Annotated in this window: 97 protein-coding genes, 1 pseudogene and 1 riboswitch; of the genes and pseudogenes, 75 read left to right on the top strand and 23 right to left on the bottom strand. The window is 41.3% G+C overall.

Annotated elements, in window-relative coordinates; all coding sequences use genetic code 11:
* Positions 1–228: 228 nt before the first annotated feature.
* Positions 229–762, bottom strand: coding sequence for a GbsR/MarR family transcriptional regulator (locus BKO01S_RS17550; RefSeq protein WP_157077409.1), 534 nt, complete (start codon positions 760–762; stop codon positions 229–231).
* Positions 763–1,103: 341 nt separating this feature from the next.
* Between BKO01S_RS17550 and BKO01S_RS17545 the strand changes: the two genes are divergently transcribed.
* The 8 genes from BKO01S_RS17545 to BKO01S_RS17510 all read left to right on the top strand — a co-directional run bounded on the left by BKO01S_RS17545 (position 1,104) and on the right by BKO01S_RS17510 (position 9,506).
* Complete coding sequence (locus BKO01S_RS17545) at positions 1,104–2,303, top strand: quaternary amine ABC transporter ATP-binding protein (protein WP_066057114.1); 1,200 nt, start codon at positions 1,104–1,106, stop codon at positions 2,301–2,303.
* A complete protein-coding gene (locus tag BKO01S_RS17540) occupies positions 2,300–3,136 on the top strand; it encodes an ABC transporter permease (RefSeq protein ID WP_066057111.1) in 837 nt (278 codons plus the stop codon). Before BKO01S_RS17545 ends, BKO01S_RS17540 begins: the two co-directional genes overlap by 4 nt.
* Positions 3,137–3,165: 29 nt before the next feature.
* Positions 3,166–4,047: a glycine betaine ABC transporter substrate-binding protein gene (locus BKO01S_RS17535; RefSeq protein WP_066057108.1), complete on the top strand. Its 882-nt coding sequence runs from the start codon at positions 3,166–3,168 to the stop codon at positions 4,045–4,047.
* Between the two features lie 199 nt (positions 4,048–4,246).
* Positions 4,247–5,371, top strand: a complete 1,125-nt coding sequence (locus BKO01S_RS17530) for a hypothetical protein (protein WP_066057105.1) — start codon at positions 4,247–4,249, stop codon at positions 5,369–5,371.
* Positions 5,372–5,382: 11 nt separating this feature from the next.
* Positions 5,383–6,501 carry a glycosyltransferase family 4 protein gene (locus BKO01S_RS17525; protein WP_066057103.1) on the top strand — a complete coding sequence of 373 codons (1,119 nt, stop codon included), beginning with the start codon at positions 5,383–5,385 and terminating at the stop codon, positions 6,499–6,501.
* The gene (locus BKO01S_RS17520) at positions 6,494–7,288 is read left to right on the top strand and encodes a HipA family kinase (RefSeq protein ID WP_066057100.1); all 795 of its coding nucleotides are present in this window, start codon (positions 6,494–6,496) and stop codon (positions 7,286–7,288) included. The genes BKO01S_RS17525 and BKO01S_RS17520 overlap by 8 nt, the downstream gene beginning before the upstream one ends.
* Positions 7,285–8,190: a UTP--glucose-1-phosphate uridylyltransferase GalU gene (gene galU / locus BKO01S_RS17515; RefSeq protein ID WP_066057099.1), complete on the top strand. Its 906-nt coding sequence runs from the start codon at positions 7,285–7,287 to the stop codon at positions 8,188–8,190. The genes BKO01S_RS17520 and galU overlap by 4 nt, the downstream gene beginning before the upstream one ends.
* Positions 8,187–9,506, top strand: coding sequence for a UDP-glucose dehydrogenase family protein (locus BKO01S_RS17510; protein ID WP_066057096.1), 1,320 nt, complete (start codon positions 8,187–8,189; stop codon positions 9,504–9,506). Before galU ends, BKO01S_RS17510 begins: the two co-directional genes overlap by 4 nt.
* A 22-nt stretch (positions 9,507–9,528) precedes the next feature.
* Here the strand turns inward: BKO01S_RS17510 and rluF are convergent, their stop codons facing one another.
* Positions 9,529–10,233 (bottom strand): 23S rRNA pseudouridine(2604) synthase RluF, encoded by a 705-nt coding sequence (gene rluF, locus BKO01S_RS17505; protein WP_066057093.1) that lies wholly within the window; start codon positions 10,231–10,233, stop codon positions 9,529–9,531.
* Between the two features lie 338 nt (positions 10,234–10,571).
* Between rluF and BKO01S_RS17500 the strand changes: the two genes are divergently transcribed.
* The 4 genes from BKO01S_RS17500 (at position 10,572) to BKO01S_RS17485 (ending at position 15,745) form a co-directional block, all read left to right on the top strand.
* Entirely contained in the window at positions 10,572–11,903 is a 1,332-nt protein-coding gene (locus tag BKO01S_RS17500) for a hypothetical protein (protein ID WP_066057090.1), read from the top strand.
* A 92-nt stretch (positions 11,904–11,995) separates the two neighbouring features.
* On the top strand, positions 11,996–12,763 hold the full coding sequence (locus BKO01S_RS17495; protein WP_066057087.1) for a VOC family protein: 768 nt from the start codon (positions 11,996–11,998) through the stop codon (positions 12,761–12,763).
* A gap of 20 nt (positions 12,764–12,783) precedes the next feature.
* Positions 12,784–13,944 (top strand): acyl-CoA dehydrogenase family protein, encoded by a 1,161-nt coding sequence (locus BKO01S_RS17490; protein WP_066057083.1) that lies wholly within the window; start codon positions 12,784–12,786, stop codon positions 13,942–13,944.
* A 124-nt stretch (positions 13,945–14,068) separates the two neighbouring features.
* On the top strand, positions 14,069–15,745 hold the full coding sequence (locus BKO01S_RS17485) for a glycoside hydrolase family 13 protein (RefSeq protein ID WP_066057080.1): 1,677 nt from the start codon (positions 14,069–14,071) through the stop codon (positions 15,743–15,745).
* Between the two features lie 25 nt (positions 15,746–15,770).
* Here BKO01S_RS17485 and BKO01S_RS17480 read toward each other — a convergent pair whose 3' ends face one another.
* On the bottom strand, positions 15,771–17,423 hold the full coding sequence (locus BKO01S_RS17480; RefSeq protein WP_066057077.1) for a M20/M25/M40 family metallo-hydrolase: 1,653 nt from the start codon (positions 17,421–17,423) through the stop codon (positions 15,771–15,773).
* Between the two features lie 172 nt (positions 17,424–17,595).
* On the opposite strand from BKO01S_RS17480, the gene BKO01S_RS17475 reads away from it, so the two are divergent.
* Complete coding sequence (locus BKO01S_RS17475; RefSeq protein ID WP_066057074.1) at positions 17,596–18,711, top strand: TIGR04053 family radical SAM/SPASM domain-containing protein; 1,116 nt, start codon at positions 17,596–17,598, stop codon at positions 18,709–18,711.
* A gap of 47 nt (positions 18,712–18,758) precedes the next feature.
* On the opposite strand, the gene ykzB is transcribed toward BKO01S_RS17475, so the two are convergent.
* Both ykzB and BKO01S_RS17470 read right to left on the bottom strand, forming a co-directional pair.
* On the bottom strand, positions 18,759–18,899 hold the full coding sequence (gene ykzB / locus BKO01S_RS24680) for a protein YkzB (protein ID WP_501193740.1): 141 nt from the start codon (positions 18,897–18,899) through the stop codon (positions 18,759–18,761).
* On the bottom strand, positions 18,899–19,078 hold the full coding sequence (locus BKO01S_RS17470) for a hypothetical protein (RefSeq protein ID WP_066057071.1): 180 nt from the start codon (positions 19,076–19,078) through the stop codon (positions 18,899–18,901). Before BKO01S_RS17470 ends, ykzB begins: the two co-directional genes overlap by 1 nt.
* A gap of 188 nt (positions 19,079–19,266) precedes the next feature.
* Between BKO01S_RS17470 and BKO01S_RS17465 the strand changes: the two genes are divergently transcribed.
* The 4 genes from BKO01S_RS17465 to BKO01S_RS17450 all read left to right on the top strand — a co-directional run bounded on the left by BKO01S_RS17465 (position 19,267) and on the right by BKO01S_RS17450 (position 24,229).
* Positions 19,267–19,596, top strand: a complete 330-nt coding sequence (locus BKO01S_RS17465; protein WP_066057067.1) for a MerR family transcriptional regulator — start codon at positions 19,267–19,269, stop codon at positions 19,594–19,596.
* A 149-nt stretch (positions 19,597–19,745) separates the two neighbouring features.
* Positions 19,746–21,473 carry an ABC transporter ATP-binding protein gene (locus BKO01S_RS17460; RefSeq protein ID WP_066057064.1) on the top strand — a complete coding sequence of 576 codons (1,728 nt, stop codon included), beginning with the start codon at positions 19,746–19,748 and terminating at the stop codon, positions 21,471–21,473.
* Positions 21,474–21,501: 28 nt separating this feature from the next.
* Positions 21,502–23,235 (top strand): ABC transporter ATP-binding protein, encoded by a 1,734-nt coding sequence (locus tag BKO01S_RS17455; protein ID WP_084362133.1) that lies wholly within the window; start codon positions 21,502–21,504, stop codon positions 23,233–23,235.
* A gap of 94 nt (positions 23,236–23,329) precedes the next feature.
* Positions 23,330–24,229: an NAD(P)/FAD-dependent oxidoreductase gene (locus BKO01S_RS17450; RefSeq protein WP_066057058.1), complete on the top strand. Its 900-nt coding sequence runs from the start codon at positions 23,330–23,332 to the stop codon at positions 24,227–24,229.
* A 193-nt stretch (positions 24,230–24,422) separates the two neighbouring features.
* On the opposite strand, the gene BKO01S_RS17445 is transcribed toward BKO01S_RS17450, so the two are convergent.
* Positions 24,423–25,148 (bottom strand): class I SAM-dependent methyltransferase, encoded by a 726-nt coding sequence (locus BKO01S_RS17445; protein WP_198158836.1) that lies wholly within the window; start codon positions 25,146–25,148, stop codon positions 24,423–24,425.
* A 230-nt stretch (positions 25,149–25,378) separates the two neighbouring features.
* Between BKO01S_RS17445 and BKO01S_RS17440 the strand changes: the two genes are divergently transcribed.
* From BKO01S_RS17440 to ybaK, 3 genes are all read left to right on the top strand, one after another.
* Positions 25,379–27,043 (top strand): glycoside hydrolase family 13 protein, encoded by a 1,665-nt coding sequence (locus BKO01S_RS17440; protein ID WP_066057054.1) that lies wholly within the window; start codon positions 25,379–25,381, stop codon positions 27,041–27,043.
* A 128-nt stretch (positions 27,044–27,171) separates the two neighbouring features.
* A complete protein-coding gene (locus tag BKO01S_RS17435; RefSeq protein ID WP_066057052.1) occupies positions 27,172–28,491 on the top strand; it encodes a UDP-glucose dehydrogenase family protein in 1,320 nt (439 codons plus the stop codon).
* Between the two features lie 75 nt (positions 28,492–28,566).
* Complete coding sequence (gene ybaK / locus BKO01S_RS17430; RefSeq protein ID WP_066057132.1) at positions 28,567–29,046, top strand: Cys-tRNA(Pro) deacylase; 480 nt, start codon at positions 28,567–28,569, stop codon at positions 29,044–29,046.
* 85 nt (positions 29,047–29,131) lie between these two features.
* On the opposite strand, the gene BKO01S_RS17425 is transcribed toward ybaK, so the two are convergent.
* Both BKO01S_RS17425 and BKO01S_RS17420 read right to left on the bottom strand, forming a co-directional pair.
* Positions 29,132–29,599 carry a CD3072 family TudS-related putative desulfidase gene (locus BKO01S_RS17425; protein WP_066057050.1) on the bottom strand — a complete coding sequence of 156 codons (468 nt, stop codon included), beginning with the start codon at positions 29,597–29,599 and terminating at the stop codon, positions 29,132–29,134.
* Entirely contained in the window at positions 29,589–30,173 is a 585-nt protein-coding gene (locus BKO01S_RS17420; protein WP_066057048.1) for a CD3073 family putative ECF transporter S component, read from the bottom strand. The genes BKO01S_RS17425 and BKO01S_RS17420 overlap by 11 nt, the downstream gene beginning before the upstream one ends.
* Positions 30,174–30,369: 196 nt before the next feature.
* Between BKO01S_RS17420 and BKO01S_RS17415 the strand changes: the two genes are divergently transcribed.
* The 5 genes from BKO01S_RS17415 to BKO01S_RS17395 all read left to right on the top strand — a co-directional run bounded on the left by BKO01S_RS17415 (position 30,370) and on the right by BKO01S_RS17395 (position 34,718).
* Positions 30,370–31,464 carry a PRK06851 family protein gene (locus BKO01S_RS17415; protein ID WP_066057046.1) on the top strand — a complete coding sequence of 365 codons (1,095 nt, stop codon included), beginning with the start codon at positions 30,370–30,372 and terminating at the stop codon, positions 31,462–31,464.
* A 63-nt stretch (positions 31,465–31,527) separates the two neighbouring features.
* On the top strand, positions 31,528–32,061 hold the full coding sequence (locus BKO01S_RS17410; protein ID WP_439951053.1) for a hypothetical protein: 534 nt from the start codon (positions 31,528–31,530) through the stop codon (positions 32,059–32,061).
* A gap of 105 nt (positions 32,062–32,166) precedes the next feature.
* Entirely contained in the window at positions 32,167–33,066 is a 900-nt protein-coding gene (locus tag BKO01S_RS17405; RefSeq protein WP_066057040.1) for an SDR family oxidoreductase, read from the top strand.
* A gap of 117 nt (positions 33,067–33,183) precedes the next feature.
* Positions 33,184–33,846, top strand: a complete 663-nt coding sequence (locus BKO01S_RS17400; protein WP_066057037.1) for a DNA alkylation repair protein — start codon at positions 33,184–33,186, stop codon at positions 33,844–33,846.
* Positions 33,847–33,860: 14 nt separating this feature from the next.
* On the top strand, positions 33,861–34,718 hold the full coding sequence (locus BKO01S_RS17395; RefSeq protein WP_066057034.1) for a Cof-type HAD-IIB family hydrolase: 858 nt from the start codon (positions 33,861–33,863) through the stop codon (positions 34,716–34,718).
* 26 nt (positions 34,719–34,744) lie between these two features.
* Here the strand turns inward: BKO01S_RS17395 and BKO01S_RS17390 are convergent, their stop codons facing one another.
* From BKO01S_RS17390 to BKO01S_RS17380, 3 genes are read right to left on the bottom strand one after another with little or no spacing between them, the layout of a single operon-like run.
* Positions 34,745–35,398 carry a TetR/AcrR family transcriptional regulator gene (locus BKO01S_RS17390; protein ID WP_066057031.1) on the bottom strand — a complete coding sequence of 218 codons (654 nt, stop codon included), beginning with the start codon at positions 35,396–35,398 and terminating at the stop codon, positions 34,745–34,747.
* Between the two features lie 12 nt (positions 35,399–35,410).
* Complete coding sequence (locus BKO01S_RS17385) at positions 35,411–36,439, bottom strand: ABC transporter permease (RefSeq protein ID WP_066057028.1); 1,029 nt, start codon at positions 36,437–36,439, stop codon at positions 35,411–35,413.
* A complete protein-coding gene (locus tag BKO01S_RS17380; protein ID WP_066057026.1) occupies positions 36,439–37,158 on the bottom strand; it encodes an ABC transporter ATP-binding protein in 720 nt (239 codons plus the stop codon). Before BKO01S_RS17380 ends, BKO01S_RS17385 begins: the two co-directional genes overlap by 1 nt.
* Positions 37,159–37,320: 162 nt before the next feature.
* Between BKO01S_RS17380 and BKO01S_RS17375 the strand changes: the two genes are divergently transcribed.
* The gene (locus BKO01S_RS17375; protein ID WP_066057023.1) at positions 37,321–37,770 is read left to right on the top strand and encodes an SRPBCC family protein; all 450 of its coding nucleotides are present in this window, start codon (positions 37,321–37,323) and stop codon (positions 37,768–37,770) included.
* 42 nt (positions 37,771–37,812) lie between these two features.
* Here the strand turns inward: BKO01S_RS17375 and bshB2 are convergent, their stop codons facing one another.
* Entirely contained in the window at positions 37,813–38,478 is a 666-nt protein-coding gene (gene bshB2, locus BKO01S_RS17370) for a bacillithiol biosynthesis deacetylase BshB2 (RefSeq protein ID WP_066057020.1), read from the bottom strand.
* 13 nt (positions 38,479–38,491) lie between these two features.
* Positions 38,492–38,839 (bottom strand): YojF family protein, encoded by a 348-nt coding sequence (locus BKO01S_RS17365; RefSeq protein ID WP_066057017.1) that lies wholly within the window; start codon positions 38,837–38,839, stop codon positions 38,492–38,494.
* A 168-nt stretch (positions 38,840–39,007) separates the two neighbouring features.
* Positions 39,008–39,155: riboswitch (FMN riboswitch) on the top strand.
* 231 nt (positions 39,156–39,386) lie between these two features.
* On the opposite strand from BKO01S_RS17365, the gene ribE reads away from it, so the two are divergent.
* The 3 genes from ribE to ribH are packed head-to-tail and all read left to right on the top strand — an operon-like array spanning position 39,387 to position 41,730.
* Positions 39,387–40,043 (top strand): riboflavin synthase, encoded by a 657-nt coding sequence (gene ribE / locus BKO01S_RS17360; RefSeq protein WP_066057014.1) that lies wholly within the window; start codon positions 39,387–39,389, stop codon positions 40,041–40,043.
* 13 nt (positions 40,044–40,056) lie between these two features.
* A complete protein-coding gene (locus BKO01S_RS17355; protein WP_066057011.1) occupies positions 40,057–41,250 on the top strand; it encodes a bifunctional 3,4-dihydroxy-2-butanone-4-phosphate synthase/GTP cyclohydrolase II in 1,194 nt (397 codons plus the stop codon).
* Positions 41,251–41,262: 12 nt separating this feature from the next.
* A complete protein-coding gene (gene ribH / locus BKO01S_RS17350) occupies positions 41,263–41,730 on the top strand; it encodes a 6,7-dimethyl-8-ribityllumazine synthase (protein ID WP_066057008.1) in 468 nt (155 codons plus the stop codon).
* 62 nt (positions 41,731–41,792) lie between these two features.
* Here the strand turns inward: ribH and pdxK are convergent, their stop codons facing one another.
* Positions 41,793–42,608 (bottom strand): pyridoxine/pyridoxal/pyridoxamine kinase, encoded by an 816-nt coding sequence (gene pdxK, locus BKO01S_RS17345; protein WP_066057005.1) that lies wholly within the window; start codon positions 42,606–42,608, stop codon positions 41,793–41,795.
* A 340-nt stretch (positions 42,609–42,948) separates the two neighbouring features.
* Between pdxK and fdhD the strand changes: the two genes are divergently transcribed.
* From fdhD to BKO01S_RS17260, 16 genes are all read left to right on the top strand, one after another.
* Positions 42,949–43,698: a formate dehydrogenase accessory sulfurtransferase FdhD gene (gene fdhD, locus BKO01S_RS17340; RefSeq protein ID WP_066057002.1), complete on the top strand. Its 750-nt coding sequence runs from the start codon at positions 42,949–42,951 to the stop codon at positions 43,696–43,698.
* A gap of 64 nt (positions 43,699–43,762) precedes the next feature.
* Positions 43,763–46,744 (top strand): formate dehydrogenase-N subunit alpha, encoded by a 2,982-nt coding sequence (gene fdnG, locus BKO01S_RS17330; protein WP_501193739.1) that lies wholly within the window; start codon positions 43,763–43,765, stop codon positions 46,742–46,744.
* A 2-nt stretch (positions 46,745–46,746) separates the two neighbouring features.
* The gene (locus BKO01S_RS17325) at positions 46,747–47,568 is read left to right on the top strand and encodes a 4Fe-4S dicluster domain-containing protein (protein WP_066056996.1); all 822 of its coding nucleotides are present in this window, start codon (positions 46,747–46,749) and stop codon (positions 47,566–47,568) included.
* A complete protein-coding gene (locus tag BKO01S_RS17320) occupies positions 47,561–48,241 on the top strand; it encodes a formate dehydrogenase subunit gamma (protein WP_066056993.1) in 681 nt (226 codons plus the stop codon). The genes BKO01S_RS17325 and BKO01S_RS17320 overlap by 8 nt, the downstream gene beginning before the upstream one ends.
* Before the next feature lie 82 nt (positions 48,242–48,323).
* Complete coding sequence (locus BKO01S_RS17315; RefSeq protein ID WP_066056990.1) at positions 48,324–49,115, top strand: formate dehydrogenase accessory protein FdhE; 792 nt, start codon at positions 48,324–48,326, stop codon at positions 49,113–49,115.
* Between the two features lie 20 nt (positions 49,116–49,135).
* The gene (gene mobA / locus BKO01S_RS17310) at positions 49,136–49,744 is read left to right on the top strand and encodes a molybdenum cofactor guanylyltransferase (protein ID WP_066056987.1); all 609 of its coding nucleotides are present in this window, start codon (positions 49,136–49,138) and stop codon (positions 49,742–49,744) included.
* Entirely contained in the window at positions 49,741–50,970 is a 1,230-nt protein-coding gene (locus BKO01S_RS17305; RefSeq protein ID WP_066056985.1) for a molybdopterin molybdotransferase MoeA, read from the top strand. Before mobA ends, BKO01S_RS17305 begins: the two co-directional genes overlap by 4 nt.
* A 12-nt stretch (positions 50,971–50,982) precedes the next feature.
* A complete protein-coding gene (locus BKO01S_RS17300; protein WP_066056982.1) occupies positions 50,983–52,899 on the top strand; it encodes a molybdopterin biosynthesis protein in 1,917 nt (638 codons plus the stop codon).
* 17 nt (positions 52,900–52,916) lie between these two features.
* A complete protein-coding gene (locus BKO01S_RS17295) occupies positions 52,917–53,381 on the top strand; it encodes a molybdenum cofactor biosynthesis protein MoaE (protein WP_066056979.1) in 465 nt (154 codons plus the stop codon).
* Positions 53,374–53,604 (top strand): molybdopterin converting factor subunit 1, encoded by a 231-nt coding sequence (gene moaD / locus BKO01S_RS17290; protein WP_066056976.1) that lies wholly within the window; start codon positions 53,374–53,376, stop codon positions 53,602–53,604. Before BKO01S_RS17295 ends, moaD begins: the two co-directional genes overlap by 8 nt.
* Positions 53,605–53,617: 13 nt before the next feature.
* Positions 53,618–54,637, top strand: a complete 1,020-nt coding sequence (locus BKO01S_RS17285; protein WP_066056973.1) for a MoeB/ThiF family adenylyltransferase — start codon at positions 53,618–53,620, stop codon at positions 54,635–54,637.
* Positions 54,638–54,813: 176 nt separating this feature from the next.
* On the top strand, positions 54,814–55,548 hold the full coding sequence (locus BKO01S_RS17280) for a DUF4230 domain-containing protein (RefSeq protein WP_066056970.1): 735 nt from the start codon (positions 54,814–54,816) through the stop codon (positions 55,546–55,548).
* Positions 55,538–56,203: a uracil-DNA glycosylase gene (locus BKO01S_RS17275; protein WP_066056967.1), complete on the top strand. Its 666-nt coding sequence runs from the start codon at positions 55,538–55,540 to the stop codon at positions 56,201–56,203. Before BKO01S_RS17280 ends, BKO01S_RS17275 begins: the two co-directional genes overlap by 11 nt.
* 14 nt (positions 56,204–56,217) lie before the next feature.
* Entirely contained in the window at positions 56,218–56,385 is a 168-nt protein-coding gene (locus BKO01S_RS17270; RefSeq protein WP_066056964.1) for a uracil-DNA glycosylase, read from the top strand.
* Between the two features lie 69 nt (positions 56,386–56,454).
* Entirely contained in the window at positions 56,455–56,733 is a 279-nt protein-coding gene (locus BKO01S_RS17265; protein WP_066056961.1) for a YwdI family protein, read from the top strand.
* Between the two features lie 18 nt (positions 56,734–56,751).
* A complete protein-coding gene (locus BKO01S_RS17260; RefSeq protein WP_066056958.1) occupies positions 56,752–57,123 on the top strand; it encodes a DUF423 domain-containing protein in 372 nt (123 codons plus the stop codon).
* 52 nt (positions 57,124–57,175) lie between these two features.
* On the opposite strand, the gene gerQ is transcribed toward BKO01S_RS17260, so the two are convergent.
* From gerQ to hemQ, 3 genes are all read right to left on the bottom strand, one after another.
* Entirely contained in the window at positions 57,176–57,715 is a 540-nt protein-coding gene (gene gerQ, locus BKO01S_RS17255; protein ID WP_232311269.1) for a spore coat protein GerQ, read from the bottom strand.
* Positions 57,716–57,743: 28 nt separating this feature from the next.
* Complete coding sequence (locus BKO01S_RS17250; protein ID WP_066056955.1) at positions 57,744–58,166, bottom strand: cell wall hydrolase; 423 nt, start codon at positions 58,164–58,166, stop codon at positions 57,744–57,746.
* Positions 58,167–58,326: 160 nt separating this feature from the next.
* Positions 58,327–59,073 carry a hydrogen peroxide-dependent heme synthase gene (gene hemQ, locus BKO01S_RS17245; RefSeq protein ID WP_066056949.1) on the bottom strand — a complete coding sequence of 249 codons (747 nt, stop codon included), beginning with the start codon at positions 59,071–59,073 and terminating at the stop codon, positions 58,327–58,329.
* A 274-nt stretch (positions 59,074–59,347) separates the two neighbouring features.
* Between hemQ and pta the strand changes: the two genes are divergently transcribed.
* Entirely contained in the window at positions 59,348–60,325 is a 978-nt protein-coding gene (gene pta / locus BKO01S_RS17240; protein WP_066056946.1) for a phosphate acetyltransferase, read from the top strand.
* A gap of 77 nt (positions 60,326–60,402) precedes the next feature.
* Positions 60,403–61,251, top strand: coding sequence for an octanoyl-[GcvH]:protein N-octanoyltransferase (lipL, locus tag BKO01S_RS17235; RefSeq protein WP_066056942.1), 849 nt, complete (start codon positions 60,403–60,405; stop codon positions 61,249–61,251).
* Positions 61,252–61,341: 90 nt separating this feature from the next.
* Here lipL and BKO01S_RS17230 read toward each other — a convergent pair whose 3' ends face one another.
* A complete protein-coding gene (locus tag BKO01S_RS17230; protein ID WP_066056939.1) occupies positions 61,342–62,097 on the bottom strand; it encodes an RsfA family transcriptional regulator in 756 nt (251 codons plus the stop codon).
* A 457-nt stretch (positions 62,098–62,554) separates the two neighbouring features.
* Between BKO01S_RS17230 and BKO01S_RS17225 the strand changes: the two genes are divergently transcribed.
* The 3 genes from BKO01S_RS17225 to BKO01S_RS17215 all read left to right on the top strand — a co-directional run bounded on the left by BKO01S_RS17225 (position 62,555) and on the right by BKO01S_RS17215 (position 64,899).
* Positions 62,555–62,779 carry a YuzB family protein gene (locus BKO01S_RS17225; RefSeq protein WP_066056936.1) on the top strand — a complete coding sequence of 75 codons (225 nt, stop codon included), beginning with the start codon at positions 62,555–62,557 and terminating at the stop codon, positions 62,777–62,779.
* 265 nt (positions 62,780–63,044) lie between these two features.
* Positions 63,045–64,343 carry an HD domain-containing protein gene (locus tag BKO01S_RS17220; protein ID WP_066056933.1) on the top strand — a complete coding sequence of 433 codons (1,299 nt, stop codon included), beginning with the start codon at positions 63,045–63,047 and terminating at the stop codon, positions 64,341–64,343.
* A gap of 46 nt (positions 64,344–64,389) precedes the next feature.
* Positions 64,390–64,899, top strand: coding sequence for a YwgA family protein (locus BKO01S_RS17215; RefSeq protein WP_066056929.1), 510 nt, complete (start codon positions 64,390–64,392; stop codon positions 64,897–64,899).
* 111 nt (positions 64,900–65,010) lie between these two features.
* Here BKO01S_RS17215 and thmT read toward each other — a convergent pair whose 3' ends face one another.
* Positions 65,011–65,196, bottom strand: a complete 186-nt coding sequence (gene thmT, locus BKO01S_RS17210) for a 2-hydroxymuconate tautomerase (RefSeq protein ID WP_066056926.1) — start codon at positions 65,194–65,196, stop codon at positions 65,011–65,013.
* A gap of 145 nt (positions 65,197–65,341) precedes the next feature.
* Between thmT and BKO01S_RS17205 the strand changes: the two genes are divergently transcribed.
* Positions 65,342–66,007, top strand: coding sequence for a site-2 protease family protein (locus BKO01S_RS17205; RefSeq protein ID WP_066056922.1), 666 nt, complete (start codon positions 65,342–65,344; stop codon positions 66,005–66,007).
* 15 nt (positions 66,008–66,022) lie between these two features.
* Entirely contained in the window at positions 66,023–66,532 is a 510-nt protein-coding gene (locus tag BKO01S_RS17200; RefSeq protein WP_066056919.1) for a YwhD family protein, read from the top strand.
* 169 nt (positions 66,533–66,701) lie between these two features.
* Here BKO01S_RS17200 and BKO01S_RS17195 read toward each other — a convergent pair whose 3' ends face one another.
* Positions 66,702–68,774, bottom strand: a complete 2,073-nt coding sequence (locus tag BKO01S_RS17195) for a transglycosylase domain-containing protein (protein WP_066056916.1) — start codon at positions 68,772–68,774, stop codon at positions 66,702–66,704.
* Positions 68,775–69,008: 234 nt separating this feature from the next.
* Here BKO01S_RS17195 and speE point away from each other — a divergent pair, with 234 nt between their 5' ends.
* The 6 genes from speE (at position 69,009) to BKO01S_RS17165 (ending at position 74,481) form a co-directional block, all read left to right on the top strand.
* A complete protein-coding gene (gene speE, locus BKO01S_RS17190) occupies positions 69,009–69,839 on the top strand; it encodes a polyamine aminopropyltransferase (RefSeq protein WP_066056913.1) in 831 nt (276 codons plus the stop codon).
* A gap of 136 nt (positions 69,840–69,975) precedes the next feature.
* Positions 69,976–70,848 (top strand): agmatinase, encoded by an 873-nt coding sequence (gene speB, locus BKO01S_RS17185; RefSeq protein WP_066056910.1) that lies wholly within the window; start codon positions 69,976–69,978, stop codon positions 70,846–70,848.
* A 160-nt stretch (positions 70,849–71,008) separates the two neighbouring features.
* The gene (locus BKO01S_RS17180) at positions 71,009–71,452 is read left to right on the top strand and encodes a YwiB family protein (RefSeq protein ID WP_066056907.1); all 444 of its coding nucleotides are present in this window, start codon (positions 71,009–71,011) and stop codon (positions 71,450–71,452) included.
* Entirely contained in the window at positions 71,449–73,119 is a 1,671-nt protein-coding gene (gene argS, locus BKO01S_RS17175; protein WP_066056904.1) for an arginine--tRNA ligase, read from the top strand. Before BKO01S_RS17180 ends, argS begins: the two co-directional genes overlap by 4 nt.
* Before the next feature lie 57 nt (positions 73,120–73,176).
* A complete protein-coding gene (mnmH, locus tag BKO01S_RS17170; protein WP_157077408.1) occupies positions 73,177–74,247 on the top strand; it encodes a tRNA 2-selenouridine(34) synthase MnmH in 1,071 nt (356 codons plus the stop codon).
* Positions 74,248–74,301: 54 nt separating this feature from the next.
* A complete protein-coding gene (locus tag BKO01S_RS17165) occupies positions 74,302–74,481 on the top strand; it encodes a XapX domain-containing protein (RefSeq protein WP_066056901.1) in 180 nt (59 codons plus the stop codon).
* A gap of 36 nt (positions 74,482–74,517) precedes the next feature.
* Here the strand turns inward: BKO01S_RS17165 and uvsE are convergent, their stop codons facing one another.
* On the bottom strand, positions 74,518–75,474 hold the full coding sequence (gene uvsE, locus BKO01S_RS17160) for a UV DNA damage repair endonuclease UvsE (RefSeq protein ID WP_066057119.1): 957 nt from the start codon (positions 75,472–75,474) through the stop codon (positions 74,518–74,520).
* 18 nt (positions 75,475–75,492) lie between these two features.
* On the bottom strand, positions 75,493–76,695 hold the full coding sequence (gene cls / locus BKO01S_RS17155; protein WP_066056898.1) for a cardiolipin synthase: 1,203 nt from the start codon (positions 76,693–76,695) through the stop codon (positions 75,493–75,495).
* Between the two features lie 230 nt (positions 76,696–76,925).
* On the opposite strand from cls, the gene BKO01S_RS17150 reads away from it, so the two are divergent.
* The 10 genes from BKO01S_RS17150 (at position 76,926) to pyrG (ending at position 90,516) form a co-directional block, all read left to right on the top strand.
* A complete protein-coding gene (locus BKO01S_RS17150; protein ID WP_066056895.1) occupies positions 76,926–79,034 on the top strand; it encodes a (Fe-S)-binding protein in 2,109 nt (702 codons plus the stop codon).
* 238 nt (positions 79,035–79,272) lie between these two features.
* Positions 79,273–80,460: an acetyl-CoA C-acetyltransferase gene (locus BKO01S_RS17145; protein ID WP_066056892.1), complete on the top strand. Its 1,188-nt coding sequence runs from the start codon at positions 79,273–79,275 to the stop codon at positions 80,458–80,460.
* 77 nt (positions 80,461–80,537) lie between these two features.
* The gene (locus BKO01S_RS17140; RefSeq protein ID WP_066056889.1) at positions 80,538–81,389 is read left to right on the top strand and encodes a 3-hydroxybutyryl-CoA dehydrogenase; all 852 of its coding nucleotides are present in this window, start codon (positions 80,538–80,540) and stop codon (positions 81,387–81,389) included.
* A gap of 26 nt (positions 81,390–81,415) precedes the next feature.
* Positions 81,416–82,534 (top strand): acyl-CoA dehydrogenase, encoded by a 1,119-nt coding sequence (locus BKO01S_RS17135; RefSeq protein ID WP_066056885.1) that lies wholly within the window; start codon positions 81,416–81,418, stop codon positions 82,532–82,534.
* Positions 82,535–82,560: 26 nt separating this feature from the next.
* Positions 82,561–83,700 (top strand): acyl-CoA dehydrogenase, encoded by a 1,140-nt coding sequence (locus BKO01S_RS17130; protein WP_066056882.1) that lies wholly within the window; start codon positions 82,561–82,563, stop codon positions 83,698–83,700.
* Positions 83,701–83,731: 31 nt separating this feature from the next.
* Positions 83,732–84,367, top strand: a complete 636-nt coding sequence (locus BKO01S_RS17125; RefSeq protein WP_066056880.1) for a TetR/AcrR family transcriptional regulator — start codon at positions 83,732–83,734, stop codon at positions 84,365–84,367.
* Positions 84,364–87,630 carry a fused isobutyryl-CoA mutase/GTPase IcmF gene (gene icmF / locus BKO01S_RS17120; RefSeq protein ID WP_066056877.1) on the top strand — a complete coding sequence of 1,089 codons (3,267 nt, stop codon included), beginning with the start codon at positions 84,364–84,366 and terminating at the stop codon, positions 87,628–87,630. The genes BKO01S_RS17125 and icmF overlap by 4 nt, the downstream gene beginning before the upstream one ends.
* 154 nt (positions 87,631–87,784) lie before the next feature.
* Complete coding sequence (locus tag BKO01S_RS17115; RefSeq protein WP_232311268.1) at positions 87,785–87,961, top strand: hypothetical protein; 177 nt, start codon at positions 87,785–87,787, stop codon at positions 87,959–87,961.
* Positions 87,962–88,086: 125 nt separating this feature from the next.
* Positions 88,087–88,659, top strand: a complete 573-nt coding sequence (gene rpoE / locus BKO01S_RS17110; protein WP_066056871.1) for a DNA-directed RNA polymerase subunit delta — start codon at positions 88,087–88,089, stop codon at positions 88,657–88,659.
* A gap of 255 nt (positions 88,660–88,914) precedes the next feature.
* On the top strand, positions 88,915–90,516 hold the full coding sequence (gene pyrG / locus BKO01S_RS17105) for a CTP synthase (RefSeq protein ID WP_066056868.1): 1,602 nt from the start codon (positions 88,915–88,917) through the stop codon (positions 90,514–90,516).
* A 191-nt stretch (positions 90,517–90,707) separates the two neighbouring features.
* Here the strand turns inward: pyrG and BKO01S_RS17100 are convergent, their stop codons facing one another.
* Complete coding sequence (locus tag BKO01S_RS17100; protein WP_066056865.1) at positions 90,708–91,235, bottom strand: DUF2529 domain-containing protein; 528 nt, start codon at positions 91,233–91,235, stop codon at positions 90,708–90,710.
* A 196-nt stretch (positions 91,236–91,431) separates the two neighbouring features.
* Between BKO01S_RS17100 and BKO01S_RS17095 the strand changes: the two are divergent.
* The 7 genes and pseudogenes from BKO01S_RS17095 to BKO01S_RS17065 all read left to right on the top strand — a co-directional run.
* Positions 91,432–91,800 (top strand): annotated as a pseudogene (locus tag BKO01S_RS17095) (response regulator); the annotation flags it as partial.
* A gap of 244 nt (positions 91,801–92,044) precedes the next feature.
* On the top strand, positions 92,045–92,902 hold the full coding sequence (locus tag BKO01S_RS17090) for a class II fructose-bisphosphate aldolase (RefSeq protein WP_066056862.1): 858 nt from the start codon (positions 92,045–92,047) through the stop codon (positions 92,900–92,902).
* A 113-nt stretch (positions 92,903–93,015) separates the two neighbouring features.
* Entirely contained in the window at positions 93,016–93,666 is a 651-nt protein-coding gene (gene fsa / locus BKO01S_RS17085) for a fructose-6-phosphate aldolase (RefSeq protein WP_066056859.1), read from the top strand.
* A 237-nt stretch (positions 93,667–93,903) separates the two neighbouring features.
* Positions 93,904–95,190 carry a UDP-N-acetylglucosamine 1-carboxyvinyltransferase gene (gene murA / locus BKO01S_RS17080; protein WP_066056855.1) on the top strand — a complete coding sequence of 429 codons (1,287 nt, stop codon included), beginning with the start codon at positions 93,904–93,906 and terminating at the stop codon, positions 95,188–95,190.
* A gap of 322 nt (positions 95,191–95,512) precedes the next feature.
* Positions 95,513–96,781: a transcription termination factor Rho gene (rho, locus tag BKO01S_RS17075; RefSeq protein ID WP_066056852.1), complete on the top strand. Its 1,269-nt coding sequence runs from the start codon at positions 95,513–95,515 to the stop codon at positions 96,779–96,781.
* A 128-nt stretch (positions 96,782–96,909) separates the two neighbouring features.
* Positions 96,910–97,119 (top strand): 50S ribosomal protein L31, encoded by a 210-nt coding sequence (gene rpmE, locus BKO01S_RS17070; protein WP_066056850.1) that lies wholly within the window; start codon positions 96,910–96,912, stop codon positions 97,117–97,119.
* 138 nt (positions 97,120–97,257) lie between these two features.
* Positions 97,258–97,878, top strand: a complete 621-nt coding sequence (locus BKO01S_RS17065; RefSeq protein ID WP_066056847.1) for a thymidine kinase — start codon at positions 97,258–97,260, stop codon at positions 97,876–97,878.
* Positions 97,879–98,025: the final 147 nt, after the last annotated feature.

Genomic DNA, 98,025 nt, shown 5'->3' with positions numbered 1-98,025 from the left:
ATTGGAGAGGAAAGAGAAGTTGGCCGGTAAGAGAGGAGATTTCTATTTGCCTGTAAGAAAGGAAAAAGCAGGTAATCAGTCAGATAGGGGCTCTAAGTGATCACAACAACCCAAAACTCATCCACTGGTCAGTTAGACTAGCCCAAATATAAAAAAAAGTCAGGTTTACATATCCCCCAACCTGGGTATTTCATTAACACAAAAAAGAAGCAGCGGATTCTAAATCCACTACTCCTTTTTTGGAATATAATTAAATATTTCCTTTGATTCAAGGCTGTCAACAAAACGGTTAAGCCAGTCATAGTAATCAAGTGCATATTGGTATTTTTCAATATCTAACTTTACAGAAGCTCTTACTTCGTCAGGTGTTTCTGGATTATCACGAAGGTTATGCAGCTCTTTAAGTGATCTATTTATTGTAGACATATTAAGGGAGATGCCTGTTCGCCAACTTGTGGTAAACAATGCTGTAAAGGAATCGTACCAGTCGTCGGCCGCTTGGTATAGATCCTTTCTCTCGCCTTTCTTCCACACTTTTTCTACCATATTTAATTCCTGAAGCTGCCTGACAGCTGTGCTCATACTTGTTTTGCTCATTCCAAGCTCATCTTTCATTTCATCAAGAGTCATTGGCTTTTCGTTAAAGTATAACAGTCCATAAAGTCTTCCTACTGAATGGGTAATTCCGTAAAGACTCATATTTTTAGCCATCGAATCAATAAAACGATCTCTAGCGTTTAATAGTTTTTCTTGTTCATTCAAGATATTTTTCACATCCCTGAGCTTTGTATCTATAGATTATCATATTGATTTTAAAAGTAGAAACTTATTATATTGGAGGAATCTGGAGTATTCGGGAGGAATATTAACCATCTAATCGTTAAATTCGTACAGTTAAAACTTTACGAACTATATACACGGAATATACAGAAATTTCGGCTTTGTTAAAAAGGGGTCTATCAAGCTACAATTAAAGGGCAGGAAAACTTCAAACTACTCATATACTTCGTTTTTCCTCTTATATGCAATACAAATCTTTTCAAACTATCAATCTATCAAATAATAGAGATAAAAAGTCTACAAAAGACAAAAGGGGTTAGAAAATGAATAAAATTCTTGTGAAAAATCTCACAAAAGTGTTTGGTTCCAATCCAAAGGAAGGTGTTAAGCGCTTACAACAAGGGCAGAGTAAAGAGCAAATATTAAAAGACACGGGCATGACTGTTGGTGTAAACAATGCTTCGTTCGAAGTGAAGCCAGGAGAATTCTTCGTTCTAATGGGTCTATCGGGGAGTGGGAAGTCGACATTGATTCGATTAATCAATCGACTAATTGAACCGACGGACGGCGAAGTTCTCATCGATGGTCAAGACATTACAAAAATGAATAAAAACGACCTTATGCAAACGAGAAGGAAAAAGCTTTCAATGGTGTTTCAAAAGTTTGCGTTATTTCCGCATCGTAATGTTCTTGAAAATGTAGCATATGGCCTTGAGGTACAAGGGGTAGAAAAAAGTGAAAGAGAAGCGAAAGCTCAAAAGTCGATTGAGGATGTTGGGCTTAAAGGCTATGAAAATAGCTATCCTGACCAGCTCAGTGGTGGAATGCAGCAAAGGGTTGGGCTTGCGAGAGCACTTGCGAATGATTCGGATATCCTTCTCATGGACGAAGCGTTCAGTGCGTTAGATCCAATTATTCGTAAGGAGATGCAGGATGAGCTCCTTCAGCTACAGAGCAAGCTTGGAAAAACGATTCTCTTTATTACTCATGATCTAGATGAGGCACTGAAGTTAGGTGATAGAATTGCAATTATGAAAAATGGAGAAATCGTTCAAATTGGAACGGCTGAGGAGATTCTAGAGAATCCAGCTAATGAGTATGTATATAACTTTGTTGAGGACGTGGATCGTTCTAAAGTATTAATGGCTTCTAATATTATGAAAAAGCCTGATGTCATCACCACATGGAAGGATGGCCCAAGGGTCGCGATGAAGAAGATGGAGGATGCGGGTCTCTCGAGTATTTTCGTCGTGGATAAAGATAAAAACCTAAAAGGTATTTTAACGATTGACGCAGCTATCAAAGCCTATAAGGAAAATAAATGGGTCGAGGATGTGCTTGAGTTAGATTTTCATACTACTGATCCAATGACTCCGTTAAGTGATTTAATTGGAATTGCAGCAGAATCAAAATATCCTATCGCTGTTGTAGAGGAAAACAAGCTAGTGGGAATTATTGTAAGAGTTTCGATCCTTTCGGGACTCGTGTTAGGGAAAGAGCAAAGCGAGGGGATGAAAGAATGAACTATTTTACATTACCATTAGAGGATTGGACGAATGACTTTGTATATGACTGGCTAATCCCTGTTATGGGTGGATTCTTTGATTCCGTCAGTTCCATCATTTCGTTTTTTATTAATGGCGTAGCTGATTTATTCCTCATGATTCCAGCCGAAATCATAGCTATAGTATTCATTTTATTGGCGTGGAGACTTGCTGGAAAAGGAATTGCTATTTTTACTTTAATCGGTACTTTATATCTTGGTTCCGTGAATCTCTGGGAAGATGCCATGCTTACGTTAGCCGTTGTGGTTGTAGCAACCTTCTTCTCCATTATTATAGGACTTCCATTAGGGATCTTAACGGCAAAATATTCAATTTTAGATAAAATTGTCCGCCCAATCTTGGATTTCATGCAAACCTTGCCGAGTTTTGTGTATTTGATTCCGGCCATCCTCTTATTTGGATTAGGTGAAGTTCCAGCCGTTATCTCAACATTTGTGTTTGCTACACCGCCAGCGGTTCGAATGACCACCTTGGCCATTAAACAAGTTCCCGAAGATATGGTGGAAGCGGCAAGAGCTTTTGGATCTACATCATGGCAAATGCTTGTGAAGGTACAACTACCCGTTGCCATTCCAACTATTATGGCGGGAGTAAACCAAACGATTATGTTAGCCCTTTCGATGGCGGTTATTGCATCAATGATCGGTGCACCAGGTCTAGGTTCAACCGTTTTAGCTGGTATATCAAGTGTGAACGTTGGATTAGGATTAGTTGGTGGATTAGGAATTGTGGTTTTAGCTATTATCCTAGACCGTATTACTCAAGGTTTAGGTAATAAAAATAAAAAATAAAAAATAAAACAGTCAAGGAGTGGGGAAGATTGAAAAAACTAAAGGTAAGCTTATTATTACTACTATCCTTCATTTTATTAGTAGGTTGTAGCAGTGGAGCAAGTACTTCTGGGGAAAATGGTGGAGAAGACAGCAAAGATGTCACTATTAGCTTCGGGGTAACACCGTGGACAAGTACAATCCCACCTACAAAGGTTGCCAAGCTTCTTCTTGAAGACATGGGCTACACCGTTAAAGAAACGAGTGCAGATGCTGGTGGAGTGTACACTGGACTTTCAAAAGGAGATCTAGATGTGTTTATGGATGCATGGCTTCCAGATATGCATGCAAACTATATGGAGCAATTCGGAGATAAACTTGAAGATACAGCAGTTAGTTATACAGATGGAGAGCTTGGTTGGGTTATTCCAACGTATGTAGAAGGCATTGAATCTGTTGAAGATTTAAAGGGCAAGGAAGATTTATTTGGTGGTAAGGTTTATGGAATTGAAGAAGGGGCAGGAATGAGTGTCACCTCTCAAAAAATGATTGAAGAGCTTGGATTAGACTTTGAATATGTGTCATCAAGTGAAGGTGGAATGATTGCACAAGCACAGCGTCTCATGGCGAAGGAAGAACCTGTTCTATTCCTTGGTTGGAGACCACATCCGATGTTTGCCAACTATGACTTAAAGGTACTTCCAAGTCCAGAAGGCTTCTTTGAAACATCAGAGGTTCACGTTATTACGAATAAGGACTTTAAGGAAAAAGCACCAGAAGCATATGAACTTTTAAGCAACTGGAGCATGAATGTATCAGATATTGAAAAGATGATCGTTGAAATCGAAGATAATAATCGTGATGCAGAAGAAGTGGCACAGGAATGGATTGATAACCATCCGGATGAAGTAAAAGCAATTAAAGGCGAGTAACGTTCAGATTATAATAGTAGTAAGTTAAAGGGAATGACATCAGTCATTCCCTCTTTTTTTTTCATAAGCCAAAATTTCCGCTCTTTCCCTAGTTATGAGCCTGTACGTTTTTGTGATTTTTGAATCTAATGTAAAGAGAATGTAAAGTACAACACTTGTTTGTAGATATTGAACAGTCTGGTGAAAGGTGGTTACTTTTTTGGATACGAGTGAAATAAGACAGTTGGTTGAGAATATTACGGTAAATAACCTAGAGAATCAAGACGTGGAAGTAATAAATAATACCTCTCTTCTAATGCTCGGGAAGGGGAGACAAGGGGCGGTATTTCATTATACCGATGATGTTTGTGTCAAGGTATTTGGAAATGAAGAAGATTGCACGAGGGAGTATGAAGCATTATCGATGGGGCAACATACAGGCTTGTTCCCAAAGGTTTATGATCATGGACCTCTTTTTATTGTGATGGAAACCATTAAGGGAATTGATTTAAGGGAGTATCTGCAATCCCAACCGTTAACAGAAGAGCTATCCGCGAAGCTTATTGAAATGCTGGTTACTTTTAAAGAAATTGGTTATGAAAGAATTGACCATCATAAGAGGCAAATTTACCTCCAAGCAGATGGCAGTCTCCGGGTAATTGACGTAGCAAGAACGATATGGCGTGACCGGGTATATCCATATCCCCGTAAACTATTAACCTCTTTAGGTGAAACTCATAAAGAGACGTTTCTATCACATGTGAAGGCTTTCTCTCCAGAACTTCTTGAGGAGTGGAGCTATTATATGCGCATGGAAGAGCTTGCTAAGGAAATTTATTCGTTGTTATTAGAGGGCGGGAATAAGAAGGATATTGTTAAGGACATAAGTGGTCGACTGTTAACAACGGATGAAAAAGATAATGCTAGCAATCTCGTTAACTTAATGCACAAGGTTTTTAAAGAAGAATGGGTAAAGACGATGTTGGCCAGAGGTGAAAATCCTGATGAAGTGATGCAGAAAATTGACGAGCACTGGGCTGCATTAGAGCAGAAGCAACAACAGAAGCAACAACCGGTAGTAGAAGAGTCAGATACAAGGCGAGAAAAAATTGACTTTACGGATATCCAACGGATCATCAATGGATTCAATAACCCAGACAAAAAAGACAAAAAAGACAAAAAAGACAAAAAAGACAAAAAAGATAAAAATAGCAAGAAAAGTAAGATTGATAAAAAGAAATTTGAAAAGGCTACTCCGGCAGAGAAAAATAAAATGTTAAGACAGGAGCTAACATCAATGTTGATGCAAAAAATCATTGATAATGGCAAAAAGGGCAAAAAGTAAGGAGAATTATGATGAAAATTTTAGTAATCTGGCGGCTACTCACAGTCGGAGGGGTAAATGCTGGATGGCGTAACAGGGCGATTTATTTTAAGAAATATGGCATAGAGACGGAGTTTCTGTACACGACAGATCACGGTGGAATGCATATTATGGAAGACGTTGCGAAAGTGTATTTGACAAAGGATAAAGACAAAATCGTCAACATCATTAAGGAAAACCAGTACGGTGCTGTTATTGTTGTTGATACAAAGGATGCCTTTAAGTGGTTAAAAAAAGCCCAGTATAACGGACCAGTAATTGTCGAAGCACGTACCCCAGAACTGATCAAGCTCACCCCCCATATAAAAAATTTTCGCGGCATTCAACCGGTAGCCGTTATTGTCCCTTCCCATTACCAAAAAAGGCTTGTATCAATCCTTATTGAAGGGATTCCTATAGAGGTCATTTATAACGGAATTGACCCATCCTATTATTACGCATTAAGTGAACAAGAAATAAATCATGAAGCAGAACCCTTCCTGCCACAGGGTAAAAAGGTAATTGGCTGGATTGGACGCTTAGATAAGAGGAAGAACTGGCCGATGCTTGTAGAAATTGCTAAAAGAGTCAAGCAGGAGCGTAATGATATTGAGTTTTGGATTATTGGTGGAGCACAAAGTGTGCAGAGAGAAGAATTTGCTGCAATATGGAAAGAAGAAGGGTTAACCGACATAATCAAATGGTTTCCGGTCATTCCTTACCAGCAAATGCCACATGTCTATGCAAAGATTCGCCAATCCGGCGGCTGTACAATAGCAACCACAAAGACAGAGTCATTTGGGAACACCTTTGTGGAATCCATGCTTTGTGGAGTCCCAGTCGTTGCTTCACGAATGATGCCAATCACAGAGGTTGTCAAAGACGGCAAAACAGGGAAGTTATTCCATGGAATGAATATAGATGATGCGATTAAACAGTTATATTTCATCGTTGATCAGCCTGAAGTACAGAAAGCAATGTCTGAGGCGGCAATCCTTCATACACTTGAGCACTTCCATATACACCAAGTGGCCGAAAAATATGTCCAATTTCTACTGACCATCGTACAAAAAGGGATGGATAAAGATGGTGTGGTGAAGGTGGATGATTAAGCCAGTATCGTATGTAAAAAAGTTAGAGGGAAAATCAAACACTCACCTAATCAAATTTGACGATGGCTATGACTATGCAGTGAAGTACTTTATAGCTGGTTTTGAAAAGTCATTACCAAATGAATGGGTAGCTTACTGTCTGGCCAGATATCTGCAGCTACCAATTCCATATGCACGAATCGTTGAAATCCCGCCTGATTTCTCCTCTCAGATTCCTGGGTTTATAGAAAGTAGCAGTAACTTCCAGTTTGCGTCACGATATATTCCTGGTTGCTCCAACGGACATGAAGTCTCTCACATGAAGGAAATTGTAAACGAACAACAACTAGCTTCCATTATCTTATTTGATTATTGGCTATCAAACGGAGACCGAACAAAGAAAAATATTTTACTCAGAGAAGAAGAGGATGAGAAATATCATCTGTGGATTATTGACCATGCCGAATGCTTTGGTTCCTATAACTGGATAGGAGAAGAGGTGGAAGACCTTCCTGTAAAAATATTAAAGAGTGCGACCCACCAATTAATGGCCCAATTTGTAAAGGATGAATCAGCATTTTATGAAGCACTAAAAGTGATACAAACTCTACCAAATTTTCTTATTGAGGAAGTCATAAGTTTAATTCCCGAGGACTGGCAAGTAAGTGAGGCAGAGAAAAAAATACTTTCTCAGTATTTGATCAGACGTCGAAAGAAAATCCTTCCACATATTTTGAAGAAATACATGGCAAGGGAATACCTCCCACTTCATTCAGCAGAGAAAAGCAAAGAGGAGGAAGAAGAATGAAGGTAAGAAAGGCAATTATCCCTGCAGCAGGATTAGGAACAAGATTCTTACCAGCAACAAAGGCACAGCCAAAGGAAATGCTTCCGATTGTCGATAAACCGACTATTCAATATATAGTCGAGGAGGCAGTAGCAGCTGGGATTAAGGAAATTGTAATTATTATCGGACGAGGCAAACGTTCGATTGAAGATCATTTTGATAAATCCTATGAGCTTGAAGACACATTAACACGTAAGAACCAGTTAGAGGTTCTAGAAGAAATTCAAAAGTTATCAAGTTTAGTAACCATCTATTATGTACGACAAAAAGAGCCACTTGGCTTGGGGCACGCAATTCTTTGTGCAAAAAGCTTTATCGGTAATGAGCCTTTTGCCGTCATGCTGGGTGACGACATTGTGGAATCAGAAGTACCCTGCTTAAAGCAGCTTATGAATGTGTTCGAATACTGTAATAGCTCCGTTGTGGCGGTTCAAAAGGTGAGCGACGAAGAGGTGAATAAATACGGAATTGTGAAACCTAAAGGAGCGATCGGGATTCCTAATTTATTTTCACTTGATTCGTTAGTAGAAAAGCCAAGGAGGGAGGATGCTCCCTCTAACTATGCGATTATCGGAAGATACGTCTTTAGACCAGAGATTTTTGAAAAGCTTGAGTCATTACCAATCGTTCCTCCTGCTGAATTGCAGTTAACCGATGCGATTAATGAACTTAATAAAGAGCAAGCGGTATTTGCTTATTCATTTGAGGGTATACGTTACGATATTGGAGACAAACTCGGGTTTGTGAAGGCAACACTCGATTTTGCGCTAAGAAGGGATGACATGAGGGAAGTGGTTCTAGAGTATATTAAAGATATCTACGAGACTATGGACTTTCAAAATCGTGAGAATGATGGAGTATGAGAATTGCCGTAATTGGAACAGGTTATGTTGGATTATCTACAGGTGTTTGCTTAGCAGAAATCGGGCATCATGTGACATGTATTGATACAAGTGAAGAAAAAATAAAGCTCCTCCTTGGTGGGGAGTCCCCCATCTATGAACCAGGCCTTGAGAAATTAATAATAAAAAATATGGACGAAAAACGATTGCGGTTCACAACATCCCATCAAACGGGATTGGAGAAAGCAGAAGTCATTATCGTTGCAGTTGGTACTCCCCAGCAAAGCAATGGAGAAGCTGACTTATCTTATCTAGTCCAGGCGATACTAGATGCTGCTCCATATATGGAAGAAGGCTCAATCGTAGTGATTAAGAGTACAGTGCCAGTTGGCACAAATGAAAAGGTAAAGGGAATATTAGATCATTTTGGACCAAAGGGAGGATCACCATCAGTCGTATCCAACCCGGAATTTTTGCGACAGGGATCTGCTGTGTTAGATACATTACAACCCGACCGTATTGTGATTGGGAGTGAGAATCAGAATGCAGCTTCAATCATAAAGAAGATGTATACTCCTTTGAATGCTCCTGTTGTTGTGACAGATGCAAGAAGTGCAGAAATGATTAAGTATGCTTCCAATGCCTTTTTAGCAACGAAAATTAGCTTTATTAATAGTATTGGAAATCTGTGTGAGGCAGTAGGTGCAAATATAGAAGATGTGTCAAAGGGAATGGGGTTCGATCAGCGCATTGGAGCAGCCTTTTTACAAAGTGGAATTGGTTATGGTGGCTCCTGCTTCCCTAAGGATGTTAGTGCACTTGTTGCTATCGCAAAAGAGTATTCTGTGCCTTTTTCAATGATTGAAGAAACCATGATGATTAACAATCGACAGAAGCAGCTTCTTGTTCAGAAGGCTCAGAATCGTCTCGGTAGCCTGAAGGATAAGAAAATAGCTGTATTAGGATTTGCTTTTAAGCCGGAGACGGATGATATGAGAGAAGCTCCGTCCATTACCATTATCCATTCCTTGCTTACAGAAGGTGCAATGGTAGTAGGATATGATCCAGTGGCAACTCTGAATGCAATGAAAATATTCGGAGAACAAATCATCTATGCTGCTTCGGTGGAAGAGGCGTTACAAGAGGCAGATGCTGTCTTTCTCGTAACGGAGTGGAAGGAGATCAAACAGTTAGTTTTATCAGAAGCAGTTTCTCATATGAAAGAGCCAATCGTATTTGATGGAAGGAACTGCTTCTCGGAAGAGGCTGTTCGATCCTGTGAGGAAATCGAGTATTATCCGATTGGAAAGCCAGCGATTATCATTAGAAAAAGCTGAAGAAAAGAGTCCTTCAGCTTTTTTACTGTTTCGGTTCGTATTGTAATTCTTTAAAAAGTTCTTCTTTTTCCGCTTTCGTTAAGTCTCTCCACTGTCCAACAGGGAGATTGCCAAGATGGATGTTCATAATTCTTGTCCGTTCAAGGCGAACGACACCATAACCTAAGCTTGAGCACATGCGGCGAATTTGTCGATTTAAGCCTTGGGTTAAGATGATTTTAAATACGTACTTTGATAGCTGCTCTACTTTACAAGGAAGGGTTACCGTATCAAGAATTTCTACACCAGCTGACATTTTTGCAACAAACTCCTTCGTAATCGGTCTGTCAACGGTCACGATGTACTCTTTCTCATGTTTGTTTTCTGCTCGAAGAATTTCATTTACGATGTCTCCATCATTCGTCAAAAGGATTAGACCCTCAGACTCTTTATCGAGCCTTCCAATATGGAAGATACGCAGCGGATGGTTCACAAGGTCAATAATGTTCCCTTTAATATGACGCTCCGTTGTACTAGTAATGCCAACGGGCTTATTAAGTGCAATATATACATAGTTTCTGGCAACAACGATGGATTGACCATTCACCCTTACATCGTCTCCAGCTTCCACCTGAGTGCCCAGCTCTGCAACTTGCCCATTAATCGTAACCTTTCCTTCGCTAATGAGCTTATCTGCACCACGTCTAGAAGTAAAGCCTGATTCGCTAATAAATTTATTTAATCTCATTATTTTTACATCCTTTAGGTGTTTTGTCCTTTAAAGAATACAGCAATTGTTTGCTTGTTTTCAAGCGGGTGGTTGGTTAGGTTATGGAAATCGCAAATAAATCTGAGGAATCGCAAATAAATTCCAGAAATAGCAAATATATTTTTAAAATATTCAAGGATTTTCAAGTAAGTTTATAAGAAAGTGAATGTAAACAATGGTTAATCACATATTTCCAAGAGAAATAGAGTTGAAATATAAAAATTGACGGATTTCCCCCAGAGGAACCAATTGAATCTATTTCGTAATAGGAGTACGATAAAAACAAAAGATTACTAGTTAGTAGGAGAAGTTGCCCTATGCGAAGCTACCTCATTTTAGCGATGTGTAGCCTTTATTTGATTCAATATTTTGCAGAGCTCTCGTGGCTGCGGTACCTTGTTGTTGCTATAGCCCTGATTGCGTTTGTCGGTAGTGCACCAAAGGCAGACCGTCTACCAAGGCTCCTAGGCTTTTTTATGATGGGGCTTGGCATGATTCTTGAAATCGGAAAGGGTACAGGAGTCGATGGAATAAGTGACGGTCTATTTCTTATTCTCCCTCTACTTTGTTTAATCACGTTAGCTCCCCTGTTATCCATTCCTTTGCGATTCGGAGGATACTTTGAGGCGGTAGCTACTCTGCTTAAAAAGCTGATGCAGCAACCAAAGAAACTTTATGCGGGGATTACGGGTACATTGTTTTTACTTAGTCCTGTCTTAAATCTTGGCTCAGTCCGTATTATTAATGAGTTTTTAGATGAGTTAAAGCTTCCCTCAATGATGTCAGCGAAGAGCTATCTCGTTGGATTTACGACAGCCATCTTCTGGTCTCCATATTTTGCATCCGTCTCTTTAGTACTTCATTATTTGCATGTTCCGTTCACAAAGTATATTGGATATGGGATTGTACTTTCATGCCTATCTTTATTTATTGGAAATCTCTTATTTGCTCTTTGGCAGAAGAGAAACCCTTTAATCATGGAATCTACAGAATCATTTTTACTAGATAAGCAGATTCGTAATCAGCTTATTCGACTCGTTTTCTTCGTTGTTCTGTTAATGGGGTCCTGTCTTTTGACAGAATGGGCCACCCATTGGTCAATGATCGTCATTGTTTGTTTGATATCGGTTTTTGTTCCGGCAGTGTTTGCCATTATCCCTCGTAACTGGGAAAAGATGCGACCACTGTTAATTGATTATCGAGATCGTACCGTTCCATTGATGAATAATGAAATGATGCTATTTATGAGTGCAGGAATGCTTGCTTTTGCGATAAAAGGAACAGCACTTGCCGAGGGAATCAATCTTTTTCTAGTAAAATTGGCGATGGAGTCGTTTGTTGTCTTTGCGGTTGCTGTCATTGCGATCGTACTAATACTAACGTATATGGGGATACACCAAATTGCTGTTGTTGGAGCACTAGCTATGCAGCTTCAGCCTGATGAGTTAGGGATCACGAACATATCGCTAGCCTTATTATTGCTGCTCACCTGGGCGATGTCGACCGCGCTTAGTCCGTTTTCTGGCTTAAACTTAATGGTTAGCCGATTTGCTGGAATCTCCGGAGTCCAGGTTGGGTTGCAAGCGAATGGAATCCATGTGTCGATTGTTGCGATCGTAGGAGTGACAATTATATCATTTGTTAGTTAAGCCTCTTAGAGAATCTAAGGGGTCTTTTTTTACAAGCAGAGAGTAGTGCCGTTATACTTATATAAAAAGCAGGACGATAAGGAGAGGTAAATGTGGCCAATTTAAGCTGGGATCATACCGTTCATTACGTCAGAAATCTAGATTCTGCAGTAGAGATCTTTAACAAAAAAGGTTTTCACGCCTTCAGAGGCGGATCTCACACAACCTGGGGAACGTATAATGCTTTAAGCTATTTCGGACTTTGCTATCTTGAATTTTTAGCAATAGAAAATTCGGAGCTTGTTGAAAAGAATAAGAATGTAAATGCGGTTGTTTATGATGCAGCAAGACTTTTACCTGAAAAAGAAGCAATTGCACGGTTGGCCATACGTACAGATGATATAGAAGAAACGGTTCGTTCGTTAATAGAAAAAGGGTTGGAGCTGTCACCCATTGTAGCGGGAAGCCGAATCAATACGTTAGGAAACAAAATTGAATGGAAGATGGCATCTGTAAAGGGTGATTATGAAGGAGTTGTGTACCCTTTTTTCATACAATGGAAGGAATCTGACGAGAATAGACTTTTATCATTAACAAATGCAGGTGCCATTCAACCGCATCGTGGAGGGGACGTGTCCTTAAAAGAAGTGATTATCCATAGCTTAGACCCTCAAAAAGTAGCATACCACTGGTGTGATGTATTTGGATTGGAAATGGAAGAAGGAAGTGGAGATTTTTTGAGAATTCGTATGCAGGATCAATTTTTTACATTTCAAAAGGGTTCTAATGATCAATCAATGACGCTAATCTTTCATACAGATATGGATGAATTAAAAGGGACGACCTTCTTCATTGGTGAAGGAGAATACACGTTTCAATAAGTAGGGAAAGGAGTTTTTTTATGGGTTACCATGAGGAGTATTATGTAAGAACAAACCGTCACAAAGAGCTCTATACCATGGTGAGTAAGCTAGCTGATTCGTTTAAGAGTCGGTCGGAACAATATGACCGGGAGGGGAGTTTTCCTTATCAGAATATCGAGGAGCTAAAGAAAAGTGGTTACACGAGGCTTTCTGTACCAAAGGAATTGGGAGGGGAAGGAATTTCTCTTTATGAGCTTGTCCTTCTACAGGAAAGGCTTGCCCAAGGAGATGCTTCGACCGCCCTTTCTATCGGCTGGCATTTAGGAATTGTCATGGATACCGCTGAAAAAAGGTTATGGGACAATAAGGTTTTTGAGAGAATAGCTCACGATATCGTTCAGAATGGAGCGTTATTAAACAGTGCCGTTTCTGAGGCAGCAACCGGGAGTCCCACACGAGGAGGAAGACCACAAACTCTTGCGGTAAAGGAAGGGAACGAGTGGGTGTTAAACGGTCGAAAAACGTTTACCACGATGGCTCCTGTATTGGATTATTTTATTGTCGTTGCAGCGGTGGAGAAAAATGGCGAAATTGCTCAGTTTATTGTTCCACGTGAAACAAAAGGGTTGGAAATCGTCGAAACATGGGATACTATGGCGATGCGTGGAACAGGAAGTCATGACATTCTTTTACAAGATGTGAGAGTTCCTCATGATGCCCTAGTTCAAGTGCTTGATCAGGAATCAAAGAAGAAGGCGAGTGGGTGGCTACTCCATATTCCAGCCTGTTATATGGGTATTGCCTTAGCAGCAAGAAACCATGCGGTTGAATATGCCAATCATTACAAACCAAACAGTATAAAAGGTCCAATCAGTGATCTCCCCAATATCCGCCAGCCTATTGGGGAAATGGAGCTTAAATTAATGAATGCAAGAACATTTCTTTATTCTGTTGCAGAAAGATGGGATCAGGATGTTGAAAATCGCTATGAGCTACATGCGGAGCTGGCAGCGGCAAAACATGTTGTAACAAATACAGCGATGGAAATCGTTGATAAGGCGATGCGTATAGTAGGAGCACAAAGTCTTTATCATAAAAGTCCACTTCAAAGGTATTACAGGGACGTAAGGGCAGGCCTTCATAATCCACCAATGGATGATGCGGTTATCTCTCTACTTGCTCAAAGAGCCACAAAATAGATATTTGTAAAAAAATTGCCTTTCTTTCATGAGAAAGGTTATTTTTTTTCCATTCAATTAATGCTATTCTATTAGAAAGCAAACGTTTGCACAAAACCTTTACATAAAAGAAGGAGATATACAAATGGATAAATCATGGTGGAAAGAAAGTGTCGTCTATCAAATCTACCCTCGTAGCTTTAAGGATAGCAATGGAGATGGAATCGGTGATCTTCAGGGAATTATTGAAAAACTGGATTATTTAAAGGAGCTTGGTGTTGATATCATTTGGCTTTCTCCAGTATATAAGTCACCAAATGATGATAATGGGTATGATGTAAGCGATTACCAGGATATTATGGATGAGTTTGGAACGATGGATGATTGGGAACATTTGATTCAAGAAATGCATGAACGTGAAATGAAGCTAATGATGGACCTGGTAGTAAACCACTCATCAGATGAGCACCATTGGTTCCTTGAGGCGAAAAAATCTAAGGACAATCCCTACCGGAACTATTATATATGGCGTAAAGGGAAGGAAGGCAAAGAGCCAACCAATTGGGAATCATTTTTTAGCGGGTCTGCCTGGGAATATGATGAAACGACCGATGAGTACTTTCTCCATCTATTTAGCAAAAAGCAGCCTGACTTAAATTGGGAAAATCCAAAGCTACGTAGAGAAGTCTACGATATGATGAATTGGTGGATCGACAAGGGTGTCGATGGCTTCCGAATGGATGTGATCAATCTTATTTCTAAGGCGGGGTACCAGGATGCCCCAAATGTAGAAGGAAAAAAATATGCATCAGGTGCGGAGTACTTTTTTAATGGACCCAAAATACACGAGTACTTACAGGAAATGAATAAAGAGGTGCTTTCAAGAGGTGTCGTTACAGTTGGTGAGACACCAGGTGTAGATGTCGAGCAGGCTAAGCTTTATACAGGTTCAGACCGGAACGAACTTAATATGGTGTTCCAATTTGAGCATATGGATCTTGATTCAGGGCCAGGTGGGAAATGGGATTTGCGTCCGTTGAAGCTAAAAGACTTGAGAGACAATTTTACGAAATGGCAAAAGGGACTTGAAGATGCAGGCTGGAATAGCTTGTATTTAAATAATCATGACCAGCCTCGTATGGTTTCGCGATTTGGAAACGATGGGAAGTACCGAGTGGAATCGGCTAAAATGCTTGCTACCTTCCTTCATACACTTCAAGGAACCCCTTATATATATCAAGGCGAGGAAATTGGCATGACAAATGTTAAATTTGATTCGATTGAGGCATATAAAGATATTGAAACACTAAATATGTACAATGAAAAGGTCACAGAAAATAACGAAGACAAAGCAAAAGTGATGGAATCAATTTATGTGAAAGGGCGAGATAATGCACGCACACCGGTGCAATGGAATGATAGTGAACATGGCGGTTTTACAACAGGAACACCATGGATCGCAGTAAACCCCAACTACGAAGAAGTGAATGTAGAAAAAGCGATTTCTGACCCAGATTCCATTTATCACTACTACAAAAAGCTGATACAGTTAAGAAAAGAGAATGAGGTCATCGTTTATGGGAAGTATGACTTGCTTCTGGATGATCATGAGCAAATCTATGCCTATACGAGAACACTTAAGAAAGAAAAGCTGCTAGTAATCTTGAATTTCTCTGATCACCGACCAGTATTTAAGCTCCCAGAGGATATGATTTGCCGTGATGTAGAAGTATTAATCAGCAATTACGAGCAACCAGGGGAGCCAGATGTTTCTTCGATCAAGCTTCGCCCGTACGAGGCAGTGGTATATAAATATAGATAAGAGAGTAGGCGAGGGGGGCCCTCGCCTATTTTAATAATAGCTCAATTACTCGTTTTGTCAGTGTAGGAACCACTTCCAAAGAGTAAGTCATTTCGAGTCTTTCTAATCGTTTATGCGCATCAATTCCATAGGGTCCAATATTGATGACAGGAACATTAATATCTCGTATATCCTGGAAATTGATATAATGCTTTCGACCCCAGCTTGGATTATTGTTTGTTACTGCTTGAAGCCCAGCATCATCATCACTTAATGCTACAAAACTCATATCAGAGATATACGGGAAAAAATTACGTGTAACAATCGGATGTGGGTAGTCTGGTTGTATGTCAGCAACTGCTTCATCAAGTGCGTCAATAAGGTTTGATTCATCCGACGTTTTTCCTGTTAGTTCAATTCGTGGTGAATATAAAGAAGAATAAAACAAAATCATGGCAGGGCTTTTGTCCTTCATCCATTTCCATGCTTCCTCTACCACACGCGCTGCGTACATTCGGCTATCCAATGATCTGTCTTTTTGCCGTTCGTCTTTAAACTGGTCCATATGTTTTTTGAAAGGCTCTCCATGTTCATGATGCAGGATTTCTTCCATCTGTTCATAAGTAAGTACTCTTGTTTTCCATGGAATCGGTTGGAAAGCTTCTCCGCTAATCATGCAATATTTTTTATAACGTTCTTCGTAGGTACGTAAGGCACGATCAAATGCTAGTGTAGCTTGCTCGGTCAACTTGTCTATTACGTCCTTTGGCGTCCACGAATGAATAAAGAAATTATAATAAACATAGGCAGCTAGTGCGGTTTGCACATCATACGACGGTTTCATATCCATTTGTTTTAACGAGACCGGCGGAACAGTCGTTTCCCCATATGCCTCATTGCAAAGCTCTGGATTATAATTGATTTGCTGAGTTAGCTCTGCTGCCAAAAAGTTTGGGTCTAATCCCTCAAAGCAGGAACCAACATGTGTCTCAGCACCAGTAATAAAAAAGGAGGGGAGAAGCTTTCCGACAGTTCCTTTATAGATGTAGCGATTTTGATCGCCTTTGAACCGGGGGGCTACGAAATCGGCATTGATAGCCGCGACATAGTCAAAGTGGTGCTCAGCCTTCCATCTTTTTAATGTTTTTAAAGAAGAAAGGATACCGTTTGAACTATCCTCCTCATCACATTCTGCTAAGAAAATAAGGTTTCCATCAAGTTCCTCGGGATGTTCCGAATAATATTTTAAGAGATAAAGATGGCTAGCAAGTCCGCTCTTCATATCTAGGGTGCCTCTACCGAATAGCCAGTCCCCAGATTCAAGCTGATCCTTTACCTCATCTGCTAGGTCCTCCTTCTGTAAAGCTTCAGCTAGCTCGTCAGGATAACAAGCAAGTTCCTTTAATTGATTAAAATCTTCTATTCCAACTGTATCAACATGGCCCATAAGTATAACGGTCCGATTACTTGTTCCTTTTGTACCTTTCACAAAGGCAATCACATTATACCTTTCGTAATCGTCATCAAGGGTTTGTTCGATGACGATATGTGTTGGATTTTCTAGAAAATAAGGTAATGAAGTCAAGAGGGTATGCAAGGAGTGAGAGATGACTTTTTCTCCATCTGTATTGACTACACTTTCAATTTGAACGAGCTGTTTGGTGAGAGCTAACACATCTGTACGACAAGGTAATAGCATGGTTTTCTCCTTTTTACATGAAATAATCATCTGTTTATTTTCACTATACGATAAAGAATCTTTATTAGAAAGTGGCAAGTGTAAGAGGATTGTAACAAAATGGATGATTCAACGAGTTGGTTACCTCCTATAATGAGAACATTGGAAAATTAAAAGATTGTTAGGTGATACCATGCATGGGAAACATGTTCATGTTGATTACAGCCAAAATCCGTTTATTGTCATATGGGAGGTAACGAGAGCCTGTCAGCTGAAATGTGTACACTGTCGAGCGGACGCGCAGTTGACACCAGATCCAAATGAATTAACACATGAAGAAGGAATGGCTCTAATCGATGAAATTTATGAAATGAATAACCCGATGCTTGTTTTTAGTGGTGGTGACTGTATGATGCGTGACGATCTACTTGAGCTAGCAGATTATGCGGTTAAAAAAGGAATGCGTGTTTCGATGACTCCAAGTGCAACAGCTAATGTCACAAAGGAGAAGATGAGACAGGCGAAGGAGGTGGGGTTATCAAGATGGGGATTTAGCTTAGATGGACCCACTGCTGACATTCATGACCAATTCCGGGGAATTCCTGGTTCTTTTGACTTAACATTAGAAAAGGTAGCCTACCTTCGTGAGCTGAAAATGCCGCTTCAAATCAATACGGTTATTTCACGTTACAATTACGACCATCTAGAGCAGATGGCAAAATTAATGGAAGAGCTTGATGTGGTTATGTGGTATATCTTTTTACTAGTGCCAACTGGAAGAGGCCAGGTGGATGATTGTTTAACCCCCCTTGAGCATGAAAGGGTGTTTAAGTGGTTATACGATTTAAGTAAAAGAGTTCCTTATGATATCAAAACAACGGCTGCACAACATTATAGACGTGTCGTCCTCCAGCAAAAAATGATGGAGCATAAAGTAGAAAAAGGCCATATCCGCTATGAAGACACAATGACGATGGATCAGGATAAAATCCGAGACGGCCTAAAGCGTGCGCCAAAGGGCGTAAATGATGGAAATGGGTTTATTTTTGTATCGCATACTGGAGATGTGTATCCAAGTGGCTTGCTCCCAATAAAGGTCGGAAATATTCGTGAGAATCGTTTAGATCATATTTATCGAACCTCTCCTGTTTTACAGGAACTTCGAAATCCAGACCTCTACAAAGGAAAATGCGGGATGTGTGAGTACCGCCAAGTATGTGGAGGTTCGCGTTCTAGAGCCTATGCGATGACTGGAGATTACCTAGCAAGTGAACCGTTTTGCTTATATGTACCAGAAGCTTTGCGATAGACATAAAAAAGGTAAGCCTGCTGTTTCATGACAGCAGGCTTTTTGGGTTAACTATTTTGAACGTTACGAAGAATTTCATATGCTTTATCACCGGCTTCACTTGTTAGGCTCTCCCAGATTTCGTCTCGAAGTAGGTCTAGTTCAATAATCATCTTGGCTAATGTAATAGCATCTTCATTTCTCATCATCATTCGTCCTTTCCCTTTCCCTTTCCTTTCCTTGATGCTACCCATTTTCTATATACCTCTTCCATCTCGGTAAGAGTGAAATCAGCTGAGTCCTTACGAACAGTGAGTGCACCGGCTTTTGTTAGGAGACTCTCATACTCTTTTCGCCTTTTCTCAACCATTTCTCTTAGAAGCGCCATGGGGAGTTCATCCTTTCTGTTGGTATTATCGTAATTGTAAGCGAGGTGGAAATTAATATCACCTTAAGTGTTAGTTTAACTAACAGCATTTCTAAATCTTGTTAGATTTCCTTACAAGTTAGACGTCTATTGTGTGAGGTAATGGTATAATCTAGAAGCAAACGGTGTGGGAAACGGAGGAATAAACCATGGGGGAAGATACTTCATATAAAAGCCGAAAAGTCATAACGATAGGTGTAGTTAGTGAATTAACAGGCCTTTCCGAGAGGCAAATCCGTTATTACGAAGAACGAAAGCTCATTTTCCCTGAGCGCTCTGAACGAGGGAACCGAAAATACTCATTCTCAGATGTGGAGACACTAATAGAAATAGCCAACAAGCGAGAAGAGGGAGTTCGTACGTACGAAATTAGGCAAGATATGATTAAGAAAAATAACTTAGCCAAGGATGAAAAACTCCGTAACAAAATGCTTCGTGGACAAATTAACGCAAGGTTTGGAATTCAGAAAAACCAATAGCCCTTATGAAGAGCCTGCAAAAGGCTTTTTTGTTTGCTCTAAAAGAAGATTGAATATTTTGTACACTTTATTAATATGGTACAATAAAAATAGTAAGGGATACTAAATAATTTGTATATTTTCGGAAATGGAGATGGAGGGACCCCACCATGAAGAAGCTTTTTCGATACATATTTCCCTATAAATACGCCACAATGATTGCGTTAGCACTTACCGGCTTTGAGCTAGTGGTGGAGCTTATCCAGCCAGTACTCATGGCAAGAATTATAGATGAAGGCATCGCAAACGGAGACATGAATCCCGTTTATCTATGGGGAGGCATTCTCTTACTCCTTTCTTTTATCGCCTTTGTTGCAGGAATTGTAAACTCCTTTTACTCTTCCCAGGTAGGTCAAGGGGTCGGTTACGATCTTCGGAGAGACCTTTTTGGAAAAATACAACAGTTTGCCTTTAAGGATTTTCAGGAAATACCCACCTCTTCCTTAATTACTAGACTCACAAATGATGTGACTCAAATCCAGAACTTCTTATTTATGAGCCTGCGTATTGCACTCCGGGCGCCTTTATTTATTTTAGGTGGAATGATTATGGCATTCACGGTAAACGTGAAGCTGGCTACCATTCTGCTTGTTTCAGTCCCGCTATTGATGGTGATTGTATTAATGCTTATTCGAAAAGGAGTCACTCTTTTTCAATTTGTTCAAAAAAAGCTTGATGAAGTGAATAGTATCATTCAAGAAAACTTAATAGGTATTCGGATAATCAAAGCCTTTACAAGAGGTGATCATGAGCAGGGGCGCTTTGAAAAAATAAACAAGTTGCTCAGAGAAGACAATAAGAAAGCCCTCCAAATTATGGAGATGACGATGCCTATTCTCATGTTCGGAATGAATGTTGCAATGGTCGTTATCCTATGGTTCGGTTCTCTTCAGTTTGGTACTGGAGGAGCACGAGCGGGAGAAATAGTAGCGGTGCTTAATTATGGAACAAAAATTATGTTTGCTTTTACCGTGTTTTCCTTTGTCATGATGAATTATTCTAGGGCACAGGCCTCGTCTGGAAGGCTTGTTGAAATTCTTGAGCAGGACACAGGTGCTGAACAACTTAAGACATCTTCAACAGGAAAACCAATTGACGGACGGGTACAATTTCATCACGTTCATTTTCAATACCCACAATCAGTTAATCCAACACTTGAAGATATTAGCTTTACGGTAAAGGCTGGAGAAAGGATTGGTATCTTAGGGGAAACGGGGTCAGGGAAAACGTCATTATTTCAGTTGATCCCTCGTTTATTTGAGGCAACTGGGGGAGAAATTACGATTGACGATGAGGATATCACGAATTATGAGAAGGAAGAACTTCGAAAGCAAATTGGAATGGTCCCTCAAGAAGCTCATTTATTTACGGGGACAGTAAAAGAGAATATCGGATGGGGAAAGGAGAATGCGACCCTTGATGAGATTATAGAAGCTGCGAAAAAGGCAGAAATTCATGAGTTCATCATGACTCTCCCGAACCAATACGAAACCATGGTGGGACAACGTGGAGTAAATTTATCTGGTGGTCAAAAGCAACGACTCTCCATAGCAAGGGCGATTGTCAGGCAGCCAAGCATCTTGTTATTGGATGATAGTACGAGTGCACTTGATGCAAAAACAGAAGCAAAGATCCTATCATCAATTAAAGAACAAGCCTGTACGACGTTTATTATTGCTCAAAAAATTAGCACGGTTATAAAGGCCGATCAGATCCTTCTTTTAGAGGAAGGCCGCTTAGTAGCAAGTGGGGCACATGAACAATTACTAAAAGAAAGCGACAGTTACCGTAGAATATACAGGTCTCAGATGCAAAAGGAGATGGAACAGCTTGCATAAACCTCAAACTACACCAAAGGCAAAGAATATGAAGGGAACACTGCTTAGGGTTCTCGGGTATGCAAACAAAGAAAAGACACTGCTTACTTGGGTGCTTTTTATGGTGATAGCAAGCTCGGTTTTTTCCTTAGTGGGACCTTATTTATTAGGAGTGGCGGTCGATGATGTCATTGCAGGGACCAATAAGGAGAGATTTTTATTCTTGTTATTTGGGGTAATCATCGTCTTTCTTCTGCAGTCAGGTGCCTTATTTTTTCAAAACTATTGGATGATTGGGATCGCACAAGAAATCGTTTTTCGCATGAGAAATCAGCTTTTTAAAAAGCTGCATTTGCTATCAATTTCCTTCTTTCAGAAGCGTCAGCATGGCGAACTTATGAGTCGTTTAACGAACGATATGGAAAATGTCAGCCGAACATTAAACTCAGCCATTATTCAGGTCGTTACAAGTACATTAACGATTATAGGAACGATTGCTATGATGTTGTGGCTTAGTCCGTTATTAACCGTACTAACATTAACGATTGTTCCTGTTATGTTTGCCGGACTAAAGTGGATCACAAACCGAACAGGGAAGTTCTTTAAGGAGCAGCAAAAAACGCTCGGTGAAATGAATGGTTTCATTGAGGAAACACTGGGTGGTCAAAAAATTGTGAAAATGTACTCACAGGAGCGTAGAGTCATTGAGCTGTTTGCAGAGAAAAACGATTCGTTAAAGGAATCCAACTATTGGGCTCAAACCTACTCAGGCTTTATTCCAAAACTAATGAACATGCTAAACAATGTAAGCTTTGCAATCATTGTTGGGATTGGCGGAATTCTTGCGATTAAGGGGTCTGTATCAATCGGTGTCATTGTTACTTTTACTACATACTCTAGGCAGTTCACGAGACCATTAAATGATCTCGCAAACCAGTTCAACATGATTTTATCGGCTGTAGCAGGTGCGGAGCGTGTGTTTCAAATCATGGATGAAAAAGAGGAACAGGACGATGAAGGCAAAGCAAGGTCCATCGATCATTTACGAGGGGACATTGTGTTTGATCAGGTGGGATTCTCCTATGACAAGGGTCTTTCAACTTTAAGGGATGTAAGCTTTCAAGCAAGAATGGGTGAAACGGTTGCGTTAGTTGGACCAACGGGAGCAGGAAAAACGACGGTTATTTCCTTGCTCGCTCGTTTTTACGATAGTGATGAAGGGACGATTTGGATTGATGGAATAGATAGCAAAGAAATCACCCGAACCAGTCTTAGAAAGCAAATCGGGTTTGTGTTACAGGATTCCATATTATTTGAGTCAACCGTTCGAGAGAATATTCGATTTGGGCGCTTAGATGCTACTGATGAAGAGGTTCTTCAGGCAGCAAAGGAAGCGAATGCACATGATTTTATCATGAAACTTCCCAACGGGTACGATACAACTTTGAATGGGGAAGGATCAGGAATTAGTCATGGGCAAAGACAGCTGTTATCCATTGCCCGGGCATTACTTGCAGATCCAGCTTTATTGATTTTAGATGAGGCTACGAGCAGTATCGATACCATTACGGAAATGAAAATTATCGAGGCGTTAGAAAGGCTGATGAAGGGGCGTACAACATTTGTGATCGCCCACCGATTGAACACCATTCAAAACGCTGACCTAATTGTTGTGCTAAAGGACGGTCAGGTCATTGAAAAGGGTTCAAACAAAGAATTATTGAAAAAAGATGGATTTTATGCAGACTTAGTTCGTACGCAACAACAAAAGGCAATTATGTGAAAGTTGGTCCTTTAAGGGTCAGCTTTTTCTTCTTTTTAGAAAAAAACATCCGATAGTTGGGCAAGGTAAGGAGGTAGGAAGGAGCGGAAAAACAGTGGTCTATGATTGTGTCATTATTGGTGGAGGAATAGCTGGATTACAATGTGCGATTCAGCTAGGAAGATATATGTACAAGGTACTCGTAATTGATTCAGGCGACGGCAGATCTACCCTCTGTCGGAGCTATCACAATGTTCTTGGGTATCCATCCGGAGTAAGCGGTGAATATTTACGTTCAATTGGTGAGGAACAGGCGAAACAATATGGAGTGGAATTTTTACTAGAAAAAGTCGAAAAGGTCGAGAAGAAAAACGAGGTTTTTCATGTAACGACTCATCATGGAGATGAGAAAAGGGCGAAGAGATTGCTACTTGCAACCGGGGTAATGGACCGAATCCCACCCATTCCTGAGCTGTACCCATGCCTAGGGCAAAGTGTCTATATTTGCCCGGATTGTGATGGATATGAAATCAAAGATCAGGAATGTATCGTAATTGGCTCAGGAAATGTTGGAGCAAATGCTGCCTTGACTTTATTGTTTTGGTCAAAAAAACTTGTGTATGTGAATCACGAACGAAAAGAAGTGGATGAAACCCTCCTTAAGAGATTAAAAAAGGAGAACATTGAATACTATGAGGAATCTATTGAACAGGTGCAGGCGAAGGACGGGCAGTTTCAAGGGGTACAATTGGCAGATGGAACTCAATTAGTTTCGAACCATGGATTTGTCGCCTTTGGGAACAATGAGGTTCGTTCGGAGCTTGCAGCTCAGCTCGGAGTTGAACGCATGGAAAATAAACATATTCTAGTGGATCCTCGTTCAAAAATGACGAATATTAAACATGTATGGGCAGCAGGTGATGTGGTTGCTCACTCCGAACAAGTAACAGTTGCGATGGGAGATGGCCTCCAAGCGGCTATTTTTATTCATAAATCGTTGATGAATGAATCTTAAATTGAAAACTGGCCGTCGTTTGGACGGCCAGAAGAATGTTTTTGGTTCTTATTGTTGGATTTTAAGCAATTTCAACTGATTTTTAGTATATTGTCGGGTTAGGTTGTGTAGTTATTTGCGATTCCGAAATCTATATCCAACTCTCCCGAACCGACCTACTAGCTCCAACAGCAAACCTGTCCCCGTTACTCACTCACTTCCTACATCGTAATACCCGGTACCCTAGCCGGTCTCCGTAAAACCCGAGCAGTTGCTGATGGGCTACCATTACTTGATCATATACTGGATGGTTGCTTACCGGCATCGAAGGCGAAGCATCTGATGTTCCCCCTTCGCCGCTTAGCATTTCCTCCCAAGCGGTACGTCGGAGAAGAACTTGGAGAGAATGAAAACCTGTCTTTTCAAATAACTGAACCCATTGTTGTTCTGAAAATATACTCGAGATTCCATACACGGATTGAATTCTTTGGCGATCACTCGGAGCAAGGGAATCGTCACCGCTCATTTCAATAGCTAAGAGTACACCATCTTTTTTTAACACTCGATGAAGCTCACTGAGTGACTTTTCTACATTCGTAAACGTCAGAACCGATTCAGCTAAAATAAGGTCAAAACTCTCATCTTCAAAAGGGAGGTTTTCCAGACTAGCTTGTTTAATAGTAACAGGCAAACCTTGAGAGGTAACACGCTCGCGGGCTTTTTCCACCATCTCAGGAAGGAGATCGATAGCTGTGACGTGCGCTCCAAACCTTTTAGCAATATAGGCAGACGTTAATCCTACCCCGCAGCCTGCATCTAGGATGGTTGTATCCTTTGTAATATGTTCCCGTTTTACCATCTTTTTTGTTAATGAATGTCCACCAGGGTGGGCTCCAGCAATACCGTAATACGCTAGAGCTTGTTGATAGGTTTTTTTCACTACATATTCCTCCCTCATCTATGCATAACATATCGTATGGTGCTTAAGGGATGGAGGACACTGCAGACCAGAAGGGAAATCAGTATTGCGTAAAATGAATGTAAGCGTTAAACTATAAACAACAGTGCAACCTTTAGAAGGTTATTTTTTATCACCATTTATGCAAACGGTTGCGCTAACTAACAAGATGTATAAGTGATCAAAAAAATAGAATGTCAGAGGGGTAATTTATGAAGAAGATATGGTGGAAGGAAGCTGTGGCATATCAGATTTATCCAAGAAGCTTCCAGGATTCAAATGGAGATGGAATTGGTGATTTACAGGGTATGATTCAGCGACTTGATTATATAAAAGATCTAGGGATTGATGTAATTTGGATTTGTCCTATGTACAAATCACCGAATGATGACAATGGATATGATATATCAGATTATGAAGATATTATGGAAGACTTCGGGACGATGGAAGATTTTGATGCTCTTTTAGTGGGGGTCCATGAAAGAGGAATGAAGCTGATAATTGATCTAGTTCCTAATCACACTAGTGATGAGCATCAATGGTTTATCGAATCACGTCAATCAAAGGACAATCCAAAGCGCGATTGGTATATTTGGCGTGATGGGAAAGAGGGAGCAGAACCGAATAACTGGGAAAGTATTTTCGGAGGATCTGCTTGGGAGTACGATGAACAAACGAACCAGTACTATTTGCATGTGTTTTCAACAAAGCAGCCTGATTTGAACTGGGAAAACCCTGAGGTTCGTGAGGCTGTCTACGGTATGATGAACTACTGGCTGGATAAGGGGATCGATGGGTTCCGAATCGATGCAATAAGCCATATTAAAAAGCGTCCGGGATTCCCAGATATGCCAAACCCGGTGCAGAAGAAATATGTTTCTTCTTTTGACATGCATATGAATCAGGAGGGAATACATGAATTCCTTTCTGAGATGCAAGATAAGACCTACGGAAATTACGATGTTATGACAGTAGGAGAAGCGAACGGGGTGTCAGTAGACGAAGCACATCTTTGGGTAGGAGAAGAAGAAGGTAAAATGAACATGGTATTCCAGTTTGAACATCTAGATCTTTGGGATACCGATCCTGCGAAGGGTCTTGATATTTTAGGTTTGAAAAAGGTACTTACTCGCTGGCAAAAGGGATTAGAAAAGGATGGCTGGAATGCGTTGTTTATCGAAAATCACGATAAGCCAAGAATTGTCTCCACCTGGGGGAACGACAAAGAGTACTGGTATGAAAGTGCAACAAGCATGGCCGCCATGTATTTCCTAATGCAGGGGACACCATTTATTTATCAGGGTCAGGAAATTGGAATGACAAATGTCCACTTCCCAAGTATTGATGATTATGATGATGTAGCTGCAAAGAATATGTATCGATTGAAGCGTGAAGAAGGGGTTTCGCACGAGGACATTATGGAAATCATTTGGGCTACTTCAAGAGATAATAGCCGTACTCCAATGCAATGGTCTGATGACGATCAAGCAGGGTTTACAACAGGAACACCGTGGATGAATGTGAATCCGAACTATAAAGAGATTAATGTGAAAAAGCAGCTGGAGGAGGAAGGGTCGATTCTCTCCTTTTATAAAAAGATGATTCAGCTGAAGAAGAACAATGAAGTGTTCACATACGGTATATATGAGCTTCTTTTAGAGGAAGATCCGAAAATCTATGCGTACACACGTCAAAGTGACAACGATAAAGTTGTGGTTCTGTCGAATCTAACAGCAGAGGATGCAACCTTTGCTATAGAGGAGTTAGAGCTAAAGCACAATCAGGTATTATTGGCAAATTACGAAGTTGATCCGCATGAGAGCATGAACGGGTTTACATTAAAACCGTTTGAGACAAGAGTGTATCGTTTAACATAATTTTACCCGAAAAGACCATATCCTCTTGATATGGTCTTTTCAATTTCTTAACACGATTTTAGCAATTCTTCCTATACATACAAACTATACTGATAGTAAGATAATGATACGATTAATGGGGGGGTCTTATGAAAATAACAGTCTGTGGGACCGGGTATGTCGGGTTAGTAACAGGTGTTTGCCTAGCTGAGATTGGGCATGATGTGGTTTGTTTAGATACAGATGAACAGAAAATCAATTTGCTGCAATCAGGTATTTGTCCCATTTATGAACCAGGCCTAGAAGAGTTATTGTCAAAGCAGCTCCTAGCAAAAAGGCTCCACTTTTCAACAGATGCAAAGCAAGCTTATAAGCACGCAGAAGTGATTTTTCTAGCAGTTGGAACTCCTGAAAAGGAGGATGGAGCGGCAGATTTAACTTATATCCAGCAGGCTGCAGAAACCATGGCACAACATATCACTTCACATAAAATCATCGTAACAAAAAGCACCGTCCCCATTGGTACAAATGACCAGCTCCAAGCCATGTTCGACAGGAGGGGTATTTCTGTTGATGTAGTCTCAAATCCCGAATTCCTTCGAGAAGGCTCTGGGATTTATGATACGTTTCACGGTGATCGAATTGTGATTGGTTCAAATAACAAAGCAGCCATGGAAAAAGTAGAGAAGATCTTTCAACCTCTCCAAATTCCTATTGTTCATATGAGCATTTGTAGTGCTGAAATGGTTAAGTACGCATCGAATACCTTTTTAGCCACAAAGATTTCGTTTATTAATGAAATTGCAAGGCTGTGTGATTATACGGGGGCAAATGTAGAGGATGTTGCTCTTGGGATGGGAATGGATAGTCGAATTGGAACGCCTTTTCTAAAGGCTGGTATAGGTTTTGGTGGTTCCTGTTTCCCGAAGGATACGAAAGCGTTAGAAAATGTAGCAAGCCTGTACGGATATGAGTTTCAAATTCTCCGTTCTGTTATACAGGTGAATGAGAAGCAAAAATCACTTCTTTTTGAAAAGGCGATTAATCGTATGGGAACTGTTGAAGGAAAAGACGTTGCTGTTTTGGGGCTGTCCTTTAAACCAAACACCGATGATATACGGGACGCTCCATCTATTCCACTGATTGATGAGTTAGTAGGAGCAGGGGCCCATGTCCGTGTGTTCGATCCAATTGCTTCTAAACATGTAAAAAAGAGATATCGAGATTTAATCCACTTTTCGGATACAATAGAGAACGCTATTACGCAAGCTGATTTGGTGTGTATTGTGACGGAATGGGCGGAAATAAAGGAATTTCCCCTAGATAATTACAATCGAATGATGCGAGAACCGCTCGTTATTGACGGTAGGAATTGCTACAAGTTAGAGGAAGCGGAACGCTCTGATATGACGTATATCTCTATTGGTCGGAGAGTAGTAGAGAGAAAGACACCCATTTTACGTTATTAAATAGGACTTAAAAGGCAGGGAATTGTATCTCCCAGCCTTTTTTCGTATTATAAAAATAAAAAGGGTGGGCGTATGGTGAAGCAGGCGAAAACAAATGCGATGCGAATTCTAGATAGTAAAAAAGTAGACTACGAATTAATCACGTACGATTCAAATGATGGGAAAATTGACGGTGTTTCTGTCGCAGAAAAGATAGGAAGAGATGCCAAACAGGTATATAAAACACTTGTGGTTCAAGGTACAAGTAAGCAGTTATATGTTTTGATTGTTCCTGTTGAGAAGGAGTTAAACCTGAAAAAAGGTGCTCAAAGTTGCGCTGAAAAGAAAATTGAAATGATCCCTGTTAAGGATATACAAAAGTATACAGGGTATATTCGTGGTGGGTGCTCTCCCGTAGGGATGAAAAAACAGTATCCAACGGTAATCGACGAAAGTGCGGAGGAGTTATCTTCCATTATTGTGTCCGGAGGAAAAATTGGTGTGCAAATGGAGCTTACCCTTCAAGACTTGTTATCTGTAACAGATGGGAAATTAGCTGATATCGCTAGTGAATAATGATAAGCAGACTCGTTTCACATAGAAGAAAAGGAGTCTGCTATTCGTTGACGACTAAACGGAACCCGTTTACATGAGGACAAAATCAGTTTTGGATACGATGAGTATTAGAATCAAAAATGGGATCTGAAACGTCTGGTAAAAACCAAGTATCTTTTATTATAATTCCATTTTTTCTTTGCAGTTCTTGAAATTCTTCCATGAAAATCCCCCTTAAAGGATCACAGGATGGGCTACTGCCAATTCCAACAAGGCCACATAATTCGTATCCACTTTCTTGATAAGCGACTAGCTGTTCAATAACCGGAGTTACTATCGAGCGACAGTGCTTACGATACTCTTCTGTATTATATTCTTCGTACGTCATTGGAGGTCGGTCCAAGCCTAAAAAGGTAAATTCAGGACAAGGAAGTTGAACCAGGCCGAATCCCTCTTTTCCCACCCATTGTAGAACACTAGGGACTGCACCTAATGCACGGGCTTCATGGGGGATAACGGTATTTTGATTTAAGATACAATGAGAAACAACGAGAATTCTCTTACTACGCTGCATGCTTCGGTGTCTCCTTTCGTGAACGGTATAACTTTAAGAGCACTGGTAATCGGAGAATGAGAAATGTAACGAGTAGACAGGTAATCACTTTATCTACTAAATTGCCAGTGATTCTAGAAATAAAGGTTGATGCATATATACTCTCTCCTGCAGCTCTCGCCCACAGGACAATCCAATCCATCCCACTGCCGTTTAATCCTCCAAAAAGAGCTACAGCGATCGGAGTTCCAATCAAAGGGGCAATCACGGCAATAAGAAGTCCAGCACCAAGTGAGACTGGTAGCTTTGTAAAATCAAATCTTCGGGCAATGGTTCCAACAATGATGGCGATTGCGACATTAACGAGTCCGAAGAAGACAGCTGTTGGTCCGATTGTTATACCGAGAACCAAGTTAGTTAGTACTCCAGCTAAAGATCCCCACCATGGTCCGAAAAGAGCTGCAACCAATACAGTTCCTACAGTATCAAGAAACAGCAGGGGAATATTCAACAAGGAAACCGCCGTACCGAGAACAACATTCAAGGCAATCCCAAATGCTGAATACGTTAAGATGGTTGTTCGATTTATCTTCATGTTCCACATCCTTTCTTTACAATTTTTATTAACTTACCAAGTTGTGTCTGACAAGTTTATCCAAATAAGTATATGAACCTCCTCGGATGAAAATAACATAGTGTCCTATATTGTTAGATCATGTGCTAAGACAAGGGGAGAAACGCATATATTTCTAATGCTCCACGTATGAATTTTCAGCAAAGGATGTGTGCGAATGGCTGGGAGTGTTAGGAACTATTATGCTGGTGGAAATACAGCTAAAGGCTTTCATAGTTTATGTGATGACTGTTTAAAGGATTTACAGAAGGTTTTTATTTTGCAAGGTGCACCGGGAACGGGAAAGTCAACACTTATGAAGAAAATAGGAGAGTACTGGGTAGGTAGAAATTATCAAGTAGAATACCTGCATTGTCCTCTCGATACATCCTCCATTGATGGAGTAATCATTGTAGAGCTTAAGGTAGGAATAGTGAATGGATCGGGATCCTATGAAATAACTCCAAGGGCACTTGGCGCCATTGAAGAGTATATAAACCTAGGAGAAGCCTGGGACTCAGCCAAGCTGGCGGATCAAAAGGATCAGATTGTGAGATTATCCATGCTGGCAGGAAATGCAACACAAAAAGCGTATGAGCACTTTGCCGAAGCTCTAAGTATTCATGACAATTGGGAAAAAATCTATATCGAAGCAATGGATTTTCAAAAAGCAGATGATTTAACAAGAAAATTAATCTTTCAATTTTTTGGAAACATGACCTTAAATAAAGAATCAACGGTAAAGCATCGATTTTTAGGGGCAGCTACTCCGGATGGAGCCGTAGACTATGTTCCTAATTTAACTGAGGATGTTGCTAAAAGGTATTTTATCAAAGGAAGACCTGGATCCGGTAAATCAACGATGCTTAAAAAAATAGCTGAAGAAGCACAAATACGTGGATTAGACGTGGAAGTTTACCACTGTGGGTTTGATCCAAATAGTCTTGATATGGTTATTGTGAGAGAGTTAGGAATTGCCATCTTCGACAGTACGGCACCTCATGAATATTTTCCAAGTAGAGATGGAGACGAGATTGTTGATATGTACGGCACTGTTATCGCTAGTGGAACAGATGAAATTTTTGAAGAGGAAATTAACAATCATAAAACTGCCTATAAAAATATGATGGATTCAGCGATGGGATTTTTAAAGGAATCAAATGGGTACAATCGTGAGCTTGAGGAAATTTATACAGGTGCTATGGACTTCGAAAAGGTAAATGAACAAACAGAGCGAATTCAGGATATGATTCATCAGTTCGAAGAAAATTAGATGACAACTCACCCCTCGTAGGCATTTTGCATACATTACAACGAGATGTAAGTAGAGAGGGGTATGTATGTGAACTATTATCATCCTGATTATTCGAATGATGACCGACAACAGCCAACAATTGGAGGATTCCCAGGCGGCTTTCCGGGAGGAGGATTCCCAGGTGGCTTTCCAGGAGGAGGGTTCCCGGGTGGCGGATTCCCAGGTGGTTTTCCAGGAGGAGGGTTTCCAGGATTCCCAGGTGGAGATGACGACTTTCCGGGTGGCGGGTTCCCACCACCATTTGGAGGAGGTGGAGGTGACCAATACGGCCCACCATCAGGCCCACCACCTTCGTATACACCGCAACAACAAGGTTTTTCCGCTTATGCTGTAGATCCTGGTGCTATTAGAAGATGCCGTTTCCGCTTCACGTATATTTGGTTAAACAATGGTCGAAGCTTCTGGTTCTATCCAACGTACGTTGGAAGAGATTCCATTGCAGGGTATCGCTGGAGAAATAGACGTTGGGTTTATTATGGAACGGATTTAAGAAGAATTAGCAGCTTCCAATGTGGCGGAGGATATGGAGGATATGGAGGATATGGAGGATATTAACTCCAAAGAAAGGCATGAACTCATCCGGTTCATGCCTTTTTATATGAACAGAAAAGCCCTTATAAGAATATCGTATAGGTGTCATACCCTTTGAGGAGGAGAACCATGTACCCTGTATACCCATATTACGGAATGATGAAGGAAACAGAGAATGTTCCAATTGCCTTCCCACCCCAGGAGCAACCGCGTCAGCCTGGTTTCGAATATGAAATGACCCCACTCCCTATTGCCGAAAATCCAGCCTACCAAGGGTCCGGAAAACTGCGTGGAAAAGTAGCAATTATCACGGGCGGAGATAGTGGGATTGGTCGAGCGATCGCCTATTCCTATGTAAAAGAGGGAGCAAAGGTAGTCATCGTCTACTTAGATGAGCACCGGGATGCGCAAGCGACAGCGCAAAGAATTCGAGAGCTTGGTGGGGAAAGTCTTTTGATTCCGATTGATTTACGAGAGGAAAGAAGTGCTCAAGAGGTCGTAGAAAAAACGCTTGAGGCGTTTGGAAAAATAGATGTTTTAGTAAACAATCATGCGGTACAATTTGTTCAAAAAAGTATTCTTGATATTACGGCAGAGCAGCTGTTAAACACATTTCAAACGAATATCTTTTCCTTTTTCTATCTAGTAAAGGCAGTTTTACCTCATCTACAGTCAGGTAGCTCCATTATTAACACCACCTCAATCACAGCCTACGACGGACATAAGAAACTGATTGATTATTCCTCCACTAAAGGGGCCATCGTTACTTTTACACGATCCTTATCGCTCTCTTTAGTAAAAAAGGGGATACGAGTAAATGCAGTAGCACCTGGACCGATTTGGACCCCGCTCATCCCGGCTAGTTTTCCAGCCAAAGATGTGATGAGGTTTGGAACAGATACGCCAATGAAACGTGCAGGACAGCCATTTGAACTTGCACCTACCTATGTGTATTTAGCTTCAGATGATTCTAGATATGTATCGGGCCAGGTGTTACATGTGAATGGTGGTCATATAGTAGAGTCATAAGAAGAAGGCTCTTTCCTATCATGGAATGAGCCTTTAATAAATTTTTACAGTTGCATTATTGGTAAATTTACAAAAAAATCTTTACAATAAAGCTATGTCACTATAAAGGAGCACTGTATGAAAGAGATCGACATCCTAACGAAATTATTTCGAGCGAATGAGAATCGCGAGAATGCTTATTATATGGAAAAATATATGCGAAACCAGTTTCCTTTTCTAGGAATCAAAACCCCGTTACGACGTGAACTATTGAAGCAGTTTTTTGAGGAGACGGGTATAGTGAAACAACCATATAATGAAAAGTTTGTCGAAGAGATATGGGCCCTTCCAGAAAGGGAATTTCAAGCAGCTGCCCTAGATTATATCGAGAAATCGTTGAAGAAGCTGGAGAAAAAGCATCTACCTGGGATAGAAAAGCTTATCACAACCAAGTCGTGGTGGGATACGGTTGATGTACTTGGGCCAATGGCAGTTGGGAAAATTGCTGCTGACCATCCAGAAGTGATTAAGGAAACGATTGATAATTGGGCTTATGGTGATGATTTATGGTTAAGGCGCGCAGCTATTCTTTTTCAGTTAAAATATAAAAAGAATACGAATGAAGAGCTTTTGTATCGATATTGTAGAGAAAATGCCGACAGCAAGGAGTTTTTTATACAAAAAGGGATTGGCTGGGCATTGCGGGAATACTCTAAAACGAATCCAAGCAGTGTAAAGAATTTTATTGAGCGCACTTCCTTGTCTAAGCTCAGTATTCGTGAAGGCAGCAAATACATATAGAGGTGGAACTGAATATGATCAAATGTATCGCTAGTGATATGGATGGAACATTATTAAACTCAAAGCAAGAGGTATCTGAAAAGAACCTCAAGGCGATCCAAAAGGCCTTAGATTTAGGAGTAGAAGTCGTTATCGCAACGGGTCGTTCCTATGAAGAGGCGATGTCAGTCTTACGTGATTCTGGATTACAGCTACCAATCATTTGTGCCAATGGGGCAGAGATTCGAACAAAAGAGGGTGAAGTAATTAAGGCGCACCCGCTTAATCATAAAATTGCGAAACAAGCTGCTGAGGTGTTAGATCAAGTAGGTATTTACTACGAAATTTATACAAGTGAAGGTACGTATACAGTCGATTATGATAAGGGAGTTGAAATCATTATCGACATCTTTACAACCGCTAATCCTGAACTCTCTAGAGAGCTTGTACAAGAAGAAGCTCATCACAGATATGAAAAAGGATTAATTCATAAGGTTGATAGCTATGAGCCGATTTTAAATGGAGAAAAAACGATTTATAAGCTACTAGTATTTGATATGGACCATAGCCTTTTGGATCAAGTTGAGGAAAAGCTAAAGCAAATTGGAAATTTAGAAGTCACATCCTCTGCATTTGGAAACCTAGAGCTTATGAATACACTATCACAAAAAGGAATCGCATTAGCTGAGTTCGTAGAAGAAAGGGGAATTTCCTTACAGGATACGATGGCGGTTGGTGATAACTATAATGACCTATCTATGTTCCAAGTGGTTGGTCGCTCAGTGGCAATGGGAAATGCAAATGAAGATATTAAAGAACGATGCACGCATGTGACATTGAGAAATGACGAAAGCGGTGTAGGAGAAGCCATCCTACAAGCATTAGCTGAGTAAGTAAATAGGCTTGAGGAATGAGATCCTCAGGCCTTTTCTTTTGGTGATAATCCATGCAAAATAAATTGAATCGTGGCTTCAATTTCTTGTTCATCGTCCCAATCCAACTCCGGAAATAGGAGATAACGACCGATAAGGAAGCCGAAGATACTTGACGCTGTCATCCGAACCACCTGGTAAGGAGGGAGGTCAATCAATTGCCCTACTTCTTGATAATGCTTGATAATCGCTGACATTCTTTCGTATACCTTGATGGCAATATGCTCCTTGAATTGCTTTTGAAGCTCCGGTTGAAAAGGGAGTTCCTGAAGAACAATTTTAAATAAGGGAATGTTTGCCTTTAAAAACTCCGCACGATTATGGATCATGGCACGTAAAAAATCCTCTAGGCTCTCGAAATCCTGGTTCAAAACCTTATTTAGATCTTTGATTACAAACGGAGCAATCAGCTTTGCCATCATGGGAGCGACAATGGATAAAAGCAGATCCTTTTTGGTTTTATAATGGCGAAAAATGGTTCCTTCCGCTACACCTGCTTTCTTAGCAATTTCACTGGTGGAGGTAGCAGCATAGCCTTTTTCAGCAAAGGATTCAACAGCAGCTTCTAGAATGAGCTTTTGTTTTTCTGTAAGATTTTCATTTTTATCAATAATCTCATCAATTATATTGTTATCTGACATATATACTCCTTGTTAAATGGAACGATATTTTTTTAGGGCAAGGATATTTAGGATCATGAACAGTATGGAGAATCCTGTTAGCATAAGCAAATCAATTGAGATGTCACCCCACCCGTACCCTCTTATCATAACATTTCTTAACGCATCTGCTCCATAATACAGGGGAGTAAACGGTCCAATCCAGCTTAAATAATCCGATATCGTTTCAAGATTAAATAATCCAGAGAAAAAGATTTGTGGAACGATCACGAGCGGAATAAACTGAATCATTTGCAATTCATTGTTAGCGAATGCAGATAGCAGTACCCCAAGTGTTAAAGCAGTCAGCGATAATAATAATGTGATAACAAGAACATAAATGAATGCACCTTCCATCATCATGCCAAGAACATAGATCGCATACGAGGCAATGATGGTTGCTTGTATCATCGTAAAAATTCCAAAACCAATCACATAGCCAACTACGATTTCCCATTTACGAAGGGGACTACAAAGCAGTCTTTCAAGTGTTCCTGTCGTTCTTTCACGTAAAAACGAGACTCCAGCAATGAGGAACACGAAAAAGAAGATGAAAAATCCTAGCAGCACAGGCCCAAATGAGTCAAACTGGCTCATATCGCTAGAACCATGAAGATAATCAACTTTAAGTTTAATAGCCGAAGAGTCAGGCTGCATAGACGTTAGGGACTCTTGTAACCACTTCATTGTCGCTCCATTAATGGTAGGGTCACTACCCTCTAACGTGAGGTGAAGGGAATTGCTAGACATAACGATATATCCATCAATGTCTCGTTCCGTTAAGGCAATCTCTGCCTTGTTGGTTGAATTGTATTCCACTATGGTCGCTTCATCTTCATTGAGTTGTTCTGTGAGAGGTGCGGGTAGATCGACAAAACCAATTTTTGGCGTATAACTATCTCCATTAAAAACCAGATGAAGCATTGTTAGAACGAGGATAGGAGCCATAATTAGTAAGGCCATCGTGCGTTTATCACGAACAATTTGTTTTAAAATTCTTCTTACAAGTGCCATGACGCGCATTAGTTCACACCTCCATAGCTTAAAAAGGCATCCTCAAGACTCGTACTGTTCATATTTTCTTTTAAGGATTGAGGAGTACCAACAGCAATCAAGTGTCCGTCTCTTATCATCCCTAGTCGGTCACATTTATCCGCTTCATCCATGACATGGGTGGTGACAATAATCGTCACTCCGCGCTTTTTTAGTTCATAAAAGGAATTCCATATGCTTTTTCGAAGCACGGGGTCAATCCCCACAGTTGGTTCATCTAAAACTAATAGCTTCGGTTCATGGAGGAGTGCGATTGCGAGTGAAAGGCGTCGCTTCATTCCCCCTGAGTAGTTGGATACCTGTTTATCGGTATGTTCGCTTAACTGTACAATCTCCATACAAGTCTGAATTCTATCCTTCTGACGGCCTCTGTTTAATCCGTATAAAGACGCAAAGAATTGGAGGTTTTCTCTTGCTGTTAGCTCCCCGTATAAGGCATCTGACTGAGCCATATAACCAATTTTTGCAATGACATCAAGTGAAGGCATCGGAATGTTAAACACTTTATTTTGACCAGATGAAGGAAGCTCAAGACCAACGAGCTGCTTCACGAGTGTGGTTTTTCCTGCACCGGATGGACCAAGTAACCCAAAGATTTCTCCTTCGTTAATATCTAGATCAATTCCTTTTAATACCTCTTGCTTTCCAAAGTGCTTTTTGACCTGTTCAATTTGGACAATTGGATTCATGTGAATCCCTCCTTTTAGATAGAGAAGTGAGTAATCACTCACATATATCATAAGGCAATATTCTGTAAATGAAAAGGGAAATTTTGTGAATATTTTCGGACGGATGAGGTAGGGAATTCTAGTATAATAAAGACAAACAATCGTCCCAGAGGTGCATAATAAATGGCTGATTTTCGAGTAAGTGAGATAATTCATTGCCCGATCGAAGAAGTATTTAGTTATTTATCCAATCTAGAAAACGTTACAAACCTATTGCCGTTTGTTACTGATATGGAAAAGTTGTCTAATGGTCCAGTTGGACATGGCAGCCGCTTCTTGGAAACAAGATTAGTGAGGAGACGGTCTATTCAATCTGAAATTCACATTACAGAGTTCAATCGACCAACCGCCTTTACCTCAAAAAGCATATCAAATGGGGTGGAAATTCTATATCACTATACCTTTTCTGCCATTGAGGAAGGAACCCAAGTCGAGATGGAAGCCGAAGTCAAAACAGGAGGTTTTCTTAGCTTTTTAACAAAAAAACAGCTTGTCAAAATTATTAAAAATGAGGATGGCGGACAGCTAAAGAAGTTAAAACAGGTTCTTGAAGCCGAGGAAGTTCATATTTAAAAGGGAATGCCCACAGGCTATAACCTCCTGTGGGCATTGTTGTTAAAATTTATACGTCCAAAAACGTTCGTTATTTACCCAAGCAATCATGTCGGGATCCTTTACTTTAAGCTTTTCGGCCATGTTTTGAATCATTAGCTGCGTTTGTGATGCATGGGCCTGGATTGTTGCAATTTTTTGATCAGAGATGGCACTTACATCATTAACGATGTCTGGTGCGCCGAGCTCATCCAACGTATTTTTTGAAAAAGCCACACAGTGGAGCTTCGGTCTTTGTTCTGGAGCTAAGCGACCAACTGCTTTTACAACAGCGGCACCTGTAGCGTCGTGGTCTGGGTGCACAGAATATCCTGGATAAAAGGTGATGACTAATGAGGGGTTCACATCAGCAATGATTTCCCCCATATGATCAGCAAGCTTTTCGGGATCCTCAAACTCTACTGTTTTATCACGATACCCGAGCATACGTAAATCTTGAATACCAATCGTTTTTGCGGCGTTTTGCAGCTCCACTTTTCGAATGTTAGGGAGCGACTCTCTTGTTGCAAACGGTGGATTCCCAAGATTACGTCCCATTTCCCCAAGTGTTAAGCAAGCATAGGTGACAGGTGTTCCATTTTGGATGTGTAGTGCAAGCGTGCCTGAAACACCGAATGCCTCGTCATCGGGATGGGGGAAAATGACTAATATTTGTCGTTCTTTTTCCATGATGCGCTCCTTTCTACTCAAATGGTGTTGGACTGATCTGGAAGGCAACTGCTAGTTTTCCTTGATAATCATGTCCAGCCATTAGTAATCTATTTTGATCATCAATTTCAAAATGTGTAATTCCTTCCGCATACACCCAGCCAATGTTTAGCTTTAAGCCGATGCGGTAAGGTCCACTTCCTTTGATCTGACCAATCTCATAATTCACTAGCGCATTGCGAATAAATGCTCCTGAGGAAAAAAAGGATTCATCGTTATGAGTCGCATACGCTCCATTTGTTGTTTCTAAATGTATATACACATCTTGGTTCGCAAGACGGTTTAGCTCTTTTTGAACTTCTTCCACTATGACGAGCTCCATGTCATTTCCTCCTTCACTTCTTTAACGAAATTAATAATCTTTATTTTACTAAAAAGAAAATAGAAAAGCGAAAAGTAGGATTGAGTGATTTTCCAACAAATTTATGTCTGTAAGAGTTTTAGGTTTCCTTTTGTGGAATGATTATGTATAATGAGGACAATTTAATAAGTATTCCTTCGGGGTCGGGTGAAATTCCCAACCGGCGGTGATGAAGCAAGAGCTTCTTAGTCCGTGACCCGTTTTGAATGTTCATTCAAACGGTGGATCTGGTGAAACTCCAGAGCCGACAGTAAAGTCTGGATGGGAGAAGGAAAAAAATTCTGGTTTCTGTTTATGGGTGTAGTCTATCCATTTATAGACCTTTATTTGACAATGCCATCTTTCTGACCCCGTTCCTTTCTTGGTGCGGGGTTTTGTTTTTGTATATGATCTTTACCTTGAAGGAAAATCAAGATTCTCGGAAATGCTAGAGGTAGGAAAATTAGAGATTAAGATACATACCTCGGATAAATCGTACTATAGGTAACCCATGAAAGGAGGAGAGAAAATGTTTACTGGGATTATTGAAGAAATAGGACTTGTAACGAATACAAAGAATACAGGGCAATCCTCGGTATTAACGATAGAGGCCAATCATATTCTTGCCGATGTAAAGCTCGGTGATAGTATCGCTGTGAATGGAGTTTGTTTAACCGTCACTTCATTTACCTCGAACGCGTTTACAGTAGATGTAATGCCGGAGACCATCAAGGCAACGAGTTTACGAGATATTGAACCAGGGTCGCAGGTAAACCTGGAACGGGCGATGGCAGCTGGCGGACGATTTGGTGGTCATTTCGTATCGGGGCATGTGGATGGTCTCGGGGTGATTAAAGAAAAAAGAGAGGTTGCCAATGCGGTGTACTACGAGGTCGAGGTAGAGAGTGACCTGCTGCACTACATCATCGAGAAAGGTTCCGTTACGGTGGATGGAACAAGCTTAACCGTTTTTGGTGTTTCTGAAACGAGCTTCCTTCTGTCCCTTATCCCACACACGCTATCGGAAACAATTATTGGGCGAAAAGGGGCTGGGGATATAGTGAATATTGAGTGCGATATGATTGGCAAATACATTTCACACTTTTTGTCCAAGCAATCAACTCAGAACAATCAAAAGAGCTCTTCACTTAGCGCTCAATTTCTAGAGGAAAATGGGTTTAAATAAGGAGGTAAGAGAGATGTTTAATACAATTGAAGAAGCACTGGAAGACTTAAAGAATGGAAAAGTTATCATCGTATGTGACGATGAAGATCGTGAGAACGAAGGGGATTTCATTTCTTTAGCGGAAAAAACAACTCCTGAGGTAATCAATTTAATGGCTACTCATGGGAGAGGGCTTATTTGTGTCCCAATCGAGGAGGAGCTAGCTCAGAAGCTCGAGCTCCTACCGATGGTTACAAGAAATACAGATCCGCATGGGACAGCCTTTACCGTGAGTATTGATCATAAAAATTCAACGACTGGTATTTCAGCCTTCGAGCGTTCCGATACCATCTTACAAATGCTACATCCAGATTCTAAGGCAGCCGATTTTAAAAGACCAGGTCATATTTTTCCGTTAATTTCGAAAAAAGGTGGCGTACTTAAACGTGCTGGTCATACGGAGGCGGCTGTTGACCTAGCGATGTTATCAGGTGCCAAACCTGCTGGAGTCATCTGTGAGATTATGAATGAGGATGGAAGCATGGCACGTGTGCCACAGCTAAAAGAAATTGCCGTAAAGCTAAATGTTAAAATGATCACGATTAAAGATTTGATTGAGTACCGAAATCGTGAGGATCGCTTAATTCAGCGTGAGGTTGAGATTGAGTTACCTACCGAGTTTGGCCAATTCCGAGCAGTTGGTTATTCCAATGTGATTGATGGCAAGGAGCATGTGGCATTAGTGAAGGGAACAATAGATTCTAGCAAACCAGTTCTTGTTCGTGTTCACTCAGAATGCTTAACAGGTGATGTGTTTGGCTCGTATCGCTGTGACTGTGGTCCACAACTACATTCCGCATTAAGTCAAATCGAGCAAGAGGGCGCAGGAGTGTTACTGTATTTGCGTCAAGAAGGCCGCGGACTTGGACTGTTGAACAAGCTAAGAGCGTACAAGCTTCAAGAGGAAGGGTACGATACGGTTGAAGCAAACGAAAAGCTAGGCTTTGGTGCCGATTTACGAGAGTATGGCATTGGTGCTCAAATTTTAAAGGATTTAGGGATTCATCAAATCCGATTATTAACCAACAATCCTCGAAAAATTAAAGGCTTAAAGGGCTATGGATTAGAGATTGTCGACCGTGTGCCTATCCAAATGCAATCGCGTGAAGAAAACGAAAAATATTTAAAAACAAAACAAAGTAAGTTAGGACATTTACTACACTTTTAGGAGGAACAGATAATGGGTAAAAGCTTTGAAGGTAATTTAGTTGGCAGTGGGTTAAAGGTTGGTATTGTGGTAGGGCGTTTCAATGAATTTATTACAAGTAAGCTTCTAAGTGGAGCAGAGGATGCGTTAAAAAGACATGGCGTAGCGGAAGAAGATGTGGATGTGGCATGGGTACCGGGTGCATTTGAAATTCCGTTAATCGCACAAAAGATGGCACAAAGTAAAAAGTATGATGCAGTAATCACATTAGGAACGGTTATTCGTGGGGCTACTCCGCACTTTGACTTCGTGTGTAATGAAGCAGCCAAGGGTGTACAGGCAACAACATTAAACACAGGAGTTCCTGTCATTTTTGGTGTACTTACAACAAACACGATTGAACAAGCAATCGAAAGAGCTGGGACAAAGGCTGGAAACAAAGGATGGGAATCAGCGGTTTCAGCAATTGAAATGGCAAACCTATCTCGTATGTTTGAATAAAAGAAAAAATTACATTTCTAAATTAAGAGACCGCTGGATTTTATTCCAGCGGTTTTCTCTATTTATGCATTCACTTTTACACCAAATGTACGGTACGCACCGTGCATGGTTGGTCCAACGTACTCATTTAATTTAAAGCCATGCGTGATCGCAGCTGTAATGAATTCCTTCGCCGTAGCAACAGCTTCCTTCACTGATTTTCCTTTTGCAAGCTCTGCCGTAATAGCTGAAGAGTAGGTGCAGCCTGCACCATGAATGTAAGTAGTATCAATTTTTTCACTTTCTAGTAAAGTGAATTCCTCACCATCAAACAGAAGATCCACTGCCTTTTCGTGATTCAGCTTACTTCCACCTTTAATTAATACATACTTAGCACCAAGTGCATGAATTTTTGTTGCTGCTTGTTTCATGTCTTCAATCGTACGAAGAGGAGCGGTTTGTGCAAGCTGACTTGCTTCAAAGAGATTTGGAGTGACGACTGTTGCGCGTGGTACGAGGATGTCACGAAGGGCATCAGTTGTTTCTGGGTGCAACACTTCGTCTTCCCCCTTACACACCATAACGGGATCAATTACAACTGCATTCAGTTTGTTTTCATCAATTACCTTTGCCGCAAGTTCAATAATTTCCACTGTGCCCAGCATACCTGTCTTCATCGCATCGATTCCGACAGAAAGAATCGTTTCCAGCTGTGCTTCTAGCGTTTCAATCGCAATAGGGAATACATTGTGGTGCCAATGGTTTTTAGGATCCATCGTCACGATTGTTGTTAAAGCAGTCATTCCATATACGCCGAGCTCCTGGAATGTTTTTAAATCTGCTTGGATACCAGCACCTCCGCTCGTATCCGAACCCGCTATCGTCATTACCTTTTTCATCGTTATCAATCCCTCCTGAGTATCTCTTTTTCTAATTAGGAGTACTCTTCCAATCTCCTAAATTATTAACATTCTATGACAATTATTTTACCACTAATTTATGAACTGTACAGGCGTGAGAAAAGTCACTGTTAGGAGAAGCAAGGAAGCATAGCATAAAGGATAAAGATGTTTTCCCACTATAGCAATATTATTAAAAGATTTTAGTAATTAAAAAAACCACTAATTTTGAACAGGTTATTGCTATTAAGACATTTAAAGTGATAATTGTCGCAGAAAGGTTGAGTTTCATTTTTTACAATATTAATGAAGGACCTTAAGCGAACCAGGAGTGAGGACATTGAATCAAAAAGGCTGTCCTGAAGAATTCCCTATTACATTAGTTCTCGATGGATTTGAGGTTGCTGTGTTTCAACTGACAAAGCAGGATTTAGAGGATTGGGTATACGGTTATCTATTTTCTGAAGGAATTATTCAAAAGCTGTGCGACGTTGAAAACGTTACCATTAATGAGGAGACGGGAATGATTCATGTGAACTTATCCTCACCATTTGAAGCGGAGGCTTTGTATTCAAAGAAGAAACACTATACAGCAGGTTGTGGGCGAGGAGTCACTTTTTTCTCCATGACGGATGTGAAGACGTTTCAAAAGGTTGAGGGAAAAAATCAATATGTACTAAGCTATCTTTTAAAAAAGAGAAGTGAATTTGCAAAGGAATCACCACTTTACCTTGAAACGGGAGGAATGCATGGAGCCTGCATTGTAGATGAGAATGGCTTCATTACTGTAAGAGAAGATATCGGCAGACATAATGCGGTAGATAAGATTATTGGTCATGCGGTAAGAAACGGCCTTGATCCTAGCAAACTACTACTTTTAACAACCGGTAGAGTCTCGTATGAAATGCTTTCAAAGGCGGCCAAATTTGGTTTTGGAGTGATTGGTTCAAGAACAGCGGCAACCAAACAAGCGATTCAACTCGCTAAGTATCTTCAAATTGAAGTAGTTGGTTATTTAAGAGGGAAAATGGCCATTACATACACCTCTTTTGGTCGAGTGGTAAATGACCTGGCAGAGCGCACAATTTAGGGGGTCCATCCTAATTTAATTAGGATTTTAATAAAAGGTTTGATTTCTATAGGGGGGAAAAGCAATGGAAATGAATGTCACAAGGAGACAGTTTTTAAAGCTGTCGGGGGCTGTGGCAGCAACATTAGCCGTCGTGGAGCTTGGATTTAATGAAAATGAAGCAAAAGCGAAAGCAAATAGCTTTAAAATTGCAGGCCTTAAGCCAACACCAACGATTTGTCCATACTGTGCCGTTGGATGTGGAATTTTAGTCTATTCAAAAGATAATACAGTGGTGTATACGGAGGGGGACCCGGATCACCCAATTAACGAAGGTGCACTTTGTAGTAAAGGGACAACGGTTAGACAGGTGTATACATCCGATCGCCGTCAGGAGAAGCCGATGTACCGCGCCGCCGGTAGTAGCAAATGGGAAGAAGTGGAATGGGATTGGGCACTGGATAAAGTTGCTCAGAAAATGAAAGAAACTCGCGATCGCACCTTCCAAACGATGGAAAATGGAGTGACGGTTAATAAGACAGAAGCGATTGCCTGCATGGGTGGGGCTGCGTTAGATAACGAAGAAACGTATCTTTTATCGAAGTTAATGCGTGCTGGTATGGGTTTAACCTATATCGAGCATCAGGCCCGAATATGACATAGTTCAACGGTTGCCGGTCTGGCACCTACATTCGGTCGTGGAGCAATGACAAATCACTGGAACGATTTACAGCATACTGATTGTGCAATGATTATCGGTGCGAACCCTGCTGAGAATCATCCTATTAGCTTTAAATGGCTGCTAAAGGCAAAAGGAAAAGGTGGGAAAATTATTTCTGTTGACCCACGATACACAAGAACCTCACAGCAAGCGGATATTTACGGTTCGCTTCGCTCAGGTTCAGATATTGCCTTCATGGGTGGCTTAATCAACTATATGTTAGAAAAAGAACTTTACCATAAGGAATACGTGATTGCCTATACAAATGCTTCGTTTATTGTAGATGAGAAGTATTCATTTGAAGATGGTCTATTCAATAGCTATGACGAAGCTAAACGAAGTTATGATAAGACCTCCTGGGCATTTAAGAAGGATGAGGAAGGGAAAATTCTAAAGGATTTAACGTTAGAAGATCCTCGTTGTGTATTCCAATTAATGAAAAAACACTATTCCCGTTACGATGTGGAGACAGTAATCGGTGTAACAGGAACAGATAAGAAAACATATCTAGAAATTGCAAAAACATTTGGAGCAACTGGAAAACCAGGTAAAAGCGGAACGATCCTTTATGCCATGGGTGCTACCCAACATACCGTCGGAACGCAAAACGTTCGTATTTATGCCATGCTGCAGCTGTTGCTTGGAAACGTAGGAATGCCTGGCGGCGGTGTTAACGCACTTCGCGGTGAATCAAATGTTCAAGGCTCCACGGACTTTGGCTTACTGTATCACAATGTAAACGGGTATATGGAAGTACCGACTGCTTCTCCAGAAGAAGCAACCTACAAAGGCTTTCTCGAAAAAAATACACCGAAGTCTGGGTATTGGAGGAATAAGCCTAAGTTTTATACAAGCATGTTAAAAGCGTACTATGGGAACAACGCTACGGCACAGAACGAATTTGGTTATCAATACATGCCAAAGCTAACACCGAAAAAGGATTATTCGCATATGCGCTTATTTGATGCGATGTATGCAGGTGAACTTGAAGGTCTATTAATGTTTGGAACCAATCCAGTAGTTGGGGGACCGAATGCAGGTAAGGAAAAAGAAGCACTAAGCAAGCTAAAGTGGATGGTCGCTGTTGACCTTTGGGAAACAGAAACATCCGCATTTTGGCAGGAAGGTGCTGGTTCCAAACCTGCTGATATTCAAACAGAGGTATTCTTCTTACCGGCATGTGCATCTTTTGAAAAAGAAGGCTCTATCACTAATAGCGGTCGCTGGATGCAGTACCGTTGGCAAGCAATCCAGCCAAAGGGTGAGTCAAAGGCTGATTTAGAAATTATTCATTTACTGGCGCTTCGCTTGAAGGAACTCTATCAAAATAGTACGAAGCCCGCGGATACACCTATTAAGGCAATGTCTTGGGACTACGGACATGGAAATCACCCTGACATTGACCTCGTTTGTAGAGAAATCAATGGGTACGATATGAACACGAAAAAACAAATTTCACTTTTTGCTAATTTAAAAGACGATGGTTCAACATGCAGCGGAAACTGGATTTATTGCGGCTTTTATACAGAGGAAGGCAATTTGTCTAAGCGTCGCGATCATACAGATGAAGGCATGGGCAATTTCTTAAACTGGTCATGGGCATGGCCGGCGAATCGCCGGATACTTGGAAATCGTGCCTCTTGTAACCCTAGTGGTCAACCATGGTCAAAGGACAAAACTGTTGTTTACTGGGATGCTGCCAAAAGGCTTTGGGTTGGCAATGACGTGGCAGATTTCCCTAAGGATCGAGCACCAGATATAGAAGGTGGAACCGATGCGTTTTTTATGCTTCCAACAGGAAAAGGGGGACTGTTTGCAGGAGTAAATGAAGGTCCCTTCCCTGAGCATTATGAGCCATACGAGAATCCGGTTTCTAATGTGTTTTCAAACATTCAGCTAAATCCAGCCGTAAAATATGGATTGGAAGAGATGAATGCAAAAGGGGAAGCAAAGGATTTTCCAATTGTCGCAACAACCTACCGCATATCAGAGCATTGGCAATCAGGGGCAATGACGCGGAACCAGCCTTGGTTATCTGAACTTGCTTCACATATGTTTATTGAAATGAGTGAAGAGCTAGCAAAGGAAAAAGGAATTAAGAACAAGGATAAGGTCATTGTGACTTCTGCTCGTGGCAAGGTAGAGGCGTACGCCTTAGTAACAAAGCGCTTTAAGCCACACAAGCTGAAGGAAAAAACCGTCCACCAAATAGGAATGCCTTGGCACTTTGGCTACAAAGGAATTGTCACTGGAGAAACTGCAAACCGATTAACGCCACATATCGGTGATGCGAATACAACTATTCCAGAATATAAAGCATTCCTATGTGATGTAAGGAGGGCGTAATAATGGCTGCAGAATATTTAAAATTTGTTGATGTAACGAAGTGTGACGGCTGTCGTGCGTGTATGGTTGCTTGTAAAAACTGGAATGACCTACCGCCTGAATATGAGGAATTCCAGGGAAGTATCCAGTCGCATGAGCAGCTAACAGCTCATACGTGGAATGTCCTTACATTTAATGAACAAGAAACGACAAATGGTGGATTTGAGTGGTTGTTCCGTCATCAATCCTGCCTGCATTGTGTGCAAGCAGGCTGTGAAAAGGCTTGTCCGGAGGATGCAATCAGCCATACAAAATTTGGATCGGTTGTTGTTGATGCCGATAAGTGTGTTGGTTGTGGTTATTGTGTCCAGGGCTGTCAATTCAATGTGATTAGTCTAGCAACCTATAAAGATAAACGCGGCAAGGAATATCGAAAAGCGCAAAAGTGTACGCTTTGTACCGATCGCCTGGAACAAGGGCTGCAACCGGCATGTGTGACTGCTTGTCATACCGATTGCTTAATTTACGATGAGCGTGAAGCGGTGCTCTCTGAAGCAAACAGTCGCCTTTTACAAGTGAAGGATCGCTTCCCAAATGCCAATATTTATAACCCTCAAGGAATTAAAGGGACCACAACGGTGTATCTTCTGGCTGATAAGCCGTCTGTTTATGGTTTACCTGAAAATCCTAAGGTGGCTCTTTCACAGGTCGTATGGAAGGATTATGCACAACCAATAGGAAAGGCCATGCTTGGTGTAACCACCATGGCGGTCATTGGAGCAGTGATTTCCAATTCGATAGCGAAAGTGAAAAATGGAGATAAGGGAGTGGATCACCATGAGTAAGGGAAACCCAAAAATGGTAAAACGTTTTAGCAAGCCTATTATCTTCGTGCATTGGTTAAATGCCGCAGCTTTTTTTGTCCTATATATATCAGCACTGCCGATGTATACCGAATATTTTGATTGGTTATATGCGGTATTTGGAGGACCCGCAGGAGCAAGATTGGTTCATCGAATTGCGGCTATATTCTTTGTTTTACCTGTGGTCATCATCCTTTTGGCTGACCCAAAAGGCTTCTTTTTCTGGATAAAACAAATCATGTCTTGGAAAAAGCATGACTTTGCCTTTTTTAAGGAATTTCCAAAGGAGTTTTTCGGTGGTCATGCGAACATTCCGAAGCAGGACTTTTATAACGCAGGGGAAAAGGTTAATTCGATCTTAACGATTTTAACTGCGGCCATGCTCATATGTTCAGGATTTGTTATGTGGTTTCCGCAATTTTTCCCGCAAGCAGCGGTTATGTGGGCATATCCAATTCATAATATCGGCTTAGGACTATCCGCTGCTGTAGTCATTGGTCATATTTACTTATCCGTTGGGCACCCAGGATCAAAAGCCTCGCTGAGAGGAATGACAAAAGGAGACGTGCCAGAAGAATATGCGAAGGCACACCACGGACGCTGGTATGACGAACTAAAGGATGCAGAAAAGAAAGATGACAAAAGGATAGGGTAAATAATCATTTCTGGAAAGAGCTATCCTGTCTAGAACGGGATAGCCTTTCTCTTCCATACAGATTACGATAGAGGTGAGTGTATTGAGCACAGATAATCAGCATTACGAAGAGCTTCAGAAACGGATTGAGCAAACAAGCCACAATTGGGCCAGCAGGATAGAGGGTACAGATATAGTTATAGCAAAAGGCTCTGGAGGTACGTTTCCACTGATTCCACAGTTACAATTAGACATTAACACAGAAAGATACCACACCTTTATTCACGAGCTTTTAACTCTTTTGGAGTTAGAACAACCATCACTTGCCAAAGAGTACAGCCTTCTTAGACAATCGTTACATGAGAGCCTATTAAAAGAGTGGTTTGAAGCAAGTGTAGCAACAAATTTCTTTTATTTTGAAGAGTATGCTAAGAATCTATCAATAGCAAAGTGGTTACCGTTCTTTATCGCGGAGCACGCCACGAGACCATTTCTTCAAAAGCTCGTTTTGGACCATAAAGAGGAGCTAGATTTAGCAGACCACCAACATGGATGTGTGGCTTGTGGAGAGCCGGCTCGTTTGGCCATTATAAGTAAAAAGGGAAAAAAAGAGCTAATTTGTCCACGCTGTAATTATTCTTGGCAGGAAAAGAAAATCAGTTGTGCCCATTGTGGAACAGAGGATCACACAAAGATTGAAATTTTAAAACTAGAAGGCCAAGAGAATGAACAAATTCATATTTGCGATAGCTGCAAAGGATATACCAAAGTAATTGATGTTCGAAAAATGATTAAAAAAGAATCTCCACAGCTTCTTGATCATAAATCGATTCATTTGGATTATATCGCTCAAGAACGTGGATATGGAATTCCTACAAAAGCAGTTACTCATTAAAAAGAAGGGTGGCAAATGAGATGAGCAGAACGGGAATTATTTTAGCTGGTGGCAAATCGAGTCGAATGGGTCAGAATAAGGCGTTATTGACAATAGAAGGTGCTACCGTGATTGAAAGAATTGCTCATGAGCTAACAAAAATTACGGACCAGCTCCTCATTGTCACAAATACGTTTCGAGATTTTGAGTTTTTAGGAATCCCGATGGTAGAGGACATGCAAAAAGGAAAAGGGCCGATTGCCGGGATACATGCCGGGTTAACAGCAACTACTACAAATGCTAATTTAATCGTGGCTTGTGATATGCCCTTTATTTCATCAAGCTTGGGTGATTTTCTCCTTACGGGGTTAGATGAGTACCAGGCGGTCATTCCCGAGCTTGGTGGTCAATTACATCCACTATATGGTGCCTACCGAAAGGATGCGTTACAGGTGGTCACGAATGCCTTAACGAATAATCAGCTGCGAATTCGCTCGGTTCTCGAGCAGCTTAACGTACAAGTTGTAACAGAAGAATTGCTTCAAAGGAAGCAAATAATGATAAAAGAAACGGATATGTTTAATATGAATGATCCGAAAGAGTATGAGAAAGCGTTGCGTGTCAGAACAAAAGGTAGTGAGAAGAGATGAAATTTTTCCAAGTAAAGTCAGTAGAAGAAACCTATCAGCTAATAGAAGAAAAAGTAAAACCTTTAGTAGAGAAAATCAACATCCCTCTTTTGGATGCCCTTCATTACGTATTAGCTGAAGACATTGTAACAAAAGAAAATGTCCCGAATTTCAGAAGGTCTTCTGTGGACGGGTATGCGCTAAGAGCAGAGGATACCTTTGGAGCCTCGGAATCGATGCCGGGTTTTTTATCTGTAGTTGGAGAAGTAAGGATGGGCCAGGAAGTGACGACTGCCGTTAACTTCGGAGAAGCCATCTATGTTCCGACAGGTGGGATGGTTCCAGATGAATGTGATGCCGTGATTATGATCGAACACTGTGAGGATCTTAGTGGGCTTTTGAATGTGTACAGACAAGTGACTCCTGGAGAAAATGTGATAGGGATTGGCGAGGACGTCAGAATGGGGGAGCTTCTTTTACCAAAAGGGAGAAGACTTCGTTCCCAGGAGCTTGGAGCACTTGCTGCACAAGGAATTACCGATGTAACCGTGTGGAGGAAACCGGTTGTTGGGTATCTATCAACGGGCGATGAAATTGTCCCGATGAATGTGCCTCATCTTCAAATCGGAGAGGTCCGAGATATAAATGTGATGACGATAGGCTCAATCGTTCGAGATAGTGGCCATATCTTCCAATATGCAGGAATTGTCTCAGACAATGTGGAGGATTTAACGAAAAGCATGAAGGAATGGTTTGATAAAGTCGACTTTCTAGTCCTTTCGGGCGGGAGTTCAGTGGGGACAAAGGATCATTCCATGGAGGTAATAGAGTCACTAGGTAAACCAGGTGTGTTTGTCCATGGTGTGGCAATTAAACCAGGTAAACCAACCATTATAGCAGCAGCTGATGGAAAGCCGGTTCTAGGACTTCCAGGCCATCCAGCTTCAGCGATGATCATTTTTCAATTATTTGGAATCCATATTTTACAATGTCTTCAAGGGGTAAAACCATTCGTACCAGAATGCCTTAAAGCAGAGATCACAAAAAATATTCCTTCCGCTCCAGGAAGAACCGATTTTGTGAGGGTTAGCTTAAAAAATAAGGATGGAAAATGGCTAGCAGAACCGATATTTGGAAAATCAGGGCTCCTTTCAACGCTTGTGAAAAGTGACGGCCTAGTTAAAATTCCGTCCCCAAGTGAAGGAATGACTAAAGGAACGATAGTACATGTACGATTATTTAAATAGGGTGTGGACATAATGGTGAGCAAACAATATAAGCGTAAAATTTACTTAGAGGATAAGCGAAGAGCCGAAGCATTAACGGAGCTTTTGGAGAAATTTCCACCAAAAAGAAAAATAGAAAAAGTGCAAAGTTCAGCAGCCCTTGGTCGAGTAACAGCCGTTCCTATTTATGCGAGGTCCTCCATGCCCCATTATCATGCATCTGCAATGGATGGGATTGCAGTAAGGTCTGAAGATACCTATGGAGCACATGAACAGCACCCCCTTCTACTCAAGAGGGGAGAAGGCTTTATATTCGTAGACACAGGAAATGTAGTACCCTATCCGTTTGATGCCGTCATTATGATTGAAAATGTAGAAGAAATCGATGAGGACACCATCGAGATTATTGAACCAGCTTCCCCGTGGCAGCACATTCGCCCAATTGGTGAAGATATTGTCCAGGAGGAAATGCTTTTTACACAAGGACATCGGATACGACCTGTTGATATTGGCGTATTGTTAGCCTCACACACACAGGAGGTCGATGTCGTAAAAAAGCCGATCGTCACAGTGATTCCGACGGGAAATGAGCTTGTTTCCCCATCAGAAATGGCTGGTACGGGAAAGCTGATTGAATTTAATGGTACGGTTATTGCGAACTATGTGAACGAATGGGGTGGAGAAGCGAACCTTCATGAGATTGTGAAGGATGAGCCTGACCAGATTAAAAAGGCACTTTTACATGCAACAGAAAATTCAGAGATTGTTGTTATTAACGCAGGTTCCTCAGCCGGCTCAAAGGATTACACCGTCCATATCATTGAAGAGCTCGGTGAGGTTTTCACCCATGGTGTAGCTACTAGACCTGGGAAACCAGTCATAATAGGGGAAATTAACGGAACGATTGTTATCGGGATTCCGGGATACCCCGTGTCCGCCTATCTTTCGTTAGAATGGTTTGTTCAGCCCCTTATTTGTAAGTATCTTCAAATACCCGTTCCGAGACGAACCAAGCTCCAGGTAAAGCTAGGTCGTAGAATTGTATCGACGATGGGAGCGGAGGACTTCGTTCGTATGAATATCGGTTATGTAAACGGTGTGTTCGTGGCTAATCCACTTACCCGAGCGGCTGGCGTCACCATGTCACTCGTAAAAGCAGATGGGATCCTTATTGTTCCTCCAGACCATTTGGGCTATGAGCAAGGAGACATGGTTGAGGTAGAGCTGTGGAAGCCGCTAGAGGAAATACAACGATCGATTGTATGCATCGGGAGCCATGACTTGACGATTGATTTATTATCGACTTATATGAAGAAGTCGTATGGGACAAAAATATTATCCTCTCATGTGGGGAGTATGGCTGGCATCATGGCGATTCGAAAAGGAGAAGCACATGTGGCCGGTATTCACCTACTCGATCCGGAAACAAAGGAATACAATCTTTCTTATGTACGAAAGTATGTAAGTGGTCAAGAGGTTGTCCTGTATCCATTTTTACGTAGAAGCCAAGGGTGGTTTTTACCTAAAGGGAACCCACTTCAAATAGAAACGGTGCAAGATATAGTTGAAAAGCAGGCTCATTTTGTGAATCGGCAAAAGGGAGCTGGTACGCGAATGTTATTCGATTTGCTTTTAAAAGAGGCTGGAATGAAACCAAGTGTAGTCAATGGGTATAATCGTGAAATGTTTTCTCATCTAAGTGTGGCTGCCGAAGTAAAGGGGGATCCGAGGGCAGTTGGACTAGGAATTTTCCCTGCGGCCCGGGCGATGGGCTTAGAGTTTCTTCCTGTTGCAGAAGAACGTTATGACCTGTTAATGACCGTTTCATTTTTTGAGAGCATGCAAGGAAAAGAGCTTATCAGTATGATACAATCGAGTCAGTTTATAAAAGAAGTTACTGAAAAATTAGGCTATGCAGTGATCAAAGATGCTGAGCCCATTTTTATATAAGGAACTGAGGTGCTAGGATGAATTTTGAAATATCTAAGGAACCGATTGATACGCAATCGATTATTGATAAAGTCATTCAAAGAGAAGCTGGGGCCATTACTACGTTTATTGGGACGGTAAGAGAGCTAACGGCAGGAAAAAAGACATTATACTTAATCTATGAAGCCTACGAATCCATGGCTGTAAAAAAATTAGAGCAAATTGGACGTGAAATCGAAGAGCGCTGGACGGGGGCAAAAGTAGCAATATCGCACCGAGTGGGGAAACTTGAAATTACGGATATCGCCGTTGTCATCGCCGTTTCTACCCCACATCGTGCCGATTCCTATGAAGCCAATCGTTACGCAATTGAGCGGATCAAGGAAATCGTCCCCATTTGGAAAAAAGAGCACTGGGAAGACGGAGAAGAATGGATCGGAAATCAACTAGAAACCGTTGCTTACCCAACTGGAAAACCAGAGGAGAGTGATCTAGATGAATAAAGTAATGTTTTTCGCCCATTTACGCGATGCAGTTGGAGAAGAATCGGTATCAGTAGACCTTACAGGGAAAACCGTTGCTGAAGCAAAAGCGATTCTAAGCGAGCAGCATGGGATAAATTTGGAAACCGTTATGACAGCTGTAAATGAAGAATTCGCTGGTGACGATGATGTATTAAGTGACGGAGATGTGGTTGCGTTTATACCGCCGGTTAGTGGGGGATAATGGAGGTTTTAGCATGGATGATCGGTACTCAAGGCAAATTCTATTTTCACCGATTGGAAAGAATGGGCAGGACAAACTAGCGTCTAAGCATGTGCTGATGATTGGTGCAGGGGCGCTTGGATCCGGCAATGGGGAGGTGCTCACGCGAGCGGGTGTTGGGAAGCTTACCATTGTGGATCGAGATTATGTAGAAGCGAGCAATCTGCAAAGACAGCAGCTGTATACCGAAGAAGATGTTCGTGAGAAGCTTCCGAAGGCGGTCGCAGCTGAAAAAAGATTGAAGGCCATTAACAGCGAGGTTGAGATTGTTTCCATTGTTGGTGATGCATCACCTGAGATGCTCGAGGAGCTTGTCCGGGATGTGGATGTAATTTTGGATGCGACGGATAACTTTGAAACTCGGATGGCCATTAACGATATTTCGCAAAAGCACAAAATCCCTTGGGTTTATGGAGCTTGCGTAGGGAGCTTTGGCATGAGCTTTACAATCATTCCAGGCAAAACTCCTTGCTTAAATTGTTTGCTGAAAAGAATCCCTATTCAAGGAATGACCTGTGATACAGGCGGGATCATCGGACCGACTGTACAGATGGTAATTGCTCACCAATCGGCAGAGGTGCTGAAAATTCTGGTGGAGGATTGGGAGGCCGTTCGTGAAGGGTTCACAAGCTTTGATTTATGGCGAAATCAATACACGAGCATGAAAGTGGGAAAAGCAAAGGATCCAGGCTGCTTGTCTTGTGGAGATTCACCTGAGTATCCCTATCTGGAAAAGGATAATCTTTCGCGCTCAACCGTTCTTTGTGGTCGTGATACGGTGCAAATTAGACCACCAAGACAAAGTGAGATTAATTTAGCAGATTTAGCGAACCGGCTAGCTAGTCTAGGTTATGGGGTGAAGGCAAATCCATACTTGCTGTCGGTTGAAATGGGTGAACAGCGTGTCGTTATCTTTAAAGATGGAAGAGGTCTTGTTCATGGGACGAAGGATATGAGTCAGGCGCGTTCGATTTACCAGAGATTGTTGGGATAGGTAGAATAGGACGGAATGAAAGTTCAATGAAAACAATTGCTGGTCGCAACCATTGCGACCGGCTTTTTCCATATAAAATCTACTAATATCTTCTATCCGACTTCTTTCTGCAAAATTCTACAAATTCCCTCGGCAACCGTTATAATAATATCTAGTAGTTTGTTAGGAGGGTGAAGATGAACGAGAAAGAGGTACAAATGCAATTAGAGGCATTGCAGAAGGAGCTTACTGAAGCGAAGAAGCAAATGGCGGCTAGCGTTGCGTTCACTGAGCTGCACCATCACAAGAAAATAAAGATGGGTGTGATTCCGAAATCATGGAAATGGAAGCTAGCAGGATTAGCTGTATTTATTCTAGTCATATTCGGAGCCATGTTTACCATAAAAAGCACAGATAAAGCTGCCATACAAACAGGTAGTTTCATAGAGCAAATAAAAGACTTGTCGTCACTTGCGTCGTCACAGGCTTACGTGAAGGCAGTTATTGAAAAAGAGGACAATCAGCTGTTTGGGAAGGAAATTAACACGAATCTTCCAGGAACAAAGAGGAAGTTCCTTCTTATTATCCCAGGAACCGTTACAGCAGGAGTCGATTTAACAGGAATCACCGAATCAAATCTCCACGTAAACCAAGAGGAAAAGACGATAGAAATCCAACTTCCTCGAGCCAGTATGATCCAGGAACCAGCACTTGATTTTGATCAAGCTCAGGCATTTTCAGTAGAAGGTATTTTCCGGGATGAAGTGAATTGGAATGAGGGTTACGAGCTCGCAGAGGAAGCCAAGGGAATCGTAAAGGAAGAGGCGATATCCCAAGGACTATTAGAGGTAGCAGAACAAAATGCAGAAAAAACATTAACCGAGTTTTTCTCAGCACTTGGCTATAAAGCGGTGATCACATATGAAGAGTAATTTGAACGGCTGGGAATCGTATATTGGTGGGGAGTTTACAAAGGAATACTTTACAAAGCTCGAACGAATGATGGAGTCAGAGTACGAACAATATACGGTCTATCCCAAAAGGGATCAAATCTTTTCTGCACTTACGTACACGGCCTATGAGAAGGTAAAGGTCGTTATACTTGGTCAGGATCCTTATCACGGCCCGGAGCAAGCCCATGGCCTGAGCTTTTCAGTCCTACCAGGTGTTCCAATGCCTCCCTCGTTAAAAAATATTTTCAAAGAGTTACAGAATGACCTAGGCATACCCATTCCAAACCATGGATATTTAAAGAAATGGGCGAAGGAAGGAGTACTCCTGTTAAACACGGTTCTAACGGTTCGAGCGGGAGAGGCTCATTCTCATAAAAAAATGGGCTGGGAAAAATTTACGGATGCGGTGATTACAAAGCTCAGTAATAGAGAGGAACCGATGGTGTTTGTTTTATGGGGAAAACCAGCACAGGAGAAAAAGAAGCTGATTTCCGGTCATCATTATATCATCGAAGCTCCTCATCCAAGCCCGCTTTCTGCTTATCGAGGGTTCTTTGGGAGCGAACCATTTTCAAAAACAAATAAATGGCTGAAAGAGAATGGTTACTCGGAAATTGATTGGACAATTGAATGAAAAGGATGGATCACATGAAGGTGGAAAAAATGGACTGCTTTAAGTGCCAGTATTTCTACGTTACTTGGGACCCTCATTTTCCAAAAGGATGCAAAGCATTTGGGTTTAAAACAAGACAGCTTCCGTCGGTAGAAGTATGGAAAGCTTCTGGTCAAGCATGCCTGCGTTTTGAGAAAAAATAACGCTATTCTTTGGAAAATTAACTATCAGGTCGTATACTATAGGATAGACAAGGGTATGGGGTGAACGAATTGGATATTAGTGTGCAAAAGCTACTTTTAAAAATGGAACAGGAGCTGCAAGCAGCCAAATCAAGTGGGAAAACCTCTCACGTAAGAGAACGGGTTCAAGCAATTAAAACATTATGTGAGCTTGTGCTTGAAAGTCAAACAGGTGAGGTAACGCGAAGTAATCCTGTTATTCCTACGATACGCGAACAGCAAATTCTAACTCCTTCACCTATTCAAACACAGCCCAAAAAGCTGCAAATAGACGATGAAAGCAATGGAGATTCACTGTTTGATTTTTAACAGAATGGGGTGGAGAGGTTGAAGACTTTTATTATTATTGGTGCGATTAATGCTTTTCTAGCAGTGGCACTGGGAGCCTTTGGAGCACATGGACTGGAAGGGCGAGTGGAGCAAAAATACTTGGAGATTTGGAAAACCGGAGTAACCTATCAAATGTTCCATGCTACTGGCTTATTGATAGTAGGTGTAATGCTTGGGCGCTTGCCAGCGAATACGCTTTTATCATGGTCAGGCTGGATGATGTTGATTGGTATCGTTCTTTTTTCAGGTAGCCTATACGTCATGACGTTAACGAAAATTAGCATCCTCGGTGCAATAACACCATTAGGGGGCTTATCGTTCTTAGCTGCTTGGATTTTAATCGTGGTAGCAGCGGTAAAATATTTGTAAAAAATAAGGAGCATCCTGTAAAAGGATGCTCCTTATTTTTCTATTTTTCAAATCAACGTGGAGGGTAGGAAGCTAATCCAGGGGTATAACCAGGATATTCATACTCAAGTTCCTCATCAAAGGTAGCGTATGCGAAGTACACCATTGGAATTAAATATCTCATGCCGGTTTGCGGATCGCTTAGGATTAAGTGGTCACGCCCAGCCGCTTCAATAATTCCTTTAAATGTCCTTGCTAAGGCCTCACCATTTGCATCAAAGTTCGTGTATACAGTAGCGAGCTTCCCTTTATTTAGACGGAGGATGTTTTCGATATATGATTCCTCGAGTGGTAGCATCCCCGGTATCTGAGGAGCTGCTGATGGAGCGTTAAAGGCGCCCGTGTAACCAGGAACAGCACCGACCGGTGGTATCGTTGATCCTGCTGGCATCGTTGGATAAACTGGTGTGCCGTATGTAGGCATCCCCGCCCCTGCTACCTGACCAGTAGTTGGGTATTTTTGTGCACCTGGTTGGGTCTGTGCGCCATAATAAGGCTGTTGATAACCTGTTTGTCTGTAGAAAGCATTAGGATCATTATAATTTTGTGACAATGTAAATCCCTCCTAGAAAGTAATTAATTTAATATACTTTTGGACAAGCCTGCTGAGTAGGGCTGAAGAAGCAGTGTGCTTTATACCGGCCTGTATTCCACTGGTTATACCACTGAGCTGGACAGGAGCCAGTTGGTCTAAAAAACCAAAGGGAATTTGAACCGGGATGAAATCGCTCTCCTTTAATGACGCGTCTAGCAAGTTTTATTTCATTTTCTCTTGGGGCCTGGTAAAAATATCCCTTAATGGTAGCCTCAAATCCGCCTGGACGCTGGTAGACCATCTTACGTAAATCACGAATGTCTTTAAAATCCAAACATTCCCCTCTTACTCTATTCACACCGACATTTCCAACTAGCAACATACCTAAGTTTCCATCACCTTCAGCTTCCGCTCGAATTAATCGAGCCAGTAGCTTCACATGCTCTTCTGTGTAAGGAATCACACCCATAATTTTCACCTCTCTTCGTGTTGTACCTTCTAGTGGTGAGATGAAAGGGTCAAAGAAAAGAAGAAAAACTCACTAATTCATTCGTATGTAAGGGGAAATTCTTTTATTCCATGGAAAGACAAAAAAACCCCCTAGCCGAAGCTAGAGGGTATGATCGTGATTAGTTTACGTGTAAGAAGCTATGTAGATGATCAATCTCTAATAAATTCCCTACAAAGAAGGCACCGAATTCGCCGTATCGTGCGCTTACTTCATCAAAACGCATTTCGTATACAAGCTTTTTAAATTGTAATACATCATCTGAGAAAAGGGTAACTCCCCATTCATAATCATCAAAGCCAACAGATCCCGTAATAATTTGTTTTACTTTCCCAGCATACTGTCTACCGATCATCCCGTGACTGCGCATCATGGAACGACGCTCCTCCATCGGTAGCATGTACCAGTTGTCATTGCCTTGGCGGCGCTTGTCCATTGGATAGAAGCAAACATGTTTCGCTTTTGGTAAAGTAGGATACAAACGAGCTAGAATCTCAGGGCTTTGATAAGGATCCTGATCAGCTGGAAGATAGTTGCTAAGCTCAACAACAGATACGTAGGAATGAGCCGGAATCGTATATTCAGCAAGAATTGTCTTATTAAATTCTGTTTCAATTTCATTTAGCTCTTCCATTGTTGGACGTAAAATCATCATCATAAAATCTGCCTTTTGTCCAACAATTGTATATAAAGCATGGCTGCCTTCCTTCTTATCTTGAGTAGTATTCCATTTTTCTACTAAACCTAAAAATTCATGAATAGCGGTTTGTCTATCGTCACTTGATAATAATTTCCAAGCGCTCCAATTAATTGTGCGGAAGTCATGTAAACAATACCAGCCATCAAGAGTTTGTGCTGCTTCTGCCATGTAATTCACTCCTCATTAGAATTATTATAATGTACAAAACATACTATACCATAGTTTCACCATGAAACGTGTGAATAAAACCTGAATTTTCACGATGGTTGTATTAAAAAAGTATAATTATAGTAAGAAATGCAGATAGTAAAATAGGTAAACTTTTTGTAACTATTCAGAAAACAAAAACTTTTTTACTGAAAACGGTAACAATCTTTGAAACAGTTGAAATTTTATGTGGTAGGCGTATGCTAAAGGTATAGTACATAAGGGAGGATTCGTCATGAGCGACCTATTTACAGGACTGAAGGAAAAAGTGAGTGGACAAAACATGAAAATCGTTTTTCCAGAAGGTCTAGACGAAAGAATTATAAGTGCAGCAGGACGTTTAGCTGAAGAAAACGTATTAACGCCTATTTTAGTAGGAAATATAGAGGCTATTGAAGCAAAGGCAAAGGAATTAGGTGCATCGTTAGAGAAAGCTGAAATCTATGACCCAAGTCAATTTGCAATGATGGATGAGCTAGTTGCTTCTTTTGTTGAAAGAAGAAAAGGAAAAGTGTCTGAAGAGGACGCACGCAAAATTTTACTAGATGAAAATTACTTTGGAACGATGCTTGTTTATTCAAACAAAGCGGATGGACTAGTGAGCGGAGCAGCTCATTCAACAGCAGATACCGTAAGACCTGCTCTTCAAATCATCAAAACAAAAGAAGGCGTTCGTAAAACATCAGGTGTATTTGTTATGGTACGTGAGGATGAAAAGTATGTGTTTGCTGACTGCGCAATCAACATTTCACCAGATGCTCAGGATTTAGCTGAAATCGCGGTAGAAAGTGCAAAGACAGCTAGAATGTTTGATATCGAGCCAAGAGTGGCGATGCTTAGCTTCTCAACGAAGGGTTCTGCAAAATCTCCAGAAACAGAAAAGGTTTCTGCAGCTGTTCAAGAAGCAAAGCTAAGAGATCCACTTCTTGTATTAGATGGGGAGTTCCAATTTGATGCTGCATTTGTTCCATCAGTAGCGAAGAAAAAAGCTCCGGATTCAGTCATTCAAGGGGATGCGAACGTATTTGTTTTCCCAAGTCTAGAGGCTGGTAATATCGGATACAAAATTGCTCAACGTTTAGGAAATTTTGAAGCAGTTGGTCCGATTTTACAAGGCTTAAACCGTCCGGTAAATGACCTTTCTCGTGGGTGTAACGAAGAAGATGTATACAAGCTGTCATTAATAACAGCGGCCCAAGCATTAAGTCAATAATTACTAGTGAGCCAGTTCTCTATAGCTGGCTCTTTTCTATGGTAAAATAAAGGCAAGAAAACAAGAGGTGACGAAACGTGGAAGAAGCGCAAAAGCTATTAAACCAGCCTACATGGAGAATTATTGATCAATCAAGTACGGGACTTCATATGAGTGCGCTTCATTCGTTTGGGTATGATGATACGCTCTGTGCCTCGATCGGCACAAAGGGAGCACCTGCAACCGTCCGAGCGTGGGTTCACGCGGATACAATTGTACTTGGTATTCAAGATACTAGATTGCCTTTTATAAAAGATGGACTAGAGTATTTGATAGACCAAAACTACGAGTATATTGTTCGAAATTCCGGTGGATTAGCCGTCGTACTAGACGAAGGGGTTCTAAATCTATCAATTATTCTTCCGGAACAGGAGAAGGGAATCGATATCAACCGTGGATACGATGCAATGTGGGAGCTTGTTCAGGAGATGTTTGCTGATTTTGGCCAATCCATTGAGGCAAGAGAAATCGTAGGTTCCTATTGTCCGGGAAGCTATGATTTAAGCATTGATGGGAAAAAGTTTGCCGGAATTTCACAGCGACGTCTGCGCGGTGGAGTGGCGGTTCAAATCTACCTATGTGTGACGGGCAGCGGGAGTGAACGTGCGAGAGTCATTCAAGAATTTTACGAAAGAGCTGTCAACAATCAGGAGACAAAATTTTCTTATCCGAAAATTGAGCCATCGGTCATGGCATCCTTGTCTGAGTTATTCGGGGTGTCTCTCACCGTTCAAGATGTGATGCTAAGGCTCTTGCTAACCTTGAAGAAAAAGGCTGTTTATCTCCAGGCTGGGGAGTTGACGGATGACGAACTGAAGTTGCTTGATTCATATGTGGTAAGAGTAGTGGAGCGGAACGATAAGTTTTTAGCAGAGGCAAGTGAATAAAGTAATAACAAAAAGCCATACCTAATTTAGGTGCGGCTTTTTTAACTGCAAGAGATATTATTGCCTTCTCTCCCATACTTATCTATATATTTATTCAGCAATCTTTTCTAGATTTCCATTTCGGTCCATCTTGAATTTCGTTGCTGGGCGTTCTTCATCTTCCTCTAATACGACTAGTTTCCGAGCACGATTCATGATTTTCATTAATGTCTCGTAATCTTCTTGGATGATTTCCGTGTTTTGTTCCAGATGCTCGATCTTTCCTTCTAGCTCTTCATTGCGTCTTTTCAGTGAAGCAATTTCACGCTTAAGCCTCTCATTCTCACTTTTTAAAATATCCACTTGGATGTTGGATCCACCTAGTGATCGTAAATACGAGATGACTGTCTCCATATTCATTTCCCTTGGCGCTTGGATTTGCGAAGCTTGAGGGCTTGGCAAGGATACCTGTGTGACAGTTGCTGGCATTGCTGCAGGCTCAATGGCTATTTCTTCAGAGAAGTTTGGAACTTCATAGGCTTCCACTTCAGCTGATGCGATTGAACCAACCTCTTCCATTGTTGGAACGGGTGGAGAGTATAATAGTTTCTTTTTCCCACCTTGATCTTTTCCTAGTATTCTTTGACGCTGCTTTCTTTGCTTTTTCGCTAATTGTAACGCTTTTTCATACCGATGTCTTACGACCGCATTCCAACGGAAACCACATGCTGCAGAGGTACGATTAAGCTTGTCCCCAACCTCTTCAAATGCATTTAGCTGTGTGCTTCCTTCCCTAACATGTCGTAAAACGGTTTCAGCTAGTAATAAATCATTTTCATCTGTCCACGCGTCTTGTCTAACTTTCATTCTACTCAACTCCCTAACCTTATACATTTTCATGTTCTTAGTTAAAGCATGACCACATGTTGCCGGTTTTATACCAATTGATTGCAAGGATAGTAGATTTTTTTAATGCTTCTTTTCAAAAGTGTCGTTATTCAATGCAAAGTAATAAGATACTATACTCATTTTTTGATAAATACTCCTTATATCAGCTAGAAAAGAGCTTGGGATACGAGATAAGTAGTGCTGTCTTAATATATAGTGTAAAAGGCCGTATCTTAGGGCTTTTACGAAAATAACAATGTTTGTAAACATTACAATCTTTAAAAGTAATTAAGATTTCACTAGATAGACAGGTTTTTTATGGATATTCGGCTAAGGATTACAGCTTGCATTAGGAGAAAAGAAACGGTAAAATACCGTTTAGATTATTAAATAGAGTTTACTTGGCTTAGTTTGCACCGAAGAAAGGGTTGTAATAATGGCAAATGAATTTCGTGTGTGTGACGATTGTCAGGCCGTAAATTTAAAAACATTGATTCCTCGCTTAAAGGACATGGATCCTGAGGCAACAATTGAAATTGGCTGTCAATCATACTGCGGACCAGGGAGAAAGAAAACATTCGCATTTGTGAATAATCGTCCCCTTGCAGCACTAACAGAAGAAGAATTAATGGATAAAATTAATAAGAAGCTGAAAAAATAAAATCACCTATAGTACGAATGATAGGTGGTTTTTTCTTTGATAAAATGGTCGGTTGAGATGCATGAACGAGCCGTTATTTCGATAGAAATAACAGCGAAGAGAGTGCGTTCCAACCGACATGTTACTACCCGTGTAGGGGAGAAAAAGGTTGAATGTAGCTTTCTAATTTTGTCGAAATTTTGTAGAATTTTTCCTTTTTTAAGGTGAATTGTAGAATGAATCAAGTTATAATAGTTTAAAGATAGATAGGAAGAGGGATTCTACAGTGGCATATTCACAGGAAAAGCTAGTGGAGGAAAAGGTATTTAAAGATCCCGTTCATCGTTATGTACATGTGAGAGACCGTGTGATTTGGGATTTGATTGGTACGAAGGAATTCCAACGTCTTCGTCGTGTGAAGCAGCTTGGAACGACATATCTTACATTTCACGGGGCAGAGCATAGCCGTTTTAACCATTCGCTCGGAGTCTATGAAATCATCCGTCGCATTATCGATGATGTGTTTGATGGGAGACCAGAATGGAACAGTGAGCAACGTTTGCTTTCACTTTGTGCTGCACTCCTTCACGATCTTGGACATGGACCCTTTTCGCATTCGTTTGAAAAAGTATTTGACCTGGACCACGAAGCTTTTACACAAAAAATTATTTTAGGTGATACACAAGTAAATGCCGTTCTAACAAAAGTAAGTAAGGACTTTCCGAAAATGGTCGCTGAGGTCATTGCCAAAACGTCACCCAATAAGCTGGTGATAAGCTTGATCTCGAGTCAAATTGACGCGGATCGCATGGATTACTTACAAAGGGATGCGTATTTTACAGGTGTGAGCTATGGGCATTTTGATATGGAACGCATTCTACGTGTAATGCGACCAAAGGAAGATCAGGTGGTTATTAAGCAGAGCGGTATGCATGCTGTGGAAGACTACATAATGAGTCGATACCAAATGTATTGGCAGGTATACTTCCATCCCGTGACTCGTAGTGCAGAGGTCATTTTGACAAAGATTCTCCACCGAGCAAAGCATCTATATAAAAAAGGCTACCAGTTTTCGTACGAGCCGATTCATTTCTACTCCGTATTTGACGAAAACATCACCCTTCATGATTACTTGAAACTAGATGAGGCAGTCATTCTCTACTATTTCCAGATGTGGGAAGAGGAAGAGGATGCCATTTTGCGGGACCTGTGTATCCGATTTATGGATCGTAATTTGTTTAAATATGTGGAGTTTGACCCAGCAAAAGAATATAAGAAGCTAAGTGAGCTTTCTACTTTATTTACAAAGGCTGGTCTCGACCCAGAATACTATTTAGTTGTCGACTCATCGTCTGACTTACCATACGATTTTTATCGCCCGGGTGAGGAAGAAGAGCGACTACCGATTCAATTGCTTATGAAAAATGGGGAAGTAAGAGAACTTTCAAGGGAATCTCAAATCGTAGATGCCATTTCAGGGAAAAGAAGAACGGATCATAAACTATATTTCCCTGCGGATCTTTTAAAGGACGATTCGTCAAAAAAGAATATTAAAAAACAAATTCGAAATTTACTAGACCTATGAGATATAGGTGCTTGATATAAATATATAGAAGTAGGAGAGGGTCTCATTGTTAAAGGATCATGCCAAGATAATGCAAGCTTTTGCAGCGGCAGGGGAAATTGTTGGTCGGAAAAAACTGCAAAAGATGATTTATATAGCGAAAAAAGTAGATTTTCCTTTCCAAGAGAGGTTTCAGTTTCACTTTTATGGACCTTACTCCGAGGAACTGACCCTTCGTGTTGAAGAGCTATGCAATATGGGCTTTCTTAACGAGGTAAAAGAGAAAAAAGGCGGCTATATGCAGTACCGTTATTCCCTAACAGATGAGGGAATGGAATTCTTGAATATGAACCTAGTGGAACTTCCGGCTCTAGAGGATTGTTTAACGGACATGAATAGCCAGAATGCTAGATTTCTAGAGCTCGTTTCAACCGTACTTTTCTTTGACGAGTTAGAAGTAGAGGAAGTAAAGGAAAAAATCTTTACTCTAAAAAGTAAACAAAAATATACAGAAGAAGAAATACAGCAGGCATACGAGTATATTGAATCACTAAAGGGGAAGGTAGTCCCTGTATAAAAGAGAGGCTTGGACTTTTTATGTCCAAGCCTCTTTTGATATCATAAGCCTTTATTCCATTAGGAATACCAGTGAATTGAATGCGTGCCAAGCGACATCTAGACACTAATTTTATTCGTCAGACAGCCTTTTTCCAGCAATTCCATAATTGTTTTTTGTCATTTCATCTATGAAAACAACGACTTTCTCAGCAGGTGCTCCAGTTGTTTCAACAACGGCAGCTGTTACTTTTTCCACAAGAGCTTTCTTTTGGTCATCTGTACGGCCTTCTAGCATTTTTACAGTTACGTATGGCATAGTGATAGCCTCCTCGAGAAATATGTAAGTTCTTCATACATAATCATAATGTTCCAAACGTGATAAAGGAATACTTGATTTTCCATTTATCCTGTATTTCATGTATAATTTGGCTAAATAGAGTCTTCGAAAAGGAGTTGTGGTGTTGGATCAATTATCTAGGTTTTTAGCTTTTGATTTAGAAACAATTCCATACGTGATCATTACGCTTATTATTGCATTTTCTGTTCATGAGTTTGCGCACGCATGGGTGGCCTATAAGTTCGGTGATCATACGGCAAAGAATCAGGGTAGACTAACTCTAAATCCGATGAAGCACTTAGACCCATTTGGAACATTGTTAATTTTTATCATTGGATTCGGTTGGGCAAGACCCGTCCCAGTCAATCGCTTTTTCTTTAAAAATCCTCGTTTAGCAGGTATCCTTGTATCCGTAGCAGGACCGGTCAGCAATTTGCTGCTATCGGTACTTGGCTTTGTGTTACTGTATGGATTGGTGGCTGTTGGAGCTGTAGAAACGATTCCTTATTACATATTTGATTTCCTACAGTTATTTTTATCCTTAAATGTTGCTTTATTTGTATTTAACCTGTTGCCATTCCCGCCGCTAGATGGATATCGAATCATTGAGGATCTCGTGCCGGTGAAGGTACGGGCAAAGATGACACAGTACGAGCAGTATGGGGCATTAATTTTCCTAATTTTAGTGATTACCCCGCTTGATCAATATACAATTAACCCTCTGTATCACAAGGTGGTTCCATCTATTATTTCTACTTTAGATCAGTTCTTTTATCAGTTATTTTTATAGGAGGCGTTTTATTTTATGGAAGAAAAAAAGAAGAAAAATATTGGCTTTAATATCATCAAAAGCGACCCAACCGAGGGACATGGGGGATTTGGTGTGGGCGCTCTTACCCTTGATAATGTATCTCCGGTTATTATTGATGTGGAAGCCGGCGATGCGGTCATTGATGTCGGTGCGATGCATGCGAGAAGTGTCGTTGAAAAGGGAATTAAGTTTTTAAAGACGAAAGAAGAAGTACCAAACGCAAAGCCGTACTGGCTGGTGTGGGTGACAATCGACCGTAAGCAGGAAGGTCCGTATTACGCGGGTGTTACAGCTTGTGAAATGACCGTAGACCGTGAGATTCGACGCGGATATAAGTCATTACCTGAGCATGTGAACCGCATGGATAAGTCAATTAAACGACATATCATTGTTGATCATATGGATAGTCGCTCAAAAGGAATCCTAGCTGAATTTTTGAAAAATCATGATGTTGGTATGTGGGAACGATCAGAAGAGAAATTAAAGGCTGATCTTCAAGGGTAAGGGATATTATTCCAAAAAGGTTTTTTTAACAAATTGTCAGGAAATACTTGCCGTTTTCCGCTAAAAAAAGTAAACTTTAAACAGCGATAACACGCTATAGCACTAGGACAGAAAAAGCCCCGAGTACATGTGACTCGGGGCTTTTTCGTATATTTAGATAGTAATCGTGTTAGCTCCAATCAAAAATCTTCTTATACCACGTCTTTTTTTCTTTCTTTTCTTCTTTTTTCTTTTCGGTTGGCTTTTTTGCATCATGTTCTAGATGGTTGATGCAGTGCTTCGTTGGTTCTGTTCCTGCTATAAAATAAGTGAGTCGTTTGACAGGGCAGTCATCGGTCGCTAATAGGCCGCTTTCGGGGTCGATGTATACTCCCACTGTCCCTTTAGGGGCTTTGAAGTTTTTGATTGGCTCATTAGCCAATGCGTCCTCCATATAGTTAACCCAAATGTTTTTCGCGTATGATTTCTCAGCGACTATTTCTATTGGATTCCCTTGGTCATAACCTGTCCATACGGCAGTTACTAGCTGAGGAGAGAAACCGACCATCCAGCTATCGGAATCAGTGGAACCAGACTTCCCAGCATAAATCCTTGTCATATCATTAACCATCGAGCTTCCGGTAACATTGGAGTACCCATCAAGCTTTTTATCAAACATGCCTGTCATCATATGGGTCATAACAAAAGCAGCATCCGCTTTTAGCACTCGCTCGTTTTCCTTTTCGAACTCGTAAATAACTTCTCCACGGTGGTTCTCCACTCGCTTAATAAGAACCGGCTTTACTTTTTTTCCACCGTTAGCAAATAAGCTGTAGGCATTAGCCATATCAATGACCTTCACTCCGCTTGTACCGAGGGCAAGGGAGGGTACACTTTCCATAGGGGTCGTAATTCCAAATTGCTTAGCTGTTTTAACGAGTGTCTCTTCTCCTAAAAATAAGTGTGTCTTTACGGCATACACATTATCGGAAAGAGCCAATGCTTGTGCCATCGTAATTTCTTTTCCCGCATACCGATTATTAAAATTATGAGGAGTGTATTCAGCTCGACCATCGTCAAAACGGAAGGTCGTCATTTCACTTCTCACCAATGATGCGGGTGTGAACCCTTGGGTAATGGCCGCATAGTATAGAAACGGCTTAACGGTAGAACCCGGTTGACGAACGGCCTGTACCGCCCGGTTAAAAGGACTCTCCACATAATCTCTTCCGCCGACCATGGCTTTTACATAACCGTTCTTCGGATTCATGGACACAAGTGCTACCTGCAATTCAGATTCCTTAGCCATGTGAGTAGAAACATTTTTCTCCGCTAATTCCTGCTGCTCTGTATCAAGCGTTGTGTATACACGCAAACCACCAAGCTCAATCGTCCGGTCATCCAAGCCTAAATCATTTTTTAATGATTGCTTGACGGCATCCTGAAAATAAGGGGCAATTTCTATCACGGCATGGGAGTGTTCTCCGATAAAAGCTAGTTTCTCATTAATCGCTGTATTTGCATCAGCTGCGGTAATATATTTATTTTTCACCATGGAATCCAAGATGATTTTCTGGCGTTCCTTTGCATTTTCCTCAGAAATAAGAGGCGAATAATAGCTTGGACCCTTAGGGATACCTGCTAGCATGGATGCTTCACCTAGAGTCAAGTCAGCAGCGTCCTTGCCTAAATAATACTGACTGGCTGCTTGAATGCCATAGGCCCCTTTTCCATAGTAAATGGTGTTTAAGTAGCCTTCAAGAATCTCATTTTTCGTATAGTTCATTTCAATTCGAATCGTGTACAGTGCTTCGAGTAGCTTTCGCTTCCACGTTTTTTCATGCTCTAGAAACAAATTTCGGGCATACTGCTGGCTAATCGTGCTTGCCCCTTGAACCTTGGCCATTGCCTTAATATCAGCAAGGGCAGCTCCGGCAATTCGTTTAAAATCAAAGCCATTATGCTCGTAAAAGGAACGATCCTCAATCGCGACAGTAGCTTCAATTAAATGCGGAGAGATCTCATTAATTCCTACCCAATATCGCTTCTCTCCATTATTGCTTTCTCCGATTACCTTTCCATCATCTGAGTAATAGAGACTCGATTGAGGGACAGCAAGTGGAGGAGGTCCTTGTACCTTGGCGTATATAAGAACACCGGTCACTACCAATACAAGTAAGCCAAGACCGATCGATCCTAGTATGAGAAAGGCACGTATGTATTTCATCGTTCTTTTAAACCGCTGATCCGTAATAACCTCCAAGGATGACACCTCACCTTCAGATAGATTTTTCCTGTTTTCCCATCTTTCTTACTAGTATGAAAAGAAAGAGGCCTTTTTAAACACTTATCTATTAAAAAAAGAATTTTTTTCTTGCAATTTTGCTAGATTCATCTATACTTTTCCTCATGTTTGAGTTTTTTTGGGGAAGAATAACAATACAGGAAATACTGTATTGAAACCGATAGATTTTTCAAATAAGGAAGGGTGGCATAAATGGGACTTTGGTTTACGGAAAAGCAAACTGAGAATTTTGGTATTACAATGAAGGTAAAACGTACATTACATACGGAACAAACGGACTTTCAAAAATTAGATATGGTGGAAACAGAAGAATGGGGCAATATGCTTCTATTAGATGACATGGTTATGACATCAATTAAAGATGAGTTCGTATACCACGAAATGGTTGCTCATATACCATTATTCACACATCCAAATCCAGAAAACGTACTAGTTGTTGGCGGCGGAGACGGTGGAGTGATTCGTGAAGTGCTTAAGCACCCAAGCGTGAAAAAGGCTACTCTTGTTGAAATCGATGGAAAAGTTATTGAGTACTCTAAAAAGTATCTTCCAGAAATCGCAGGTCAGCTTGATGATCCACGTGTAGAAGTAAAAGTGGATGACGGCTTCATGCACATCGCTACTGCTGAGAATGTTTATGATGTAATCATGGTAGACTCAACTGAGCCAGTGGGTCCAGCAGTAAACCTATTTACAAAAGGCTTTTATGCAGGGATATCTAAGGCGTTAAAAGAAGACGGAATCTTCGTTGCTCAATCAGATAACCCTTGGTTCAAAGCAGACTTAATCTCTTCTGTGCAAAAAGACGTAAAGGAAATCTTCCCGATTACACGTCTTTACATTGCGAACATCCCAACCTATCCAAGTGGAATGTGGGCATTCACATTAGGATCGAAGAAGCATGATCCACTTGAAGTGGCTGAAGAGCGCTTCCATGACATTGATACGAAGTATTATACAAAAGAACTTCATAAAGCAGCATTCGTGCTACCGAAGTTTGTTAAAGATTTAATCGAAGGCTAATAATAAATAAGACGGAGGGAGCTTCCTCCGTTTTTTAATGTGATGAATTAAGTTTGTGGGAAGGGCAGTTTCCGCCTCGAGGTGAAACGGACCGGACCCTTTTAATAAATTCATTTATTTTAAGGAGGATCTACTTATGCGTTTTGATGAGGCATATTCAGGTAAAGTGTTTATTAAAAGCCATCCAAGCTTTGAAGAAAGTAAGGCTGTATTGTACGGAATGCCAATGGACTGGACAGTAAGTTACCGTCCGGGATCTCGTTTTGGTCCAGCGCGAATTCGCGAAGTTTCCATTGGTTTAGAGGAATACAGCTTGTACTTAGACCGCGAGCTTGAAGATGTGAAATACTATGATGCGGGTGATATTCCACTTCCATTCGGAAATCCACAACGTAGCTTAGATATGATCGAAGAGTTTGTTGACAAGGTTTTAGATGAAGGGAAGTTCCCACTTGGAATGGGTGGAGAACATTTAGTTTCTTGGCCTGTTTTTAAGGCTATGTACAAAAAGTATCCTGATTTAGCGATTATACATATGGATGCACACACGGATCTTCGTGAGAATTATGAGGGAGAGCCACTATCTCACTCCACACCGATTCGTAAAGTGGCCGACTTAATTGGACCACAGAATGTCTATTCATTTGGAATCCGCAGTGGGATGAAGGAAGAATTCCAGTGGGCGAAGGAAGTGGGCATGCATATTTCACCGTTTGAAGTGCTTGAACCATTGAAAAAAGTATTGCCATCGCTAGCGGGTCGTCCTGTCTATGTAACGATTGATATCGACGTGTTGGACCCAGCACATGCGCCGGGAACAGGTACCGTTGATGCAGGTGGAATTACATCTAGAGAACTTCTAGCATCTATCCACGAAATTGCTCGCTCAGAAGTAAATGTGGTTGGAGCAGACCTAGTAGAAGTAGCCCCAATTTACGACCACTCAGAACAAACAGCAAACACAGCAAGCAAACTCATCCGCGAAATGATTCTTGGATGGGTAAAATAAGTACGAGTTAGAGCACCCGCCTGAATTGGCGGGTGTTTTTTGTAGGGTTAAAATAAGGAGCAACTCACCCTGTCTTAAACTTACCTTGCACTCCCCCTTCAAAATCTTTATAATTATTAAGTTATAGAACAAGCATTTAATAAAAGGAAGTGTATGGCCGTTGTCGAACAGTCCAGCGGATCAAATTCCCGTGAAAATTAAGGTACATACGTTCATTGAAAATGGTGGGGAAAAGGAAACTTTTGAACTCACAACTTTTGGTCGATACTATGTAAAGAATACAAGCACCTATCTTCAGTACGAGGAAAGTACGGAAGAGGGACCAATGAAAACGACGATGAAGCTTACCGATAATGAGATTCTTCTCATGAGAAGTGGCTCCATTAAGATGCGAATGCTTTTAGAAGAAAGAAAGAAGCATCGCGGCACCTATACGACTCCGTTTGGAGAACTGCAGATGATTACAGATACAAAGGAACTTCAGCATAGATGGAACAGTAACGAAAGTAAGGGAAGTATAGAAGTGTTATACGACCTTTCAATACAAGGCTCAAAAGCAGGTACATACAAATTGCAAATCGTGTTTGAGGAGGAAAAACGTTGAATATCGTTGAACAGGTACAGGTAAAGCTTAAAGAGGAAATTAAAGCAGCTGTTATTAAAGCGGAGTTAGCGACAGCCGAGCAGATTCCAGATGTGATCCTAGAAACGCCAAAGGATAAAGCTAATGGGGACTACTCTACCAATATGGCGATGCAGCTTGCAAGAATAGCAAAGAAAGCACCGCGTGCCATTGCGGAGGCACTTGTGTCAAACTTTGACCAATCAAAGGCATCCATTGAAAAAATTGATATTGCCGGTCCTGGATTTATCAATTTTTACATGAACAATAGTTACTTAACTGACTTAATTCCTACAATTCTTACTGCAGGTGAAAAGTACGGGGAAACGACGGTTGGAAATGGACAAAAAGTGCAGGTGGAGTTTGTTTCAGCAAACCCAACTGGTGATCTTCACCTTGGACATGCTCGTGGAGCGGCCGTTGGTGACTCTCTTTGTAATGTGCTAGCAAAAGCTGGGTATGATGTGTCCCGTGAATATTACATTAACGATGCAGGAAACCAAATCAATAATCTTGCCCTATCAGTAGAAGCTCGTTACTTCCAAGCGCTTGGGATGGAAAAAGAAATGCCAGCTGATGGATACCACGGGGAAGATATCATTGGAATCGGGAAGCGATTGGCTGAAGAGTATGGCGACAAGTTCGTAAATGCTGATGAGAAAGAGCGCTTTGACTTCTTCCGTAGCTACGGGTTAAAAGAGGAAATGGCCAAGCTGAAGCAGGATCTTGAGGACTTCCGTGTGCCATTTGATGTTTGGTATTCAGAAACCTCTCTTTATGGCGATGGGAAAATTGACGTGGCATTAAATAAGCTTCGTGAAAATGGTTATATTTATGAAGAAGATGGTGCGACTTGGTTCCGCTCAACGGATTTAGGAGATGACAAAGACCGTGTGCTTATTAAGCAGGATGGTTCTTACACATACTTAACACCAGACATCGCTTACCATAAAAATAAGCTTGATCGTGGCTTTGAAAAGCTGATTAATATTTGGGGTGCTGATCACCACGGATATATTCCTAGAATGAAGGCTGCCATCGAAGCGTTAGGATATGGAAAAGATGTACTAGAGGTTGAAATCATCCAGTTGGTTCACCTATACAAAAACGGCGAAAAAATGAAAATGAGTAAGCGTACCGGGAAAGCTGTTACCATGCGTGATCTAGTGGAAGAGGTAGGTCTAGATGCAACTCGTTACTTCTTTGCCATGAGAAGTGCGGACACGCATATGGACTTTGATCTTGATCTAGCGGTATCACAATCAAATGAAAACCCAGTATACTATGCTCAATATGCACATGCTCGTATTTGCAGCATCCTTCGCCAAGGGGAAGAAAATGGGTTCACGTATGATACGAATGCCGATTTCTCATTAATTGGTGCTGAGAAGGAAATTGAAGTGCTTAAAATGCTTGGTGAGTTTCCTTTAGCGGTGGCAGAGGCGGCCGAGAAGCGCATGCCACACCGAGTGACTAACTATATTTATGAGCTTGCTTCAACCTTCCACAGCTTTTACAATGCGGAAAAAGTATTGGATGCAGAAAATACAGAGCGTACAAAGGCACGTCTTTCATTAATTAAAGCCGTGCAAACGACGTTAAAAAATGCACTTAAATTAATCGGAGTTTCCGCTCCTGAAAAAATGTAACAAGCATGAGGCTTCCGGATTGGAAGCCTCTTTTGAAACCTAAAGGTGGAGGAAGACATGATTAGAGACTGCTCAGTTGAAAAGTTTTTAGAAAATAAACAACGCTATACGACGATTGATGTACGGTCACCGGGTGAATTCGCTGATAGTCATATTCCCGGTTCGATCAATATTCCTCTTTTTACAAATGAAGAGCGGGCATTGATTGGAACCATTTATAAGCAAGAAGGGCAAAAGGAAGCCAAATGGAAGGCCATGGAGATTGTTAGTCCGAAAATTCCTGATATGCTTGCGCAAATTCAGGAGATTGAGGAATCTGGTAGTGAGCCAATGGTGTACTGCTGGAGAGGTGGAATGAGAAGCCAATCCGTTGCAACGTTTGCCACACTCGCCGGAATTCATGTTAGAAGGATCGAGGGCGGCTATCGCGCTTATCGTGAGCATGTAATAGAGCATATCTCCGATCTAATACCTGCTGAATCCGTCGTCATTACAGGAATGACGGGAACAGGGAAAACAGAGATCCTTCAGCATTTGAAAAATGCTGGGTATCCAGTGCTTGATTTAGAGAAGTACGCAAACCATAAGGGATCAGTTTTTGGCTCTATAGGTGGGGAACCTCCACATAATCAAAAAATGTTTGATGCTCTTCTTTTTGAGGATTTGAAAAAGATCAAAGGCTCTCCTTATTTCATAATGGAAGGTGAGAGCAAACGAATTGGACATGCAGTACAGCCCCCAGAGCTAACAGAGAAAAAACTGAAGGGACTTCATATCACGGTCTATTCCTCCGTTGAAAAACGAATGGAACGTATTTATGAGCAGTACGTAAAGCCTTACGAACATTCAGATGCTTTTCACGAGCGTGTCGATCTTGCTTTAAAGATGATTATTAAAAGAATGAAATCAGTCGATATCCAAAATGAACTACTAAGTTGTGTGGAAGAAAAAAATTATATGCCGCTCATTAAACTATTGATGGAGCATTACTATGATCCACGATATGGTAATAAAGTAGGGGATTATGAGAATCCAGAAATTTTTGTTTGCAGCGATTCAATCTTGGAGGCAACAAATAAGATTTCTGAGATTATTGAGCAATCAAGAAGAGCAAAAATCGAAGTATAAACGTGCATTGTGGGGAATGCTTAAACGTATACGGATGATTTTTGGAGGGGTTATATGAAGCTTGTCCTACTTTCATTAGTAACTGGTTTTTTCGTTGGGTTTCTCTTTGCACTCTTTCGTCTACCAATTCCGGCTCCACCAGCTTTAGCGGGGATTACCGGGATTGTTGGTATTTACTTAGGCTTTAAAGTGTTTGAGCAAGTATCTCCATGGCTGCAAAGCTTCGGAAAATAATCATCGCATGAAAATGACCTATCTTCTAAAGATAGGTCATTTCCATTCAATTTCCGCACCGCCCACTCGTTTAACACCCCGAATACGGCTAATGTCCTCCACGAGCTTTAAACAGGCCATATCCTTTGCCTTTGCCTCAACCATGAAGTCGACGTCCGCATTCATCGAACGAAGAAGCGAAAGTAAGGGCATGACAAAATCCAAATCTACAAAATCAGCGTGAGCGCGATACATTTTTTCCGACTTCGGAGAAGAGACATGGATTTTGGGCTTTAATGAGCGGCCCTCCCAGGTTCGAAATACCTTTGGAAGCAGGGTGTCTAAAGGTTCTTCACTCAGGTTGGCCATATGATGATGATAATCAAAGACTAGACGTATGCCTTCTTTTTGACAAACGGAGAGTGTCTCCTCTGTTGTATATGTTTTATCATCATTCTCTAAAGTCGTCACCTCTTTAATATGAGAGGGGAGGGATTGAATATTTTTATGAAATCGCTCTAGTGACTGGACTTTATCCCCATAGGCTCCTCCGACATGAATATTGAGAACCCCCTCTTTTTCCACTCCCATTGCTTCAAGCATTCTGTAATGATAATCCATATCAATAATGGCGTTTTTTGTTACTTCTTCACGCGGAGAGGTAAATAATGTGTACTGGTTAGGATGAAAGCTTACACGCATCTTATGTCTTCGAATTAATTCACCTAGCTCCTGCCACTCCTTACGAAAGGGTGTGATAAAATCCCAGTTCACCTCTGGATGGGTAGAAAGAGGGGCAATGGAGCTTGACAGGCGATACACTTGAATGCCATGAGCAATATTGTAGGAAACCATTCGTAACGTATTAAAAATATTCTCACCAGTAACCGCCATGAGTTTTTCCTCGCGTTCGGAAGCTGATAACTGCTTATACCGAGTAAAGGTCAAGGCTCTTGCCGGTGATGCCTCCCAAAGAGAAAGGGCAGTCGATACATAGCCGAGGCGAATTCTCATCGTCATATAAACTCCTATCTACAGAAAATAAGAAATAGGTCGGGCAACCCATTCCAATATTTTTTGCTTGAGGCTTAAATGCGTTAGATCTTGTAGGGACACTTTGGTTGAATCCTTTATATCCGTATCATAAATACTTTTCATTTTTGAGATGATGGTTGGATCGAACATATAGCAGTTAATTTCATGATTTAAGAAGAAGCTTCGTTTATCAAAGTTTGCTGTTCCTGAATCACATATTCGATCATCAATCATCAAGATTTTAGCATGGTAAAAGCCTTTTTTATAATCGTAAACATTGGCACCCTTAGCTAAAAGCTTACGCAAATAGGGGAACGAGGCTTCTTTTACAAATGAGTGATCTGGATTTTTGGGAACGAGGATGTTCACCTCCACACCTCGATCCAGTGCTTCTAACAAGTCACGAAGGATTCGTTTACTTGGAATAAAATATGGAGATCCTATCATAATCGATGTTTCAGCGCTACGAAGCAACCCAGAGAAAGTCTCCTCAAGATAAAACCCTTCAGATGGGATCAACTGGTGCCGAATGGGGCCTGTTACAGGCTCAGGAAAATAAGTGGGAATTTTGAGTAGATGTTCCTGTGTATCCTCTTCCCAGTCCCTTAAAAACTCACGTTGGAGATCATGAACCCCTTCCCCCTTAATCTTCAGGTGATAATCACGCCAAGGAGTAAGCTTTGGATCTTCATTGATATATTCCTTCCCAATATTATAGCCCCCAATATAGCCGAGCTTTCCATCAATAACCGTGATTTTTCGGTGATTTCGAACCTGTAAACGGTAAAAGAGATAAGGAAATTTCGGCTTATGGCTATAAGCAAAATGAACGCCTGCTTTTTTCAGTTCACGAATAATCCTGCGTGGAACACCAAAGCTCCCTACCCAATCGACGAGAAGCCGTACCTCCACTCCTTCTAATGCTTTCGTTTTTAAAATATGCAGAAACCTACGGCCATAGGGATCGTCTTTTAAAATATAAAAAAGAACATGTATATGCTTGGTGGCTTGCTCGACTTCGGAAAATAAATCAGTGAAGAGTGCATCTCCTCTTGTAAATACGTCGATATGACTTTGCCTTATCGGATAAGTTTTTCTATGGATAGAAGATAAATGATGTCTTCTTCCGAGCCGAAAGTCAACATACAATAGAAATAGGATGATGAGAATGGTGAGTAGTATAAATCCTATAACCTTCATCAAATTTCTCCCTTCTGAGAATATCCCATTGGTTAGGGAGTGAGTGTATGCTGTAGTATCTCCTGTAAGAGCTCTTTCTATGAAAGACAGAAAAGGATGATAAAAAAATATTGACTGAATGCTCATTCATTATATAATAGGGGTATATACAATTCAGAAAATTACACATTTTCACACAAACCTATGCTGCTTGAAGGGGAGCTCTAGTAAGACAGAAAGGGGTAGAAAAGATGAACGCCATGCTTTGGATCAACTTGATTGCTTTTCTAATTGTAACCGCTTACGCAATTAGTCTTTTTGTTTATGTAGTTAGAACAAGACTTGAGTACATAAGGCTCGGGAAAAAAGTGGAGTTTGACTCTCGAGTGAAAGAAAGACTCCAAAAGATTTGGGTCAATGTATTCGGGCAAAAAAAGCTGTTAAAGGACAAGAAAAGCGGAATCATACATGTGATGTTTTTCTACGGCTTTATTCTCGTTCAATTTGGTGCGATTGACTTTATTATCAAGGGGCTTGTTCCAGGTGCTCACCTGCCACTGGGTCCATTGTATCCAGGATTCACCTTTTTTCAGGAAATTGTCACTCTAATGATTTTAGTTGCTGTTTTTTGGGCATTTCATCGTCGCTATGTGGAAAAATTAGTTCGATTGAAACGGAATTTTAAATCGGGACTCGTGTTAATTTTTATCGGTGGATTAATGCTTTCCGTTCTTGTTGGAAATGGAATGGGCTTAATATGGCATGCTCATGAAGCTTCATGGACAGAGCCAATTGCCTCTTTAGTAAGTGTGGCCTTTTCATGGGTAGGAGAAACAGCTTCAATTGTCATTTTCTATGTGGCTTGGTGGATTCATCTGTTGTTTTTACTAGCGTTCCTCGTATATGTTCCGCAGTCAAAGCATGCGCACTTGATTGCGGGTCCAGCCAATGTGTATTTTAACCGTTTAGAACAGCCGGGGAAATTAACAAAGATTGATTTTGAAGACGAAACACAAGAAACATTCGGTGTTGGAAAAATTGAGGATTTCACTCAGCATCAACTGATTGACTTATATGCATGTGTAGAGTGTGGACGCTGTACAAATATGTGTCCAGCGACAGGAACCGGAAAGATGCTGTCGCCAATGGACTTGATTGTAAAAATGCGCGATCATTTAACGAATCATGGGGCAGCGATTACACAAAAACAGCCATGGGTACCGACCTTTGCTTTTTCTAACACAAAAGGAAATCAAATCGCTTTAGCGGCTTCTGGGAAAGGAGTTCATGAGTCAGCAGCAAGCCTAGCCTACAGTCCAAGCTTGATTGGAGATGTGATTTCGGAAGAAGAAATTTGGGCTTGTACGACATGCCGAAACTGTGAAGACCAATGTCCGGTTATGAATGAGCATGTGGATAAAATTATCGATCTTCGTCGATATCTTGTTCTGACAGAAGGAAAGATGGATGCCGATGCACAAAGAGCGATGCAAAACATCGAACGTCAAGGAAATCCATGGGGACTTAACCGGAAAGAGCGAGAGAACTGGCGGGTGGAGAGAGAGGATGTTCTCATCCCAACGGTAAAAGAAATGAAAAAGTCAGGCGAAGAGTTTGAGTATTTGTTCTGGGTGGGTTCCATGGGCTCTTACGACAACCGTAGCCAAAAAATTGCTCTGTCCTTTGCAAAGCTCTTAAATGAAGCAGGGGTGAAGTTTGCGATTTTAGGAAGCAAGGAAAAGAATTCGGGTGATACCGCAAGACGTTTAGGAAATGAGTTCGTGTTCCAAGAGCTTGCGACGAAAAATATTGAGGAGTTTGAAAAGAACGAAGTGAAGAAAATCGTGACAATCGATCCACATGCTTATAATACATTCAAAAATGAGTATCCTGATTTCGGATTAACAGCAGATGTGTACCATCATACAGAACTGCTTGCTGAGCTTGTGAAAGATGGAAGACTGAAGCCTAAGTTTGAAGTGAACGAAACGATCACGTTCCACGATTCTTGTTATTTAGGACGCTACAATGAGGTGTATGATGCGCCTCGCGATATATTAAAAGCCATTCCAGGTGTCACACTCGTAGAAATGGCCCGTAACAGAGATACAGGAATGTGCTGTGGAGCTGGTGGTGGACTGATGTGGATGGAAGAAGAAACAGGTCATCGCATCAATGTAGCCAGAACCGAGCAAGCTCTAGCCGTAAAACCATCTGTCATCTCGTCCGGTTGTCCTTATTGCTTAACGATGCTTTCAGATGGAACGAAGGCAAAGGAAGTGGAAGAAACGGTATCAACATATGACGTGGCAGAGCTATTAGAAAAGGCAGTAATAGGAGACACGCAAAAAGTGTCGTAATATGGGTAGAAATAATTTGCATAAATTTTATGTAAATTATTTCTATTCTAACTATTTTGATAGTAAAATAGAAGAAGTTAGTAAAGCGCTTACAAAATATATTTACTTCAAAGGAGATATTTGAAAGTCTCCTTTTTTCCACGACACATACTGAGCGAGCGTTCAGTCATCACAGAAACGAAAACTACAACAAGAAAACAAATCCAAACAAATGAATACGAAAAAAGGGGAGAGTAACATGGGGAAAACAGTTATTTTAAGTGGAGTTCGTACACCTTTTGGGAAAATGGGCGGAAGCTTAAGCTCATTTACAGCATCTGATTTAGGGGGGATCGTCATCAAGGAAGCGCTTGGTCGCGCAGGGGTTGAGGCGGAAAAAGTGGATGAGGTGATTTTTGGAACGGTTCTGCAAGGGGGGCAGGGTCAGATTCCATCACGACAAGCAGCTCAGAAAGCAGGGCTTCCATGGAATGTAAAAACAGAAACGATCAATAAAGTTTGTGCTTCTGGCATGCGAAGTGTGACATTAGGAGATCAAATCATTCGTCTAGGTGATGAAGAAGTCATCGTTGCTGGAGGAATGGAGTCGATGAGTAATGCACCTTACTTTCTTCCAAAAGCTCGTTGGGGATTACGGATGGGTGATTCAACGGTGAAGGATTTAATGGTGTATGACGGACTAACTTGTACGTTTACGGGTGTTCATATGGGGACGTACGGAAATGGTGTCGCAAAGGAAATGGAACTATCCCGTGAGGAGCAGGATCAATGGGCACTTAGAAGCCATCAGCGTACCGTTCAAGCAATAGAATCTGGTGTCTTGGCCGAAGAAATTGTTGCTGTTCAAGTTCCTCAGCGTAAAGGGGAACCACACGTAGTGACGGCTGATGAGTCACCGAGAAAAGATACGTCCTATGAAAAGCTGTCAAAGCTTGCTCCCGTGTTTAACTCAGATGGAACAATCACAGCAGGAAACGCACCTGGAGTAAATGATGGAGCCGCTGCATTGGTTCTAATGAGCGAGGAAAGAGCAGCGCGTGAAGGAAGAACGCCTGAAGCGTACATTATTGGGCAAGCAGCTGTTGCGGTAGAAGCGAAGGATTTCCCGAAAACGCCAGGAATCGTCATTAATGAGCTATTAAAGAAAACAGGCAAATCAGTCGAGGAGATTGACCTGTTTGAAATTAATGAAGCATTTGCTGCGGTTGCCTTGGCGAGTGCAGAGATTGCTGGACTTGATCATGAAAAAGTCAATGTGAATGGCGGAGCGGTAGCAATTGGTCACCCAATCGGTGCAAGCGGAGCTAGAATCATTATAACTTTAATGCATGAGCTAAAAAGACGTGGCGGTGGAATTGGTGTAGCAGCCATTTGCTCAGGTGGAGGGCAAGGAGATGCCATTATGATTGAGGTGCCAAAGCAATAGTCTTTTATGGGGATTTCCGGAATGTCTGGTACGGAATGTCCCTTTTTTTAAGAACTTAGGTAGAAAAGGGGGATAAGATGGAAATCAAAAAGGTAATGGTCGTTGGAGCAGGTCAGATGGGTTCTGGGATTGCACAAGTATGTGCACAAGCGGGTTACGATGTTATTTTGCACGATCTGAAGGAAGACTTTGTTCTGCGTGGGCTTGGTGTGATCCGAAAAAACCTCGCTCGCCAAGTCGACAAGGGGAAAATGACACAAGACCAAATGGAAGTAATTTTAGCATATATCCAACCGTCAACAGAATTGCATAACGCGAGTTCAGTAGATCTAGTCATTGAAGCGGCGGTTGAAAACATGGAGATCAAAACAAAGCTTTTCCATGAGCTGGACAAAATCGCTCCTGATCACGCGATCTTAGCGAGCAACACTTCTTCGTTGCCGATCACGGAAATTGCAGCAGCAACCTCAAGGCCGGAAAAAGTCATTGGCATGCACTTTATGAACCCTGTCCCAGTCATGAAGCTTGTTGAAATCATCCGCGGCTTAGCGACGGATGATGAAGTATATGAGCTGATTGAAGGCATGACAAAAACAATGGGAAAAGTACCAGTCGAGGTAAATGATTTCCCAGGATTCGTGTCCAACCGAATTCTAATGCCGATGATTAACGAAGCGATTTACACCCTCTATGAAGGAGTAGCCACGAAGGAAGCCATCGATGAGGTCATGAAGCTAGGAATGAATCATCCGATGGGCCCACTCACCCTAGCTGATTTTATCGGGCTAGATACTTGTTTGTACATTATGGAAACCCTCTACGAAGGATTTGGCGACAGCAAATACCGCCCATGTCCATTGCTCCGCAAATACGTAAAAGCTGGCTGGTTAGGAAAGAAATCAGGTCGCGGGTTTTATGAGTATCACTAACTACCCCTATTCCAGGAGGAAATAATATGGATTTACGATGGACGGAAGAACAGCAGATGATGAGAAAGATGGTTAAGGATTTTGCCCGAACCGAGATCAGTCCATTTATTGAAAAAATGGAACAAGGGGAGTTTCCAAGGGGTATCCTCAAAAAAATGGGGGAACTTGGCCTCATGGGGATCCCTGTTCCCGAACAATACGGCGGGGCGGAGATGGATTTTACGTCCTATATCATTGCCATTCACGAGCTTTCAAAAGTAAGCGCCACTATAGGGGTAATTCTCTCTGTGCATACATCGGTCGGAACGAATCCCATTCTTTACTTTGGAAATGAAGCACAAAAGAAAAAGTATGTCCCAAAGCTAGCAGGTGGAGAATACTTGGGTGCTTTTTGCTTAACAGAACCAAGTGCGGGATCCGATGCGGCAAGCTTAAAATCACGTGCCGTAAAAAAAGAGAACCATTATGTACTTAAAGGCTCGAAAGTATTTATTACAAATGGCGGGGAAGCAGATATTTATATCGTGTTTGCTTTCATTGAGGATAAGGGTGTTTCGGCTTTTATCGTTGAAAAAAATACCCCTGGGCTGATTATCGGGAAAGATGAGAAAAAGATGGGCTTACATGGCTCAAGAACGGTTCAGCTAACGTTTGAGGATATGCAGGTGCCGGTAGATAACTTACTCGGTGAAGAAGGCCAAGGCCTGAAAATTGCACTAGGCAATCTTGATGTGGGAAGGATCGGCATTGCAGCACAGGCATTAGGGATAGCGGAAGCTGCATACGAGGCAGCGGTCGAATACGCAAAGCAGCGAATCCAGTTTGGAAAGCCAATCTCTCATCAGCAAGGAATTGGGTTTAAATTAGCTGATATGGCAACGAATATTGAAGCCGCGAAACTATTAATCTATCAAGCTGCACAGCTTCGTTCCCTCGGGCAACCGTGTGGAAAAGAAGCCTCCATGGCTAAATTATTTGCCTCAAAAACAGCGATGGAAGTAACAACCGAGGCAATACAGGTATTCGGTGGTTATGGGTATACAGAGGATTACCCGGTCGAGCGCTTTTTCCGAGATGCCAAGGTGACCGAAATTTACGAAGGAACAAGCGAAATTCAACGTATCGTTATAAGCAAGCATTTATAGATTTTTAAAAAAGCGAGGGAAACAGGATGAATTTCAAATTGTCAGAAGAACATGAAATGATTCGTAAGATGGTTCGTGATTTTGCTAGAAATGAAGTGGCACCAACGGCAGCCGAAAGAGATGAGGAAGAACGATTTGATCGTGAGATTTTCGATAAAATGGCAGAGCTCGGTTTAACCGGTATTCCGTGGCCGGAAGAGTACGGTGGAATCGACAGTGATTATTTAGCCTACTGTATTGCTGTTGAGGAGCTATCTCGCGTTTGTGCATCAACCGGTGTGACACTGTCCGCCCATACCTCATTAGCAGGCTGGCCGATTTATAAGTTTGGTAGTGAAGAGCAAAAGCAAACGTTTTTGCGTCCGATGGCGTTAGGTGAAAAAATAGGTGGCTATGGATTAACCGAACCAGGTAGCGGGTCTGATGCAGGTGGTATGAAAACGACCGCACGTCGTGATGGTGATGATTTTATTTTAAACGGCTCAAAAATCTTTATCACTAATGGTGGGATTGCTGATATTTATGTCGTCTTTGCTGTAACAGATACAACGAAAAAGCATAAAGGAACAACGGCCTTTATCGTTGAAGCGGACACGCCAGGCTTCTCGGTTGGAAAAAAGGAGAAAAAGCTCGGCATTCGTTCCTCACCTACAACGGAAATTATCTTTGAAGACTGCCGGGTTCCTGCTACTAACATGCTAGGAACAGAGGGAGAAGGCTTTAAAATCGCGATGATGACGCTCGATGGTGGACGCAACGGAATTGCGGCGCAAGCAGTAGGGATTGCACAAGGAGCACTTGATGCAGCAACTGGTTATGCAAAAGAACGCGTACAATTTGGAAAGCCTATTGCCCAGCAGCAAGGCGTCGGCTTTAAGCTTGCCGACATGGCGACAAGCATTGAGGCCGCAAGATTATTAACCTATCAAGCGGCGTGGTTGGAGTCTGAGGGGCTTCCGTACGGAAAAGAGTCCGCAATGTCAAAATTATTTGCAGGTGACACGGCAATGAAAGTAACAACAGAAGCCGTTCAAATCTTCGGTGGCTATGGATACACAAAGGATTATCCAGTTGAACGATATATGCGTGATGCGAAGATAACCCAAATCTATGAAGGAACGCAGGAAATCCAGCGACTCGTTATTTCACGGATGATAACGAAATAAATGAAATCTCTCTAAAGGGGTAGAGAAATCGATGAAAAAAAGAGAAGTTCATGCCTCTGTGAAGGATGAACAGCTCGTCGTGAAGAGGCGTGACCAGATGATCAAAGGGGCGGTTGCGCTTTTTAAAGAGAAGGGCTTTCATCGCACTACAACTAGAGAAATAGCGAAAGCATCCGGCTTTAGCATCGGTACCTTGTATGAGTATATTCGTACAAAGGAGGATGTGTTGTACCTAGTCTGTGATCATATATATGACGAGGTGCAGGAGCGGCTGCAGAAGGATTTGGATACGAAAAAGGGAACATTACAAAGCTTGGAGCGAGGGATTGCCAACTATTTTCGCGTGATGGATGAGCTTCAGTCAGAGGTGCTCGTCATGTACCAAGAGGCAAAATCACTGAACAAGGATGCCCTTCCATATGTACTAAGAAAGGAAATGGAAATGGTAGCTATGTTTGAGGATGTCATTGCCCGATGTGTGGAAAATGGCGAAATCAGTCTCAGTGAAAAACAAGTGAAAATGATTGCTCATAATATTTTTGTTCAAGGACAAATGTGGGGATTTAGACGCTGGGCACTCCAAAAGCTTTATACGCTTGAGGAGTACATCACCCTTCAAACAGAGCTATTGTTTTCAGGGATAACGAGGATGGGAGGAGAACGATGAGTACGAAACCAACGTATAGACATAAGCATCATATCCGATTTGTTACCGCATCAAGCTTGTTTGACGGTCATGATGCATCCATAAATATTATGAGAAGAATCCTCCAAGCAAGTGGGGCAGAAGTCATTCACTTGGGCCATAACCGCTCGGTTGAAGAAGTCGTGAATGCCGCCATTCAAGAGGATGTTCAGGGAATTGCTATATCCTCCTACCAAGGGGGACATGTGGAATATTTTAAATACATGTATGATCTCCTTAAGGAAAAGGGTGCCACTCATATCCGTATTTATGGTGGTGGTGGTGGGGTCATTATACCTCGTGAAATTAAGGAACTTCATCAGTATGGCATTGCTCGGATTTTCTCGCCCGAGGACGGAAGATTGCTTGGGCTGCAGGGAATGATTGATCTTATGTTAGAAGAATGCGATTATCCAACGATTACAGCTGAGGTAGATTCGTATCTTTCCCAGCTCGATAAGGGTGACATCATTGCCACATCGAAATTGATCACATTTGCTGAGCAGCAGGTCGGGACAAACAAAGAGAGTGCTGCAGCGGTAGAGACCGTGATGAATCAGGTGAAGGCATTGCAAAAGTCGGTTCCTGTCCTTGGAATTACTGGGACGGGTGGTGCGGGAAAAAGCTCATTAACGGACGAATTGATTCGTCGTTTTATTAATGAAGTACCCGACCAGAGGGTTGCGATACTCTCTGTGGACCCAACCAAGCAAAAAACGGGTGGAGCATTGCTGGGTGACAGAATTCGAATGAACGCCATTTTTTCTCCAAGAGTGTATATGCGAAGCCTAGCAACAAGGCAATCGAAGACGGAGCTATCACTTGCCATCCAGGATGCAATCTCAGTTGTCAAGGCAGCTGGTTTTGATCTAATCATCGTAGAAACGAGTGGAATTGGCCAAGGTGATGCGGAAATCGCGGAGATCTGTGATGTGTCCATGTATGTCATGACGAGCGAGTTTGGTGCGCCATCACAGCTGGAAAAAATAGATATGATTGATTATGCCGATTTAATCGTGATCAATAAGTTCGAACGAAAAGGGTCTGAAGATGCTCTTCGTCAGGTACAAAAGCAGTATCAACGCAGTCGAATGCTATTTGAAAAAGAGCTGGATGAAATGCCGGTGTACGGCACAATTGCCAGTCAGTTCAATGATTCAGGCACCAATGCGTTGTTTGCGGCATTGATTGAGACATTAAATGAAAAAGCGGGTACGACATTCTCGACTTCTTTTACAAAAAATGCTCGTGTTGAAAAGCAGAGTGTCATTATTCCGAATGATCGCCGCTACTATTTACGCGAAATTTCAGATACCGTTCGTGGGTATCATAAAAAAGCGGAGGAGCAGGCAAATCTTGCTCGCAAGCTTTTTCAAATAGAAGGAACGCTCGTTGCTATTGAAGAAACCAGCACGAAAGAAGAAGCAGTAAAAGCATTGGTGGAGCTTAAGTCTCAAGTAGAGGAGAAGCTTACTGCCGAAACCAAAAAGGTGTTATCTTCTTGGGAGGATAAACGAAAGCTTTATAGTTCGGATCGATTTATCACGAAAATTAGGGACAAGGAAATCGTAACGATTTTAAAAACAAAAAGCTTGGCTGGTTTATTGATTCCAAAGGTAGTCTTGCCGAAATATAAGGATTATGGAGAAATTATTCGCTGGGTATACAAAGAAAATGTGCCTGGAGAATTCCCATACACTGCCGGAGTGTTTCCGTTCAAGCGTGAGGGGGAGGACCCGAAGCGCCAGTTCGCAGGAGAAGGGACACCGGAACGGACCAACCGCCGCTTTCATTACCTCTCGAAGGATGACAATGCCAAACGCTTGAGCACCGCATTTGACTCGGTTACTTTATACGGCGAGGACCCAGATTATCGGCCAGATATTTACGGGAAGGTTGGGGAAAGTGGTGTAAGCGTTTGTACGTTAGATGATATGAAAAAGCTGTATGCTGGCTTTGATTTATGCCATCCATCAACATCTGTTTCCATGACGATTAATGGTCCAGCCCCCATTATTTTGGCGATGTTTATGAACACAGCGATTGAACAGCAAGTGGATAAAAAGGAACACGAGCTAGGTCGACCACTTACGCTGGAGGAATGGTCAAACGTTAAGGCTGCCACTCTCTCAACGGTAAGGGGCACAGTCCAAGCAGATATTTTAAAAGAAGATCAAGGTCAAAATACCTGTATTTTCTCAACTGAATTTGCGCTTCGAATGATGGGAGATATTCAGCAATACTTTATTGATTATAAGGTTCGTAACTATTATTCGGTTTCGATTTCTGGGTACCATATTGCTGAAGCGGGAGCCAATCCCATTTCTCAGCTTGCCTTTACGCTTGCAAACGGACTAACGTATGTTGAGTACTACTTAAGCCGTGGCATGCAGATTGATGATTTTGCTCCGAACCTTTCATTCTTTTTCTCTAATGGGTTGGATCCTGAATATACGGTAATTGGACGTGTCGCCCGACGTATTTGGGCAACGGTAATGAGAGAAAAGTACGGAGCGAATGAGCGAAGCCAGAAGCTGAAGTATCATGTTCAAACGAGTGGTCGCTCCCTTCATGCACAAGAAATTGATTTTAACGATATCAGAACCACGCTTCAGGCATTAATGGCTCTGCAGGATAACTGCAACTCGCTTCATACCAATGCGTACGACGAAGCGATCACCACCCCAACGGAAGAGTCGGTCCGTCGGGCGATGGCAATCCAAATGATTATTACAAAAGAGCATGGCTTATCGAAAAATGAAAATCCTCTTCAGGGCTCATTTATTGTTGAGGAGCTGACAGATTTAGTGGAGGAAATGGTTCTCCAGGAATTCGAGCGTTTGAATGACCGTGGGGGAGTGCTTGGTGCAATGGAAACCCAATACCAACGCGGAAAAATTCAAGACGAATCCATGTACTACGAAATGAAAAAACATACAGGCGAGCTGCCGATTATCGGTGTGAACACGTACTTGAATCCGAATCCTCCTTCAGAAGAAGATACAGACAATATGGAGCTAGCACGAGCAACAAAAGAGGAAAAAGAGCTTCAAATCCAGAATCTGCGTGAGTTTCAAGGGCGAAACAAAGATAAAATAACAACTGCTTTACAAAAATTAAAAGAAACAGCTGTCAACAATGGTAATATATTCGAGGAATTGATGGAAACAGTAAAAGTTGCAAGCCTCGGTCAGATTACCCGTGCGTTATATGAAGTGGGTGGGCAGTATAGAAGGAATATGTAAAGAGAAAAGCGGAAGCGAACCTTCCGCTTTTTCTCTTTACACTTTTTTTACAGAGACATTACCTAAATGGGCCTAATTTTTACTATAATAGAAGAAGGAAGAATGGTCTTTTTTCACACGAAGGACCTACCATTTATCATGGGATGTGAGATGTTTGAAGCAACTTCTTCGATTTATCGCTGTTATTCTTACAGTTGTTTCTGCTTTTTATCTTTACTCATTGCAGCTTGGTGCGATCCCTTTTTTTCTTATGTCCTTTTTCTTTTTCTATTTAGCGGTGAGGATCTTGGCAAGGGACAAAAAGAGGCAAAAAGAAGAGGGCAAGTACTAAAAAGTTTTGTATCGAATAGATAGAACTAGCATAAAGGTTCATATTTTGTTTATAATGAAGAATATGCAATAATTGTGTACATATTTTATTTGTCGTGGTTTACATAGTGAAAGGAAGTGCAAATATTGAGTTTGAATCAGATTACTCAAGAAGAATTGCAAGAAATGTCCTTAATGGAGATTGCGTTTGAATTGCTGAAGGAAAAGAAACAGCCAGTCTCTTTTAAAGAATTAATGGATGAAATTACAAAGCTACGTGGATTAACAGAAGATGAAGTGAGAGCGAGAATTGCTCAATTTTATACAGATTTAAATATAGATGGTCGCTTTATGACGATTGGCGAAAACCGCTGGGGACTTCGCGTTTGGTATCCTGTTGACCAAACAGAAGAAGAACACGTAACAGCTGTGAAGCCGAAGAAGAAAAAAGCGAAGAAAGTTGTCGATGAGGACGAGGAACTTGACATTGAAGAGTATGACGAGTTAGAGGAAGAAGAGCTCGACTACGATGATGTGGATGATGACTTTGATGAAGATGACGATGATGATCTTCTTGAAGATGACGTTGATGAAGATTTAGAAGAAGATGATGAAGACCTTCTTGAAGATGACGAAGAGGAATTCGATCTTGACGAAGAAGAAGATGATGAAGACCTCGAAGATGACGATTTTGATGCAGAGGACGACGAGAATCTTTAAGTCGAATTTTGTAGGATCTCGACTTGACTTTTTACAGAGCTGTAGGTAGAATACTTTTTGGGCTCCTTAAAAAGGAACAATCGAAACGTAATTTCACGCTCCCCTTGCTATTTCTAGCAGGAGGGGCGTTTTTATTTTTTTATAGGCTCTTTTCGGAAGTGAAAATTAGTCTTCAAAAATCGTTTTATCCCCTTGCCAATGTAATGGATTGATATTTAAAAAATATGCACAAACTTAATTAGAGGGGGATTACAGATGACAAAGTATATTTTCGTTACAGGTGGAGTGGTTTCTTCATTAGGTAAAGGAATCACAGCAGCGTCTTTAGGGCGTTTATTAAAAAATCGTGGTTTAAGCGTTACAATCCAAAAATTCGATCCTTATATTAACGTGGATCCTGGGACAATGAGTCCATACCAGCACGGTGAGGTATTCGTAACAGGTGATGGAGCTGAAACGGATCTAGACTTAGGTCACTACGAGCGTTTTATCGACATTAACTTAACGAAGTTCAACAACGTTACTACAGGTAGAATCTATTCAACTGTATTGAAGAAAGAGCGCCGTGGCGACTACTTAGGTGGAACGGTTCAGGTTATCCCACATATCACAAACGAAATTAAAGAGCGTGTTTTCCGTGCAGGTCGTGAAACAGGTGCTGACGTTGTCATCACAGAGATCGGTGGAACGGTAGGGGATATCGAATCACTTCCATTCCTAGAAGCGATTCGCCAAATTAAGAGTGATATTGGCCGTGATAACGTGATGTACATCCACTGTACGCTAATTCCTTACATTAAAGCTGCGGGTGAAATGAAAACGAAGCCTACTCAGCACAGTGTAAAAGAGCTTCGTAGCTTAGGAATTCAGCCAAACATTATTGTTGTACGTACAGAAATGCCTGTATCACAGGACATGAAGGATAAAATTGCTTTATTCTGTGATATCGATCAGAAAGCAGTAATTGAGTGTCGAGATGCGGACACATTATATGCTGTTCCAATTGCCCTACAAGAACAAAATATGGATCAAATCGTATGTGATCACCTGAAGCTTCAAAGTCCAGATCCGGACATGACAGAGTGGTTAGCTTTACTTGATAAGGTTCGTAATCTTTCTAAAATTACTCGTATTGCACTTGTTGGAAAATACGTTGAGCTTCAAGATGCGTATATCTCAGTTGTGGAATCATTAAAGCACGCTGGCTTCGCATTTGATTCTGATATCGATATCAAGTGGATCAACGCGGAAGAAGTGAACGAAGAAAATGTACGCGAACTTCTTTCCGATGTAGATGGAATTTTAGTTCCTGGTGGATTCGGAGATCGCGGAGTAGAAGGGAAAATTACGACCATTAAGTTTGCTCGTGAAAACAAGGTGCCTTTCCTTGGAATTTGTCTTGGAATGCAGCTTGCTTCTGTTGAATTTGCACGTAATGTACTTGGACATAAAGATGCGAACTCTTCAGAAATTAACCCAGAAACTAATTATCCAATCATTGACCTTTTACCAGAGCAAAAGGATATCGAAGATCTTGGTGGAACGCTTCGCTTAGGTCTCTTCCCTTGTAAGCTTGAAGAAGGGACAAAAGCCTTTGCCGCTTACAATGATGAAGTCGTTTATGAGCGTCACCGTCACCGTTATGAGTTCAACAACCAGTTCCGTCAAGAAATGGAGAAAGCAGGCTTCATCTTCTCAGGAACTAGTCCAGATGGTCGCTTAGTGGAAATCATTGAGCTTGCAGACCACCCTTGGTTCGTTGCATCTCAGTTCCATCCAGAATTTATCTCTAGACCAACAAGACCACAACCATTGTTTAGAGATTTTGTTGAAGCATCATTAAAGTCTAGAAACTAATATAGATAGAGGGCCTCCCGGGTGGGGGGCTTTTTTTGTACATAAAAAATACCCCCAAAATAGGGAGCAAAACTGTCCAGCTCCAGCGACTAGCCCCTCGGGACATAAGCCACCCTACTACAGAAGGCAGGCCTTCTTGCGTCGTTCGTCTTATGCCTGTCGGGGCTGACCAAGTCGCTTACGCTTTTCTATCAGTATTCTTCCATAATCTCATCAATCGTGAATTTTAATCCATAATAAACATATAGAGCAGCCATGGATGCAGGGTACCCGTAGCGGTTTCCTTCTTCATCTGGCAGTAGTCCCTTTTTTAATTGAAGATCGATATGGACGTGTGCAAGATCATTCAGAGCGTCTCCCTCTCCCTCGTCTACAGTGGCCACCGATACAAACGGAATTCCTTTCTCTTCTAGAGCCTTCCCGATAGCGACTGCACTGGAATCGCGAATGGTTCTCGACATAATCAATACACGGTCAGCAACTGTCACCTGTTCGAGTTGTTGTAAACCATCAAGTACACGAGCACGCTGTAAAGGCTCCTTGCTGTGAACAGCCTCTGCTTGAACAGCAGTAAGTTCATTTTCAGCAAAGATAAATATATGGCCGTCTCCAATGAGTGCTTGGGCAAGAAGTCTGGCACCATCCTCTATGGAGAGGTCCTCCTTATCCTGGATTTTTTTAAATAATCCACTCAATTGGGTTGTGAACATTTTTAACATAAAAGGCCTCCAAATTTCAATATTCATATATTATAAAAGAAATGGACGAGGAAGGTAAAATCCCGAACTGTAAAAATTTATATGTTTTCATGTAAAATGTTTGCAGGAAAAATTACGTAGTGTATCGAACTACATGAAGGTGGATAGTCCTGATCATTCAAATACATAAAAAAATCCAGAAAAAGAGGTGGCTTTCATGAAAGGCAAAATATTAATAGTAGATGACCAATTTGGCATAAGAATTCTGTTAAATGAAGTGCTGCAAAAGGAAGGCTACGAAACATTTCAAGCGGCAAATGGGGTACAAGCACTGGAAATCGTGACAAAAAACCCTCCAGATCTTGTGTTACTAGATATGAAAATTCCTGGTATGGATGGAATTGAAATTTTAAAAAGAATGAAAGTAATCGAAAAGGATATTCGTGTCATCATTATGACTGCTTACGGTGAGCTAGATATGATTCAGGAAGCGAAGGATCTTGGAGCACTCACTCATTTTGCCAAGCCATTTGATATTGATGATATTCGTGCAGCAGTTAAGAAGTATTTACCAGTAAAAAATAGCTGTGTTCCATTGAAATTGGAAAAATCTTTAAATGATAGCGATTCCATTATATCTATTTTATGACATCCTATAAAAGTGGCCAAGATTGATAGCATTTCTATTTTTTATTTGGTATGATTACAAATGAATTTAGCGGATGATCAATCAAAGTCAGGATCTCAAATTACATAACGTTAATTGTTTAGGGAAAACTCTAAAAGGGAACCTGTCTATAAAAAGGTCATCATGAATAGGAGGAAGAAGAATGCCTTTAGTATCTATGACGGACATGCTCAAGAAAGCAAAAGCAGAAGGGTATGCAGTAGGACAATTCAACTTAAACAACCTGGAATTCACTCAAGCGATTTTACAAGCAGCTGAAGCTGAAAAATCTCCAGTAATCCTTGGGGTTTCTGAAGGTGCAGCTCGTTACATGGGCGGCTTCAAAACAGTTGTGAAAATGGTAGAAGGTCTTTTAGAAGACTACAAAATTACTGTACCTGTGGCTATCCACTTAGACCACGGTTCAAGCTTTGATAAATGTAAGGAAGCAATCGATGCTGGTTTTACATCAGTAATGATCGATGCATCTCACCATCCTTTCGAAGAAAACATTGAAACTACTACAAAAGTAGTTGAGTATGCTCACTCTAAAGGTGTATCTGTTGAAGCTGAACTTGGAACAGTTGGCGGACAAGAGGACGATATCATTGCTGAAGGTGTTATCTATGCTGACGTTCAAGAGTGTAAAGAACTAGTTTCTCGCACTGGTATCGACTGCTTAGCTCCAGCACTTGGTTCAGTTCACGGTCCTTACAAAGGTGAACCTAACCTAGGTTTCAAAGAAATGGAAGAAATCGGTGCAGCTACTGGTGTGCCATTAGTTCTACACGGTGGAACTGGAATCCCAACAGCTGACATCCAAAAGTCAATCTCTTTTGGAACAGCAAAAATTAATGTAAATACTGAGAACCAAATTGCTTCTGCAAGAACGGTTCGTGAAGTGTTAGCAGCAAAACCAGATGAATACGATCCACGTAAATACTTAGGACCAGCTCGCGATGCGATTAAAGAAACAGTTATCGGCAAAATGCGCGAATTCGGTTCTTCAAACAGAGCGTAATCGAATTTATTTGATTTATAAGTTGAAACCGCCTTTTTTGAAAAAGGGCGGTTTCAATTGTATTGATGTCATTTTAAAAAAATAGTCGAATTATGTAAGGGAGAGTGGAACAGATGAAATTTTTTATTGATACAGCAAACATGGAAGAGATTAGAGAAGCATATTCTATCGGAGTTGTTGCAGGGGTTACAACAAATCCATCATTAGTAGCAAAAGAAAAAAATGTTTCATTTGAAGACCGTCTTCGTGAGATCACGGCATTAGTTCCTGGTTCAGTTAGTGCAGAGGTCATCGCGCTTGATGCAGAAGGTATGATTCGTGAAGGTCGCGAGCTAGCTGCCATTGCTCCAAATATTACAATTAAAGTACCGATGACACCAGAAGGTTTAAAAGCGGTATCGACTTTTTCAAAAGAGGGCATCAAGTCAAACGTAACCTTAATTTTTAGTGCAAACCAAGCATTGCTAGCAGCAAGAGCTGGGGCTACATATGTATCTCCTTTTGTTGGTCGATTAGATGATATCGGTTACAATGGTCTTGATTTAATCTCAACAATCGCAGATATTTTCGCGGTTCATGGGTTAGAAACAGAAATTATTGCTGCTTCTATCCGTCACCCACAACACGTAACAGATGCAGCTCTGCGAGGGGCGCATATTGCTACTATTCCTTTTAAGGTTATTATGCAATTATTCAATCATCCACTTACAGACAAAGGGATCGAAGCCTTTTTAGCAGATTGGAAAAATAGAGAGAATCAATAACAGGACATTTTTCCTATTTATAACTTTTTTATAATTCCATACATGAAGTTTGAAATTTCGTGTAAACTATAAGTTAAGTTGGTATATGTCGTTTTTTGTACTTTTTTAGTGGTAAAATATACCGCGTATAGATTTTCCGAAAAAGCATATATGGAAAAATAAAAAAGATGAGCCAAATCAGTATAAGATATAACACGTATTCTGTGTGAATTGATATGGCTTAGAAGGGAGTCAACGATGGATAAGCTGATGATTGCCGGTGGAGACCCTTTAAAGGGAACCGTTCGTATAAGTGGTGCCAAAAACAGTGCAGTCGCACTCATTCCAGCGACCATTTTAGCCGATTCACCAGTAACGATTGAAGGATTACCAGATATTTCCGATGTGCAGATTCTACAAGGACTGCTCGAGGAAATTGGAGGAAAAGTCAATTTTTCAAACAATGAAATGTGGGTGGATCCTTCTGAAATGATCTCAATGCCTTTGCCAAATGGAAAGGTAAAGATGCTTCGTGCAAGCTATTACTTAATGGGTGCTATGCTTGGTCGTTTTAAAAAGGCAGTGATTGGATTACCTGGTGGCTGTCACTTAGGTCCAAGACCGATTGATCAACATATTAAAGGCTTTGAAGCACTAGGAGCAACCGTGACCAATGAACAAGGTGCAATCTATCTACGTGCGGACGAGCTTCGTGGGGCAAGAATTTATTTGGACGTTGTGAGTGTTGGAGCAACCATCAATATTATGCTTGCAGCTGTTCGTGCAAAAGGTCGTACAATCATTGAAAATGCGGCAAAAGAGCCGGAGATCATTGACGTAGCCACGTTGCTCACGAATATGGGAGCCAAAATCAAAGGAGCAGGAACAGACGTCATTCGTATTGATGGGGTGGACGAGCTTCATGGCTGCCAGCATACGATTATTCCTGACCGAATTGAGGCTGGTACCTATTTAATTCTGGGTGCGGCTGTTGGTGACGGATTGTTAATTGATAATATCATTCCTCAACACTTAGAGTCTTTGATTGCTAAACTTCGTGAAATGGGTGTACCGATTGAAACGAGCGATGACCAAGTATTTGTAGGAAAAGCTGAATCCTTTAAAGCGGTTGATATTAAAACATTGGTCTATCCTGGTTTTCCAACCGATTTACAGCAACCATTAACATCATTATTAACTAGCGCTGTTGGGACAAGCATGGTGACCGATACGATTTATGGAGCTCGCTTTAAGCATATCGATGAATTAAGACGAATGAATGCAAACATCAAAGTAGAAGGTCGTGCGGCGATTATTCATGGCCCAGTGAAATTACAGGGCGCCAAGGTGAAAGCGAGTGATTTACGTGCCGGAGCTGCTCTAGTCATTGCGGGGTTAATGGCAGAAGGCGTAACTGAGGTAACGGGGCTTGAGCATATCGACCGTGGCTACAGCCATCTTGTAGAAAAATTAAATGGGCTTGGCGCGACCATTTGGCGTGAAGCAATGACAAAAGAAGAGCTAGAACAACTGAAAAACGCTTAATAGAAAGCTATCAAAAAATTATAGATTACATGTAAAGAAGGCAGACCTGCTTTCGTCTGCCTTCTTTACAATTACCCTCCTTACTAACTTCCCATTAAAATAAAGTTGATTAATAATTAAAAAAAAGGGTAAAATAGAAATTGTTTTTTAAAAAGGCATTTTCATGTGTAAAAATAGACTTGTCTTTATAGAATATAACTTTCTTTATTTCTTCTTATACTTCTAGAAAGCCTCAAACATTCAATCCTTCCATCCAATTTTATCGAACAAAATCATAAAGCCTGTGGTGGAACAACTTATTATGTAAAAGAGTGGTGTACTAATGGAATTAACAATTTCAAGCCTGGAAAATATGAAGCTAAAAGAGCTTTATGAGCTGGCAAAGACATTTAAAGTGTCTTACTATAGCAAGCTAACAAAAAAAGAACTTATTTTTGCGATACTCAAAGCACGTGCGGAATCAGAGGGCTTTTTCTTTATGGAAGGTGTCCTTGAAATCATCCAGTCTGAAGGCTTCGGTTTCCTACGACCTATCAACTACTCCCCAAGTTCAGAGGACATTTATATTTCAGCCTCACAAATTAGACGATTTGACCTCCGAAATGGTGATAAAGTATCTGGTAAAGTACGTCCGCCTAAGGAAAACGAGCGTTATTTTGGACTTTTACAGGTAGGTGCAGTAAACGGAGATGATCCGGAATCAGCCAAGGAACGTGTTCATTTCCCTGCGTTGACGCCATTGTATCCTGACCGTCAAATGAAACTTGAAACGTCACCTAAGCACGTGAGCACGAGAATTATGGACCTTATTTCTCCAGTCGGTTTTGGCCAGCGTGGATTGATCGTTGCTCCTCCAAAAGCAGGGAAAACGATGCTATTAAAGCAAATTGCTAATAGCATTACAACGAATCATCCTGAAGCAGAGCTTATTGTTCTATTAATTGATGAGCGGCCGGAAGAAGTAACAGACATCGAGCGTTCGGTTGCTGGAGATGTGGTTAGTTCCACATTTGACGAAGTACCTGAAAATCATATTAAAGTAGCTGAGCTTGTACTAGAGCGTGCGATGCGTCTAGTCGAGCATAAGCGCGATGTAATCATCCTTATGGACAGTATTACTCGTCTGGCGCGTGCCTACAATCTCGTTATTCCTCCGAGTGGCCGTACGTTATCTGGGGGGATTGACCCTGCTGCCTTCCACCGTCCGAAGCGATTCTTCGGTGCAGCGCGTAACATCGAGGAAGGTGGAAGCTTAACAATTCTTGCAACGGCACTTGTGGATACAGGCTCTCGTATGGATGATGTAATCTATGAAGAATTTAAAGGAACAGGTAATATGGAGCTTCATCTGGATCGCGGTCTAGCTGAACGCCGTATTTTCCCTGCGATTGACATTCGCCGCTCTGGAACGCGTAAGGAAGAGTTGCTTATCCCGAAAGATCATTTGGATAAGCTATGGGCCATCCGTAAATCAATGTCAGATACACCTGACTTTGTTGATAAGTTTTTACGTAAGCTGAAGCAAACGAAATCGAATGAAGAATTCTTTGCTAAGCTAGATGAAGAAATAAAAGCAAAAAGGAATTCGTAGGTAAATAAAACCATGTTGCAAAACGAGTGCCTGCTTGTTATAATAACATCAGTGTGTTTTTCCATTACACCTTGTGTGTAAGAATAACTCTGTTTCGAACGACTCAGGGCAAAAGGAGATGAAAGGTAATGAGAGAAGGAATTCATCCTAACTATAAAAAAGTAACGGTATCTTGTGCATGTGGCAACACATTCGAAACTGGTTCAGTAAAGAAAGAACTTCGTATCGAAACTTGCTCAGAATGTCATCCATTCTACACAGGACGTCAAAAGTTTGCTGAAGCAGGCGGACGTGTTGACCGTTTCAACAAGAAGTACGGAATCAAAGCAAACCAATAATGAAAGAAACAGGCAAGAAGATTTCAACCCTTGCCTGTTTTTTTATGAAATTGAACGTACATAGGTAGTCAGCCGGGGATAATTTTCGTAAAACTGACTACTTTATAATAGAGAGCGAAGCGGAAGGAGAGGCCGTTTATGTATGTAATGAAGCATCATGGTTGGGTGGAAGTCATTTGTGGTAGCATGTTCTCAGGCAAGTCAGAGGAACTGATTCGCCGCGTGAGAAGAGCCCAATTTGCCAAACAAAACATTGCCGTTTTTAAACCGAAAATTGACAATAGATACAGCGATGAAGCTGTTGTCTCTCACAATGGTACATCGTTTATTGCGCGTCCAATCGCCCATTCAACAGAGATTTTTCAGCATATCGATCCTGAAGTTGATTTGATTGCTATTGATGAAGTGCAGTTTTTCGATGAAGAGGTAGTAAAAGTGATTCAACACTTAGCTGATAGCGGCCATCGCGTCGTCGTTGCTGGTCTAGATCAAGACTTCCGTGGCGAGCCATTTACTGTAATGCCTGCCTTAATGGCTATTGCAGAGCTAGTAACAAAGCTGCAGGCAGTATGTGCCGTTTGTGGATCCCCAGCAAGTCGTACACAACGTCTAATCAACGGAGAGCCAGCCTCTTACGATGACCCAATTATTCTAGTAGGTGCATCGGAAGCGTACGAACCACGCTGTCGTCATCACCACGAAGTTCCGAAATCACCAAACGTAATAGAACGAGCAGACTTTACACAGTCGAAGCTATAAATGATAGTATCCACCCTATATGTAGGGTGGATTTTTTGGTCTCGATACCTGTAGAGATGAAGATGAGGTTTGGAATGGTATGAGAGAAACAGTTTCAGTGCCCGTTGGGGAGAACGAGAGGATGGGATGGTAAGAGAGAAGGAGTCT

It is taken from the genome of Robertmurraya korlensis NBRC 107688, assembly GCF_001591645.1.
In the GTDB taxonomy this organism is placed as follows: domain Bacteria; phylum Bacillota; class Bacilli; order Bacillales; family Cytobacillaceae; genus Robertmurraya_A.
Note: the sequence above shows the minus strand (reverse complement) of the source record. Positions and strands in the feature narration are given on the sequence as shown.

Bases quoted from the DNA above. Each gene is read 5' to 3' on its own strand.
- BKO01S_RS17545 (WP_066057114.1), top strand. From the start codon at position 1,104: ATGAATAAAATTCTTGTGAAAAATCTCACAAAAGTGTTTGGTTCCAAT.
- BKO01S_RS17540 (WP_066057111.1), top strand. From the start codon at position 2,300: ATGAACTATTTTACATTACCATTAGAGGATTGGACGAATGACTTTGTA.
- BKO01S_RS17525 (WP_066057103.1), top strand. From the start codon at position 5,383: ATGAAAATTTTAGTAATCTGGCGGCTACTCACAGTCGGAGGGGTAAAT.
- BKO01S_RS17520 (WP_066057100.1), top strand. From the start codon at position 6,494: ATGATTAAGCCAGTATCGTATGTAAAAAAGTTAGAGGGAAAATCAAAC.
- galU (WP_066057099.1), top strand. From the start codon at position 7,285: ATGAAGGTAAGAAAGGCAATTATCCCTGCAGCAGGATTAGGAACAAGA.
- BKO01S_RS17510 (WP_066057096.1), top strand. From the start codon at position 8,187: ATGAGAATTGCCGTAATTGGAACAGGTTATGTTGGATTATCTACAGGT.
- rluF (WP_066057093.1), bottom strand. From the start codon at position 10,233: ATGAGATTAAATAAATTTATTAGCGAATCAGGCTTTACTTCTAGACGT.
- BKO01S_RS17500 (WP_066057090.1), top strand. From the start codon at position 10,572: ATGCGAAGCTACCTCATTTTAGCGATGTGTAGCCTTTATTTGATTCAA.
- BKO01S_RS17490 (WP_066057083.1), top strand. From the start codon at position 12,784: ATGGGTTACCATGAGGAGTATTATGTAAGAACAAACCGTCACAAAGAG.
- BKO01S_RS17485 (WP_066057080.1), top strand. From the start codon at position 14,069: ATGGATAAATCATGGTGGAAAGAAAGTGTCGTCTATCAAATCTACCCT.
- BKO01S_RS17480 (WP_066057077.1), bottom strand. From the start codon at position 17,423: ATGCTATTACCTTGTCGTACAGATGTGTTAGCTCTCACCAAACAGCTC.
- BKO01S_RS17475 (WP_066057074.1), top strand. From the start codon at position 17,596: ATGCATGGGAAACATGTTCATGTTGATTACAGCCAAAATCCGTTTATT.
- ykzB (WP_501193740.1), bottom strand. From the start codon at position 18,899: ATGATGAGAAATGAAGATGCTATTACATTAGCCAAGATGATTATTGAA.
- BKO01S_RS17470 (WP_066057071.1), bottom strand. From the start codon at position 19,078: ATGGCGCTTCTAAGAGAAATGGTTGAGAAAAGGCGAAAAGAGTATGAG.
- BKO01S_RS17465 (WP_066057067.1), top strand. From the start codon at position 19,267: ATGGGGGAAGATACTTCATATAAAAGCCGAAAAGTCATAACGATAGGT.
- BKO01S_RS17460 (WP_066057064.1), top strand. From the start codon at position 19,746: ATGAAGAAGCTTTTTCGATACATATTTCCCTATAAATACGCCACAATG.
- BKO01S_RS17455 (WP_084362133.1), top strand. From the start codon at position 21,502: ATGAAGGGAACACTGCTTAGGGTTCTCGGGTATGCAAACAAAGAAAAG.
- BKO01S_RS17440 (WP_066057054.1), top strand. From the start codon at position 25,379: ATGAAGAAGATATGGTGGAAGGAAGCTGTGGCATATCAGATTTATCCA.
- BKO01S_RS17435 (WP_066057052.1), top strand. From the start codon at position 27,172: ATGAAAATAACAGTCTGTGGGACCGGGTATGTCGGGTTAGTAACAGGT.
- BKO01S_RS17425 (WP_066057050.1), bottom strand. From the start codon at position 29,599: ATGCAGCGTAGTAAGAGAATTCTCGTTGTTTCTCATTGTATCTTAAAT.
- BKO01S_RS17420 (WP_066057048.1), bottom strand. From the start codon at position 30,173: ATGAAGATAAATCGAACAACCATCTTAACGTATTCAGCATTTGGGATT.
- BKO01S_RS17415 (WP_066057046.1), top strand. From the start codon at position 30,370: ATGGCTGGGAGTGTTAGGAACTATTATGCTGGTGGAAATACAGCTAAA.
- BKO01S_RS17410 (WP_439951053.1), top strand. From the start codon at position 31,528: ATGTATGTGAACTATTATCATCCTGATTATTCGAATGATGACCGACAA.
- BKO01S_RS17405 (WP_066057040.1), top strand. From the start codon at position 32,167: ATGTACCCTGTATACCCATATTACGGAATGATGAAGGAAACAGAGAAT.
- BKO01S_RS17400 (WP_066057037.1), top strand. From the start codon at position 33,184: ATGAAAGAGATCGACATCCTAACGAAATTATTTCGAGCGAATGAGAAT.
- BKO01S_RS17395 (WP_066057034.1), top strand. From the start codon at position 33,861: ATGATCAAATGTATCGCTAGTGATATGGATGGAACATTATTAAACTCA.
- BKO01S_RS17390 (WP_066057031.1), bottom strand. From the start codon at position 35,398: ATGTCAGATAACAATATAATTGATGAGATTATTGATAAAAATGAAAAT.
- BKO01S_RS17385 (WP_066057028.1), bottom strand. From the start codon at position 36,439: ATGCGCGTCATGGCACTTGTAAGAAGAATTTTAAAACAAATTGTTCGT.
- BKO01S_RS17380 (WP_066057026.1), bottom strand. From the start codon at position 37,158: ATGAATCCAATTGTCCAAATTGAACAGGTCAAAAAGCACTTTGGAAAG.
- BKO01S_RS17375 (WP_066057023.1), top strand. From the start codon at position 37,321: ATGGCTGATTTTCGAGTAAGTGAGATAATTCATTGCCCGATCGAAGAA.
- bshB2 (WP_066057020.1), bottom strand. From the start codon at position 38,478: ATGGAAAAAGAACGACAAATATTAGTCATTTTCCCCCATCCCGATGAC.
- BKO01S_RS17365 (WP_066057017.1), bottom strand. From the start codon at position 38,839: ATGGAGCTCGTCATAGTGGAAGAAGTTCAAAAAGAGCTAAACCGTCTT.
- ribE (WP_066057014.1), top strand. From the start codon at position 39,387: ATGTTTACTGGGATTATTGAAGAAATAGGACTTGTAACGAATACAAAG.
- BKO01S_RS17355 (WP_066057011.1), top strand. From the start codon at position 40,057: ATGTTTAATACAATTGAAGAAGCACTGGAAGACTTAAAGAATGGAAAA.
- ribH (WP_066057008.1), top strand. From the start codon at position 41,263: ATGGGTAAAAGCTTTGAAGGTAATTTAGTTGGCAGTGGGTTAAAGGTT.
- pdxK (WP_066057005.1), bottom strand. From the start codon at position 42,608: ATGAAAAAGGTAATGACGATAGCGGGTTCGGATACGAGCGGAGGTGCT.
- BKO01S_RS17325 (WP_066056996.1), top strand. From the start codon at position 46,747: ATGGCTGCAGAATATTTAAAATTTGTTGATGTAACGAAGTGTGACGGC.
- BKO01S_RS17320 (WP_066056993.1), top strand. From the start codon at position 47,561: ATGAGTAAGGGAAACCCAAAAATGGTAAAACGTTTTAGCAAGCCTATT.
- mobA (WP_066056987.1), top strand. From the start codon at position 49,136: ATGAGCAGAACGGGAATTATTTTAGCTGGTGGCAAATCGAGTCGAATG.
- BKO01S_RS17305 (WP_066056985.1), top strand. From the start codon at position 49,741: ATGAAATTTTTCCAAGTAAAGTCAGTAGAAGAAACCTATCAGCTAATA.
- BKO01S_RS17300 (WP_066056982.1), top strand. From the start codon at position 50,983: ATGGTGAGCAAACAATATAAGCGTAAAATTTACTTAGAGGATAAGCGA.
- BKO01S_RS17295 (WP_066056979.1), top strand. From the start codon at position 52,917: ATGAATTTTGAAATATCTAAGGAACCGATTGATACGCAATCGATTATT.
- moaD (WP_066056976.1), top strand. From the start codon at position 53,374: ATGAATAAAGTAATGTTTTTCGCCCATTTACGCGATGCAGTTGGAGAA.
- BKO01S_RS17285 (WP_066056973.1), top strand. From the start codon at position 53,618: ATGGATGATCGGTACTCAAGGCAAATTCTATTTTCACCGATTGGAAAG.
- BKO01S_RS17280 (WP_066056970.1), top strand. From the start codon at position 54,814: ATGAACGAGAAAGAGGTACAAATGCAATTAGAGGCATTGCAGAAGGAG.
- BKO01S_RS17275 (WP_066056967.1), top strand. From the start codon at position 55,538: ATGAAGAGTAATTTGAACGGCTGGGAATCGTATATTGGTGGGGAGTTT.
- BKO01S_RS17270 (WP_066056964.1), top strand. From the start codon at position 56,218: ATGAAGGTGGAAAAAATGGACTGCTTTAAGTGCCAGTATTTCTACGTT.
- BKO01S_RS17250 (WP_066056955.1), bottom strand. From the start codon at position 58,166: ATGGGTGTGATTCCTTACACAGAAGAGCATGTGAAGCTACTGGCTCGA.
- hemQ (WP_066056949.1), bottom strand. From the start codon at position 59,073: ATGGCAGAAGCAGCACAAACTCTTGATGGCTGGTATTGTTTACATGAC.
- pta (WP_066056946.1), top strand. From the start codon at position 59,348: ATGAGCGACCTATTTACAGGACTGAAGGAAAAAGTGAGTGGACAAAAC.
- BKO01S_RS17230 (WP_066056939.1), bottom strand. From the start codon at position 62,097: ATGAAAGTTAGACAAGACGCGTGGACAGATGAAAATGATTTATTACTA.
- BKO01S_RS17225 (WP_066056936.1), top strand. From the start codon at position 62,555: ATGGCAAATGAATTTCGTGTGTGTGACGATTGTCAGGCCGTAAATTTA.
- thmT (WP_066056926.1), bottom strand. From the start codon at position 65,196: ATGCCATACGTAACTGTAAAAATGCTAGAAGGCCGTACAGATGACCAA.
- BKO01S_RS17200 (WP_066056919.1), top strand. From the start codon at position 66,023: ATGGAAGAAAAAAAGAAGAAAAATATTGGCTTTAATATCATCAAAAGC.
- speE (WP_066056913.1), top strand. From the start codon at position 69,009: ATGGGACTTTGGTTTACGGAAAAGCAAACTGAGAATTTTGGTATTACA.
- speB (WP_066056910.1), top strand. From the start codon at position 69,976: ATGCGTTTTGATGAGGCATATTCAGGTAAAGTGTTTATTAAAAGCCAT.
- mnmH (WP_157077408.1), top strand. From the start codon at position 73,177: ATGATTAGAGACTGCTCAGTTGAAAAGTTTTTAGAAAATAAACAACGC.
- BKO01S_RS17165 (WP_066056901.1), top strand. From the start codon at position 74,302: ATGAAGCTTGTCCTACTTTCATTAGTAACTGGTTTTTTCGTTGGGTTT.
- uvsE (WP_066057119.1), bottom strand. From the start codon at position 75,474: ATGAGAATTCGCCTCGGCTATGTATCGACTGCCCTTTCTCTTTGGGAG.
- cls (WP_066056898.1), bottom strand. From the start codon at position 76,695: ATGAAGGTTATAGGATTTATACTACTCACCATTCTCATCATCCTATTT.
- BKO01S_RS17150 (WP_066056895.1), top strand. From the start codon at position 76,926: ATGAACGCCATGCTTTGGATCAACTTGATTGCTTTTCTAATTGTAACC.
- BKO01S_RS17145 (WP_066056892.1), top strand. From the start codon at position 79,273: ATGGGGAAAACAGTTATTTTAAGTGGAGTTCGTACACCTTTTGGGAAA.
- BKO01S_RS17140 (WP_066056889.1), top strand. From the start codon at position 80,538: ATGGAAATCAAAAAGGTAATGGTCGTTGGAGCAGGTCAGATGGGTTCT.
- BKO01S_RS17135 (WP_066056885.1), top strand. From the start codon at position 81,416: ATGGATTTACGATGGACGGAAGAACAGCAGATGATGAGAAAGATGGTT.
- BKO01S_RS17130 (WP_066056882.1), top strand. From the start codon at position 82,561: ATGAATTTCAAATTGTCAGAAGAACATGAAATGATTCGTAAGATGGTT.
- BKO01S_RS17125 (WP_066056880.1), top strand. From the start codon at position 83,732: ATGAAAAAAAGAGAAGTTCATGCCTCTGTGAAGGATGAACAGCTCGTC.
- icmF (WP_066056877.1), top strand. From the start codon at position 84,364: ATGAGTACGAAACCAACGTATAGACATAAGCATCATATCCGATTTGTT.
- pyrG (WP_066056868.1), top strand. From the start codon at position 88,915: ATGACAAAGTATATTTTCGTTACAGGTGGAGTGGTTTCTTCATTAGGT.
- BKO01S_RS17100 (WP_066056865.1), bottom strand. From the start codon at position 91,235: ATGTTAAAAATGTTCACAACCCAATTGAGTGGATTATTTAAAAAAATC.
- BKO01S_RS17090 (WP_066056862.1), top strand. From the start codon at position 92,045: ATGCCTTTAGTATCTATGACGGACATGCTCAAGAAAGCAAAAGCAGAA.
- fsa (WP_066056859.1), top strand. From the start codon at position 93,016: ATGAAATTTTTTATTGATACAGCAAACATGGAAGAGATTAGAGAAGCA.
- murA (WP_066056855.1), top strand. From the start codon at position 93,904: ATGGATAAGCTGATGATTGCCGGTGGAGACCCTTTAAAGGGAACCGTT.
- rho (WP_066056852.1), top strand. From the start codon at position 95,513: ATGGAATTAACAATTTCAAGCCTGGAAAATATGAAGCTAAAAGAGCTT.
- rpmE (WP_066056850.1), top strand. From the start codon at position 96,910: ATGAGAGAAGGAATTCATCCTAACTATAAAAAAGTAACGGTATCTTGT.
- BKO01S_RS17065 (WP_066056847.1), top strand. From the start codon at position 97,258: ATGTATGTAATGAAGCATCATGGTTGGGTGGAAGTCATTTGTGGTAGC.